Raw genomic sequence first — 106,051 nt, forward strand, 5'->3', positions numbered from 1 at the left:
CGAAGGTCGAACAATCGGTGCTCCTGGCGCAGCGCTGGATTCTGGCGCGCCTGCGCAACCAGCGGCTGTTCAGTCTCGAGGAAGCGAACCGCGCGATTGCCGCACTGCTCGTCGAGCTGAACAACAAGCCATTCAAGAAGCTGCCTGGCTGCCGCCGCAGCGCCTTCGAGGAACTCGACCGTCCGGCGCTGAGCCTGCTGCCCGAGCGGCCCTACCAGTACGCGCAATGGAAAGTTGCACGCGTCGGAATCGATTACCACGTTGAGATTGGCGGGCACTTCTACTCCGTACCGTACTGCCACGCGCGCGAGCAGGTCGATGTGCGCTACACAAAGACAACCGTAGAGGTCTTCCTGCGCGGCCAGCGCATTGCCGCTCATGCAAGAAGCGAGCGCCAAGGTCATCACACCACAATTGCCGCCCACATGCCGCCGAACCATCGTGCGGCGACCACGGAATGGAACCCGCAACGGCTGGTCAACTGGGCCACCGACATCGGCCCTCACACCGCGGCTGTCGTCGAACACCTACTCGCCGGGCGACAGCATCCGCAGCAGGCCTATCGCGCGTGCCTGGGCGTACTCCGTATGGGCAAGGACTTCGGCCGCGTGCGGCTCGAAGCTGCCTGCCAGCGTGCCATCGATCTTAAGGCGCCGAACTACCGGTTCATTGCGTCGACGCTCAAGAACGGTCTCGAAAGCAAGGCTGAAGTCCCTGCATCCCAGACCGAGCTTCCACTCGTGCACGCCAACGTGCGCGGACCCTCGTACTACCATTGAAAGGAGATCTATTGCATGTTGCATCATCCGACCGTCGACAAACTCCACGAACTGCATCTGTACGGCATGGCTGCCGCGCTGGCCGAACAGCAATCGCAGGGCAGTATCGAACAGCTCGGCTTCGAAGAACGCCTCGGGCTGCTGGTCGAACGTGAAGCGAGCGAGAGGCTCTCGCGTGTCATCAGCGCGCGGCTGCGCCGTGCGAAGCTGCGCTTCCCGGAGGCGGCGCCTGAAGACATCGACTACCGCAGCGCGCGAGGTCTGGACCGTGCGTTGCTCGCACGTCTGCTTACCGGTGAATGGATACGGGAGAGGCAGAACGTCATTCTCGTGGCACCGACCGGGCTGGGCAAGACATGGCTCGCGTGCGCGATGGCCAACCAGGCGTGCCGCCAGGGGTTCTCTGCAGCCTATCTGCGAATGCCGAAGTTCAGCGAGGAAATGGCACTCGCGCACGGCCGCGGGCGTTACGCGAAGTTGCTTGCACAGTGGGCGCGCACCGACATCCTCGTGCTCGACGATCTCGTCATGGCACCCATGTCCGAGCAGGCGCAGCGCGACTTGCTCGAACTGCTCGACGATCGGCACGGGACGCGCTCGACTATCGTCACCAGCCAGATCCCCGTTGAGAACTGGCACGGCGCCATCGGCGATCCAACGCTTGCCGACGCCATGCTCGACCGTCTCGTTCATAACGCGCATCGCGTGACGCTCGCCGGCGAATCGCTTCGCAAAAGCCGAAACAGTTTGACCAGCAAACAGGACCAGGAGTAAAAGACAACAGCCCCGCGTCGTCACGTCCACGTCGCTCGCAACGACGTGGAACTGCCGCTCGGTTTAGCGTGGAATGCACGCTCGCTTTACCGTGGAATGGCTGCTCGAATTGCGTGGAATACGCACCCTGATTGCGCGCCTCGGCCAGTTCTCGTAGTCGGTGGTCCTCCGCGGCATGCGATTCGGCGTCTCTCACCATCTGTTCAACCTCTCTTTCAGACAGACCCGAGTTAGCCTTGATGGTGATCCGGTTTTCCTTGCCGGTCGCCTTGTCTTTGGCCGACACATGCAGGATTCCATTCGCATCGATGTCGAACATCACCTCGATCTGCGGCATGCCGCGCGGTAGGGGAGGAATGCCCTCCAGTTTGAACTCGCCGAGCAGCTTGTTGCCGGTTGCCATCTCGCGCTCTCCCTGATAAATCTTGACGGTGACCGTCGGCTGATTGTCATCGGCGGTGGAGAAAACCTCCGAGAACCGTGTCGGAATGGTCGTGTTCTTGTCGATCATCTTTGTCATCACACCGCCGAGCGTCTCGATGCCAAGCGATAGCGGAGTCACGTCAAGCAACAGCACGTCCCTTCGGTCGCCGGACAGCACCGCCCCCTGGATCGCCGCGCCCACGGCGACCGCTTCGTCCGGGTTGACGTCCTTCCGGGGTTCACGCCTGAAGAACGCCCTGACCTTGTCCTGCACCTTAGGCATGCGCGTCATCCCGCCCACGAGGATCACGTCGTCGATCCTGTCGGTGGACAACCCCGCATCCTTGATCGCGATGCGGCAAGGTTCCATCGTGCGCTCAATGAGATCTTCGACGAGCGCTTCGAGCCTGGCCCGGGTGAGCTTCAGACTCAAGTGCTTCGGACCCGATGCGTCTGCCGTGATGTAGGGCAAATTGATCTCGGTCTGCTGGCTCGACGACAGCTCGATCTTCGCCTTTTCGGCCGCTTCCTTCAGGCGTTGCAGCGCGAGCACGTCCTTTGACAGGTCGACGCCTTGCTCCTTCCTGAACTCGCTGACAAGGTAGTCGATGATGCGCTGGTCGAAATCTTCGCCGCCGAGGAAGGTGTCCCCGTTCGTCGACAGCACTTCGAACTGTCTGTCGCCGTGGACGTCGGCGATTTCGATGATCGAGATGTCGAACGTGCCGCCGCCCAGGTCGAACACGGCGATCTTGCGGTCGCCCTTTTCGGCCTTGTCGAGACCGAACGCGAGCGCGGCTGCGGTCGGCTCGTTGATGATCCGCTTGACCTCCAGACCCGCGATGTGGCCGGCGTCCTTCGTTGCCTGACGCTGGCTGTCGTTGAAGTACGCGGGCACCGTGATCACCGCTTCGGTGACCGGCTCGCCGAGGTAGTCTTCAGCGGTCATCTTCATCTTGCGCAGGACTTCGGCCGAAACCTGCGACGGTGCGAGGTTCTGACCGTGCGCTTGAACCCACGCGTCGCCGTTATCGTGCTTGACGATCCTGTACGGCATCAGGCCGATATCCTTCTGCGCTTCCTTCTCATCGAAGCGGCGGCCGATCAGGCGCTTCACCGCGAACAGCGTATTGCTGGGATTGGTGACAGCCTGACGCCTGGCAGGCGCACCGACGAGTATCTGATCCTCGTCAAGATACGCGACGACTGACGGCGTCGTACGGGCACCCTCCGAGTTTTCAATCACCTTGACCTGCTTGCCTTCCATCAGCGCTACGCACGAATTCGTGGTGCCGAGGTCGATGCCGATGATCTTGCCCATGATGTCATTCCAGGTGCTCAAGGGTTTCAGTGCGTCGCCAGCGCATCCGGACACGCCCTGCCGTCGTGCATACGTGCTGTGGCGGCACCGTCCTTGCTGACTTTATCCATTGCGTCCGCAATGATCCTGCCGATCTCCTCGTCCGCATTGGCGGAGATCGTGCCGACCTGCGGGATCTCGCGGCTAGTCGTGACCGCAAGGGAAAGCTTCCTGAGTTCCTCGACGATCGCGGCAGTCGCCAGGTCGATGCCACGCTTGAGGTCCATCGGGTTCAGGCCCGAGGCGACATACTCCATGCCTTCCCGCACGATGGCCTGAGCAGTGGCGGTGGTCGCGCCGTCACCTGCGATGTCCGAGGTTTTGACGGCAACCTGCCTGACCATCTGCGCGCACATGTTCTCCAGCCTGTCGCGCAATTCGCCGTCCTTCGTGACCGTCGGTGCGCCGTACGATCGCTCGAGCACCACATTGCGTCCCCTGGGGCCGAGCTTGACCTTCACCGCATCGGCCAGGATGTTGACGCCCGTGAGAATCTGCCGGCGGGCGAGTTCATGGAACCTGACATCTTTGGCAGATGCGCCTCGTCGAGCATGTTGTCGATGTCATCGGCGCGATCTCGCGTCGATCTCGTCGCGGGTTTCATCGTTGGCCTCCGTCGTCACGCGGGAAATTGCAGTCTTCCCGCGATCAACCATGAACTGGCCGCGCCTGCGTTGTTTATGGGCCATCGCGTCGCGTCGCCTCGTCAAAATCCCTGGAAAGCCCGAACGCCGGCGGCAGCGTCCCCGGCACGACGTAACCCGCAGGCTCGACCGACGGCTCGGGTGTCAGTCTCAGGTCAGCGAGTCTGGCCCTGAGGAACGCGTCGGCGTGCGCAAGCCGGTCCTCAAGTTCCGGCTCGGTAATGCCCAGAACCTGCGCTGCGGCATCCGCAGGCTGCGCTTCGAGGCGGCAGAGCGTGACGGCTCGTCGCCAGGGTTCCGGCAGCTCCGCAAGCAGCGTTGACACCAGCTCGCGAAGCTCCCGGGTCATGACCGCATCCTCCGGCGAACCGTCCGGTGCCGGCACCACGTCCTCGAGGCGCAGGACTTCGTCGGGCTGCCAGTACTCGAACAGAAGCTCGTCGTCTTCGTGTGGCTCGTGCAGCTGGACGGGCAGCCTGCCTTCGAGTGAAATGCACCGTCCTTCCTCGCTCTGTCGCTGCGCCACTTCGTCGGCAAGCCGTTCAAGCGCGATCTGATAGAGCCATTGCAACGGTTCGAGCCGGCGCGGGCGCTCTGCCTGTCGCTCGCAGGCACGGGCCAGGGCCTCGTCGACGATGTCGTCGACCGTCGGGTCGCCTGCGGCTAGATCGCCCCGCGCCTGGAGATACGCGATTTCCCGCTGTACAAAGCGCTGGAGCGGTGCAAGCAGCGGACGCACGCACTCGCCGAACAACGCGGATCCGGCATCCGTCTGCCCTGCCAATGCGGCCTTGAGCTGCCGCAACCCGGCGCGCCGTTCCTTGCGACGCCACGCATCTTCGTGACGCAGATGTGCCACGTGTCTTTCCAGCTGCCGCTCCAGTTCGGCCATGGAGAGTTCGATCGCCGCCCCGGGCTCCGGCGAATCGTTCCCGCAGGCGAATGTTCCCCCTGGCAGCACCAGCTGGAGCCGGACGCGGTAGACACTGCGATGCCGGCTTCTTTCCACTGTCGCATGCAGCCGGACCAGTCCGGTCGGAAAATGCGACAGATGCGGCTTCAGGCGCCGTTCCGTGAGCCGGCCAATCAGGTCTTCCAGCTCCGGCCGGGAGAGCTTCGCAACGTGGCGGTAACTGATCGACGTTTTCATCTCAAACCTGCGCATGTCCGGGCGCGCCTCGATGGCGAACGACGCTGAGCCAGTCGGGACCGGGCGCCACGCCATGCGGGGCGGATAGCCACGCACCAACATCGACGCTGACGACCCGGCACTCCGGCAGCGAAGCCGCGCGTTGCCGGCCGTCTCCTCGCGACGCAACGCCGTGCGAACGTCTCATTCACTCGTGCCCTCCGTGCCACTGGCGTCCGATTCCTTTCTCTCCAGGCTCAGGTAGGTGGCAGCCGCCACCAGCCCGAACACGATGTGATTGAGGAAACTCACCCAGCCTCGTGCGTCGGCAAACCACGGGAACCATTGCGTCATGCCATAAAAGTTGATCACGTACAGCAGCACGCCGAATACGGCACCTACCAGCGAGGCCAATCCGACACTGGAATCCAGGCTGAACGGCGCCATGATCACCGCCAGGATGACCGCGAAGAGGATCGACAGCACGACGTGCGTGACCAGCGCGACCAGCATGACGCCCGTCGCAAACGTAGCGGGTTGTGCGAGCACGTCGCGGCCCATCAGGATGGCCGCGACCATGCGCGGCGCTGCCCATACGCTTTGTCCCATCACCCGCATGCCAAAGAGTTCGATCACCAGGAAAACGGCGCCCGCCACGCATCCGCCGATGACTGCAGCGGGCCACTCAGGCATGCGGCGAACGAAATGATGCGAATGCATGTGAAGTTCCATCATGACCTCCTCGGGACCTGCAAGGCTTTCCTCACCGGCGCCACCGCCAGACCGCCTCCGTGACATCCGGCGGCGTTCTGCGAAACGGTCGACGGTCCACAAGCCGCACGGCGTACTCCAGTGCTTCCGATTCCGCCTCCTCGCGACTGGGCCAGCGCCGGCAGAGCCGTGGCAGGTGCCAGTTCACGAAAACCTCGCCATCTCTCACGACCTGAACAAATACAAGGTATCCGTTCACCGCGGTTCGTTCCGGGCATACCACCGTGCGTACGTGCCTCACGACCAGGGTGTGCATACGGATCTCCAGGCCGTTGCGCATCTCGACTCTCACCCGTTTCATTGGTTCCCTCCCCTCGCGCGTGCGCCGGTATCGCACCGTGCGTGCGGTGCTTCTGCGAAAACCGCTCCGAACGAGGTGCTCGTCGCTTCATGGAACCGGGGCCGGCGTACGGCACGATCGACGGCATACCGTCGTCGCGGGCGGTGCCCGCAGGGCAACCGCGCTGCTAACGGCGGTGCAGGTGCGACGTGAGCTGGCAAAACGCCTGCCACACGGCGGCGATGCAGGCCGGCAGCGTGCGCAGAGCACGCTGCGCGACCGGCCGGAAAACGCCGGACAGGGCGACGATCGTACGGTGGGGGCGCTCGAACAACGTAGTCGAAGCCGGGCGGAGATGAAGGCAGCTCATCGTCTTCTCCTTCGACGCAGCAAGGAAGAGAACGGGCTTGCGCGCTCCAGTTCGCCTGCCATGCTGCGGGGCAAACAAATCGAAACACGCAGCATGCAACCGAACCATCACCGGGCACACTGCCTGAACTGAATATAAGTTAGTTTCACTGATGAAAATTTTCAAGGGGTGCGATGGACCCCGCCAAACTGGCCTGGCGAGCCGGTACCCAGTTATCCGCGGGCGGAAAACGGGCGTTGCCTGTGCGGATCCGATCGCGTCAGGATATCCGGCCGTGCCTCAAGGTGAACACCATCTTTTACGGTGGCGAGCAGTAGCACCGCCTTGATGAGGCAGTCGTCCCACTGTACCGGCCCCGGCGCCGACGGCGCCATCGCCGTATGAACAGGGATCGGGATGTGTGCCAGCGCTGGGTGCGCCCGGATCTGGCGGCCGAGTTCCCCGTCCCCCATCAGCGGCATCATTCAGTCCGTTATGATCAAATCTGGCTGCTGGCGCAGGGCGTGCTCGAGCGCCTCCCCGACGTTGTGTGAGCAGCATACGCCATACCCTTCGGCGGTGAGCATGAGGCAGTACGCATCGAGCAGATCAGGCTGGTCGTCGACAAGCAGGAAGAACACATTTTGCGACACGGGGAGCAAATAGCGTTCCGGATCGCCTTCTGGATCAATGCTGGCCCACAGGAGGTGCGAGGGAACGATAATGTCTCCTCGCATGCACGTCTTTCACAACGGTGTCACGCAATGGGTACGGATCATGACCGCTTCTCATATGGGAAATCTGCACTCCCTCGCCCGATTTCTCCGGCGGGAACAGGCGCGCCTGACGGAAAGATGGATGCAGGCCGTCGCTGCAGATGCCGACCTCGTTGAGGCCGACCGGCTGACCTGGGAGCAACTGGCCGATCATCTGCCCGCCATCCTCGACGGCATCTGCACTGCGCTCGAAGCGCAGGATCTCCAACCGGTCGAGCGGGCCATTGAACGCAATGCGAGGCAACACGGGAACGTGCGCTGGCAGCAGGGTTACCGTATCGATGAACTCGTGCGTGAACTTGAGCTGTTCCGGCAGGAAATGGACGACGCCGTCCGGGCCTTCGCGGAGTCCGACGGCGCGTTCACCCGCGACCAGGAATCCCGTGCCCGGCGCCTGATTGACGAGGCGCTCAGTTTTGTCACCCTGACATCGATCCGCGAGGTCATCGGCGAGCGTGATCGGACCATCGCGGCATACACAAGCCAGCTGGAGCGCGCCAACCAGGAGCTGCGGGAGCAGCAACACGAGGTCAGTGAGCTGCACCGCTCGCGCATGCAGATCACGCGCAGCCTCGTGCACGACCTGCGCAACTTTCTGAACGCCTTTTCGATCGACCTGCAACTGATTGCGCGCGTTCCAGCCAGGGCCGAGGCCGGACTTGCACTCGCGACCCGGCAGGCAGAAGACATGAAGCAGCTGGTCGACGAGATGGTGGAATACTCGGTTGTCGTCGGTGACAGCGGCCAGATCTGCATTGAGCCGGTTGATCTGCCCATGCTGTTTGACGAACTGGTCACGGCCGCCCGGCCAGCGCTCGAAGCGAAGGGCCTGCGCCTGTCTGCCTCTCTTGATGCCGGACTGGTCCGCGTGCAGTCGAGCCGCATCAGGCTCAAGCAGGTTGCACTGAACCTGCTGTCGAATGCGACGAAATATACCCGCGAGGGGGAAGTCGAACTGGTCATCGCGAGATGCGGTGACGACCGGTGGTCCATGCGCGTGGCCGATACCGGTGTCGGCATTGCGCCGTCAGACACGGAGCGAGTGTTCAGGGAGTTCGAGCGCGTCGCCGGCGACGACATCCCGGGCGCCGGTCTGGGTCTGGCGATTGTCAGGGAGCTGTGCCGCGCACTCGAGGGCGAGATCCACTTCGAGTCCCGCGAGGGGCAAGGCACGACCTTCGAAATCCGCTTTCCTGTCGACCTGAAGCCACAAGGCTGACGCGGCGCCCAGGGCAGACGTCGGCCAGATCACCTGGTCCCGTCGGCCGCCGCGTGGCACCGCACACGCTGTCCACCTATCGGCCGGTCGGTTTCCGGCACGAAGTATCCGTGAGACCTTTGCATGCGATCTCGACTTCGCCCGAACGATGCCGGACTCTGCAGTAGCAGGATCGTCGACGTTGTTCATTGCGCGTGGCGGGTAGCGAAGTTCCTTCCCCGAGGGTCATGATCTGGTCACGCTGGAGGCGCACCCCGGCAGCCGGCCCGACTTTCCCGTGCGCCGTCCGGATCACCGGAGCGGCGGCGCTGCGCCCGGTTTTTCGGCAAGCATCCGCTCGTACACACCAAAGTGAAAATCCCCTTCGGTCTGCGCCACCGTTGTGACCGTCAGGTTGATCGTTTAATCGTTTTACGTAATCGCTGTCCTGCCGGTTATGCGGACGTGGCGCCGGCTCCCGGAGCAGCCCCGGTATTCGAGGATTCCGCTTGCGGTCGGGCCTTTCCGGCCTACACTGGAAATCCCACCTCGCGTCCTCTCCTCGGGCATCTTCGAAGGCGACAGCCATGCGTCTGACAATTCTGATCAACGGCCCTGATCCGACCGTCAACCATGACTACGCCGTGCTGTGGCTCGATACAGACGAGCAGCGGTGGTCCAGGGAAGCCCATGCGGGCATCAATCTGCCGCAGTGGGGCGAAATTCAATCCTGCGTCTGCACGACTCTCCTCAGCGGGCCCGGGTCCACGGAGCCGCTCTGCGTTTTGCATGATTTGTACTTGACCCGGCGAGAAGAGGTCAGCCGTGCGGACGGTATTGCGACGTTGACGCACGACGCCCAGCCTGGCCAGACAGACTGGCACTGGCACCTGCAGGCAGTAGATCGCACGCGCATACATGCCGACAGCGCGCTGTTTGCCGGCGAGACATCAGCGCACCCGTCAGTCTCCGCGCGCACGTCACCCCCGACGACTGCGCTCACGGCCGTACGGCGCCACGCTTCACCTGCGTTCCCCCGGCGCTGACGCAGCCACAATCCACATTTTCGGTTGATCTGGTCCGGCAGGACGCCCAGCACGACGGCAATCGCGACTTCAAGTTGCGGCGCACAAACCTTGCCCTCGGTCAAGGTGGTTCCGATCAGGACGTCATAGCTCTTTTCCTGCCGGCAGATTACCTCGACCAGCCGGGCACGAACACTCAGTTGTTGTCGGTCGCCATGCGGATGATGTCGACCGCCGTGCGCATCGCTTCCGTCGCCCCCTGATCGAGCGCAACCACACACGGTGCCGGCCCAGGGTGAGCCAGTCGGTATCGAATTCCACGATGTCCTCAATCGCAATGTTGTTCCGCCGCGATGCCAGGGACTGGCAAAAATTTTCCAGGGCGCAACGCTGCTTTTACCCCTTGAAATCCTCGCCAGAGTACCTATCTTAGGATTCGCTCAGGCAGACGCACGGGTCCCGACGTCCCGCGCGCTGCGTGTTTCGATTTGTTTTGCCGGATGGCAGGCGAACTGGAGCGCGTAGGCCCGTTCGCCTCCATGCATCACTTGAGGAGAACAGCGTCATGAGCGATCTCTTTGGAACTGACCTTTTCAGCGAGTTCGACCGGCTGCAGCGGCAGATGGCGAACCTCTTCGGTACTTTCCCTTCCAGTCTCCGGGCGAGCCGCTTCGGCACGTTCCCGCCCGTCAATATTGGCGCCACCGACGACTCGATCGAGATCGTCGCGTTTGCACCGGGCATCAATGCGGCGGAACTCGACGTATCGATCGACAAGGGGCTGCTGACCATCAGCGGTGAGCGCAAGCCGGCCCAACCGGATACCGGCCAGGACTCACGAGTCTACGCGCAGGAGCGCTTCACTGGCGCGTTCCGGCGGGTCATCGAGCTGCCGGAGAACGCAGACCCCGACAAGGTTCAGGCGCGCTACGAGAATGGTTGCCTGTCGATCGCTATCGGCAAGCGCGAATCCTCGAAGCCTCGTGCAATCACCGTCCAGTAATCCCGGGAGCTGAAAATGAGCGATACCACCGAACTGAGCAAGCGCGACCCGTCGGCTGTCACGCGCAGCGAAAGCGGGCCGTCCGCGCGGCGGATGACGATTACCCCCGCCGTCGATATCTACGAGGACACCCAGGGCGTCACGTTGTGGGCCGACCTGCCTGGAGTCACCCGGGACAAGCTCGATGTGCGGGTCCATGACAGCAGTCTCGCCATCGAGGCTGAGGCGGTTGTACCGACACCGGCAAATCTGCGGCTGCAGCATGCCGAGGTCCGTGAGCCGCGCTTTGCGCGCACGTTCACGCTCTCCCCGGACTTCGATACGTCGAAGATCGAGGCGAGCCTCCAGGACGGCGTACTGAAGCTCACGATCCCACGCCGCGACGAGGCGCGCCCGCGGCGGATCGAAGTGCGTACGGGCTGAAGTCGGCGCGCGGGCAGCAACGGCAGGACGGACATCGGGTGGCGGCGGCCTGGCTGCCACCCTCCGACAGCGGAGGCCCGGGTGGGCCAGCCGTTCCCGACAGCCATGTCCGGGGCCAGGATTGTGTGCGATGGCCGACTCGCACCTGTACCAGCATGCACAGCGGTCGCTGAGTTGCAGAAGCGCAGCGCGACGCGCTGTCCTGCGCCGTCAGGCGAACTGGAAAGGAGCACTCGCGGGCGTGGAGCGCAAGGTGGCCGCGGCAACCGCGCCCGAGACCCAGTCTGAAAACGTCGACGACGCAAAAACGGCGGCGCGGGCGCCATGACCGGAATACGGTTCTCCTGCCAGATACCAGAGGAGGAAAAGATGAATCCCGATCCGAAAAAGTGGAATCCCTTCAAGTTCCTTCGCGGGGCTGTGCGCAAGTCCGATGCGGATAGCCCGGAGAGCCCGCCGGCGAGCGAAAACGAACCATGGCGCGCCGCCCTGCCTGACATTGCGCGACTGTTCTCACGCGAACCATGGCGCGCCGTGGAAGAGTTTTTTCACGACCCGTTTGCAGGCCGTGGCGCGCTCGAACGATGGTTCGGCGACTTCAGTTCATCGCGCTTCCAGCCGCGCATCGACGTCGTCGATGAGGGACCGGTGCTGCGCGTGACTGCAGAACTGCCCGGGATGGAGCGTGAAGACTTAAAGGTGAGCGTCGAGGACGGCGCGATCGTGCTGCGCGGTGAGAAAAAGCAGGATGTGCGCAGTGAGGAAAACGGCTGCTACCGGCTGGAGCGTGCTCATGGACGCTTCGTGCGCACGATCCCGATGCCTGAATATGCCGATCCCGGTCGCGCCCTGGCAAAGTTCGACAACGGCGTACTCACATTGACCGTGCCAAAAACGGAGCCGGCGCCATCCACGAGTCGCACGATCGATATCGGTTAGGGCGAGCATCCAAAACGATATAACGGCGGGGGGAAAAGAGGACCGGGCCGTTAGCTCAGCGGGTAGAGCAGCGGACTTTTAATCCGTTGGTCACTGGTTCGAATCCAGTACGGCCCATGAAACCAGGCATCGGACGCCACCCGGCAAGCGTGGCGCCCGATTTCGTTCGGCTGCTGCCATCAGTCCGGTGCGTGCAGCAAGACGGCCCCTGCAAATCCCGACAGGCCGTGGACAACGTTTAGTCCGCGGGGACGGAACGGTCACGACGGGAACGCGGGTTGCCGGGGAGTCTCGACGCATAGCGCACGGCGTGGTCCTTCGGGCCGGGTTGAATCGCACACCAGAATTCCTGGTGGCGGGCACCGAGACGTCGGGCGGCCTCATAGCGGTGAAAGTGACTGGCAAGCCAGAACTGGCAGCCATCAAAGAAGACCTTCATTGCCGGCTGCGCCGCGCGCATTGAACCGCTGCGAATGGCGGCCATAGCGTCCTTCAACACGGCATCGTCGAACGATCCTTCACAGGCAAGCTCATCACTCACCGAGAGCTGCAAAAACTTGAGATAGTCCAGGCCGAGCACGCCAGCGGGTAGTCTGGCCGGTGATCGGGCAGGCAGACGAGAATGTCCAGACATCGCGCTGTCGTATTATTCAGGATAACGATACGAACGAAAAACCTGGTCGACCCATATCTCCCGACCGGGACTGACCAGCCCAGTTCACTCATCCACCATGAGATGGCGAATCACAAGTGCCGGGTCAGCGATATCCAGAATGAGCCTGCGCAGGACGCGCCTGCGCATGTGCTCTTCGTCGAGGATCCAGGGTGCGCCTTTCTCGCTGAGATAGCGCTCCAGGGCTGCGTGATGATCTTCGCTGTCGGGCAGATTCAGGCGAGCGGCCAGCAGTCCCGCAACGACGTCGTCGATCTCAATATCGAGCGGCTTTGAGTCAATGCGAAGTTCAAGTTTCATGTCTGACTCCGGCAAAAAGCGGCGCCGCATGACGGAGACAGCGTGCGGCGCTGAACGGGTTGCGCCGGTCGCGACTGTAGACCGGCGCATGCAGGAAACGCTGCCGGATCAGTATTCGATCGCGGTGTCAGCGGACTGTGCCGGCTTTTCTTCCTTCGGCGCTTCGGCAACCGTGGCGTCCGTCGTCAGGATCAGGCCGGCAATCGAGGCCGCGTTCTGCAGCGCCGTGCGCGTCACCTTGGTCGGATCCACCACACCCGCCTCGACGAGATCGCCATACTCGCCGGTGGCCGCGTTGTAGCCGAAGTTGCCCTTGCCTTCGAGGACCTTCGCGATGACCACGGAAGGCTCGTCCCCCGCGTTGGCGGCGATCACGCGCAGCGGCGCTTCAAGCGCGCGCAGCACGATCTGGGCGCCTGCGTCCTGATCGCTGTTGGCGCCTTTCAGGCTGGTTATCGCCGAGCGCGCGCGCAGAAGCGCCACGCCACCGCCCGGCACGATGCCTTCCTCGACCGCCGCGCGTGTGGCGTGCAGCGCGTCGTCCACGCGGTCCTTCTTCTCCTTCATCTCCACCTCGGTTGCCGCCCCGACCTTGATGACGGCCACACCGCCTGCGAGCTTCGCTACGCGCTCCTGGAGTTTTTCGCGATCGTAGTCGCTCGTGGCATCTTCGATCTGTGCACGAATGGACTTCACGCGTTCCTCGATGCGCTTCTCATCGCCAGCGCCGTCGATGATGATCGTGTCGTCCTTGCGCACTTCGACGCGCTTCGCACGTCCGAGATCCTCCAGCGTTGCCTTCTGCAACTGCTTGCCGGTTTCCTCGGAGATGACGGTTGCACCCGTGAGGATGGCGATGTCCTCAAGCATCGCCTTGCGCCGGTCGCCGAAGCCTGGTGCCTTGACGGCCGCGACTTTGAGGATGCCTCGCATCGCGTTGACGACGAGCGTGGCCAGTGCTTCACCATCGATATCTTCCGCGACGATCAGCAGCGGCTTGCCTGCTTTCGAGGTCGCCTCGAGCACCGGCAGCAGATCCCGTATGTTCGATATCTTTTTGTCGTGCAGCAGGATCAGGGCATCGTCCAGATACGCCGCCTGCCTGTCCGGATCGTTGATGAAGTAGGGGCTCACGTAGCCGCGGTCGAACTGCATCCCTTCAACCACGTCGAGTTCGTTCTCGAGCGATTTGCCGTCCTCGACCGTGATCACGCCTTCCTTGCCGACCCGCTCCATGGCGTCGGCAATGATTCTGCCGATCGCCTCGTCGGAGTTCGCCGAGATCGAACCCACCTGCGCGATCTCCCTGTTCGTGGAAATCGGTTTCGACAGGTTGCGCACCTCATCGAGCACGGCGGTCACGGCCTTGTCGATGCCCCGTTTGAGGTCCATGGGGTTCATGCCGGCCGCGACATGCTTCATGCCTTCCTGCACGATGGCCTGCGCAAGCACCGTGGCCGTGGTGGTGCCGTCCCCGGCCACGTCGGCGGTCTTCGAGGCGACCTGCTTGACGATCTGCGCTCCCATGTTCTCGAAGCGGTCCTTCAGCTCGATTTCCTTCGCGACCGACACGCCATCCTTGGTGATGGTCGGCGCGCCGAAACTGCGCTCGATCAGCACGTTGCGACCTTTCGGTCCGAGTGTGACCTTCACGGCATCGGCCAGCACGTTCACGCCCTTGACAATACGGGCACGCGCGCTGTCGTGGAATTTGACGTCTTTTGCACTCATGTTCTTGCTCCGGGTAAAGTCGTTGACTCAACGCGTCGCGAACGACCGGCCGGGCGTCCGCGACCGTAAAGGGATTTCAGGCAGCCTTGCGGGCGGCGCCCGCGTCGACCTCGAGGACGCCCATGACGTCTTCCTCGCGCATCACGAGGAGTTCCTCGCCATCGACCTTGACGGTCTGGCCCGCGTACTTTCCGAAGAGAACCTGGTCACCGACTTTGAGCTGGAGCGCGCGCAGCGTTCCGTCCTGCAGCAGCCGGCCACTGCCGACCGCGACGACTTCGCCCTGTTCGGGCTTTTCTGCGGCTGAGTCGGGAATCACGATGCCCGAGGCCGTCGTCCGCTGCGTTTCGATTCGCTTGACGATAACCCGGTCGTAGAGGGGACGAATCTGCATTTCCATCTCCTGAGCGATTAAAGGATCACCAATAAAGGAATCCGGCTGCGGCGATTGGGACGCGTGGTGCGCCTTTCATGCAGCCGAGCCAATATCTGGCGGAAAGCGAAATAGAGGCGCCCATCGCGCCCTTCAAGGGGCGCGAAAACGGCTTTGTGTAACAAATTGTTTCAGCGCGGCAGGAGGATGCGATGGGCCGTGCCGAGGCGATAAACCGTTCGGCCGCGTCCATCCGGTCGGCGAGCCCGAGGCGGCACGGGACAGGGCGGCTGGCGTCCGCCATCGACGTCAAGGGTGTCGTCCGGCTCATTGAGCGTGCGCCACAGGCCGCCCTTGACAGGGCGGAACAGCCAGCGCACGTAACCCCTGCGCGCGGCAAGCTGCATCAGCTCGTCGCGATCGGTCCCGTCATCGAGGAGTTGCGGGTCGCGGACCATGTCCTCTCCATAGTCGCCGAACGCCTGACGGCAGGCGAGTGTCTCGGCAGGGCTGGCGCCGATTACGTTGCAGCCGCGCTGTTCGACGCGCTCAACCTCCCAGGCACCGGATTGCCAGGCGGCATCCAGCAGCATGGCGTCCACGGTCTCGAAGCTGTGCCACGGTGCGTCCAGCTGGAGCGCCGATCCCGGAACCGGCCGTGGTGGGATCTCCATGCCGGGCAGGACAAGCGGCGTCGCGCGCCGGAATCCGTGCCAGTGGAGTATGGCGATGAGCGGCGTATTCACCTGCGCCACCGCCGTGACGGTGACGGCAAAGAGCGGCAGGCGCACGGTGTCAATCTGCTCCTGAAGCCTGTCGAAAAAGTCCATGAAGCCTCCTGGGTTGACATGTTGCAGAGCCTCTTGAAATTTCCGTTCCTTGCGCTATTTTATTTATCGCTCAGGCAGTCGCGATCAAGCGCTGCGTGTTTCGATTTGTTTGTCAGAGGGGTCTCCCACCGGCAGGCGAACTGGAGCGCGTGGTCCGGTTCGTTCTTCGTGAGAGGCCCCGGTTTCAGGGAGCCAGTCATGAGCGATCTTTTCTTCAGCACCGATCTGCTGGGCGAATTCGACCGCCTGCAACGGCAGATGGCCAGCGTCTTCGCGGGCTGTCCCGCGAGCCTGCGCGCCACGCGCAGCGAAACCTTCCCTCCCGTCAACATCGGCAGCACCGACGACAGCGTCGAGATCGTCGCGTTCGCGCCAGGACTCGATCCGGCAGCAATCGACGTCTCGATTGACAAGGGGTTGCTGACGATCAGTGGCGAACGCAAGCCGCCCGGACCTGAAGCGGATGATGAGACGCGCGTCTACGCCGGGGAACGCTTCATGGGTGCGTTCCGGCGCGTGATCGAGCTGCCGCAGCACGCGGATCCCGACACGGTCAAGGCGCGCAACATGAACGGTTGCCCGACCATCAGCGTCGGACGTTCCGAGGCATCGAAGCCGCGCGCCATCGCCGTCCACTGATCACGGTGCAAATGAAATACGAGAAAGCACGGAGGACATCATGAACGACAGCACTGAACTGGCTACCCGTGAGTCACACGCCGACATTGCCTCGCGCGAGGGTGCGCAACCTGCGAAGCAGCTCACCCGGATCGCACCTGCGGTGGACGTCTTCGAGGACAGCCATGGCATCACGCTGTACGCGGACCTGCCGGGTGTGCCGCGCGAAAAGCTCGATGTGCGGGTGCAGGACGGCAGCCTGAACATCGAGGCTGAGGCGGTGATCCCGGCCCCGTCCGGACTGCCCCTGCAGCATGGCGAGGTGCGCCACCCGCACTTCTGGCGCGCCTTCACGCTCAGCCCCGATTTTGACGTCTCGCGCATCGACGCACAGCTGCGCGATGGCGTGCTGAAGCTCACCATTGCTCGTCGTGAGGAGGCAAAGCCGCGACGCATTGAGGTGAGCGTTGGTCAGGCGTCAGCACAGGGGGCATGTGGCGCGGCCCGCACGGCCCGCGCCGCGTGACCCGCCACGCGGAGGAATGTATGGACAACGTCCGCAGCCAAAGCTGGAAGGGCTACATGATCGAGACCAGCGCGTTTCCGGTTCGGCACTGCGCGCTGCCTCCCGCCGGCCGGGATACGTACGTGGCCGTCGTGCGTATCCGGCGCGCGGAGCAGACGGTCGTGGACTGGCACCTGCCACGCTACGCCCAGCACTGGGCAAGCGTGGACGAGGCGCACCGGGAAACGGTCGAGTACGCGATACGCACCATCAACGCGGGCTGTCTCAGCGACACGGGTTCGCCGGCGCGCTTCCTCGCGTGACAGCGCCGCTTTGCATGGTAGCGCGGCCCTTGTCTGGCTTGCACTATGTGTCGTTTTTCTGCAGGGGGTTTCCGGATTCGGGACCCTGTTTTACGGGAGAAGAAAATGCTCAGTCCACACGAATTTGCGACCCTGATGCTGGTTCGCCAGGCGCCGGACCAGCTCGACATGAACCGCGCCGAACTCGACGCGCTGCTGGAGCGCCAGCTGGTCATGCTGGAACATTGCGCCGACGGCGCACGCCGCGCCTACCTGACCGGGAAGGGCAGCACATTCCTCGACGCGCTCCACCCGGGCGACGCACCACGTCGAAGGCGAAACACCGCCGGCAACGACGGTGGGACAGGGGCGGAAACGCCCTCCGTGCCGGGTAGCCGCACGACGGATATTGCGGTGCCGGGACGCGCAGGCTGAATGGCTGCGTGAGCGGAACGCCAGGCGTGCCTTCCTCGCCATGAGGCGCGGTCGCGAGGTTGCCGGGGGCCTCCGGGGCCACCTCGGCGCGACACAAGTCGTCGTGGTAGCGCCCGGTCGCACCGACGGCGGCCCAGGCCTTGCGATGCGATATGGAATGCCATGTGCTGCATGAACTGATAGCGAAACGGCGCCGCCTCGGATGCGGCGCCCTGCAGGAGGTGTGATATGACAACGGACAAGGTCATCGAGTATCACGGCTGTGAGGTTCGGCCGGTGGTCACCGCCACCGGGAAGGGCCGTTACGCAGCTGCGGCCGTCGTCGCCGACCGGGCGGGCGAAACGCGCACGCTCGGCGTGGATGGGGAATTCGCCACCCCCCAGGAGGCGCGCGATGAAGCGCTGGAGCTTGCCGTCGCATGGATCCAGCAACGCTCGGTCGTTTCAGACCGGTATGTTCGACGGGCCTGGCTCCCAGTCAGCGATTGCCGAACGGAAGCGAGGTAAACACCTGCAGATTCGATGGTCGATCCGATTCCGGTTCGCCGTGCCTCCGGAACCATTTGGGCTCAAGCCACTTCGAGGAAAAGAGAATGACAGACATCGCAGTCATCAATCCCGACCAAGACGCGCTTTATGAACGCATCAGGCTCCTGCTCTTCAGCGCTGATCTGCCGGTGCAGCGTCTGAAAGCCGACATCGACGATATCGGACGTTTCACCGCGCCGGATGTGCGCTCACCGCACCTGCGCCTGGTCGAGGCCATGCCGCCGCTCACGCCCGCCGCCGAAGCGATCGTGCGCGCCATGATCCGCGCATACGGCATGGATCTGTTCGGGCGCGGCGGCGCGAATTCCGGACTGCGTGCCTTGATAAAGGCTGGACCCGTCAAGTTTGGACAAACGGCCTTGATGCTGGGGCCTGACGCGCCCGTGCCGGAGCGTGCCCGTCCACTCGTCGAGGAGTTCAACCGAATTTTCGAGCGCTATCCGGGGAGCGGTTTCGCCCAGGCCCGATGCCTTCTCTCGGGGATTGGCCTGCCCGTCGGTCGCGACGTACCTCGTCAGCCAAGTCGCTCGCTCCAACGCGAATAGCAGATTGGTCATCCAGGCAAATATCCCGCGTCGGGAACGTCGCCTCTGGTCGTAGCGGGCCGTTTTTTCGGGTCACCCTTTGAGAGGCCTCTCAACGATTATCAATCTCAAAGCTATCAGCCTGGCGCGCTTTCGGTCGTCGGCCGTGCACCCTCGCGGGCAGCGCGGTCGCAATCCGACTTCACCTGCCGATCTCGGGCAGCACGGGTCAGAGCGATGTAAGGCCAGTCCGTTTTGCGTTGTTTGGTGCCTGTCCTCGTTCACATTGCTGTGAGCGCGTGGCGGCGCCCGCATGCAGGCGTCGTTAAACCTCAAGGGGGAAAACACGGAGTGGTCCGAAGAGGTCCGAACTTCGGATGGCTGCATTCGATTTAAACGCCGGCACGCAAAGCGAATACGGGCCACTGGCTAAAAGCCAGCATCGGGTCAAAACGATGCAGATCCGCACGATGCCCGACTTCAGTCCGAAATCAGAAACCGGTTGCGGTTCTTGGCGTCCTTGATCCAGTTGGGTGCCCGTCCCTTCCCCGACCAGGTCGCGCCGCTCTTCGGATCACGATATTTTGCGGGCGCGACACTTTTCAGAGCCCGATTTCCTCCGCGGCGCCGACCAAAGATCTCCTGCTCCGTGAATCCGTACTCCGCGACCTTGGTCCGGACATCTTCGAGAACAGTCTGAAATTCCGCCTGACGGGCGGCAGTCACCTGCCCCTGAAGTTCGGCCAATTGTGCTTTGAGCTCTTTATAGGTTGGCAAGGCCAGTCTCCTCAAGTGGATACCATACGGTGATGATAGCGACATTCGGACGCCCCTGATCGGCACGTGGACGTGCTGGCTGGCGATCCGGAAGGTACCGGTTGCCCCGCTTGAATCGCCCGGCAGCGAGCGGGGGCGGGGCGGCGTCAATTATTCGAAACCGAACCGGAAGGAGAGACAACTATGACGCCGGCAAAAGCAGTTGACGCTCCACACCAGGCTGTTTGCGGTCGAAAGCGGGGTGCTTGCTCCGTGGAAGTCGCGTGAGTCAGCACCCGGGCAACTACGGAAATTCGATGCTGGGATGACGAATGAGCGCTGTTGAGCGTCGCTCATCCGTACCGTCGTCTTGCGGGAGTGACTGTCCGGGGCGGCGAATGTCCCTAGGAGGGTCTCGTCAGAAGCCGCTCTATCGTCACGAGCATGATACCCACAGGCACGGGCTTCTGCCAAAACGCGTCCCACAAAGGTTCGCTCAAGGTTGGTTTCTCGCCTGCACTGGCCAGGATGATGGGGGTTTCAGCCAGCTTCGGATTATGTTTGAGTTGGCGGCAAAATTCAATTCCGTCCATTCCAGGCATATGCCAATCTGAAACGATCAGGGCCGGGTGTAGATCGTTCGCGACGGCCAGACCCGCGTCAGCGTCTCCAGCGGTCAACACCCCGAAGTTTTTCAAGCGCAATATACGTGTCCATGCAACGATGATCGCGGGATCGTCATCCACAATAAGAATTGTCTGCATGAGCCAGAAGGGGGCAAGAAGGGGGCGACCTGAATAAGGAGATGCCTACGCCGAATCGGTGAATACAGCATAAACCCGAACGGGGCTACCCGCACGGTATTGGGCGCGCGAATCGCGACTAGACTGATAAGGCTTGTTATCGGTACATCATCAATTTATACGAAAACTGGCAAGCATGAAAACGCGTGAGACTCCTGCCGCCGCGTCCGGAAAGGACGCATCCTTCCCGGACAAAGCTGAACTCGCGGCATTGCGAAGCTGGTATGCCGGCCTCGATGCCCGCAGCGCCATTGCCCGCTATCTGGGGGAGCGGGCGCCCGGCGAGTCTTCGCGTGGCATCCTGGGGCGCATCCGTCGGCGACTTGTTGTGTTTGCGCAGGCGCGCCATCGCGAGGATCTGGCCGCCGTCTTCGTAACGCGGCCTGCAGCGGCCTCACCCGATGCTGTCGCCCTTGCAATCGAGACCTTGCGCTACCTTGCCGTGCCGGTTCCGCAGATCAGTGACGCGATCGAAACCTGGCTGCCCGCGCGCATCGTTGCGCCCCTGCAGGCGCACGGCATCCAGACGCTGGCAGACCTGACCGTGCGGATTCCCCGGCGCCGCCGGTGGTGGGTGGCCATCCCCGGGCTGGGTGTCGCCGGCGCACATCACATCGAGGCGTTCTTCGCCTCGCATCCCGCGCTGACCGAACGCGCCCGGGCCTTGATCGCCGCAACACCAGTCAATGGTATCGTTCCATGGGAACAGCTGCGCGTCCCCCACGAGGTCGACGGCTCCCAGGGACGGTTTCGCGCACCCCGGGACAGCTGCCTGCTGAAGGCGTCGAACGACCATGAAGCCATTAAGACCTGGCTCGCGCTGCACGAATCGCCGGCAACCAGGCGCACCTACCGCAAGGAAGCCGAACGCCTGATCCTCTGGGCCATCGTCGAGCGCGGCTGCGCGCTGTCGTCGCTGACAACCGACGATGCGATCGCTTACCGCAGCTTCCTGCGACGACCCACACCCCACGAGCGCTGGATCGGACCGCTGCGTCCGCGCCACAGTCCAGAGTGGCGGCCGTTTTGTGGTCCCCTGTCGGCGCGCTCCGCAGCGTGTGCGCTGACGGTGCTGTCCGCGCTGTTCCGCTGGCTTGTCGAGCAGCGCTACGTGCTCGCGAACCCGTTTTCCGGCGTGAAGGTCAAGGCCCACTCGCATCGCGCAGGACTCGATGTGTCGCGGGGATTCTCCGAAGGCGAGTGGCTGCTGGTGCGCGCGCTTGCCGACGGTCTCGAATGGTCCTACGGCTGGAGCGAGGCGGCGGCACAGCGCCTGCGTTTCCTGCTGGACTTCGGCTACGCGACCGGCCTGCGCGCCGGTGAACTGACCGGAGCGACGCTTGGCGACATCCATCCGGACGACCATGGTGTTCAGTGGCTGCACGTGCGCGGCAAGGGCGGCAAGCTGGGCAAGGTCGCACTACCGGCGCTCGCGCGCACCGCACTGGACCAGTATCTCGCGCAGCGCAAGCTGCCGGTAACCTCTGCAAGCTGGAACCCGGTAACGCCGCTCGTTGCGAGCCTCGAGGAAGACGGCACAGGCATCGAAACCACGCGGCTGGGGCGTGTGCTGCGACGATTTTTCGTGCTGGTTGCCGATACGGTCGAGGATGAGCGACCCGCGACGGCCGCAAAGCTGCGATGCGCGAGTCCGCACTGGATGAGGCACACTCACGCCAGTCACGCACTCGCGCGCGGCGCGGAGCTGATCATGGTTCGCGACAACCTTCGGCACGCGTCCATTTCCACGACGTCGACCTATCTGCATGCGGATGAAGTGCTGCGCGCACGACAGTTCGACCAGGCGTTCCGCCCGCGTGAGAAGTAACCTTACGGTCCTCGCGAAGCATCGGATTTGCGTATCGCACATCAGGCGCAACCCGGAGGCCTTCTTTCGCAATAAAATCATCGCTGTCTGTCCATCCCATCTACAGGCCTCATGTATGGCTGGCAGTTGCTCCTGAGGAAAGACAACATGGCACACGAACGTTGCGAGCAATGCGGCAACCCCACACCACCCTGGGACATCATTGACTTCAGCGAGGATGGCAGCAGCTATGCGTCGCTCTGTACTCCGTGCTTCAACGCAACGATCGCCGAATTAACCGGCTTCACCGATTTCGAAAATGCCCGCCTCGAACCGATCAGGATGACTGATTGTACCGGAGAGCCCCATCAGTTCCATTTCCAGCTCCGCCTGCAGGGCACCATGGTTATTCTGGATGCATTCGAGCTTTGCGGGGATCTTCGCTGCGGCTACCAGTTCCAGTTGACCGGCGAACCCGATGACGATGTGTTCGTGCTGCTCGGCCACCTTGTCGAAAGGATCCGTCGCACACTGTCAGTCCGGCACATCGATTTTCAGGAACGCCAGATCATCGACAGCACGGTGCGTGGTCGCATTGACCTGGACGAGGCACAGGACGGGCTTCTGCCGCTCGTCGTGGTCGACGGCAAGGAAGTGACATGGAAGGAATTCGGGCGAATGCTGACGAGCAGGGAAGGATGGCAGTTCAGGCTCGACTTCGTGGACAGCAGTGACGAGCCTTGAGCATTTCGCTCCTGCGGGATTGCTGCCTGGCCGGATAGTGTAGTGACGACCGTCCGGTTGTGCATCGGTTATCAGCCAGCCGGGCGCAATGAGCCTGGGCCCTGTCAGGCGTGCAGTCAAGGAGGTGGTCCTGCGATGGGATATTCGACCCGAACGTTTCTGATCACGCCGGGAGACAACATCCGGAAGATTGGCAGCGCACATCACTGGGACATGCTCCGGGATCCTGACGGTCATCGCCTGCCGGAGTTTGCACACCAGCGCGTCCAGCTCGCAACCCTGACCATCGAGCTGGTGGACCGCAAACCCGTGCATGTGATCGACCGGCATTTCGAGATCGTCACTTTTGATGCGCAAGGCCGCCTGGATGTCAATCAGATGATGCAGCGCGCTGGCGCGATGTTTGAACTCGCGGCTTTCAATCGTGGCCTCAACACGGAGGGTAGTCCTGCGAAGGTTGTCGACGCCACGGCTCGCTTCACCGTGCAAGGCGGCAGATGGAAACCGTCGCCCGCGTTGATCCAGGCGCTTGACGAAGCGGCGCTGGGATTGCGCCGTTGCCCAATGCTTTAGACGAAAACCACATATATCCAATCATGCATAAGCGAAGGCGTTTTGATGACGCCAAGGCTTATGATAGGAATTCACGCTCTTAGGTACCCCAAGATGGGCCTCGACGTCAGCCGCGGCTTTACTGAAGCCGAATGGCTGCTGCTCCGCACGATCGCCGATGGCCTCGAATGGTCCCACGGCTGGAGCGAGGCGGCCGCCCAGCGCCTCCGGTTCCTGCTGGATTTCGCGTACGCGACCGGCCTGAGAGCCAGTGAGCTGACAGGCGCGATGCTCGGCGACATCCGCATCGACGAGCATGGTGATCACTGGCTGCACCTTGTCGGCAAGGGCGACAAGACTGGCAAGGTTGCGCTCCCGGCACTCGCGCGCAGGGCGCCCGATCAGTGTCTGCTGCAACGCCGGTTGCCAGTCACGCGGGAAAGATGGGACCCTGCAACGGTGATCGTGGCCAGGCTCGCGGAAGATGGTGCAGGCATCGAAACCACGCGTCGGAGCCGCGTGTTGCGGCGTTTTTTCGTGCTGGTCGCCGACTCCATCAAGGATGAGCGCCCCGCGATGGCGGAGAAGCTGCGCCGGGCGAGCCCGCACTGGATGCGTCACACGCACACTTCGCATGCGCTCGCGCGCAGGGCCGAGCTGATCATGGCGCGCGACAACCTGCGCCACGCGTCGGTCTCGACCACGTCACCTACCTGCACGGCGACGAGGTCAAACGGGCGAGGCAGCTCGATCATGCTTTTGGTGTCGCCAAGCGCTAGGGACGACGGCTACATGGCCATCAACCCGCCCCCCCATGAAAGCGCCAACTTTACTTCGCAGTCGCCCTAACCAATTGATTTTGCGTAAGAATAATTCTTCAACATCGCGCAAACTCACCTGAATTCGGCGAAGGTTCAACTTTACTTCGCAAAACGCACCAACATTACTTCGGCGGACGTCAGTCGAGCCCACCCTGGCACAAGTACTTGATACTCAAATAATCCTCGAGACCGTACTTCGACCCTTCCCGACCGTAGCCCGATTCCTTGACGCCTCCGAACGGCGCCGCTTCGCTTGCCACCGCGCCCTCATTGATACCAACGATGCCTACTTCGAGCCTGCGCGCGACGCGATCGATCCGACGCACGTCGTTCGTATAGAAGTAAGCAGCAAGTCCGAACGGCGTATCGTTCGCAAGCCGGATGACTTCGCCCTCACTATCGAAGCGGAACAGCGCAGCAACCGGACCGAACGTCTCCTCGCAGCACAACACCATCTGCTCGTTCGCATCGGCCAGAACCGTGGGCGCGTAATAGTTCGGCCCCAACTCGTTGAGCCGCTTTCCGCCAGCGAGAACCCGCGCGCCATGCGCGACCGCGTCGTCGACATGCTTCGCGATCTTCTCGATTGCGCGTTCGTTAATCATCGGCCCTATCTGCGCCTTCGCGTCCGTGGCGGGGCCGACATGAAGCGCGCTGACGCGCGCGGCGAGCAGCGCGGCGAAGCGCTCGAACACCGCACGGTGAACGTAGATGCGATTCGGGCATACGCAGGTCTGGCCGCCGTTGCGGAATTTGGCCGCCATCAGACCGTCGACGGCCGCGTCAAGGTCGGCGTCTTCGAACACGATGAACGGCGCATTGCCGCCCAGCTCGAGCGACAGCTTCTTGAGCGTGCCCGCCGACGCCCTCGCGAGATGCTTGCCCACGGCGGTCGAGCCCGTGAACGTGATCTTGCGCACGCGGTCATCGGCGAGCCAGTCCGCCACGGCGGCGATGCCTTCGTCGCGTGCGGCCGAGATCATGTTGAGCACGCCATCGGGCAGGCCTGCTTCCTGAGCGAGCGCCGCGAGGGCGAGTGCCGTGAGCGGCGTGTCCTCGGCGGGCTTGGCGACCACCGTGCAGCCGGCCGCGAGCGCCGGCGCGATCTTGCGCGCGATCATCGCGAGCGGAAAATTCCACGGCGTGATCGCGGCCACGACGCCAATCGGCTCCTTGATCGCGCTCATGCGCTTGCCGCGTTGCGTCTGCGGAATAATGTCGCCGTGGATCTTCGTTGCCTCTTCGGCGAACCACGCGACGTACGACGCGCCATACGCGACCTCGCCGCGCGCCTCCGCGAGCGGCTTGCCTTGCTCCATCGACATGATGCGCGCGAGATCCTCCGCGTTCTCGATGATGAGCGCGTGCCAGCGGTTCAGCACTTGCGCGCGCTCACGGGGCAGCCTGTCACGCCATGCGGGCAGCGCCCGCGCCGCCGCGTCCGTCGCCGCGCGAGCGTCGGCCGCGCTGCTGTTGGCCACCTGCGCGAGCGTGGCCTGCGTCGCCGGATTCGTCACGGCGTAACGGTTGCCTTCGACGGCGTCCAGCCACTTGCCGCCGATGAAATTCTCATGTCGAAGCATTTCGCCTCGAGTCAACTCCAAGCTCACTGCGCTCTCCTTTCTACAAGGGATATAAATCGTCGAAATCGTCACGTGTCTGAAGCGACCCGCTCTTCCACCGGCAAGGCCTCGGTTTGCGCCCCGCTCGGCTGCCGGTCGAGCCATTGCGCGAAGTGAAGCGCCGTGCGGCCCGTCATGTTGCGGATCTGCGAGCGGCAGCTGAAGCCGTCGCTCACGATCACCGCGTCGCCTTGCAAAGCATCGATCACGGGCACGAGCTCGGACTCGGCCACTTTCTTCGCGAGGTCCGCCGTCTTCTTGTAATACCCGTACGCGCCCGCCATGCCGCAGCAACCCGTGGGCAGCACGGAGCCCCTGCTCGTCGCCTGCTTGAGCAACTGCGTTTCGGCCCTCATGCCACCGCACGCCTTCTGATGGCAATGGCCGTGCACGTGCACGTCCTCGTCGAGTTTCGGCAGCGTGACGCCATGCTCCTGCAACAGTTCGGCGAGCGTCTTCACCGCTTTCGCGAGTGCACGCGCGCGCTCGTCGTTCGGGAACAGCGCGCGCAGCTCGTCGCGAAACACCGAGAGGCAACTCGGTTCGAGCACAACCACGGGCAGCTTCGCGGCGATCACCGGCGACATCCCAGACATGATCGTTTCGAGATTGCGCTTCGCTTCCTCGAGCAGACCCGCGTCGTACATCGGTCGTCCGCAGCAGACCTGCTTGCTCAACAGACGCACCTCGAAGCCCTTCGATTCGAGCACGCGCACGGCGGCTTCCATCACGTCGGGCGTGAAGCCGTTGTTGAACGTGTCAATCCAGAGGAGCACCGGTGTGACTTTCGCGCGAGCAGCGGTATTTTGCGGTCGCGCGAGCAGGCGCTTCGCGAGCGCGCTATTGCGAAACGTCTTCGCGGCGATGGCCGGGAACTTCACGTCCTCGGCCAGCCCGAATTGCGCACTCACCTTGCGGAACGCGGGATTGCGCATTAGCAGGTTCGCGACGCCGCTCACATGCGTCGCCACAGGCAGCCAGTTGCCGATACGGCTGATCATCCCGTCCATCAACGGGCGGCGCTTGTGCTTGTGGTACTCGTAGAGGAAGTGGCTCTTGTACTTCGCGATGTCCACGTGCGTCGGGCAATCGCTGCTGCATCCCTTGCACGCGAGGCAATGATCGAGCGAATCCTTCACGGCTTCGTTCTGCCAGCCGTCCTCGATCACTTCGCCCTTGAGCAGTTCGAACAGCAAACGCGCGCGCCCGCGCGTCGAATACTTTTCCTCGCGCGAGGCGCGATAGCTCGGGCACATCGTGCCGCCGCTCAGCGAACGGCACTTGCCCATGCCGATACAACGCTCCGTCGCGCGCGCAAACGTGTCGGGCTTGCGGAGATCGCCGAACGTGAACGGGCTCGATACATCGACGCGCCGATACGACGGCCCGAGGCGCAGGTGTTCATCCACCGGCATCGCTTCAACCAGCTTGCCCGGATTCATGCGCCCGCGCGGGTCCCAGATCGCCTTGAACGCGCGAAACGCTTCCATCAGTTCCGCCGAGTACATCAGATGCAGCAGTTCGCCCTTGGCCTGACCGTCGCCGTGCGCACCTGAGAGCGAGCCTTCGTACTTCACGACGAGCTTCGCCGCGTCGAACAGAAACTCGCGCCACATACTCACGCCTTGCGCGTTGCGCAGGTCGAACGTGATGCGCGAATGAATGCAGCCATCGCCGAAGTGGCCGTACATGTTGGTCTTGTAGCCGTACGATTCGACAAGCGCCGAGAATTCGCGCAGATACGAGCCGAGATGGCGCGGCTCCACGGCGGCGTCTTCCCAGCCAACCACGGGATCGGGCTTCGACATGTCGTCGCCGATCGAAGTCGCCGAAGCCCCCGTCTCGCGCACCGACCACAGACGCTTCATGAGCGCTGCGTCATCGACCAGGCGAGCGGACGGATTGCCCGGCAGCGAAGTTGCAAGCGCCGCCGCTCGCTGCGCGAGTTCGGTCGCAACCAGCTTGTCGGTTGCGCCGAATTCGACCATCAGCCACGCATCGCCTTCGGGCAGCTCAGCGATGTCGGCCAGCGCGAGACCGCGCTCGCGCAAGCCGCCGACGATGCCCGTGTCGAGCCCTTCCATCGCAATGGGCGAAAGCGGCAACAGTTGTGGCACGCAATCGGCGGCATCGAAGATGGTCGGGAAACCGAACACCACAAGCAAACGATGCACGGGATTCGTCACGAGCATTGTCTTCGCGCGCAGTACGGAAACGCAGGTGCCTTCTGATCCCACGAGCGCGCGCGCGATGTTAAAGCCGTTCTCGGGCAAGAGCTGATCGAGGCTATAGCCCGACACGTGACGCTTGAGCCTGGGGAAACCCTCGCGTATCGCGTCGCCGTATTTTTCCACGAGGCCAAGCAGGCCCGAGACGATTTCCGCGCGGCGACCGCCCGCCGCCAGATGTTCCTTGAGCGCGGTTTCGTCGGTCGGGCCGACCCAGAACCGCTCGCCGTCGTAAGTGAGCACTTCGAGCGCTTCGATGTTCTCCGCGGTCTTGCCCGCCATCACCGAGTGCGCGCCGCACGAGTTGTTGCCGATCATGCCGCCGAGCGTGCATCGGCTGTGCGTGGCCGGATCGGGGCCGAACGTGAGAGCCTTGAGCGCGGCCGCGTCCTTGAGCTGGTCGCAGATCACGCCGGGCTGCACCGTCGCGACGCGGCCCGCCACGTCGATCTCCTCGATCGCCGTGAGATACTTCGACGCGTCGATGATCACGGCCGCGTTGACCGACTGCCCGCACATCGACGTGCCCGCGCCACGCGTGAGCACCGGCACGTCGGCTTCGCAGCAGGCGCGCATCGTTTCGATCACGTCGTCAATATTGCGCGGCACGACGATGCCGATCGGCACCTGCCGGTAGTTCGATGCTTCCGACGCATACGCTGCGCGCGTGCCAGAATCGAAACGGACCTCCGCCTGCGTATTGCGGGCGAGCCGCCGCTGGAGGGCGAGCAAGGCGTTGATATCGTGGCGGGGCAAATCTTTTGCAGAATTCATGACATCACTGGCGTGGGGCGCTTTTTACAAAGATGGCTACAACCGGTACGCTAAACCGTGGCAACGGGCGCGACCGGCGAGCCGACCGCGCGTGGCAGCCTCAGCGGCGGCGCGGTCAACAGAAAGCGGTTGCGGCCGTGCGCGTGCAGCCAGTTGGCGAGTTCGCTCAAATGCCAGAGCTCGCCGAGGTGCACACCAAGGCGGAAAAGGCACAAATCGTGCAGCGGATGCGAGGGATAGTGCTCGTCATCGCACGGCGAGGCCGGGAGCATTTCGACGGCCACGTTATCGGAGATCAGCGCGGCCACGTTCGAATCGACGATCCAGCGGCGCAGCGCTTCGTCGCGGCCATCGAGACCCGCGAAACCATCTTCGAGCGCCTTTGCGTCCTGCGTGCGGTAGACATCGAGCAAGGCCTCGTCCATGCCGGTGCGCAGGCAGAGCATGTCGCCCGCTTCGACGCTGACGTTCTGCGCCTGCATTGCCACCATCAGCTCGCGATAGCCCACTCGCAACGGCCCAGCGCCGAACTGGCGCTTGATGTCGACCATCACGGCGCGCCCTTGCACGCAGCTCGCCGCCATGTTGTCGATGCCGAGGCGATACGCGCCCGGCGCACGATCGATCGCGGGTAATGCCGCCTCACGGTAATCGAGCGGCCCGATGATGTCCTCGCCCGCGCGAAAGCCGTTGTAGAAGCACATTTCCGGCTTGCCGTCGCCGTCGGCGTCGAACCATTGGCCCATGTGCGCGAGGCTGTCCCACTGCGTCGAATACTGCAACGCGAGCGTGACCGTGTCGTCGCAGATCACGTCGGTGAGGCTCGCATTGTCGCGCGAGAGCGGGTAGGTCATGTTGGGCATCTCGCCACGCATCGTCGGTTCGACGCGCGGCGGCGGACGGCGCGGATTCAGCACGCGGTTGCCGGGACAGTCGAGCGGCAGGCTCAGACAAAACGTGCGCCCTTCGCGCACTTCACGCAGGCCTTCCAGCACCTTCGCGGGCGTAATCAGGTTCAGGCGCCCAAGCTGATCGTCGGCGCCCCAGTCGCCCCACGTGGAAGCGTCGGGGCGCCGGGTCCAGCGGCGTGCGGTGGTGTTCATCGACATGTCCCGGTGTATGTTTATTTGCTTGTTTGCCTGTTTGCTACGCGCGTTTAACGCGTTGCATTGCCCGTCGCCAGCATCGGCGCTTCGGCTTCGCTACGCACGGCATGGTCCTGGTTGTCGCCTTCGTTCGCTTCACCGCGCGGCATCCAGCGCGACGTATCGAACACGCTGAACGCGATCAGCAGCAGCGCGCCGCCCGCGATGAACGAGGCCATGCCGAACTTCAGACCGAGCGACGGCGTCACCAGCGCGATCGCATATGGCGCGACCACGCTCACCGAGGTCATCGCATAGCTGATGCCGATGCCCGTCGCGCGTCCTTCCACGGGGAAGCGTCGCGATTGATAGAGCGGCATGATGCCGAACAGACCGTTGGCGAACATGCCCATGCAGAACGCGCCGACGCCGAGCAGGAAGTGACTTTGCACCATCGTGTAGAGCACCGTCGACGGTATCACCACGCCGAGGAACATGCAGATCGTGCGACGCTCGCCGAAACGCGCGGCCGAGTAACCCGACAACGGCTTGCCGATCACCGAGCCCACCGAATACGCGAGCACGAACGGGAAAATCTGGCTCGAATCGAGATGCTGCGTCGTGAGCAGGAAGGTCGGATACAGCACCTGCACGGCCCACAGCATGAAGTTGATCGCGGCCGAAAAGAGCCACGCCTGCAACACGGCCGGATTGAAGATGAACACTTCGCGCGCGCTGCGGCGCACCCCGGCTTGCTGCTCGCGCTCCCAGTCGGGCGACTCGCCCACGTTGCGGCGCATGAAGAGCGTGAGCAGCGCCGGCAGCACGCCGAGGAAGAACATCCAGCGCCAGCCCGTGACGGGAAACAGAAAGTGGAACGCGAGCGCGGCGAGCAGATAGCCGAACTCGTAGCCGGCGACCATGATGCCCGAGGCGAGCGGACGAATCTTCGCAGGCACCGTCTCCATCAGCAGCGCGACTGACGCGGTCCATTCGCCGCCGAAGCCGATGCCGAACAGCACGCGCATCGCCATGAACGACGCGTAGCTCCAGGCGAGGCCGCTCAACCCGGCCGCACACGAGAACCACAACACCGCGGCCATGAACACGACCTTGCGGCCGAAGCGGTCGGCGGCGAAACCCCAGCCAATCGTGCCCGCGACCTTTGCGAAGCCGGTTGCGGTCACGACGAACGCCATCGCGGGCAAGCCCACGTTGAACACCTTGCCCAGATGCGGAATCAGGAACAGCAGAATGGTGAAGTCGAATGCGTCGAGCGCCCATCCGGCCGTCGCGGCGAAGATGATGCGCCAGTTTTCGCGCAGCGCCTGAATGTGCGCGCTCGCCGGGCTTTTCACTGCGAAGTCGTTCATGTCGCGTCTCCTCCTTGCTCGTTATGCGCGGTCTTTCAGTCCGCCATGCGCACGTCCGCGAAATCGCGCGCGAGCTTGCGCGCCGCGTTCGCGAACATCAGGATGTCCACGCCCGTCGCGACGAACGTGCAGCCGAGTTCCAGGTAGTGACGCGCGAGCGCCGGGTCGGACGTGAGCGTGCCCGCCGCCTTGCCCGACGCGACGATCGTGCGGATCGCGCCATCGATCGCCTGCTGCACTTCGGGATGCGTGGCCTTGCCTCGATAGCCCATTGAAGCCGCAAGATCGGCCGGACCGATGAACACGCCGTCGATGCCCTCCACCGCGCAGATCGCTTCGAGATTGCTCAACGCTGTCGTTGTTTCGGCCTGGACGAGCAGGCAGACTTCCTCATCCGAAACATCGAGATAGTCAGAGCGCAGGCTCCAGCGCGACGCACGGCCCACGGCGCTGCCCACGCCGCGCATGCCGTGCGGCGGATACCGCACCGCCGCGACGAGCGCGAGCGCTTCGTCGGCGCTATCGACCATCGGCACGAGCAGATTGCGCGCGCCGATATCAAGCAAACGCTTGAGCAGCGCCGGATCGCCGTTCACCGGACGCACCACGGGCTCGCCCGCATACGGCGCCACGGCCTGCAATTGCGCGAGGATCGTGCGCAGGTCGTTGGGCGCGTGCTCACTGTCTATAAGCAGCCAGTCGAAGCCGGCCGTCGCGCTCACTTCGGCGAGGTACGGGTCGGCCATCGAAAGCCAGAAGCCGACCTGCTTCCTGCGTGCGGCGAGTGCCGACTTGAACGGATTAAGCGCTGAAATCTGCTTGTTCATGAATGTGTGTCTCCTGTGAAGGGTCGCCGAATTGAATGGGTTCCACCTTCCCGAGGAGGAACAGATAGTTGACGATCGCAATGCCGATCAGCGCCGACGAAAACAGCAGCGCGGGCACGAACGAACCGGTCGCCCCGACGATGGCGCCCGTGATGATCGGGCCGACCACGCCGCCGAGATTCGACACCGAGTTTTGCAGGCCCGCGACCATCGAAACGGCATTGGGCGGCGCAACGTCGCCGGGCAGCGCCCAGACCTGCGAAGCCGCGACCGTGGTGCCCGACTTCGCGATGCAAAGCAGCAGCACCGCCACGAGCGCCGAATGCGCGAACGCCGCGAAGCCGATGCTCGACGCCATCACGAGCCCGATCACCAGAAAGAGCTTGCGCGTGGCGGTAAGCGAGAGCTTGCCGCTCGCGAACACGCGATCCGAGGCCCAGCCCGCGAGAATCTCGACGACGATCGACGCGAGCAGCGGCAGCGAAGCCATCCAGCCCATTTGCAGCACGCTCATGCCGCGCTCCTTCATCAGATAGGTGGGCAGCCACGTGATGAAGAAGTACGAGTTGTAGTTGATCATGAAAAAGCCGATGCACATCGCCCATACAGTGCGATGCGCAAAGAGCTTGCGCCATTGCGTACCCGCTGGGCGCTGCGTCGTTTGAGTGGCTTGATCGCTTTCGATATGCGCGAGCTCCGCCGCACTCACACGCCGATGCCTGGCAGGCGAATCGGTGAAGCTCAATTGCCACACGACAAACCACGCGACGCCCAGCAGGCCCGTGAGCGCGAAGGTCATCTTCCAGTCGAACGCGGCCAGCATCCATGCGATCAGCGGCAAGGCGATCGCGCCGCCCAGCTTCGAGCCGCTGTCGAAAATGCCGGCGACCGTCGCGCGTTCGTTGCGCGGAAACCAGCGTGTGGCGATACCGGCGTTGCTCGGGTACGCGCCCGCCTCGCCCACGCCCAGCGCCACGCGCAAGCCGACGAGCGAGCGAAAGCCGCTCGCGAGGCCCGTCATCGCGGTCGCGGCCGACCACCAGAGCACCGCGAAACCCAGCACTTTCTTCTGGCCGAAGCGATCGGCGAGCCAACCGGCCGGCAATTGCAGCAGCGCGTACGACCAGAAGAACGCCGACATGACGATGCCCATCTGTATCGCGTCGAGGTGAAACTCCGACTGAATTTTCGGAGCCGCCGCCGAGAGCACCGTTCGATCGATATAGTTGATCGCGATCGCGGCCCACATGAGGCCCGCCACCCACCAGCGCACCTTCGAGCGGCCTGGCCGCTGAGCAGATCGCAACATCTGCCGTCTCCTTATCTGTTCTATTGATGTCGATGCCACGCGCGTTCAGCTCACGATGCCCATGTGCCAGGGCACGAACTCGTTGTCGCCGAGTCCGAGCCGTTCGCTCTTCGTGCGCTCGCCCGATGCCGAGCGAACGATCAGATCGAAGATGTCTTGACCCATCTCCTCGATCGTGCGCTCGCCGTCGATCACGAGACCGCAGTTGATGTCCATGTCCTCTTCGAGACGCGCGAACATGGGCGTGTTGCTCGCGAGCTTGAGCGTCGGCGCGGGCTTCGAGCCGAACATCGAACCGCGTCCCGTCGTGAAGCAAATGAGGTTCGCGCCGCTCGCGATCTGACCCGTGACGGCGACGGGATCGTAGCCCGGCGAATCCATGAAGACGAAGCCGGCGCGATCGATGGGCTCGGCGTATTCGTACACGGCTTGCAGCGGCGTGGTGCCGCCTTTCATCGCCGAGCCGAGCGACTTTTCGAAGATGTTGGCGAGACCGCCCTGCTGGTTGCCCGGCCCGACCACGCCATTGAACTGACCGTTCTGGCCGCGTGTGTAGCGCTCCCACCACGCGAGCCGGTCGAGCAGCTTTTGCCCGACCTCGGGCGATACGGCGCGGCGCGTGAGCATGTATTCGACGCCGTGAATCTCAGGCGTCTCCGAGAGAATCGCGGTGCCGCCGTGCCGCACGAGCATGTCCATCGCGGCGCCCAGCGCGGGATTTGCGGTGATGCCCGAGAAGCCGTCCGAGCCGCCGCATTCGAGACCGATCTTCAGATGACTGACCGGCACCGGCGTGCGCACGATGTCGTTCGCGGCGGGCAGCATCTCCTGCACGGCCTTGATGCCCGCCTCGATCGTGGCGCGCGTGCCGCCCGTCTCCTGCATCACCAGCGCATGCACGGCCTTGCCCGTCTCGAGCCCCTGTGATTCGAACAGGTCGCCAACCTGGTTGCGCTCGCAACCCAGACCGACGATGAGCACGCCGCCGAGGTTCGGATGCCGCGCATAGCCCGCGAGGGTCCGGCGCAGCACGTCGAAGTGCTCGCTCGGCGAGGACATGCCGCAACCGCTCGTCTGCGCGAACGCGACCACGCCGTCGACGTTGGGATAGTCGCGCAGCCGTTCCGGCGTGAAGTAGTCGGCGATATGGCGAATGACGGTGGCCGAGCAGTTGACCGAAGCGATGATGCCGATGAAGTTGCGCGTGGCGACGCGGCCATCGGGACGCACGATGCCGTTGAACGTCGCGCGCTTTTCGGCCGCGACGTAATCGACGGGCTTCACGTCGAGGCCGAAGCCCGGATCGCGGTCGAAATCGACCAGGGTGATGTTGTGCGTGTGAACGTGGTCGCCGGGCTCGATGTCGCGTGCGGCCACGCCAATCACGGTGTCGTACTTGCGGATGGGCTCGCCCGCCGCAATGCGCCGCGCCGCGACCTTGTGGCCCGCCGCAACCTGCGCGCGCAGGCGAATCGCTTCGCCGTCGATGGAGACAAGGTGTCCGATCGTCAGCGGCTCGCGCGCGATCAGGACGTTGTCGTTCTGGTTGAGCCGGATCAACGGCCCGCTATGGATCTTGTTGGACTGGAGCATTCGCCTGTCTCCGCTGACGATCCGGAGCGGGCGTGCTGACGCTTGCTCCGGTCCCATGCGAGATGATTGCTGGCCGCACCGGGGAACGCGCGGCCATTCGTTCTGGAACCAAGTTACCGGTTACTGTAACCGGTAACATTGATGTCATCGTAGTATAGTTTTGGGATAATTGCCAACATCTTTTTGCAGCAGGAGTCCGCGCGCCCGTGACCAAGACCTCGACAGAATTCGCCCAGCCCGCCGCCGGCACCGCTTCGCGGCGCGCCCGCAAGAACACCGGCCGCGTCACGCTCAGCGATCTGGCCCGACTGACCGGTGTCACCAAGGTCACGGTTTCGCGCGCGCTCAACAACCCCGAACTCGTTTCCGCCGACACACTCGAACGCGTGCGCGAAGCCGTGCGGCAGACGGGCTACACGCCCGATCTGATCGCGGGATCGCTCGCGTCCAATCGCAGCCGCCTCGTCGTGGCGCTGATTCCCGCGATGGCGGGCAGCGTGTTCCAGGAAACCGTCGCCGCGTTGACCGCCGAACTGGAGACGGCCGGCTATCAATTGCTGCTCGGCCAGAGCGGCTACGACGAATCGCGCGAGGAGGCGCTGCTCGACGCGATCATCGGCCGGCGCCCCGCGGGCATCGTGCTCACCGGCGTGATTCACTCAGAGGCGTCGCGGCAGAAGCTGCGCGCGGCCGGCATTCCCGTGGTCGAAACATGGGATATCACACGCTCGCCGCTCGACATGCTGATCGGCTTCTCGCACACGCGCGTGGGCGAAGCGGCGGCGCGCTATCTAAGTGAGCGCGGCGCGCGCCATCCGGCCATCGTCACGCCGGGCGACCGCCGCGCGAAGCTGCGCGCCGAAGCGTTCATCGAGGCGTTCGGCAGCGAGCGCGAGATTCCCGTGGCGGCCACGCCCTCGCCCGCGCACCTCGGCGACGGACGCCGCGCGCTCGCGAAACTGCTCGACGAGTATCCGCAGATCGACGCCATTTTCTGCGGCGCCGACATCATGGCGCTCGGCGTGCTCATGGAGGCGCACGCGCGCAAACTCGACGTGCCGGGGCGCCTCAAGGTGATTGGCTACGGCGACCAGAATTTCGCTGGCGACACGGACCCACCGCTCACGACCATCCGCATCGACGGCACGAAAATCGGCAAGCTCGCGGCTTCCATGCTGATCGAGAAGATCGAGACTGGCACGAGCAAGCGTGCGAAGGTCGATGTGGGTTTCACGTTGATCGAGCGCGGCTCCGCTTGATGCTGGCGCTTCGCGGTTTCCATGCAAAAAGGCCTCGCATCCACTGCGAGGCCTCTTCGTTCATGCCGCCCTGAAGCCGGTTCAGAACTTCGTGCGAATGCCGGTGAACACGGCGACCTGCCGGTTCGTCGACGACGCGCCCCCTGCGTACGCGATCGAAGCGATATTGCTGTAGCCGGCTCCCACGCGCGTGGACGCGTCGCCGGCCGCGAGCTGATACGTGCCGGAGAGATAGACGTCGGTGCGCTTCGACAGCGCGTAGTCCACGCCCAGCGTGAACTGATGCCACTTTGGCTTGAGCGTCGCGCCACCCGTGCCCGGCAGGCCATTCGCCCTCCCGTCCGTGAAGGTGTACACGCCGATCAGCGTCACGGCCGGCGTGAGCAGATAACGCAGGTTCGCGTCGTAGTTGTTGAACTTGCGCGACGAGCCGTCGTTGTAGTTCAACTCCGTATGGCTGAACGCAAAGCCCGCGGTCGCCTTGCCAAGCTTGTAGTTGGTCCCGGCGGCCGCGATCTGCTGCCGACTCACTCCGCCGTCGAGGTTGTAGAAGAACGCTCCGCTATAGTCGTCGCCGCTCGTGCTCGATGCGCCCCCGACAGCGCCGCTCGTGTTGGTCGCCGTGTCCGGATGGTCGAGCAGCACGTAGCCGGCGCCAATGGAGAACGGCCCATTCGCATAGTTCGCGGCGACACCCCACGCGCGGTTGTTGCCGAAGCCCTGCCCGGTGCCACCCGCCTGATTGCTGAACGCGTACATGCCGTCGAGGGTGAAGCCCCCTATCGTGTCACTGCGGAATTTCACGGCGTTGTTGATGCGAAACGTCTGGTTCAGGTTGTCGTTGTCACCCACGTGCGTGGACGGCGACCAGAAGCCCGAACCCGCGTATTGCGCGACGAGATCCGCGAGCGGTTCGTACTGACGCCCGAGCGTGAACGTGCCGATGCCGTTCTTCGCGAGACCGACGAACGCGCTGCGTCCAAACAGACGACCGCCCTGCCCGGACGTGCCGTCGTTGGGCTTGAAGCCGCTTTCGAGCGTGAACACCGCGCTCAGGCCGCCGCCGAGATCCTCGTTGCCCTTCAAGCCCCAACGGCTGCCGCTCAGGCGGCCGCTCGTCTGCTGGAAGACCGACCCGCCCTTGATGTTGTTGACGTAGCCGATACCGGCATCGACGAGACCATACAGCGTGACGGAGCTTTGGGCATGCGCGACGACGGGTGCGACGGACAACAGTCCTGCCGCTGCGAAAAGTGCTTTATTCATCTATTTGACCTGTTTTTGTTTGATACGCTTAGGATGACTACTTATTAGAATCATGAAAAACTACTGAATTTCCCTGTCGATTCGGCTATCGGAAAAGCGATCGGCGCGCCAGTCGGCAAGCCATGGCGGACACCTAACTACGGAAATCAACGTTGCTATGTTCGCGCACGTTCGGCTTCGAATCGCCATCGATGCGAATCGGCTCGACCTTGCCGAGAAGGAACAGATAGTTGAGGATCGCGACGCCGATGAGCGCGGACGAGACCACGAGCGCAGGCACGAACGACCCCGTCGCACCGACGATCGCGCCCGTGACGACCGGCCCGACCACGCCGCCGATGTTCGATACCGTGTTCTGAATGCCGGCCACCATCGAAACCGCATTGGGCGGCGCGACGTCGCCGGGCAGCGCCCAGACCTGCGAAGCGGCAACGGTCGTTCCTGACTTCGCGATGCACAACAGCAGCACGGCGAGCGCGGCCGAGTCCACAAACGCCGCAAAACCAATGCTCGACGCCATCAGCAACCCGATCACCAGGAACAACTTGCGCGTGGCCGTCAGCGAAAGCTTGCCCGACGCGAACACGCGGTCGGAAGCCCAGCCAGCGAAAATCTCGACGACGATCGAAGCGAGCAACGGCAGCGACGCCATCCATCCCATTTCCATCATCGTCATGCCGCGCGCCTTGACGAGATACGTGGGCAGCCAGGTAATGAAGAAATACGAGTTGTAGTTGATCATGAAGAAGCCGATGCACATCGCCCAGACATTGCGGTGCGCGAGCAGTTTGCGCAGCGCGGGCCGCGCATCGTTCCTTTTGTCCTGCGCCACATGATCGCTCTCGATGTGCGCGAGCTCTTCGGCATTGACCCACTTGTGATCGCGCGGCGAATCGCTGAACGTGAACTGCCAGACCGCATACCAGATGAGCCCGAGCACCCCCGTCAGGGCAAACGTGAGCTTCCAGTCGAACGTGACCAGCATCGCGGCGATAAGCGGCAGCGCGATCGCGCCGCCAAGCTTCGAACCGCTGTCGAAAATGCCGGCGACCGTCGCGCGCTCGCGACGCGGAAACCATTTCGACGCGATGCCGGCATTGCTCGGATAGGCGCCCGCCTCCCCCACGCCAAGCGCCACGCGCAACGCCACGAGCGACTTGAAGCCGTTGGCGACGCCGGTCGCGGCCGTCGCCAGCGACCACCAGACGACCGCGAAACCGAGCACTTTCTTCTGGCCGAAGCGATCGGCCAGGAAGCCCGCGGGCAGTTGAAGGAGCGCATACGACCAGAAAAATGCCGACATGACCACGCCCATTTCCACAGCGCCCAGATGGAATTCAGACTGGATGCGCGGCGCGGCCGCCGACAGCACGGTACGGTCGATGTAATTGATCGCAATCGCCGCCCACATGAGGCCGGCAACCCACCAGCGCACCCTGGAACGACTGCGCACGGCGGCCTGGTTCATCTTGTGTCTCCTGTTCTAGTAATAATGTCTCGTCGCAATCGCCGGAAGCGGTGCGGGGTGCCGTCTCTGGGCGCGCCCGGGTCGCATGCCCCTCTTTCAGGCGCAACGTTACCGGTGACTGTAACCGGTAACATTCGGCGCAATAGTAGTATGGTTCGAGAATAATTGCCACCCTCTTTTTCCCTGACGCCGGGTTTTACGCAGCGGCCGCAAGCACTGCATCTCGGCGCCGCCTGAGGGGGAAAGCTGCAGGCCATCAAGCCGAGTAAACCGCCGCTTTTGGTACGTACACGTGCAGCAAACCAAAGCTTATGAAGGAGGCGCCGAACTTCAAGGTCCGGTCCATGCGCGGTCGGCGAGAGTAGATGCGCCTACTGCCAAAGAAGCGATAACGACCAAACGCACAGCCGCACGGCGGATAGTGTGACCGGTTCGCGCAAGCGCCAGCGGTCCCGCAAAGAACGATTCTGGGGACATGCGCAGCAACTGGTGCCGCTCATTCGCGCATCCGAAATCCTTAGCATGTCCTTCGCGCCCTGCTTCACGAGCTTCACCGGCAACGGAGTCATGCCCCAGTCCAGGTACCGGCAGAATCACAGCCTCGCCGAAATGGAACGCGAAAACGGGTCGCGCTCGGCCGCCGTGCACCGTCGCATGTTCGACACATGACTTTTGCCGCAGGTGCCATTTCGGCTGCAACGCATTGGACGGCCCGCCGACCAGAAACGATCGTGGCGTGGAATCCGGACTACGGACATTGGTGCAAAGGCAGCAACAGTCCGACCCGTCATGCTGAGATACACGGGTTGCTATAACTCGAGTGAGCGCAATCTTTCCGCAGAATGTGTTTCACGACGAACCCTTAAGATTAGTTTTCGTATCTTGAGTCTGGCCACAAGCGTAAAAACTTGTATTGATTCGTCATGCAAAGTAATTCGCGTATTATTTCATTGGGCCGAGGAAAACGGGCCTCAACCAGAATCGCTCGCGCGATACTGCATGTATCCAGCTGCGCCAAGGATGATCTTGATGCCCAGCACCCAAGAGTCGGCTCGCCGACAGGTTCATGGCACGCGCTGATGGCACCGCAGCCTGGCTGCGGCGTACCCCGCCTCCTGAAGTCGTTTTCGATCTCCAGCCCCACCCGGGGACATCCGAGCAGGCGAACGATTATGACCTACACTGGAAACTCATCGTTCGCGTGCTCGAGGGTCGCCTTGACGCAACGCAATGTCGCTGGTGCCCGATTGAAGCAGGCGAATGCCATGGCACGGGCAGCGCACTGTCATCTGCTGCCCGAATACATCTGGAACTGATGTTCAAGAAGGGGGCATCATGTTGCAAGCCAGTGAAATGCAAAAGCGCTTTAGTCATCTGCAGCAAACCGTCAGCGAGGCGTCACGTACCCTGCACGCCGATGCGACGATTCCAAAGGACTTGATGAAATGCGTGGATGAACTTGATAACGAATGCAAATCGGCAAAGAAGGTCATGTCCACCAAAGATGACGGTCGAATCCGGCAGTGGATTGATGATCTCGAACGGATAGGCGATCGTGCAGAGCGAGCTTGCCAAAAGGCCGGCAGTCTCGATACCAGGATCGTGAATGCGGTCAGTTCGATGCACTCTGAGCTTTCTGACCTGCAGCGGCAACTGCATTGACCTGCCTGTTGGCCCCGGTCCAACCCGCCGGGGTCATTTGCACTTTGGCGCCTTCAAGGCGCATGAGAGTGCTCCCGCCGACACGTTCAGAAGCGCCTTGCAGCCTGTCACAGGAAAATCAAGGCCGCCGTGGTCATGAACGAGCAGTTAGCCTGCGAAACACGAACTTGGATGTGAACTGCGCTGGGTACTTGCATTCAGGGCGAATGTTGTTGGACCGTTAGTTGCGTATGTCGAAATGCGGGTGCGAGTTTACGTATAGAGCAACTATCGATTTTTAAATGCCGGCTTAGCGGACTCAAAGTTGGTCGTCGTGTCTGCGAACCCGTCTCATCGAGACTCCGGCCGACTTCGCCACCGTCAAAGAGCCAGACGTTCATGGCCACCGGCCCGGGGCGCCGCGCTTTGCATGGTCCAATCGCGTCGTTCTGTATTGTTTCGGCTGCGGCAACAGTGAGTTTGTCTTTTAGGTATTTACCCTAACTACCAGACCTCCTAGACTGCTTTTAGTCCTGCGGGCAACCCCAGTTCGCAGCATAAAAATGCAAATCTGGAGGTAATTGCCATGAAGTCGCTGATTCAGGCTGTCGTTATCGCCGCCACCCTTGCTGCCCCGGTCGCAGTCTTCGCCCAGTCGAACCAGCCGTTGACCCGCGCTCAAGTCCGCGAGGAACTCATTCAGATCGAAAAGGCTGGCTATAACCCGGCGAGTGCCAACCCCTATGAATACCCAGCGAACATTCAGGCTGCTGAAGCCCGCGTCGCTGCGCAAAACAGCGCCGTGGGTGGCGTGACCAGTGGTTCGTCTCAGGAAGGGCACGCGGCGCAGTAAGCTGCCCTCCGTAACAGCCGCGATTCCCCACGGGCCCGCCAGCGCATCGTCGCGATGGCGGGCCCGCTGCGTTTCAGACGTTCGCCGCGTTCGCCACGATCGCTTTCGGTTCAGTGGAGCCTGGTCGCGTGACGACGACGCGCGGTTGCAAGCAGAGGATTGGCTTCGGCCTCCACGCCACGCGCCTTCGAGCCGGCTTCAGAGATAACGACCCGCACGTCCTGCTCGAAGGCCTCTTCGAGCCGCCGCCACGCGAGGTCGATGCAATCTTCGCCGTTGCCAGCGCTCGCTGCCGCCCCGGCGCTGGCCTTCGCGGCCAGACCGAATGCTGCAACTGCCTCGTCCCAAGTCAGGCCGCACTCCATCACCTGCTGAACAAGCTTCCCGGCCACAAGGCCAATTTTCGTCGCAAGTTCGTCGTCCATAATCTATTTTCCCTGCTAAACCGATCCAGCAAGTGCGAGAAATGCGTCACGGGTGTCCGGCCACGCCAGGCCGTCGCGCTCGGCTGCCGCTCGTAGCGTCGTCGAGCCATACGCGCCGCAGCGATTCGCCACGTCCCTGAACGTCAGCCCGCAGGCCATCAGCTCGACCGCTTCGGCATTGCGCCTGTACAGGCCGTAGTCATCGCCCGGTATCCGTTGCAGCCGAAAACCACGCAGCGCCGCCGCGATAAACAAGGTGCGATCCAGTTCGCCCAGTTCAGTGTTGCTCATTCCAGATTTCCAGTTCGTGGCCGCGCCGCGGTTCGAGCGGCTCATCCAGCACATCGGCTGAGCCCCCGTTCAGCTCGGCGGCCGCATCGCCCAACTCAAGGCAAATTCGTCGGTGGCCGCGAGGATACAAAGGACCTGACGGCGGTCGCCGATCAACTCGTGTCCCTCGATTCTGAAATCACCCTCAAAGGCGTCGTGCAGACGCTCCAGAGCTGCGCGCGCGTCGCCACCGGCTTCGTGGAAAAAGAGAACTTCCGGAATGTTGTACATGATCGCCCCAACGTTCACTCAGAATAGCGCGGCCTGTTCGTGGTGCGCCGCTTCCCCAGCCGTTGCTTCCTGCGCCGGACCACGCGCATCTGCTTTCGGACGCGCCGGCGCTGCGTAGACGGTGCCGCCAGCCTTGAGGCTCCCGACGAGCGCCTTGATCGCATCCAGGGCACTGGCGAAAGCCGTCGGCCGCCCCGGCACAAACCAGCCGGCGTTGTGTGGCACGGCATCGCTCCTGACGCATCCGAGCTCTGCCGCGAGCACGCCAAGCGCTTCTTCCACCGAGTTGACCATCGGCAACGACGGCGGCGCGGAAAGCACCGGCCGCTGAAGCGCGAGCGCTACTGGCGCCGGGGCCCTGGCCGCAAGTTCGTCGTTATCCAGCAATGGGTCGCCGATCGCGGTATCCGGCGGGGTGCCCGGTCCCACGGGCTCCATCCACTGCATCATCCGCGCAAAGTCAGTGGCGTCCGGAAACCACCGGACGTCAGATCCATCGACGATCGCCTTGCGTGTCCCGCCTTTGTGGCTGAGCGTGTAGCCGGTGATCTCGTAGCCGCAGCGCTCTATGATGCGCGCCGCTCTTGCGTGTGACACCTGCGTCACCGCGCCGAGCGCAGGGAGGACGGGCGTAGCATCCTGCATCCCTTCGGCTGCGTCATGCAGTATGGCCTCGCTGGCCTGAGCGGGCGTCGTGTCTTCCATGGGCTTCCTGGTTAAATCGATAATCCTGACTTCAGTCCTGGAGCAAGCGAAGTGGTTCGGGCACGACCACAATCATCGACCGTTCAGCTTCAGGCGATGTCCTGACGGGGCATACTTGAAGTCGACCTTGGCCGGCAAGATGAACACGTGGTGCCCCGTCGCAATCGAGAGCTGAAACTAGCGCCCGCCATATCGCTGTTCCCGTATGAATCGGGCGCGATTTTATGCGCGCCGTGTTCGATATTCAACATGTGTTCGGCATCGACCGGACGGCTCGCGATCTCTGCGGCGCCCTTTGAGCCGCACGAGGCTGCGAATGTCGCTGGTTAATACGGGAGAAGGTGCACCAAGAGCGCAGCTGCTGCGACGAGAGCAAATGGCCAGGATCGCAGGGAAAGCTGCCAGTCCACCCTCGACGGCCAGGCTGATGCCAGAATTTGTCCGAGCGACAGCCAGATGAATACGTCCCAGGATGACAACACGAACCCGTTGCGTACGCGCAGCAAGGCGACCAGCGGAGCGACGACGAAGCCCAACAGCGGAGCCAGGCTCGCCGGTGCCGCATTCCACCACTGCAGGTTCTCGAATTCCACCACGCCGAACACATAGCTTCCGTCACGCGCGCGGCGCGGCCACAACGAGAGGCGAACCGGCCGCGCACCCACGAAAAAACCGATAAAAAGGTGCAGCAGCTCATGCGCGACCGTTCCCGGGAAGGCGATCATCGCAAACGCGAAATTGGCACGCCCCCAGCGCACCAGGATCAAGGCCAGCAGGACAGCCGGCGAGAGGTAGGCGAGTACTGGCCTGAGCGGAACGCTGGCGGGAAACGGCATCATGATTATCAGGGTTGCGCGAAGACCACGCACGTTGGAGACACGGGATGCACTGCGGCGCCTTCAGCGCCAGAAGCCATGGCAACTGATCTGTCGAGAATCACGGTTTCAGAGCCAGGGTTGAATAGTATGCTATCCCCGACCAGCAACCCGTTGCTTCACGCAGGTCGGAGTGATTACGTGCGCCCCTGGTTTCAGCGAATGGAGTCATGAGCCCCATGGCTCCGGCGCTCTTTCGATCATGCTCGCGTCAAATGCTCAGGCACCTCAAGCTTTGCGCTTTCCGGCGTCACGACCCGCTCGGTGAGAGGTATACCCGAAACCCCTGCAGGACTTCATTTCGCCGCCGCCATGTCCATGCCCGTTCACGCTGTACCAATACTTAAAGTGTCTATCACTCTTGTCCAGACGTACATTTTCGGCCCATGGCGCTACTGACGCATCAAAATGCCGACATCGCCTACATCTATAATCAAAACGATACCAACGATCGCATGGAGCCCTACTTTATGAATCAAGCCCGCGGGCGATATGCGGGATCCCGGGACGGCGGCCAACGCCAACCTCGCCACCAAGGAAAATCTCCGTCCAATCGGCAGGGAAAGCCGTATGTCAAGGCGCCTCCCCGAGACTCCACGCAGACCGCCTCCATTTTCAAAACACGATCGTTTCAGTTTCTGGTCGATGCGGTAGGCGCAGAGAATATCGCGATAGCACTTGAATCCAGCATGACGCGCGTGGCCGAACTGATGAAGGGCGAGAGGTTCACGCCCGAGACCGCCTTTCACATGGAAACCACGCTTGGATTGCCACAGGGATTTTTTGACCAGCCCAATCCTGCACTCGCGGCCGAGACGATCGCTCGGCTGAAGTCACCGCTCGACTTCATTCAAAGAGACGACGGACCCGACATCGAGTCGGAAGCACTGAAGCCGGCCTCTGCCCTGGACGTCGGCCAACAACCCCTTTTTAAAGACAGTTTGTCCGAGGAAGCGCAAATGCCAAGAAAAGCAACTGGCGGGTCGCCCAGGGCCGTCAAGAAAAGTCGAAGCCGAACGGGCGAACAGACTCAACCTGATGCGCCGCCAAAAGTTTCGCCTTCGAAGGACAAGACGTCTCCTGAATCGACCGAACAGCAAACGCTGGCGCTAAACGATAGCGCCGAGGTAGAAAACATCCGCCGCGCCAACCTTCACGTTCTCACGAGTCGCAACGGATCGAAAGCAAGACTGGGTGTGGTCATGGCGATGAGTGGATCCAACATGGCCCATCGGCTACATGGCAAGAAACGGATGGACAGTGCCGAAGCAAACCGGTTCACGGAGCGACTTGGTTTGCCAACCGGCTGGCTGGACACCCCACGCTCCGAAGCCGAGATTCCCGAGTCGGTGTCCCATATGCTCGCCCCTGCCCCGCGTGGTCGCGTTTCGGCTCAACAACACGAAGCGCTCGCGACCGTCGCAAACGATGGTGAGCAGGAGAAGCCCTCCGATGCGAAGGCGCGCACGGGACGCGCGCAGGCGGGCGCCCTCGGCGAATCGGAAAATTCCTCACGTGTTTCGGCGGATGTCGCAGGAGAGAAAGAGACGATCGTCGTCAGCCCACAGGATCCGGTCAGTGATCTTCCCGGCGACCTTGCCGGTCGCTCACCTGAAGAAAGTCATGGCGAGGCCCCGGCAGCCATACCGGCCACCCTTGAGTCGTTTCCCGCCGCCGCAATACCGCAGCGAAACCCGCTCCCCTACGCGTGCGTGACCAGCCTGGACAATCTTCACGGTATTGAACCGATAGCGGAAGCATTGCTCAAGACGCTGGCAGGTAAAGCACGCACGGGTCGCCTGGACGAATTGAAAGCGCTGGAACTTTTGCAGCAAGCGGTCTTGTTGTGAGTCGGTGGTAGCGTGCCAGGCCCCTTGTGCCATGACGCATCAAGCGCGTCGAGGGGGCCTGGGCCCGGCGCGCGCAAATATCGCCCCGTTTCAGGTCGACGGTCGAGTGCGGATACCTCCCTGTACCCAGGCGAGGAAGGCGCTGTAGACTTTGCCCGATGAAGGCCCCATTTCTTACCACTCTCGCGTTAGCCTCCGGCAACACCGCCGCGTGGATCCTTGGCCTGCGCGTCGAAGCCGCGACGCGCTGGCTGCCTGCGTGGTATCGCGTCGACCACTGGGGCGATTCAACGCTCGTGGTGCTTGCGACGCTTTCCCTCTACCTCATGAGCCGCGCGCCACTGCGCGAATATTTTGCTCACTGCGTCGCGTTGTTCCTGGTGTGGGAGATTCCGACCTTTCTGGATTTCGTCGCAGAGTCACTGGGTCCGCCACTGCCCGAGCAGGTGCATACGAGCGTGGGGCCTTATCTTGGCGGGACCATGCTGGCCATCACGGCGGCGTCCGTGTTGATCGCTGCGCTCCGTGTCGCTCCGGCGCGTCGAAAACCGCGCACTGGTGGCCGTCGCGCGCCGCCTCGCCAGCGCGCCCGGCGCTCTAACTAAACCGCGGCTTCCCTGTTGTGGCGGATCGCAACGCAGCCTCATAAAAGCTGCATCGGCGCGGCAGGAACCGCCGTGGGGCCGGGCTTGCTGTTTCGCATCACGGGGATGTCCGAATGCATCTGCGCGACGTCAAGGCTCGGGGAAGTGAGGATCGGACGCGTCGCAACGTTAGCTGCCCGCGACGGCATCTGCGAACAGTCTTCGCAACTGAGCATACCTTTCCATTTTGAGCGCTGCCGATTGACCGGCATTCCCGTTGGCGATATACACTGCGTTTCAGCTATGCCGATTCAGTCGATCTGGTAGTCGATCGGCGTTGTGGCGATCTCGAAGCGAGGGGAAAACTGTCTTATGGATGACGAACTCTGGAAGAAGATCGGCCTTGTGGCTGGCAAGCTTGTTCAGCAGGTCATGGAGAATGGCCTGAGTTGGGATGAGGCAGTTGCAGCGTTCGGTCTCGCCGCGAAGGCCAGCGCCGAGTCGGCAGCGAGCGCTGCGGACGACGGCGATGAAGATTGCGTCGAGTTCGCGCGGCGCCGGCTCGAAGATGCCTTCAACCAGGATGTTCGGGTCATCGTGACGGAAGCCAGCTCGACGGAGCGTAGCGCAGAGGTTGAAGATAACCCTTTGCTTGCGACTGCACGTCGCCGTCAGACGGCCAGGTTTCACTGAGCCGGAAGACATCGTGACAAAGCCTTACTGCATTGACGTTTCCTCGAGGAGAGATACCGTTTGGGTGACGGCGCACGACGGCTCGTGCGTGGGCCGCTTCAGCAAATGCTTCGGAATCGATGTGCATCGAACCGCGACCGAGCAGCTGGCCGGAGCAGACCAATGCCTGCGTTGTACTCATGAGCCAGCCGGGGAAGCCGAATGGCGAGAGTTTTGTGAGGCTGTCCTGCTGCATCACGAGATCGAAGTCCCGTTCGGCACGATCAGTTTTGAAGAATGAAAAGCGACGCATCCCCGGCGCTCGATCCGGCACACCGCGTTGCATGGAGTTGCCATCGACACCCCGGGTGCGTCGCTCGCCCAGTGCGGCGATCATGAATGGCAACAGGATGGCAATTTGACGGAAGAGCGCGTATGAGTACGCATGCAAACGCAGACACTTTACTTGCATGGTTTCGTGCACGTCCGGATGCGACGGTTGGCGACATCGTTGCGTCTGGAATGATGAAGTCGCGCACGGCGTCCGACGCCGTGCAGTATGCGCTTCGTAACGCCGCCCTCGAGCGCCTTGTCCGTGCGAGAACATGCGCAAGGGAACGTGTGCAGTATCGCGCAACGGGAATCGCGCTTCCCGCTCCCAAAACTGCGGCTGCGAGCGCATCTTTCGACGGTCTGCTGGAAGCATGGGGCATGGCCCTTGAACCGATTCCTCTTCGGATGACCGAATCACGCAGACACCATATTTCGGATAACGAACAGTAGAACGACGCGAAACAAACGTCGATGTGGAGCATTCACGGAAGCGGGTGATTTTGACCGTTAGTTACGTCCAGGCGGCTTGCCACGCGTCGGCCTGACAGGTATCCACGCACCGTAGCGAACCAGGCAGGAGCTGTGCAACTTTGCTCGCAGCACCTCCGGTTCAGTGGAGTTTGGCCGCCTGACGACGACGCGCGGCTGAAATCCGGGGGTTGTAATGCTTCGACCTCCGCACTACTCGCGTGCGCGCTTCAATTTGGCCGACTCTGCCTGATGCCGACGCACCCACTCAGCGAACGCCTCGTCCTCGATGCGGTAGTCGCCGAGCGCGAACCGGGTAGCGATGTGCTGCGTCTGGAGTCGGCGCAGAGCATGCGCCGCTGTGTTCTTCGTTGCGCGCTTCCCGGTCAGTTCCGCTAAGCGCGCGAGCAACGTCACGACCGCCTGGTCCGCCGGGTTCATCTCTGTCCATTGCCGGAGAAAGTTCTCGTCCGAAAAGACGGAGGCCCTGGTGTGAGCCAGTGCTGCTTCGTCGCCCTGCACCTGATAGAGCATGGAGCGCTCGATGAACCGCTTGAATAACTCCGGCGTGCGATGCAGTTCCTCAAACGCGTGCATGCCCTGTTCCAGCGTCAGCCGGTTTCTGGCCATGCTGTTCAACAGCTTGATGGTGAAGGCGACCAAGTCCCTGTCGAGCAGTGGAAACGGCTCTAGCGCGGCCCAGTTATAGAACGGCTCGGACGCCCGTGCGAACATCTCGCGCAGCGTGGTCTCCGAGCTGCCCGCGAAAATGACCTTGATGCGGTCCTTACGGATATCGAGCGCCGCGCGCAGCGCGTGCACGAAATCAGTGTGGTCGGCCTGCGCAAGAACCTGGGCTTCGTGTACGCGAGCGCGGCCGGCAGGAGGTCCCGACGGAGAAACTCGGTTTTCCCCATCCGCCGACGTGCGAACAGTCCACGGGCTGACAACAGCTTCAGCTCGAATGCCTGGAGGTAAACGGATGCAAGCTCGGGGCGGGAAAAGTGCCACGGGTCCGGCTGCAAGGTTTCAAGCGTTATCATGAAACTTGAGGAGTATCAAATCAGATGATACCGATTCATACCACTGCGGGCTCCCTCCGTAGACTGGCGCGGGTCGGCAAAGCTGTGCGGCCTCCGTCAGCGGAGTGCTAAAACGCAAGTTCCATTGCAGCGACGGGCGGCGGCTAGCCAGTCACCTCACATCCCGCCCATCATGCACCAGCAAGAGTCATGGAGCCAAAATGTCAGGCCGCACGCCGCAGTATCGCCCGTGACAGAAACCAGCGAAGGCGTCCGGCGTACCAGACTTGTCGAACACAGGGACACAAAGAAGCAGGACTCGCTTGAGTAACACCGACCTGTATCTGTGGCGAGCAGCAGAAACAGGACTACCAATGGCATATAATCTATCCTGTTAGAGAAGCCTTTTCTTCTGCTTCCGTCGAGAAGACGGACTTCCATCAAGCCATCAATTGAATGGGAGTCCTTTTTCCCGGAGCAACGCGCCGTGTCCCCAGCTATTACGATATGAGGGAATTGAAATCCCATGGAAAAGACGCTGGGTGATAACGAGCTATTCTGGTGGCATACGCCTTGCATTAATTGGCAATGCAAGGCGCGCGGAGCATATCTGGATGGACGAGAGAAAGCGTGAAAGCATCGTCGCCTACCTGCGGCGACGGATGGCCGAATTCGGAATCAGGCCGGAAGACATTGCCGTCTCCATCGCAGCTGACCAGGAGCGGCTGCGAACAGCGCGATACCGCGATGCCTTTGGCCACACATGGGATGGGAAAGGTGCTGCGCCTCAATGGGTGGCGCAAGCCATCAGTGCCGGGCAGTCGCTCGAGCATTTTGCAATCAGCAAAGCGCCGGAACCGGGGGCAGACAAGCGCCCCGGCGTTGACTGGCGCGACGACCCGTTTGCTGGAACCAGACTGGCGAGAAGAACCGCCTGAGATTCATCAGACATCGAGCATAAGTACCGTTCCCCGGTATCAATAAAACGCGCTACGGCTGCTGTTCGATTAAACGGCCAACGTATTTTCGTCTGAGCGGCGCCCCCTTCGGCCAGCGCAACATTGTCGATGGACGTTGCCTGATTCAGATATCGATGGGCTCCGACTGTCGAGCGGAGAGCCCGTCAGGGATTGCCAGTAAAGGCGCGGGCCGCGTACCGCCAGGACGAAACAATGGAACCTCGGCGCGACCTGCCCTCAATGAGGCCGCGGCGCTCGGCCTCACGGAATGCCGCATTGATGGTGTTGAGATGAAACCCGAGATCGTCGGCGATATCCCGCTGCGTCGGCAGCCTGTCACCGGGCAGGAAGATTCCGGCGCGGATGGCCTGTTCGATCTGGTCCGCGATGGCGAAATAGATTTTCCCGCGAATACCGCGCGAAGTCCGGACACCATCACTGTAAATCACGTTTGTGCACCACCAGGGTGTCACTCGCGCGCGGCTGTATAGCGGTTGCCTGACACATCATCGCCGCGCATCCTGCACCGGTGCTGCACAGTTCATGAAGCGTCCTTTCCTGGCACGGCTCAGGCAGGGTCTTCAGCTGCTCTCGCGGCGTTATCGAGCCTGGCTGCGCTGCAGGACGTTCGCTCATGTTTTTCTCCCTGAAATGCAGGAAGCGCTCCCGCAGGGAGCGCCCCCCGCGGGGTTGGAGATGCACAGGGAAGTGACGGAGCTGCTTCCCTGGAATTAAAGACTGGACCTCAGGCAACGCGATCAGGTATGCTAGGGGTGATAGATATACTCGCGGTCATCTATTCGGGGGCGCCCAAGCAGGCGCCTTGCTACTGATTCGATTTCGCAATCGCTGAGGTCGAGGTTCAGCGCAGTAGCCCCTTCCAGTGCCAGTTCGATCACCGAGTCGTCATCGACGCCAAATCCGTATTTGCGCGCTGCAGTCCTTATCAAACCGACCACGGCGCCAACCACTTCGACGCGAACACCCGGGAGATTTAGCGCCCGCTCCCTCTGTTTGCGTTTGCGCTTCATGCGAACACCGCCGACCCTGGGGGCACGACATTGCGCCAACCGACTCTGCCGTTGGGCGAAAAACCTGTCCCCACGGCCGACGCATCGGCATACACCATCGGGCAGGCGACGGACACCATGGTGGTCGCCGCCCTCGCAACCAGAATCTGCCTTTTCATAAAGTTTCCTTTGTATGCATCTACGGCCAAAGCCCCCGCCTCATTGAGACACAGGAGCCTTTGATATGGATAACGCGCTTCGTGGCGTCAGAAGCAGGACTTCGGGTGACGCACCGGATCCACCAGCACGCGTCCGTCATCGCAGATACGGAAATCACCCTGCTTGCCCTTCGGCGAATGGACGACGATCAGCGACGGGTTGGGCCGTGGGTGGACCTGGGCGTGGCTGCACGGGCCGGGGAGCGCGGCACCGGTCGTTACGGCGAGCAGCATCAAAGAATTCATCATGTTTGGAGTCCAGAAAAAATGCCCCTCCTTAAGGGGCGTCACAAAGGGTCACGCGGCTAGCCGCTGCCGTACCGGATCAGTCACGGAAACCGTGACCCACCGTCCGTCAATGAGCACGTCGCGCAAGCGCGAGCCGTTCAGCATGTAGACGTGCTCGCGCCCCGCGCGCTGGGTTGCCGCGCGAGCCGCGAGCGTGATGCCGGTAACAGCGGAAAGTTGCTTCTTGAACATGGTTGCTCCCCGGAGTGAAGACGAAGAGCGCCCCTTGCGGGGATGCTCCCCACAAGGGTTAAAAGAAACATCACGCAGCCATCGCCTCGACATCGATGACGGCGTCCGCCTCGAGCACGAGGTCCGGTGTCTGCGAGATAAAGAATTCGCGTTCGTAGCCCCCCAGACGGAGAACCTCGCGTTTCATCTTCATGAATTGAACCTTGCGCGCGGGATCGAGCGGCCCATCCGATTCGTCGCTGAACAGCGTCTGGTACGGTTGCCCCGCATTGCGCGCGAGATACAGCGCAATGCCGCGGATCAGGCATTCGTTGATCCATACCTTCTGTCCGCCCGACATCACCGAAACCGTCTTGGTGCTGTCGTTGTCGGCGTCGTGGACAAGGATCTCGAAGCCTTCGCGCAGATCGCCCGAAGCGAGCTCACGCTGCGTCCGGATCTCGACAGTGAAGCGCGGGCCGTAGCAGGCCAGCAGCAGGTCGTTGACGGTCTGTGTGAGCGCGGGGCCCGCATCGTCGATCGTCAATGCCACGACACCATCGTTACCGAGGCCCTTTGCCAGCAGCTTCCAGTGCGCAATTTCGTCGGACAGGCGTACGGCCAGCTCCTGCGTCGCACCGAACCCCTCGAGTTCCGCCTCGATCGCGTCGCGCTGTGTTTCGCGCGTTGCATGCTGACGGATGAGCGCTTCGATACGCGCATCGAGAGCCGTGGTGGCCTCCCGGGTCGCGAGCAGTTGACGATCGAGATCGCCGATGGCCGCCGTGACATCGAACGCAGAGAGCCTGGAGGTCTCGGCATCGATATCGCGCAACGCCGCCTGCAGGCGGGCCGTTTCCGCCTCCCGGCGTTCCGCGACCCGCGCCACTTGCGTATCAACATCGGCCAGATCAGCCTTGGCCTGCGCGAGACCGCTTGCGGCCGCGTCGAGAAGCGGCTTGCGTGCAGCAAGGGCAGTGGCCGCCTCGAAAGCGCGACGGGCAGCAGCGAGTGCTGCGCTGGCTGAACGAAGCTCCTCGCGCCTGGGGGCAAGCTGCGCCACAACAGGCGTGAGTTCGTCGGCGAGCGCCTTCTTCGCGCGATAACTCTTGCGAAGCGACTCGACGCCGATGCGCTGTTCACCGACCTGCTTCGACGCATCACGCGCCTGGGCAAGCAGTGGACAGGTCGCATGCATGGCGTGGCCAGCACACGGAACCTGATCGACCACGGCCGCCTGCTGTTGCAGCGTCGTAAGCAGTGCAGCCTTCGTTGACCCTTGCGCCTGCAGTCCACCAAGGGCGGCATTCGCTTCGGTCAACGCCGTCTGCTTCGGCTCAAGGCCGGCGATCTCCGACTGAAGCGCCTGAATGCGCGCCTCCTGACGTCCGATCTCCAGCTGCGCCTGATCGCACTGCGCCTGCGCGCCCTCGATCTGCGCTCGTTGAGCCAGCGTCGACTCGTGTGTGGCGATACTCTTCGAGAGCGTCACACGCCGGTCATTGAACCGCCTGGTCAGGTCCGTCGCGTCCGACTCCACGGACGCGAGCGACGTTTGCGCGTCGCCGCGCTGCTTCGCCAGTTCACGCAGACGTGCCTCAGCCGTTGCCGATTCAGCCTGCTTCGCGGCGAGCGTTGCACGCTGTTGCCCGAGCGTCTGCGCGGTGGCCAGAAGGCCCTCGCGCTCGCGCCGTGCAGATGCAATCGACCCGGCGTCCGCCGTGATCGTCTGTTCCGTCTGCGCGAGCGTCTCGCGCTTCCGGGACAGTGATGCGAGCTCACACTGGATGCTGTCGAGCTTGCCGCCAAGGACCTTTGCGACTTCCGCCGCCTTCGCGGATAGCGCGCGCAGATGATCGATGTTCAGCAGCTCCGCCAGCAGCGACTTGATCTCGCCTGCGTTGTACGACGCGAGCGGCCGCCGGTTCTGCGCGGAAAATACGCTCGTGAAAAACGATTCGGGCGAGCCGCACACGGATTCGACGCAACGGTCATAGGTGTCCGCCTTGCCGTCCGAACGCGTGCCATCCGGCGCGACAAACGGCTGCCAGAGTCCGTCCTTGTCGCACCACGCGAGGAAGTACTCCGCCTTTTCGGTTTTGCCGGGCTTGCGGAACGCGAAGGTCGAGCGGTAGCGCACGTTGGCGTGCTCCCATTCGAAGATCTTCTGCGCCTGGACGCCACTGAGGTGGTCCCAGTACGAGAAGGCATCGACCGAGAGCTTCGCGGCATGCGAAGGCATGATGCGGTACGGATGCAGGTTGTCCATGAGGGTGGACTTCCCCGCGCCGTTTGCGCCCTTGAGCGCAATCAGCCCCGTTGGCATCGCCTGCAGATCGAGTGTCACGCTTTCGCGCTTCATCCCGTCGCGCACGCCGGTAAAGCCTTCCAGGGTGAGGATCAACGGTCGCATGGCATCCCCTCCCCGATCGGCGCGTCGTGCATGTAATCGGGCGGCAGCCAGGGCGCGTCATCATCGTCCGGCAACGGCGTCGCGATGACCGGATCGACCGGAGGGGGAGCAGCCGGCACGATCGTACCGTCGATGGCCCGCTCAACCGCCGAACAGGCCTCCCTGTACCAGGTGCCCGCGCAATTGAGGAGCATGTCCCAGCTATTGCAACCGGTGAGTGCCTTCAGTTCGCGGGGCGACCACTGGCTCGCGTAGCCGGAGCTATGCGACCAGAGGAGGTTTGTCAGTGCGACGTCGGGTGCCACAACGAGCTCAGGCGTATCCGCCTCGAGTTCGGCGCACATGACGACGAAATTCCGACGCACTGCGATAACTGTGCCGCGTGCGTCGCCGTAGGGTTGATGAAAAAGTCCGGCAGTAAATCCGGCGTGCTTCACGAGAAGCTGCTGGATGTTGCGTGCGGTGGACGTTGGGTCGAAATGCTGGACCCAGTCGGGACCAGCAGGATAAAGACCAAACATGGGAACACTCCAGAGAGAAAGGACGGAGTGCGCCCCCTTTGGGGGATCGCTCCCCGTCAGGGTCAAAAGGAAATGGATGCAACGGTTGCTGCGATCGATGCGCCTGTGGCGCGGGTGAACCTTGTTCCGGCAGCACGCTTGTCGACGAGCGCACTGGCGGGACACGGCTGTGTCCACGAGTGAGCGGGCCGTCCAGGCCCCGCTCACTGGATGGCGGCTAGTCAAGCCGCAAAGAGATCGCCTTCCAGCCAGTCAAGCGCTTTCCCTGTCGCGCCGTTCGCGCTGGGCGCGGGTGAGGCGACGACGGGAAAATCGTCAGGCGGGATTGCTTCAGTTGCAGACGCGTCCACGACAAGTGTCGACAGCATGACCGCAGGCGCCTGGTCGAGTTGAACCAGTACCGCATCGGCGATCGCGTTCGCGTCTCCGGTTTCGAGCAGTTGCAGACGTGCGAGCACGGAGGCTGCATTCACGTTTGCGACTTCGCACCAGCGACTGAGCTTTGCATCGACCGACGTCTCCAGGCTGATGCCCTGTGCGCGGCTGCGCACGACCGGGAGAATGCGCGGCTCGATCTTCACACCCCGTGCATTTGCGAACATCGCCTCGATTGCCGCGCGATCGACCGACTGCCGGTGCTCCTCATCGACCTGCCAGCGAACGCGCACGAACGCGTCACCGGCCTCGCCCGCAAATTGCGCGAGACGCTCCATGTCGGGCGGACCATCGAAATCGATGCACACCATGCGCCGCGTGGGCGTGGGGACCAGTTCGGCCCAGGCCGCATAGGTATCCACCTCCCATAACAGGTAACCCTTCTCGCCCTGCTCCCCAAAGTGAAACCGGCCGATCGAGCCCGCGTAGGCTACGCGCCGCCCGCCGCGCTCCCACATCTGGTGTTTGTGGACGTGGCCGAGCATGAAGGCTGAGCACTGCGCATCGAAGAGCGCCGAGAGCGAGAACTCGTGATCGAGGCCCGCCATCGTGACGCCGTGCTCCGTCTCACAGCCCACCACCGTGCCGTGTGAGATACCGACGGTTGCGATGCCCGCCTCGCGCAGCCTCGCGTTCACCTGACCTGACGCTGCCAGATACATCGCGAGCACATCGCCGAGATCCGTCGCCGCGGCGAGTGCGCCAACACTCACTGCAAACTGCCCCTTGTTGACGGTCGGCAGACAGGTGAACACGGCCTCCGGGTTCATCGCCAGCACTTGCGCGAGCTCGCCCCCGGTGAAGACAGGCCCCGCTGATGCGAGAAAGCGCCCATTCGCGAAAGCGACCTGCTGGATCCGGCTCGCGATGAACACCTCGCTGGTCGAGCCGATAAGCGCAAAGATGTCCAGCGTGCCGGGCGGCTCATGCGAAAACGTGCCCTGCAGCATGATCACAGGCATGGAGGCCGCCAGACGGTGAATCCGGCGCGCAAGCGTGACGAGTGCCGGCGAATGGGCGTCGAGCCGGTGGTCAGTCGAGTCACCGGAGACGACGGCCACGCGGGCGCCGCGCATGATCGCGTCGTGTATGGCGAACCCGAAGCAGCGGTCGGCTTCATCGAGACGCTCCGGCGAGTAATGCAGGTCAGAAAAATGTGCGATCTTCAAGACACACCTCCGTAAACGAATAATGGCCGCCCGAAGGCAGCCTCGATGGGATAGACGTCGTCCTGCGGCGAAGGGAAAGACAGCCGGCCCCGACCGGGGCCGGCCGCGGTCAGTCGGGCATCGCTGCACGAACCGCGATCCCGATCTCGCGATCCAGCTCGCCGCGATTTTCGAGTGCGGCCGCGAGGCGCGCGTTCATGCTGTCGACATCGGCCGGACGTTGCGCCCAGCCGCGGCCGTATGCTGCATGACCGAAGACCCGGAAGTCACGCTGCCGGTCCTCGGCGTTGAGTCCCAGGCGGCTGAGCAGGTCCGACATGCGCTCGCGTTTATCCTCGAGCGTCTCCTCTGTCGAGGATGCGTCGGGCTGCCCACGCGGTCCGTCGACATTGCTTGCGCGCGCATCACCTCCGGTCGGAACGTCACCCGGGTCAATCGCCGCTTCTTCTGCAGGCTTGAGGGGATACACGTTTGCCGCGCCTTCCAGCCGCATCGCAGCTTCCGATGCCGCCGCAAGCGCTGGTGGGTGATCCTCGGCTCCGTCGAGCAGCGCACTGATGTCGATGTCCGCATCGAGCACGGTGAGCATCTGCATCTGGCGCACCGGCTCGCCCTGCTCGTTGATCCGCGTAATCTCGAACTCGCGCTTCGAGATCCAGAAGCGCGTGTCGGTGAGCCTGCCGCGCGCAAGCGCCACGGTCTGCATCGCCGAATACGCCTTCTGCAGCACGTAGATCGAGTTGGTTGGCAACTCAACAAGACCGAGCCCCCTGATTTCGGGAATCGCGAAGATGAAGCGCGCCGAGAGGTTGCATTGCCGCGCCTGATACTGCGGGCACATCTGCGGATTGCATACGCCATCGGGAATGACGTCGTCCTGCCGCAGGATGATCGAACGCGGACCAAAATTGCGTTGTGCACGCTGGGCGCGTGCATCACGTGCTGGCTGCGCGTACTGCTTGCAGAAACGCGTGCCGTCGACGCCGTATTCGGAGAAGAACTTGCGTCCGGTCGTGCCCCACGTCGCCATCTCGTTCGGGATGTTGCCCATCCAGTCGTTGAAGGCAAAGACAACGGGGAAGCGATAGAGCTTCAGTCCGTCACCGCGATCCTCGCCATAGAGACGCAGGATTTCGTCGGCCACGTCGGGGTTGGTGAAGTCCGAACGACGGCAGGTGAAGTACGGGACGTTGCGCGGAGCGAGCGCGTTTCTGATCTTGCAGCGTCGCTCGATCTCGTCGCCGATCTTCTCGAACGACTCGCCGGCAGCGACCAACTGCTCGTAGAGCCTGACGGCGATTTCGTTTTGCCTGGCGGCCGACGTCAGGACCTTGATGCCGGGACGAATCCGACCGATGACGGGAGCGCGAGGTGCACGCTCCTCGACGATGCTGCGCACGGGCGCAGCGCCCAGCGGAACGACAGCGTTCATGAGGGTTTCCTTGCAAGAAAGAAGATCGCCGAGGTGCGCATCTCGCTGGCCGACTGCGCCAGGTTCGATGCCGCCGCCTCTCCGCGGCGTGTGGCGATATGGGACAGGACAACGCGGCGTTCGCTGTCGGCGAGCATCGCGATCTGGGCGACCTCACAGCGCGCGCGCCAGGCGAGCGTCGTGGTGTCGGTGTTGGCGCGCTCGCTTTCGATCGTGCTGCTGATCGTGTCGGCGATGCGCTGGTCAAGACCATTGGGAAGAAGCATGGGAGCGCCTCTGGAGAGGGGATGAAAAGCGCAGGACGAAAAAAAACGCGCTCACCTGGCAAGAGGAGCGCGTTCTGGATTCGGATGAAGATGACCCATACGCCACGTCCCTTCCGGGGACGTGGCGCACAGGGAGCCGCAAGGCTCATAACAGGGAACGCAAGGTCGTTCCCGGCGCGACATGATCACGTCGCGCGAACAGCCCTTTTCCGAAAACAGAAGTTTTCGCCGCAGGTTCACGGGTCAGTCCACTTCGATCGTTCTACCCGGATGGGTCTTGAGAGAGACACCCGAATATCCGGGCTCGAACGATGTCGCGGCGCAAATGCATGCGGCCGGCAACGAGTATTACGACTGACGAGAGGGGAGCAGGTGGCGAGCTGCTCAGCACGAGAGATATTCCACACCAGCAGCCAGCTGGTCGGAGCATGCCGTGAAGGCACGACTTGGGGCAGTAGATGGACTCCGGGCTACGGAGTCGCGGTCGATGCGTCAGAAGACGCGTGCAATGGAGTCAGTATCGCCAAAAACGCGAGGTGGTGCGCCCGGAATGGTGGCCAATATCGTGCAGCTTTTGCCGGAAATCTGCAGACGAACCAGGAACACAATGACAGGTGAGAGAGACCACACCAGAATAACTTCATGGCCGCCGTTCCTGAAACTGAGCCGAACCCGGAAGAAACACCCGACGACGACGCACAGGGCGGTGCGCCGGATGCACCCGCCTCCCTCACTGGCGCTCCTTCAGGCACGCGACTCAAACCCATCGAACGCCTGACTAGCGACACACGCTACGAGAAGATCATTCCGGATTCCGCCCAGGTGACGGTCCTGAAGTACAGCTCAATCTTCGTTCGCTCCTTTGTCCGCTCGGACTACAACTTCTGCGCAGCGAAGATTTCGGTCGCACGCGACGGCAAGCTGCGCGTGCTCGATCGGGCGATGCGTGAGACCAGTGAGTGGTTCACGAAGGCGATCACGTGGACTGAGCAGCTCGGCGCACTCAATATTCCCAGGCGTTACGAGACGATTGAGCTCGAGGTGAAGCGCCCGCTCGCAGGGCAGCTTGTCCGGTGCCTGACTCAATACGAACGCCTGTTTGCCCGCGCATGGTCTGCCCACTCTTCCCGCCTGCTGAGCGAGGAGCGCTGCACAGCCACGCTCGCGAACGCCGAAAAGAAACTCAAGCACATCGTGCAGTTGTGCATGCCTGACAACGAAGAGTACGACTTCGACGGCACGCGCCGCGAAAGCTGAGAATCCGCCCGATCGTCGGTCGCTTCCAGCTTGACTTCGACGCTGGATGGCTACGCCCGATGGTACCCAAGTGAGGAGAACTGCATGGAAATCGACCTTCGCGAGGTTCAGGCGCTGCATGCGCGCTATGCCCGCGAACACTTCGTCATTGACCTGGAAGGCCAGGTTCGGGCACTGCCGGCACCGCTCCAGCTCTCGCACGAACCCGCAGCCAGTATGTCACCTGTGCGGCGAGCGTGGAATGCCCGTTGGCAGCTCGGCCGTGGCGCGCTCATGACTGCGGGCGCCGCGACAATATGTGCAGCGCTCGGCGTGGGTGCGGCGCATTTGTGGCCGATGGTTCACAACGAACAAGCGCAAGCTCCTGGCTCGCCCAGCCTGCAGCCAGGGACCGCGACCCAGGTGCAAGCGGGCGGCCCGCCTGACGCGCCAGCACTGGCCGCGTCGGCACCGGCACTTACATCGAAGGATCTGCTCACTGATAACGGTCGTGCGAACTGGAGCGCTGCCGTTGACCCGGCCGCCCTGCTGCGCCAGGCGCCACGGACACGCGAAAGTGAACTGGCCAATCCAGCAACGCCGCCACGCACGAACGAAGAACAGAAGGCACTTGCCTCGCCATTGCGTCAGCACGTCACGCATGAAGCACAACCTGTGGCGAGCGCAACGGCAGCCGTCAAGCCCGCGCCGGATGCAGTACCGACTGCCGCCGCCGCTCCCTCCGCACCGAAGGAAGATCAACCGGCACCGCGACACGTCGTACGGCGTATGGCACGCGCCCATACCTCGCCGGCGCGCACGGAACAGCCGACGAGCACCGAAACCGCCAGGCAGCTGGCAGCTCCCGTGCAGCGCAACGGCGACGTACAACTCTTCTGAAGGACCGCAGCATGAAACCGCAAAACACGCTCAGCGTCACGCTGCTCGCGCCCGGTTCGGCAATCGAGGGCAATCTCATTCTCGACCATGGCGTGAGCCTCTTTGGGATCGTCGACGGGAACATGATCACTAACGAAGGGCTACTGCACGTCGGGCCTGGCGGTCTGGTGAAAGGCCAGGTCGAAGGCGAACACGTGCGCGTCGACGGCACGGTCGAAGGCGACGTGCATGCGCGCGGTTCGCTGGAAATCAACGGCCGCGTGAAGGGCAACATCTTCTACTGCGGCACGATCCGGCTCGGACCGTCTGCATCGCTGGAAGGCCAGCTCAAGCGCGTCGCGCGCGAACTGGTCATCGAAAACGAACCAACCGCACAGCCGGAGACGTCGAACGTGCAACCGCTGCCGCGCGGCGCTGTTGCCTCGGTGTAGAAATCTCATGTGACCTCGGGATTCACGCAGCCCCCGGAGAGGAAACGGCGATGACACGGCCGGCGCTATAGTCTCAGCAACTGGCTGGCTGATCGTGAACCCGCTGCAGCTTACGGAGACAAACTGCATCAAGGATATCTACGTCGTTGAGCCGTGGCGCCGTCGCGAGATCGGGAAAGCCTTTGTGAAGCTGACGATATCGGTTTGCCCTTATCGTCACTTCGGCCTGGTCTCGATCTCAAGACGTTGGAGTTCTGGTGCAGCGTTGCCCCCGACCCCGTTTTCGACAGGCGCTTGAATATGGGCCTGACTCCCCGCGAGTTCGAGTTTTTAGACACTTGCCAGGTTTCTTTCGACAGTCCGCGATGGGTCGCCAAGGCTGATGAAGCCAGCACCCGGGCACCTGACTGACGTTCCCTCCGCCTGGTGCCAAATGCCTCGCGCATACGGTTTTATTGCCACGTACGTTTTTCACGTACAAGCATGAGAAAACGTGCAAGCGAGCGCGGCGATCCGATCCACATCGTCCATCGCGTGTAACGCGCGTGAAAGAGCCACGTCACGCGCAGATAACTTGCGCCGCGTCGGCCACACCTAGTCTTGCGATGCGCGCGTAAGTAAAGCAGCGCTGTACCGCGCCGCTCCGGCTTGCCGCGAACAGCGCCAGGCGCCGTTGATGGGCGTCGGCACCAGCGTGCTCTGTCCCCCTATCATCCCGATCGTGTACGGTTTGTCTTTCGGTACGCTTTTAGCGTACACGCACCCGGAACGTACATGCGCTCGCGGCGACCGGCGGGAGTGCCCAGAAATCCTGGCTCGGCCAGCCGTTTGTACGTTATTTGTATTGCGTACGTTCTTAGCATACACTGACTATCTAACGTACACGAGGACTTCCCTGATGGCTGCTACCGTCCGCCTCTCCGCCTCAAAGCAGATGGCGCTTAGCCTGGCGTGCGAAGCCTTTGCAGACTCCACGCAGCGATTTCTCGCCGCGCCCCGCCTTGACGTGACCAATCACCCGGAAATGGCTGACGCGGCGATCCACTTCACCGTTTCGGGCAAGCAGTTCGATATGCCCGTGGTCATCTCCCCCAATGCACCCTCCCGGGCAGTCTACGATGCCACCGCTATCGTACGAAACCGGCCACGAGGCCGGCTCGACCCCGCAGCCGGCCGGCCGCTGATGGTGGTCACCAACCACGTGTCGTCCAGGCTCGCCGCGACTCTCATCGCCAACCGTGTACCGTTTCTGGACACAGCGGGGAACGTCTACCTCGACGAGCCGGAGGCAACGGTCATGATCACGGGCCGCCGAGCACCCAGGCTCAAGCACACCGACCTGACCTCGCGCTCGACGACCCCGAAGGGGCTGCGTGTGTCGTTTGCGCTCGCCACCCAGCCCGACCTCGTGGAGCAGCCTTACCGCACCATCGCAGACGCGTCCGGGGTAGCGCTGAACACGGTCAACCTGGCGGTCGATGATCTCGTCGCGCGCCGGCTGGTCATCAAAAAGAAGGACCGCCGGATGATCGCTGACCGGCAACAGTTCAACAAGGACTGGGCCACGCTGTACCCCACCGGGCTGCGCACAAAGCTGGCCTCGCGGCGCTACACCACCAATGTAGGGATTGACTGGTGGAAAAGCGCACCGCTGCAGGACTTCAACGCCCGCCTGGGTGGAGAGTGCGCCGCGGAAGCCCTCACACACGAGAACAAGCCCGTGTCGGTGACAATTTATGCGCACGGTGGGGCTGCACCGCCCCTTATGGCGGCAGCTCGCCTGCGCCCAGACCCTCATGGCGAGGTCGAGATACTCGAGTCATTCTGGCCAGAGCGTGCGGAACAACGCTGGGACGTCCCGCCGGGTGTCGTTCATCCCCTCCTCGTCTACGCCGACCTGATCGCCTCTGGCGACAGCCGGAACCACGCCGTTGCACAGACCATCCATGAACGCTTCCTTGATCGTTAAGGTGCCGGCCGAACGGCCGGTGGCCCCCCTCGCCATTGCCCTGCTCGCCGCCGTGAAGACCGCCTGCGAGACACTCGGCACGCGGTTCGTGCTCGCTGGCGCCACCGCCCGTGACATCCAGTTCTTGCACCTGCACGGCGTGAAGGCGCCGACCGCCACGCGGGACGTGGACGTAGCGGTGTGCGCGATCAGTTGGGAATTTCACCAGCGCCTCATCGACGAGCTACTCGCGACCGGCCAGTTCACACGCGACGCGAAGGCCCAGCAGAAGCTCATATTCCGTCGCAAGGGGGACACGTATGGCGTGCAGCTCGACCTCGTGCCGTTCGGACCGCTGGAAGCGCCGCCGGGCGCCATCGCGTGGCCGCCTGACGGCGATATCGTAATGAACGTGCTCGGCTTCCAGGAAGCCGTCGACACGGCACAGGAGGTCGATATCGGCGAAGGTGTCGTGGTCCCCGTCGTAACGATTCCCGCTTTCGTGCTGCTCAAGCTCATGGCGTGGCAAGACCGGCGGACCCAGAAGAGCACCGACGCTTCGGATCTGCTCTTCGTGCTGCGCCAGTTCTTTTCCGCCGGAAACGAAATGCGCTTGTATGACGAGGGGCTGGATCTGCTCGAAGCCTGCGACTTCAACGCCGAAATCGCGGCCGCAGGCCTGCTCGGGCGGGAGGCACGGGACGTCGCGTACCCCGAAACCAGGGAAGCCGTGCGCGCCATCCTGCAGACACAGGCGACCTATGCAACGCTTAAGGCCGACCTGCTCGCGCGCGCCGCGACGCTCGCGTTCGGTGAGTTCGTCGACGATTCCGACGACCTGCTTGATGCCTTCAGGGCGCAGTTCATGATCGAGCCGGCGGCCGACGGCGCGACCGGAGCTGCCGCTCAGGGCTAGGCTGCGTCGGCAACCTGCGCCGCGCCGACCTCCGCCATCGAACTTGCGACTGCAGGTTGCGGGTGCGGGGTGAACCACGTCGCGAATTACGCCGACATTCAGACTCCGGCCGTAACAGGCGGAATGGACCGTCAGGCCTCGGGCACCTGGGATTCGTGGATGAAACGCGTCGGCGGGTTCTTGCGGATTGAGGTGATCGTAAGTGTTTCCCGTGCACGTGTCATCGCGACGTAAAAGAGCCGCCGCTCCTCCGGCTCAGGGCTCTTCTGGTCAGGCACCACGCTCTCTTCCGAGCGCGTGATCCAGACGTGGTCCCACTCCAGCCCTTTCGAACTGTGCATCGTCGTCAGTACGAGTGCATCGGGCGCGGGCTCGTTGTTCGCCCGCTTCAGGAACTCGATGCGCTCGCTGAATGACCCATTCAATCGAGCGATCACGTCGTAGGTCGCGACGATCGCGCGCTCCGCTGATTCCTTGCGTACATACAGCATCATCCACTCGCGCACGCCCTCGAGCGCCAGCGAGTAGAACTGCCTCTCGCACAGTGCCTGCCACTCGGCGAAGCGCTTCATGAAGCCTCGATAGGCCGTTGCGTTCTCTTCGTGCAGGCCAAGCGCGACCAGATCTTTCTTCTGCTTCTGCACGAGCGTCGTGCCCATGGCGTTGTGCAGCGCCGTCAGGTCGCGCGTGCTCATGCCCGCGTAGCCAAGAACGGCGTCCAGTCCGTTGAGCTTCACGCGTTGCACGATCTGCAGCAGGTTGCACATGAGCGCACCTTCGGGCTGGTCAAGCACGGAGCGACCCGAGGCGCGGTAGTACTTCACGCCGTGCGAGCGGCACACCGACTCGATCGGATCCAGCACGCGGTTGGTACGCGAGAGGATTGCGCACGACTGCCCCGCTGCGAGCAACGGCTGCAGCGCCTCGATGGCGGCCGTCGCGTCCTCGTATTCGTCGTTGAAGCGGCGCGCCACGACGGTACCGCCCGCGCCTTTTTCCGCGTGTAGAACCTTTGCGATCCGGTCGGTGTTGTGCTGGATGAGGCGGTCGGCAGCGGCCAGGATCTCTGAGCGGCAACGGTAGTTGCTCCCGAGCACGACGCGCTGGGCGTCGAACTTCGTCGCGAAGCCCTCCATGCCGCGAAACCCCATCGCAGCACGAAAGCCGTAGATGCTCTGGTCGTCGTCACCCACCACGGTCACGTGCGCGCCGGCGGCGGCATGCAGCTCCACCCACCGGTACTGAAGCGGGTCGGTATCCTGGAACTCATCGACGAGCAGATGGGTGAACGCGTATGGTTCAATGTCACCCGACTCCATACCCGCGATCGCCAGGCGCAACATGTCCTGGAAGTCGATCTTGCCGTTGCGCGCGAGTGCGTCCTCGTATGCCGTGTACAGGATCTCCTCGGGTGACCCTTCGATCGCGTGGGTCACGCCAGTCTTGAGTTGCTCGATGACCGGCACGGCCTCCTCGACTTTCCAGTTCAGCCCCGTCTCCGCAAGCACGCGGATGAGCAGGCCGGTCCGGTCACCCTCCGATGCAATGTCACGACGCTTACCGCCCGGGCGTCCAATCTGCCGGAAGCCCAACGAGTGAAACGTGCCCGCGATCAGACGCGCTTTCGCGCCCGCGCCGGCGAGCGCGAGGATACGCTCGCGCAGTTCCATGGCCGCGTCCTTGCTGAAAGTAACCGCCCCAACCCTGCTGCCGGGAGCCGCGAGCAGCGACGCAGCCTTGGACGCGATGGTTTTCGTCTTGCCAGCGCCGGGGCACGCCACTGCCAGGCAGTGCCCCCGCGCCTGCGCGACTTCGAGTTGCCGGGGGTTCAGGCCGTCGAGCATGGCGCGTCGCTCAGAGGCCTCGAACCGTGGTCATCAGGCGAAGATGGCTCATGTAGCCGCGCACGCCGACCGGGTGGAACTTTCGAAGGAAGCGCCCGGTTTCCTCGTCGACATCGGACTGGTCACGTGCGCCATTCCAGACGAGGAAATCGAAGTTGTCCATCACACGGTCAAAGCGCATGATCACAGCAAGCAGGCGCATCGAGAAGCGGGAGTACGCCTCGACCGTGATCTCCAGGGAGGGCTTGGTGACGGCCGGACGGAACACGATGTCACCGCGCGTGGTCATCTCGCGCTCGGTCCGTCCACGAAAGCGGTCCGCGACCTGGAACTGCTCATCCACATACGCCTCAAGCGCTTCCAGCTGCTTTTCGAACCACGCGCTCACGACTTCCTTTTCCTGCTCGCCAAACGTCGTGTTGCCGAAGCGCTGGATGTTCAGGCTCATGCGGTTGAGATACGGCCACCATTGTTCGAAGAGCGGCCGCAGACGGGTATGGTTCAGACGAACCGTTGCGGGCACGATCGCCGCACCGGCAAGCTGCTTGTCGAGCAGTTGGCGCCCAATCTCACGGCGACGGCGGATGATCGCGACGCGCTCCGCAGGTGGCAGGTCACGGAAGAAGCGACGGGTGCGCTCAACCTGCTGACGCTTGTCGTCGGCTTCCGACTCGCTGATCATGCCCTCGCGTTGCAGCGTTGTCGCGTCGTTCTCCATTTGCTGGAGCTCGTTCTCCAGCTCACCGTCGTCTGCGCCATCGGTCACGTTGGCCAACCCGGCTACGGCTTCATACAGCACGTTACCCGCCTGAAGTGGCGTCGCGAGAGCGGTACCGATTGCCGCGTCGCCGATCTGGATCGTGTCTTCGTTGTTGGTGCTCATGTCGGGCTCCCGGGAAAGTTGCACGCGCACGAGCGCGCGGCATTCACCTATTGTTGCGAGGTCGGACCGACACGCGCGGGCAAAACGCGTGGAAATGAAGGGGCTTTCGGCCCGGCACCGTTCTCCCGGTCAAGAAACGCCGCGCCCGTTTAGGCGCCTAAACGCTTAAATGCAAAAAGCTCACGTTTTCGTGCGCTTTTCGGGAACAGAAACGGAAAAGGTGCGTGGTTCAGGCCGACGAACTCACGATCCAAAGGAGCAAAGGGAGGAAGATGGCGAGGATCGTCCACCACTGCGCGATAATGGGCACGGGCAGCACGAGAACGACGAACGCACTGCCGAGCACCATGAGTACGCCGTGCATCGCCAGGTGGAATGAGAGCGGGCTTGCGAAACCCGCGGCGGCCGCGCGGATCTTGCGCCGCATGGTCCCGTCAACCCACGCAGCGGTGCATAGCACGACCGTTCCAGCGAGCCAGGCCTTCATCACCACCGCGCGGTAGAGCGCGCGGTACATGAGCATCCAGAAGTGGCGGCCCCACCCCTGCGCGAAGCTGCGGGTGCCGTCCGCGTCGAATCCGTCGTCGCCCCCCGCGCTCAGGGTCGCCTGGACCGCGCCGGTCGTCACGAAAAAGCGGCGAAACAGGAGATTCGTCGTGTCGACCGCGTTCGATGCACGTTCGTCTCCGAGCGCCCGTACTGTCGACTGCGATTCCGCAGCGCTGATCTCGAACAGCCCGCGGTCCGGGATGATGGGAAGAAGGACGCTTGCGAGCAGTGGCACAACGAAGAACCACCACTTCACGTGCCGCACGAACCGGCTGCTGCTAGCCATGAAGCGACGCTCCGATACGGAAGATCAGATAGGCGGGAAATGCGATCAGGCCGGCGACGCTGATCCAGAAGCGAACCGGATTGCGTACGATCACGATGGCAAGGCCATAGGCCCGCGCGCCCCGGCCGCGTGCGAACTCGCGCGGCGCGGGCGCTGCGGCGTCATCCTGGGCCGCAGCCGTCGAGAGTGCGCGCCTCGCGGCGTCCGGGTCAAGCCCCGACAATTTCGCTATCAGGGTAGCTGTGAGCGACATCGTAGTCCTCGAAGTAAAGCCGGAATCCCTCTCCGGTGAGCGCGCGCGCGGCAAGCTGGAAAGCCGCGGTCTTGTGCGTGATGCGCTCCGGACACGCCTCGTCGACCATCTCGATGGTGCAATCGGAAAAGCGCGCCTCGAACACGGTCACGGGTTCAAACATCGGCGACCAGATGTGGAGGCGTTCGCCCTGCCGTGCCACGTAGCGCCGCGCGTACAGCAGGTGCGCGCGGCGAAAGAGGCCCTGCATGAAGGCAACGTGCGGCTCGCCGGTCTTGCGTACGCCTTTGTACCCCGCCAGTCCGTCCTCGAGCATCTCGCGCATGAGCGGTTCGCGCTCTCCGACGAACCGCTCGCCGATGAAATCGGCCAGACGCGAGCACGCGAGCTCCAGTTCGGGCGCAAGCGTGAACACCGGCACGAGGTGCCCGGAGAGCTTGTAGTCGCGAATGATTTTTTTGAACACAGTGGAAGTCATGCCTTTTTTAATCAGCCTTGCAGGATTGGAATACGGCCCTGATACACAGCGCCACCGGAGATGCGCATGAAGTACTGCAGGTTGGGCAGCCGCTGGATCAGCGCTGTCGGAATGAGCGGCGCCTTCTCCAGTTGCAGCGATCGCGTAATGCCACCGTTGAATTCGCCAATGTGACCTTCGCTGCCACGGCTCGTGGACCCGGAAATCTGGATGTTGCGGATCGCTGTCTCCCCGACCTTGTCCGAGAACCACTGGGCAGTGTCGCTGTCTTCCAATCTTAGGATGACCTGGTTATTGAGATTACCCAAAACCTGCAGCATCTTCGCGGCGTTTCCGAGTTTGGCCTCCAGGTCCGAGCGGGTCTGGAATGCGACGAACGCCTTGAAGCCCGCTCCACGCCCCTTGTTCAGGATCTGGATCACCTGCTCGTTGATCGCCTCGGCTACCTCATCGATGACCAGAACGACATCAGGGTTGGTCTTGTAGAAGTTGTAGATCGCGCCACATACGGCCGCCACGTCGGCAAGGACCAGCGACGCAATCGCCTTCTGCACGATGCTGTTCGAGAGCGAGTCGAACCCCATGTAAAGGACGGCTTTCTGCTTGATGATCCGGTCGATGTCCCAGATCTCGCGTTCGTCCTCGAAGTCCTCGACCTTCGGTGCAAGCATGAGACCCGTCTCGCCGGTGGCCAGCATCTGCAGTAGCGGCATCACCGACGCGATCACCCGTGTGTAGTGATCGCGATCGTGCGTGTGGGTCGCGATGAGCCCGTCGATCGCCTCGTGCCCGAGGTTCTCGTGCGCATACCGTTCGTTGTACAGCATCACCATGGCATCGACGTCCGACACACTGCCGGGCCTGCCGCCAATCTGCGTCCTGGTGGTCGCGACGAGCTCCTCCCAGTTCGCGAGGCCCGCGTCACGGAAGAACCGTTCGAGACTGCGCTCGAGCAGCTTCGCGACGCCGGCCTGCGCGTACTTCAGGATCGAACGCAGATTCGGTTTGTCACCGACGTACAGCTCGCCCTTCACAGCGCGATCGATGAAGAGGAACGCGAAGTCGCGGAACGGCCCCTCCTCCATCAGCTGCGCAATGCGGCCAGGAATTTCCGATGGCTGCGACCAGTTTTCGAGCGGGTTCAGCCGGATCGACTCAGAGGGCTTCGCCTGGCTAAAGTACAGGAACTTGCGGCCGGTGCGCGCGCACTCGCGCTCCACGCGCGCCTTCCAGTCCTTGTCGTTCTTCGGGTCGATGATGATCAGCACGTCACCCATATGGATGACCTGGGTGGAGAGAACCTCATAGGTGCGGGTCTTGCCCGAGCCCGTGGTGCCCCCGACTGCGGTATGGCCGCCCATCGCCTTGTAGTGGAAAGGCACGAACCCCTTGTCTGGCTCCATGCCGTGTATCCATGACGCGCCCTGCGGCATGCGGTCCCGGATGCTGTCGGCCGGCGCGAAGAGCCTCTCGATCGCCTCCTGGATTTTGCGACCCCGCCGCGTCTTGCCCAGCCACTTTGGCAAACCGGGGATGTCGGTCGTTGGCATGCGCAGGATGTCGTGCGCGATCTGACAGTGCTTCTGCGTCCATTCAAAGCCCATCCCGAGGTACATCGAATCGCTCTCCTCACGCATGTGCTTCTGGATGCGCAGCAGCCGGGGCACAGGCAGTGTCGTGAGCCACTTGGTCGAGATGGCGAGGCGAAAGCGCAGTGCCTTCCAGACCTGCAGGCCGCGAAGCAGCAACGGCACGAGCGCTGCGAGCCCGAAGACCCAGCCGTAAGGCATGCCAGTGAACGGCAGCCAAGCAAACGCGACGAACCAAAAGATCGTGGCGCGCAATTCGTAGATCGGCCGGAAATGGTTGATGTAGCTGGTCGTTGCGTTCATTCGGCGCGCTCCACGATCAACTCGCCCGCGCGAGGCGCGAGCACGATTTCCGCCTGCACGTTCGCGACGAGCAGGCCGCGCCGCCTGAGATGTTCAACGAGGGTGTCGCTCGCCACGCCATAGCTACCCACGAGACGTTTGGGCACCGCGAGTCCCTTGTCGGTCCAGTTGACCCTTGCCTTGCCAGCGGCGACGTCTTCGGCGAGCGCACGGAAGAACTCGCGGATCATGTTCGGTTGTCCCTCCAGAACCTGATCGAAGGCTGGCGGCACGGAAGCACGCGCCGGACGCCCTGCTGGACGCATGGACGCCGGATCGACGGACGCCGGTGGCGGACTCTCACCCGAAAACGGCAGTCCAAGCTGCGAATCGTCTTTCGCGCGCGTGTCTGGCGCAGTAACAGAAGGCAGTGGTGTATCAGGCGACCCGCCAGCGTCGGCCGGCGCGAGCGACGGAGCTAGTGTGAGTTTCGGGTCAGCGACGGGTCCGGCTGACGCTGCGGGAAACGCCGCCTCTGCGATCGCTTCCGGTGCGATTGTCGCGCTGGGTTGAGGAACAGGTGGTGCGACGGAGGCAGTTGCTGGCGCAGGCGGCACAGGCGTGGCCTTAGTCACGACGGGTTGGACGGCTGCAGCGACGTGAAGGGCAGGTGGCACCGGGTATTGCACGGCTTCATAGACAGCGTGTTGCGCCTTGCGGTCAAAGTCCGCCGCCACGGCCACGGCCTGCCGCACGACCTTGTGCACAAGGGACTCACCGCCTTGCGGTTGTGCAACCGGATTGATCGCGCCGAAAAGTTGCGCGAGCACCTCGGCCTCGTAGCCACCCAGCAGATCGTGGCCGATCAGGTTCTGCGCGAACAACGCCGTACGCATGCGTTCGACAGGCAGCGGTGCGGCCCTGCGCTGCAGGGCGTATACATCTCCCGCGAGCCAGGGTCCGAGCGCTCCGTGTGCAGCCGGATTCCATTCCACCCGGTCCCGATCGCGCAGTACGACGAAGTGCCGGTACGGTTCGTCGAGCCCCGAGCACACCGCGGCGAGGAAGACCGCGTGGTTGTACTGCGGTTCGACGTGCCTGCGCCTCTCCGACGACAGGTTCGTGCCGAACTTCTGCCCACCGGCGAGCCGCATCGCGTAGAACGCGGTCTCGACCGTGCACCGAAACGCCCCGCCTGGCTCACGATAGAGCATGGGCGAATACGGCAGGCTCGAAAACCACGTCGCGCAACGCACGAGCAGTGCGTTCCAGTGCAAACGGTATTCGTCCTCGCTCGCCTCGTTGGCGGCCTGCCGGATGAGCGCAACGCGGCGGTCGTGCGCGGCGAGCAGCGCGGGTGCCTCCATCGGCTGATGCAGGGCCGTGCCACTCACAGGATGCCTCCCGTCGCAATGCTGGCTGCCTTTTTCATCATCGAGCCCGATGCGTTGGCACCGCCTCCGAACATTCCTGCCATCTTCGGAATCTCAAACGAGAGCAGGAAGACGAAGAGCGAAAGGTCAAAGACGTATGACGCACCTTCCGCCGTCGAAAGACCCTTGGCAACGGCCCCTGCGATCGCGGTGTTCAGCGACGTAGCGACGAGCTTGAGCAGGATTGCTGAGACCACGCAATACATGCCTGCGCTGACCATGTAGTCGAGCCACGACCTGAAATATCCCCGCGTGTACGACGAAAAACCGAGCGCGACCGCTATCTGGCCCACCACGATGCCGACTGCGGCCTGGATGAGGCCGAGATTGTTAAAGAAGGCGAAGACGATGCTGGTGATCACCAGGACGATGTAGGCGAGAAGCATCGGGATCATCGAAATCGTCAGTGCAACGAAGTTCGTCCAGGATGTGCCTTCATACGCCTTGACCACAGCCTCCATGACCGCGCCGCCGGCCGCGGCCATCGAGGAGGCGACGCCCTGCCCCGCGCCCGCCTGGATCATGTTCGCAAGCGTCTGGAACCAGTTGTAAAAGCCCGGTGCGAAGGTCTGGTAGCTCACGTAGATTGAGGCGAAGATGCCGAGCATTCCGATCTCTTCAAACACCGTGACCCAAGCTGACACAGGATCCCGGGTGGCGGAATACCGGACATACGTCAGAACCAGCGTGATGACGCCGAGGCCTGCGGCGAACTTGTCGGCTTCGCTCTTGATACTCTGGCTGACGGTGACCGCTGCCGGGATGACCGAGGCGAAAAGCTCGGCAGCCTTTGCTGCCGCCCTGGATGCGCCCGCGGCAATCTCCCCCTGTTTCATTGTCGAGCCGAACGTGTCGTTGCCTGACGAGGAAGGGGTAACGGTCGTGCCCGACGACGGCGTAATCTGCTGCCCCTCAGCCGGAGTATCGTCAGCCCACGCGGATGCTGCGCACACGCCGAGCAATACGAAGGACACCATCAGGCCGGCGATGAACTGTCGAAAGCGCATCTCGTACCACCTCAATTGCCGCTGGGCAGCGCGTCAAATGCAGCACGCTCGGCGTCCTGCTGCGTCGTGTAAGCCTGTGCCGCAGACAGCCGGTTCTGCGCGGCGGCGGTCGTCGAAGCCTGCTGCTGTGCGTCGTTCTGCGTTTTGGCGGCCATCATCTGAAGAAGGTCGGAATTCTGGCTCGTGACAATGTCCAGGTAGTGCGTCGTCAGTTCAGCCGTCGCCTGCTGGGTCGGCGTGAGCGACAATTGCGACTGCAGTGCCGAACGGCGTTGCGCCAGCGTCTGGATATGCTGGTTGACGTCATTGCCCATCTGGAAGAGGCTCGTCGCACTCGCGCTGCCCTGCTTGTACAGCGCGTTCATGTCGGAGAGCCACTGGGTCGGTGATTTGCCTGATGTCGAGATGAGGTTCTGGACATGCGTGATGTAGGCACCGCCCTGTTGCAGCGTTCCGTACAGGCTCTGCAGATTGCTGACGTACTGGTTGACCTTCGAGATGTCGCCCGTGATCTGGTCGAACTGGGCCTTCATCGCCACCGGGTTCAGGTTTGTCGCCTGCAGCAGCTGGTTCGCCATCATCTGGTACTGGTAGACGATGTTTGTGTTCTGGTAGATCTCGCCCTTGACCGCTTCGGCCGCCGTCATGGCGTTCTTGGCGAAGTTGGTCGGATCGAACACGATCATGGTGGCGAACGTCGACTGGCATGCACCGATCGCAAGTGATGCGACCACGGCCGCCTGCAGCAGTATTTTCTTCATGGTCATCGGTTCCGTTGGGGTCAGTCAAAGGCGAGCATTTCGCGCATGTAGCCCTCGCGCCAGTTTTCGTCGCCAGAAGTGAAATGCCGGTCAAGCACGCTCTGTGCTCGACCATCCGCGCGCAGCGCCGCGAGCGTCTCCTTGTCGAAGCTCGCCTGCAGCATGCGCGTCTGCGTGGGAGTGACCCACAGATAGTCGCAATTTGGTACCGCGTTGACGATCATGTCGATCTGGCCATCGCTCAGGCCGAACACATCGCCGTAGAGCTTCAGATTGCTTCGCGCGTCGGGATTCGCGAGATAAAAGATGTTCTGCAGCTGCTCCTTGAGCACCTCGAAGTTCGCGACGCGCTCGAGCTGCTTGAGCGACTGGGTCGCGAGTGCAAGCGTGCCGTTCAGTCGCCGGATTGTCACCGCCCACAATTCGAGTCGCGCGTAGAAGCGCGGATACAGGAAGAAGAAGCCGCACTCCTCGACCTCGATGACGGTAAAGCGCTTGCCGTCCAGCCACTGCGAGATCCGGTAGAAGGCGTAGTCCGTGAAGAGCAGCGCCGCTTCCGGATTGTTCTGGAACAGGTCGCCGCATTCGATCGAGAGGTTGTCCGACAGCGAGAACGCGTCGTCCACGTGGTCGAAGAAGTTTCCGTTCTTTTCCCCCTTCGTCCAGATACGCAGACGCTCGCGCAACTCGGCCGGCAGAAGTGTGGTCAGGAACGACAGTGTCCAGTACTCGGGCGCGTAGCCCGTCGCGAGCAGCGTTACCCGCTCGAAAATTTCGCGCTCCTGCGTCGGCGTGCATTTGAAGGCGTCGTCCTCGATCGCCATCTGGACCCACGTTGCGACATACGCATAGTGTCGCGCTTCGGAGAGCAGCGACAGCGGGTTGACAGGTGTAGCCGCTTCGTATCGTCCAGTGACGTCGATGAAGCGGCCGCCCGAGAGGACCGTCGGGATGCGCGTCGATCGCTCCTTGTCGAAGCGGATGCGCCGTGCGTCGTGCCGTCCCATCTGGGAAAGCAGGAAATTCAGCAGCATCGTCTTGCCCGCGCCGTTGGGGCCGACGACCAGCAGGTGAGAACGTCCGCCCGGATGATGGAGGACGACGCGCTGCAGGGTCCGGTGGCGCGTGGGCAGGATCGTGGTGGGTCCGGTTTTCCGGCCGAACTGCTGGGTCAGCCACTCGTTGACCTCCTCACCTTCCGGCACGCCGCGCACGGGCGCCACGTCCGATACGGCAGCGGTCTCCACGAACTGCAGGCGCTTTTGCTGGTCCCAGCGTCCGGGCAGGGTTGACGCCCATGCCGCACCCAGGTTGTCCTTTTCCAGCACCAGCCCGAAGCCCGCATTGCTCAGCCGCCCGACCACGTCAGACGTGGACTGGTCGCATTCCTCGACGGTATCGCCGTAGACCAGCACTGAGATATTTGCGTAGCCGAATTGCGCGCCCTCGACAGTCAGCCGTTTGAGCGCGTCCTCCGCTTCGTCGGCCAGCGTCTCTCGCCCCTTGTCGTTCTTCTGTTCTTCCCTGGCGAAGACCTGTTTCAGGATTGCCGCGGGGTTGAATGCCGCCGCCTTGAAGAACTTGCGAACCGACTTGATGAACGCTTCCGCGCGGCTCGTGCTCAGGAAGCGGTACATCACGCAAATGTCGAGCTCAGCATCCACGTCGCAAAGCACGTCGAGCGCCGCCTCCTGGAATCCGAGCCATTCCTTGACGGCGATAACCTTTGCGAACCGCTTGCCGTGTGCCGATTCGAACAGAAGGTGCTCGGCGCCGTACGTGACAAACGATTCGGTCAGGTGCGTATCGAGCATCGTGACCGGATAACGCACGCGCCGGGGCGGCACGGACGGATTGGCACTCTGGTGCAGGTGGGCGAGCGCGTGCTGCAGTTCGAGGCGCTTCATCTTCAGCCGCCCCATGCCGCCCCGGAACGCATCGAGCAGGCCCTCGAAGCGCCGGATGTCCGCAGTCAGCTGGTCGATGTCGAATGCGAAGGCATTGCGGGTGAGCACCTGATCGCGGACGGCCTCGAAGACGGCCAGCGGCACGGGCTTGCCACCCACCTTCATGTGATAGCCCACCTTCTCGAAGAATTTGTTGAAGCCAGTCTCGGGCGTAAACGCGAGCGACAACGAGTGTGAGTTGCGGAAGAATTTGCCGCTCCCGACGTTCTCGCGGTTGATCTCGTCCAGGCGTGTGTCGAGCGCCGAAGCGAACTCGCCGTCGATCGCCCCCTTCACCCGGCGGTGTGAAAGCCGCCACCATGCGGTGACACGATGGTCGAAGTTCTTGCAGGCGTTATCGAGGTTGTTGCGCGCCGCCGTGATATCGCTGGTGTTCGGCGTATCGGCGTCAACGCCCTCGAACGTGAACGAGGTGAGCAGCGACCCGTCCTTGTCGAGGACGAGCTGCGGCGTCACCATCGTGGCCCACGGGGCAATTTCCTGAACCGGCCGGCGGGAAAGCGCGCGCAGCTTTCCGGGCTTCAGCATGGGAGATCCTGATCGAAACCGTAGGGGCGCCGAAAGCGTGCGGACCACTTTCCGCCCGGCGTCGGCTCGTGGACGTCGGGATAGCGGTTGTAGACGAGCATGACGAGTCGCCACCAGGGGTCGCGTGAACTCATCCACTTCAGGAAGAAGTGGATGCCCATTCCGAGGCCGATGAAGCCAATCGAGCTCACAAGGTCAAAACCGCATGCGTAGCAGAGCAACATTGTGAGGAAGGAATTGGCCAGCGCCAGCAACCGGTCTGCCCCACCAATCTGGCGGGGTAGCGACAGCCCGCGACTGACCTTTGCCCGGTTACGTGCAGACATAGGCGATCTTGAAATGGTCCTTGAGTACCGGGATCGCGCAGGCGGCGAGGCCGATACCCACGAACACGCTGCCGAGTACCTTGCCGATCGTGCTCTCGGAGTTCGCGATGGCGATAAATGCGACGATCATGACCACCAGACCGATACAGAAGAGCCAGGGGCCGCTGATGTAGTTCGAGATCAGGCAGATCGCGTCCGTCGCGGGACCAAGGTCGCTCAGGTCCGTCGAACTGGCAGACGCCATCGGCGCTATCGCGCTGAGCGCCGCAGCGATCAGCGTGGTACGAAGCTCGCGCCGGCCGAACAGGCGCGTGCAAGCCGAGCGCGCGTGGCGCGCGGCGCGTTTGACGAAAGGTGCGAGGTACTGCTTCATCGTTGTTCCACTCCAGTAGTTTAGAAAACGCGTTTGAGGATGTAATCCCCGTTGTCATAGCCGCGGACTTCGAGGATTTCGGAAAGGTGGCGCAACTCGCCCGTACGCTTCATGTGCACGACGTAGTTGAAGCAGCTGGCGATGTTCTGGCGCAGGTCGGAAATGTCCCAGCGGGTGCCAGATGGCACGCCGAGCATGGCGAGGCTTTCAAGCCGGCGCAGGCCGCCGCGCGCGGTGCTCGAGTGGACGGAGCCCAGTCCGCCGTCGTGACCGGTGTTCAGCGCCTGGATGAAGTCATAGGCCTCGCCGCCACGCACCTCACCGACGATGATCCGGTCAGGGCGAAAGCGCAGGCACAGCGCTACGAGCATCTGGGTCGTGACGCCTGTATCGGTGTTCGAGAGGAGCCGCAGCTTGTTCGGCACAGGCAGCTTCAATTCCATCGTGTCCTCGATGATGATGACGCGATCGTCGTCGGGAATCTCGGCGCCAATTGCGTTGAGCAGCGTCGTCTTGCCCGAAGATGTCCCGCCGGCAACGAGGATGTTTTTCTTCGCGCGCACGATCTCGCGAAGCGCCTGGCGCAGACGCCCGTTTTCGACGCCCGGTGGAAAGAATTCGACGTCGGCCTCCTCCCGTGCGCGGGCGCGCGAAAACGCACCGGCCTGCACATAGTCATCGAGCGACAGGTGCTTGTCCCGGTGTTTGCGGATGCTCAGTGCGTCGCCGTCAATGGCGGTCGGGCGCATGACCGCCGCGATACGCAGGTTTCCGTGACCCGCGTTCAGGATGCCCTGAGCCGTGCCGGCCTTCGCCGACTTCTCAACCGACGAGGCCAGCGAGTGAATTGCGCCAGCCAGCGTCGACGGGTTCAGCTCGAGCGGGACGCGCGTCAGGACCCCACGGCGTTCGATCCAGACGTCCTTCGGGTTGTTGACCATCACTTCCGCGATGTCGGGTGCGTCGAGGAACTCGCGCAGCGGCGCGAGCGACGCAAAGAACATGCGGACCGCGCTCTCTTCGAGGCGGTTGAACTTGAGCAGGGGGTTTTCGGCGGCATCGGACATACTGGTATTGTTCCGGCACACCCGGCCCGCCGATGAGGCAAAAGGGTGGCGAAATTCGGCGGCTTTCAGCGACGTCGTCGCTCGCGATACGGGAGCACGAATCCGGTCGGTTCCAATTTAGGCGCCTAAACGCTTAAAGCCGGAATGGTGCAGTTTTTGTGAAGCTTTTCGCCGGTCGCGTCCGGTTTGGTTCGTGTGCGCAACAACGTATGGACGAAAAAAAACCCGACTCAGAGAGCCGGGCTGGTTGAATGAAAACGGGCAATCAGATGATCACCTCCACCATTTCGCCAAACGGCGCCTGACGTGCCCGGCGAAGAGGCGTCGTCGACGCCCACAACACCGGATACGACGGTGGTGCCTCGGGAAAGCCACCATCCATGTCCGTCAGGTAGACGAGGAAAGCCGGATTGATGCCCTCGCCCTCCAGACGGCGGAACGGATCGGTGAATGCCGTGCCGCCCCCGCCCTTTACCGGCGCAAGCTCGACCGGGTCACCCCGCTCGAAGGCCTGCACCTGCGTGACACGCGAATCGCAGTCCATCACGATGAGCCGCGCGGGACGCACGACCTCCGCCACTTGGATGATCTCGGCCGCGAACTGCGCCTGCGTCTCATCGAAGACCGAGCCACTGCTGTCGCGCACGAACACGGCGTCACCGACCGCCGGCGAATGCAGCGACGGCAGGTAGAACCCGAGATGCAGGTAGCGCCGGTTGGGCATCGCGAAGCTGTAGTCGTCGCTGGTCACCTGCTGCGCGAAACGCATCAGGATCGCACGCCAGTCGACTGACGGCTCAGCCGTGGTTTCCACCATCGACTCCATCCCGCCAGGAAGCTTGCCGCGCATCTTCGCCGCTTTAGCGGCCTGAAGCGTTGCGACCTTCCACTCCACTTCCTTCACGGACTTGTCCAGCCCCGGAAAGGGGCGGACCTCGCCGCAGGAAGACGGAGCAGCCGGATCGGGAGCCGCTGACGGTGTGTTCACGCCGTTCGCGGGAGCCTGCTGGCCACCCGGCGTTTGCGCGCCCGGTTCGCCGCCAGACTTCTCCTTCTCCTTTTGCCTCGCCTCCTGCGTGAGGACCGCGTAAATCTCCTCGGCCGACTTGCCATGAAAGCGCACGTCGTCGAGGTGCGGAACCGGCAGGACAAAACCTGCCTGCTTCACGATCGGATTGATCGCGTAGTCACACGCGTCGTTCCATCGGTCAGCGTCGCGTGATCCCTGCCGGAAGCAGTGACCATTGGCAACATGCAGGATCTCGTGCGCGAGCACGCCGCGGCACTCCAGATCGTTCACGGTTTGAAGAAATGCAGGGTTGTAGCCCAGCGTCTCCCCGTCCACCCAGAACGTCCTGCATGCCGGATCCTCGAGTACCTTCAGACGTAGCGCCAGCGCGCCGAAGAACGGCTGGTCCAGCACGAGCGCCGAACGCTGTTTCGAGATGCGGGGATCCATGCTCACCTCACGCCGCGATGCGCAGCTGCGGTGCCTGGCCAGGCTTGGGCATCGCGGCCTGCGGCTTGCCGCCCATGAAGGCTTCCATCAGCTCCTCGATCTCGGTTGCCCTGGCGGCCACCTGCGAACGAAGCACGCCGGATTCCTTCAGGTCAACGCCGTTGTGCACGGCGAGGTGACGCTTCGCCTGATCGAGGATGTGGTTCAGCTGCGGATCGTTGCTGAAATTCAGCTTCGGCAGCAGTCCACACAGCTCGCGCACATTGTCGGCCACGTCGATCCGCACACCACCGGCCGCGTACAGCCGGTTCGCCATCGCGGAGACGGCATCGTACAGACGACGAACGATGTCCTGATTTGCGTGGTCGATCGAGCGCATGACGTGCTGGTCGATTTCCGAGCGCAGGCTCGTGAGCACATCCTCGGGCAGATCAACGCCGAACTGGCTCGCGTCCGGGAACGGGAGGACCGCCATGCGCACCCCGAACTTCTCGCCAAGCTGCGCGAGCGTCGGATAGTCCGCCTCGTTGAACAGACCGTTCATCTCCTGCCGCGCCTGTTCCTTGAGGTCCAGGTAGTCGGTGAGGAAGACCTGCACGGCGAGATCGAACTCATCCTTCGTCCTGCGCATCTGTGCCGAGAATTCCATGTAGATATCGGTCGGCAGCAGACGCACGGACAGCTGGTTGTACTCCAGCGTGTGGTCATAGAAGTAGCGGCGAATGCGGCCGCCGAGCGACACAACCTCCTTGAAGCTGGGGGCATCCTCGGGCAGCAGGCGCTTGTTAAAGCGTCCAATACCCTTGGTGTCGTGACGGCTCTCGACCTCTTCCGTGACCTTCAGGTCAAAGCGTCGTGCGACCCACGACGAGATAGTGACCGAGCAAAGCATGACGCGCGATTGAATATCCGTGATGTTCATGGAGGAACTCCAGAAAAAATAAGAAATGGGATGAATCGGGAAAGGGAACAGCGACGCGGGCGCGTGCAGGACACGGCCCGGAAAAACGAAAAAAGCGGTGAAGCGAGGCGCCGCCCTGCGGGGAAGCAGGAAGCTAACTACAGCGCCGCAGGCCGGTGTGCAGCCTCCCGGGGCGTGCCCCGAGTGGAGAAACGTCCGCTAAATGCCGTAATGACGCCGCGCCAGCCGACGTGTTTCAGCGAACGGGCGCCCCTGGGTGACATCGAGCGGAGCGATACGATGAAGATGACGTAGCGCCGCCGCGCGATAGCGTGGCGAAAAGACACCCTTTGCACGGGTGATGACGAGCAGCTCGGCCTCGGCAAGACCGTACGTTTCATGCACGAAACGGTAGAAGTAAGCACGACGCGCGTTATGCAACATGGTGATTTCCCCAGCAGATCTGGTCAGCCGTGAATCAGCTTGCCGATCCGGCTGTCGCTGCCAGTGCATTCGCGAATGAAGTCGTGCGTGCTGGCGAGCGTGGGTGTCTTGCGCACCGCGTCCGTCACGAGAAGCGCGGCAAATTCGCTGAGACCCGCATCAATCAATCGATTGGTGTAGGTCAGCACGCGTCCGAAATTGCTTTCTTTCGCGTACATCGCCAGCGCTGCGCTGATCGCATAGAGCGCCGCCGGTGCATCGGGAATCGGTGCCGCGTCGGGCGCTGCCAGAATCAGGTCCGGAGAAGGCAACTGACGATAGATCTGGATGAAACCCATCAACTCGCCCGCAGCGCCCTCACCGACCGATCCCGCGTACGAGATCAATTCCAGATCCTTCGGTACCACTCCCATCGTTTTGGCGACGAAGCCCCAGCTGCGCGGACTCGGCGTCGCCTCGATGTCACGCGAGGCTTTCTGGACGGACAGGAGCCCCGGCCGGAAACGCAGGAATGCAATGAGTTCCGGCGCAACATCATTCGCGACAGCCCATGCTGTCCATTCCTCGATCGTCGCCTCGAGTTCCACCACGGTGGCAAAGCGCGAGATCAACGGGTCGAGAATGCCGCTCACGCCTGCGTTGTCGTTCCGCCGGTTGGTGGCCGCGAGGAATGTAACGTTGTCGGGCAGCTTGTGCTCGCCGATGCGGCGGGCGAGCAGCAGCTGCATCTTCGCGGCCTGCACAGCTGGCGAGGCCTGCCCGAGATCGTCTAGAAACCAGATCAACGGGCGCTTGCGAGGCTGCAGCGCGCGTTCCAGATCGCCAAACGGCAGGAACCGTGCCGACTGCCCGTCGGACGCTGCGAAGGGCAGGCCCTTGGAGTCGGTCGGATCCTCCACGACCGGATGACTGATCAACAGATCGTGGTCGAGCGCATCGGATACCTGAGCCACGATGTCGCTCTTGCCGATGCCGGGGCGTCCCGTGATCAGCACCGGGAGACGCTTCGGAACGTAGGCGGTAAGCAGCGCGTTGAGCTGGGAAGCATTGACTTGCATGAGCGTTTCCTTGAAAGAAGAAAACCCTGTGCCAACAACGTCCCCGGTCGGGAGCGTTGTCCCGACAGGGTAGGTTTGAGGTGCCGCGTGCGCGACGATCGATGCGCCGCAGGCGCGGAAAAGCAGTTAGCGCAACGCGCCCGCGAGGGCGTCGTGCTGCATGGCGTTGAGCGTCGAGGATTCGACGCTCGGGGCGCCGCTAAAAATCAGAAGTCCATACACGTCCGCCAGTGCGCGAGCCTCGGCGCCAAGCACTGGATGCTCTTCATCGGCGGCCGGACGGCGTTCACGCCAGTGGTTAATCGCGTATTCGAGTTGCGCGATCGTCACTGCGGCGGGTTGCTGGTTCATGGGCATTTCCTTTCGGAGCCCGGCGGGTGCACGCCCCTGGGGGCTGAGCCCCCGACAGGCGGGACGGATTGCCGGCTGCGCCGGCGGTTCGATGCGTCAGGGACGCGAGAGATAACGTCAGTGTAGGCGTGCGCGCGAGGATTCTCGGGTGCAATGCTGCTGATTTCGATACGGCTTTCGGCTTGGCGCCGGGCGAACGGGCGAAAAAAAACGGCGCACGAATGCGCCGGTCTCGTTCAAGGTCTGGCGAAGCGGCGTCGCCTCACGCTGCTCGCCGTTCGAGCAACGCCCGCGCGTAAGCGAGCGTGCCATCCTTCGCACTCAGGCGTCTGCCCACGCTTTCGTTGCCGCGCACCAGCGCGTACACATACGCCGCACCGCGCCGGAAGCTCTGGATGGTCGAATAGCCGTCGCTGATCGCGCGGTCGACGTGCTCCGCGCCCGAGATCTCGCCGGTTGCCGGACCAGCATACCGTGCACGGCCGGCGCTCTCGCGCGCATCCCGCAACTCGCGCTCCGCTTCGCGAGCCGCCTTGCGATCCCCGGCCTCGCGTTCCCACTGTGCCTGCTCATCTGCACCATAGCCGCACAGCTGGAAGACGGCACTCCGGCGCGCGGCAGCACGCAACCCAAGCAGCTTCACGCCATACACGTCGCGAAACGCCTGTTTGCTCGAACGATTGTGTTCGTCCGAACTGTCGAGAACGGTCAGAAGGGCGCCCACGTCCCGGTTCGCAAACGCCCGGGCGAGCTCGTTACCATACTCGAACGTGTGGCGGCCGTGCTCGAGTAGCGCGACATCACAACGGCGGCGATGGGTTCGACGGCTGATGCGTCCCGCCTTCAGCTCGCCGTCCGCATGAGCAATCTCGCGTGCACGGACGGTATCGGCGACGACCTCGCGCACGCGTGCGGCGAGCGGCGTAACCGGCTGGCCAACGTCAAGGGGTGTATTGAACGACTCCGGCAGTGGCAGATCCTCGATGAGGCCGTGTGCGTGAAGCACATCGTCCACCTGCGGATACGTCGGATCATCGGGCAGCAGGCGCGCAAGCATCGCGAGGATGTCGGCGTTCTGCCCATCGACCGGTTTGCCCTCGCTGCGCATGATGCCCAGGATCGGCCGAAGCTTCGGCACCGGAATCACTCCACGCAGCTCCGGCACGCGTATCAGCGTCTCCGCCCATTCAAGTCCGTAGCTGAAAGCGTCCGGTTCGGAGCGGTACGCCTCCAGCACGCAGTCCGGCACCGGGAGATTGCGCGCCAGCGCGTAGGCCACCTGCACCTCGTGCCGACTGTTCGTCTCGCGCGTGCCGGGGATAACCGGACCGCAATGGCCGAAGCCAAAGAGCGATGTCACCGCCTCGGAACAAAGGTCGGACATGAAAAAGCGCGTGCTGCGTTCTTGCGCGCGCAGCGTCTCCGTTTCAATCTGGCCCGACGACAGAAGAAGCTGCGGTTTGCGGCAGGCTTCCGCGAACTGGAAAAGCGCGCGCCAGGCAGACGGCATGACCTGCCAGGATTGGCGCTGGCCACCTGACTCGTCGACGAATTCGACACGACGCAGCTCCTCGAGCATAGCCGTGAGGATCTCGTCAGCGGTGCCCGGATGGCGCAGTGCGAGCTCGCCGTTGTAGCGCGTGACCGACACGCCGGCGGGCGCGCCCGTCAGCTCGATGAGCGACGTTTCAACCGCACGCAGCCGCGCGTCGCGAAACAGCAGGAAGAGTCCGGCGAGCGAGGACGTAGTGAGAACGGCGTTGGGAATGGTGATCGTGTACATGGATGATGACTCCAGAAGCGCGGAGCATCACCCATCCGGGGCTATGCCCCGCGAGGGAAGAAATAGAAAGGGAGACTGCGATCAGTCGATATCGAGCATGCGCGACACGGCGGCCGCGACTGCCCAAGCGTCCGAGCGCGTCAGCGTCTTGATGCGCAGCAACGGCACGCTGCTCCAGTGGCCGCCGTCCCCTGCCCTATGCAGGCGGACGTGGTCGACCTGGACCAGCCAGCCTTCCGAGTGACCGATTGCCACCGACAGGCACAGCCGGGCCTCGCGACCGCTGCTTTGCGGCCAGGGGGCTTCAGCCTTCAACCCGTACATCGAGTCGTTTGTGTCGTTCACCCAGTTCGCGGCAACGACCCATTCGGGTTCGAATTCGGCCTTGCGCAAGTGCCGTCCGATGAGAGTGACGACCTCGTCGACCGTCTTGCCGACGGTGTCGAACGGCGCGGCCGCGAGCGCGACCGGAAGATCAAGTTCAGTTGTGTGCATGATGAAATTGGTACAGAAATGAAAGGGCCCCACCCGGAGGTGCAGCCCCTGATTTGAAGTTGCCGGCGGCAGGCCGGCTCTAAAGTGAATTCAGAGCGAGTGACCGCGGCGTTCGCGGTCAGCCTTGCGGCCGTTGCGGTCCAGGACCCGCCCCAAGGCGCTGAACGCGAGCACAACAGCCAGTGCGAAAAAACTCCAGCCCATCGTTATTCTCCGCTCCTAGCGGCGCTCTCCGTCGAGTCCATTGGCGAGGCGCAGCGCGCTGAGCAGCGACTCGTACCCCTCGCGAGATGAGAGCTGCTCGGTGCTCACCGAATTGTCGCCACCGCCCGACAGGTCCAGGCGGCCGCGCCGCGTGCGAAACGACACGGCCACAACCTGACGCGCCGGAGCGTCGGCAACCTCAACAATGAGGCGATCGGTATTGAGCATGACGCGGCAGCCGCGGCCACGACGCGACGGCTCGGCCGTGATGTCATGCTCGCCCGCACGCAGACGCAAATCGCCCGCAATACGGTGCAGGAAGCCGCGCGCGCGGCGTGTGAAACTGGCGTCGCGTGCCGCGCCTGCACGGCGGCGGTCGGCGTGCAACACGCGGTTGCTGTGGTTCATGAAGCCCTCAAAACGAAAGAAGCGAGGTGCCCTTTCGGGAACACCTCGCTGTGCAGGATGATGCGCCGGTCCAGGCCGGCGGCGATTATTAACGCTTCGCGACGAACCGTTCGCGATACGCGTCGAGTTGGGGACGCAGTTGCCGGTAGCGTTTGTCTGCGTCCGTTCCACCGCTGCTCAACCCCACTTCAGCGAAGTAGAACGGGCGCGCGCCGGTCGGTTCGAACGACGGATGATTCATGATCGCGCGGAATTCCTCGACTTTTCCGGCCTGCGCTGCGACCTCGACAGGACGCATGCGAAACTCGTTGAGCCCGTTCACGTCGTTGTCTGCTTCGTGCCAGCCAGTCGTCTGACCACGGTCAGCCAGTTGATAACGGTTCATTGAGATACCTCGATTAACGTAGATGAGCGGTCCCTTTCGGGACAGCGAAGATAGAGCGGAGGGGCGATTTCCACCGCCGCAGACAAGATCAGTGCGTGACACGCACACCCGAACTACTGGAGACGAGCAAAACCTGATCGCCCGGCTTGAAGCGCTGGTCGTCTGGTTGCGTCACGACGACCATCGAGCCATTGGCCTTGCGGACAACGATCTCGAGACCTGCCGTGCGCGAGAGCGCCGCGCCGACATGCTGCGCGATGAAACCGGCGCCGGCGCCCGACACCGCCGCAGCGATGTAGCGTCCATTGCCGTTGCCGATGACCTGGGAGCCGAGGAACGCGCTCGCGCCTGCGGTCACGAGACTGATGAGGCCCGAGCTGTCGCCCGAAGACTGGATCGTGATGTTGCGAACGCGCATCACGGTGACCTCTTCAATACTGCCGACGCGTTGCACGTCCGAACGCTGATAGACGTCGGGCGAGCCGAAGTCGGTCATGTTCGCGCAGCCGGAGAGCACGTAGAGAACAACAAGCGCGAAAAGAATGCGAATCATGGCGGTTGCCTCAAAGTGACGAGGGCAACCGGAGCCCCTTCGGGCAGAGGTTGCCCGAAGGGGTAAGGGGTTTGGCTTAGCACGACAGCATGCTGACGGCGAGCGAGATAGCCGGCAGGAACGTGAAGAGTGCAAGCGCCGTCACGGGGACGTCGCCTTGCGATACTTCACGTGTTTGAGAACGGATAGTGCGGATTGCGCGGTCAAACATCGACGGCTCCCGGAAAGATCAAGGGGAGCCGCTTCCCGGATGGGAGTGGACTCTCAACGGCGATAAAGGATTGACGGCAGGGCAAATGCCCGCGCCGTTACGGATTACGCGTCAGATTGTGTAGTTCAACGTGGCCGCTATGCACGAGCCGACGTTCAACAGCGAACGGCAGGTCGTAGTCCCACTGCACGGTTGCCGTGCGATCGCTCCAGACCGAGATGATCGTACCGGCGTGAAGCTGCGGGGGACTGGCCTGAACATCCTGTGCCATGATGCGCTGCTTTTCACGAAAGCCGTTGAGTTCGGGAACCTTGACGGCGGGTTGCGAGGCAACGGAAACGTTCAGCATGGTACGGCTCCTTTGAATAAGAAAGGGAGCCGTGTCCCGAAGGGACAGTTGCTCCCGGCGGGGGTAAGAATTGATGGCGGAACGAATGTCCGACCAGTGAGACAGGAAAGAAGCACAGCAGCAAGCCGCTGTGGTCAGGTCGATGCGCAGAATGCGCGAGGAATAGGGAGAGTCTACGGGGCGTACGCGGCCCGCCGAGCCGGAATGCTCGCGTAATCGCTATGTGTTTCGTCGTGCGCCCGCGACCCGGTCGCTGCACCGCGCGCCTGTTGCCACGCATTCGCCGTTGCAGCCTGGGCAGTAGTGCCGGTTGTGCACTCCTTCCGCACCCCACCCACTACCCGATGGCAGAGGCGTGCCGAACTCACGGCCTGCCTCACGCGCGAAGAAGACCGGCTCGCCCGCCCGGCCACGCCGCACGATTGCATTAATTTCATCCGCGCCGAAAGCGTCGCGCAGCGCCTCCACAAACGCGCTGATTTCGGGCATCGGTGAGTCGGGTTTGGCCATAGGCTAAAATAACTGTTCTTCTGTACAGTATTCTACTGCCGGGCGTTTCCTCATGAACACCAACGATGAAGAGCAACAGGCCCTCCAGCGTGGACGGGCGCGTTTTGAGGCTGATGTTGCCCAGACCGTGCGCATCATCGCCGAGCGTTACCGCGCAACGGGAGCCACACTGACGGGCGACGCCGCGCGCGCAATCCTCGAGGAAGCGCTCGCCGACGTTGGCCTGGCCTCGCGTTGGCCAGAGGAGTTACTCGCCGGGCTTGCCGAAAGCATCGCGATGCCTTCTGGCAGCACACCGCTCACCGCCGAAGACGCCCACTGCGCTGAACCTCTCGCCCAGCCCGTCATCGAGGCATTCTCCAATCCCACCGTCACATAACGCGCGGTCGAAAAAAAAAGCGCCGCCCGCATCTGCGGAACGGCGCTTGTTTCAAGCTATCACGAGACCCCGCAGATCCCCGGTCAGACGTGGCCACACAACCAGCTCCAGTCTATGTCGCCACGGCCGACATGGACGATTTCCACGTCATCGGCATCGCACTCTCCGCCAGCAAACTCAAAGCTACCGCCAGTACAGATCGCCTGGAGTAACGGATACGTCGCGCGGCCCAGAACGAAAACGTACCGCTCGCCTCTAGCCATGGCGAAACGCGGAAGCACAACGTCGTGCGTGAATTCGATGACAACATATTCAAGATCGAACCGGTTAAAGACTGGAAAGAACGGATCGCGCTTGCGCCGCTTCATTGGACACTCCGAATAGAGGCTGCAGCAATCCGGCGGGATTGCCACCGCCAGTGGGTAATGGATAAAGGTGGCTGACACTGCTATGCAACGCTCCTGCGCTTTCGAACGCGCTTTTTCGGCGCAGGCAATTCATAGCCAAATCGTGTCCACGCCCCGGGGTCAATCGGCACCGGATTCGTGCGCCCCGTTGCGAGGTTCACGAATACCGCCGAATAAGACAGGCCCCCATTGCGGAACAGCGACCAGAGCAGGTTGAAAGCCTGCACGGATATCGCCTGGTTGATGACGAGCGACTGCTTGCGCAGCGCGTCCGCCATCGAGCACGAGGGGGTGTCGTCGCCCTTATCGTTTTTCGGATTCAACAGGTCCGGAAACAGATCGCCCACGTGGGGCAACCGGTCATGCCGGGGCTTGCCGAATTCACCGAGAATCACCTGGCCGCGATCCGTCTCGTTGCCGCAGTCGAGGTAGTAGTGACACTTGCCCCGCTTCGCAGCCTGCACGATCGCGTGGCGCGCGCGCCGCGAATCAACGCAGCCGATCACGAGATCGGCGTGGAGATTGATTCGCGAGTCGACGCGCCGCGGCTCGGCGATCCAGCTCGTTCCCATCAGCAGGTTCAGGCGATTCACGAGAAGCGTCGCCTTGTACTGGCCGACGTCGTTCGGGTAGAACCCCTGCCTGCCGACGTTGAACTCGCTGACCGTGTCGTCGTCGTAGACCGTGCACTCGATACCGCCCGGGTGACCGAGCTCGACCATCGCGTGGTGAAGCCGTGCAAGCGACGGCAGCAGCGCACTGCCGGTACCGCCCGCGCCAACAACGACAACTTTCCACGGTCCCGTGAGCATGTGTGCCGGGGTCTTGTGAAGGATCGGTCCGCTCATGCAACCTCTCCTTCCAGCGCCGTCATCCACTTCTGCGGCACCGTCTGCGCGGGCTCGAACCTGCCCTTCGCGCACAGACGCAGTGCGACCGATGGCGTGCGATGGCAGTGCCCGAGCACAAGCGCAAACTTCACGTCGTGCTGGTCATCGCGATCGTCCGTCGTCGAGAAGTACGCACTCCCGCCACCGTGTGAATGGCAATCCATCACCAGCCATTCCCCTCGCCGCAACTCCGGTCGGTCATAGCGAAGGTGCGCGGGACCGTGAGACAACGATGGAAGCGGCACGAGGCGAAAAAGCCCCGTAATCGCGTCCCACACGATCCACGCGCCCACCTCGTTGGGCAGCGCCGAACGCGCCATGCGCGCAAACTCCGCGATGAGTTCGGCGGGCACCGAACCGCACGATAACTCGGTCAACTCCGCCGCCTCGCCATAAGGCACCGGCGTGCGCCATTCGAATGAAGCCAGCCGACGAACCAGCCGGATCCACGGGCGGGTGACCTCAAGGAACACACCATTCGACGCAATGAGCAACCGCTCGCCCGGCCCGGCCATCGGTACCACCGGCTCGCGCGTAGGCACCATTACCGAGGGGAACGAGACCTGAAGTGCGAAATCGACCGGATTCATGCCTTACCCCCAATCTTTCCCGCCACGAGCTTGCCAGCTGTCAGGCCTTTCATCGATACCAGCACGTCAAGCGGAAACGCCTCGAACTTGCCGTCCAGCATGTCGGTCCAGAATGCGTAGACACCGGGCTTGTAGCTCATACGCTTTCCGCCTGGGTTCGGGTGCGTGAAGGCTGAATTGAAGAATCCCTCCTCCCAGCCCTTGATGGCGCTGACTTCGATACGTCGCGGGACCTTGGCCGATCCAATGCAGATTTGGCCTCCATCCCACGTGTTGAAGTACGGCGGCTCGAAAAGCGCCGTTTGCTCATCGGGCCTCGCATCGCCCTTCAGTGCAAAGACACGGAAGCCGTCTGCGCCGGCCTGAAAGACCAGCCCAGGGTGAGGCACAACTGCGCTGCGCTCACCCACTTTCGTGCATTTGAAGAACACACGGCGCACCGCCGGAGGACACCACCACGTCACCGCGGCGGAGGTCACTCCGAGCACGGTCGAGGGCAGAAACTCCGCCTTCGGTGCGGCGTTGCGATCGAGCTGGACCAGCGCGTCAACAATTGAGCGCCGGTCAAGCGGACGCCCCGCACCGATGACCGGGCGGCCGGTATTACGGTCCGCCACCACGGGATGAGCCGTCGCATAGTGCGCACCGTTTTGCGCTGAATAGAGCAGCAGCGCACTCGACAGCGTTACGTCATGGCCGGTCTGGCCGATGGAAACACCATTCATGAAAAACTCCTGCTATCAAGGGCTCACCACCAGCGCCATGAGGCGGTCCAGGTGACGAAGCATTTGGAAGGCAAGGCCCCACTGCGCGTACTGCGCGCGGATGCCCTGTTTCGAGGTGGAAAACGTGAGGAAGCGACTGAACTCAGTTGTCTCGCCAGCCTGGTATTCCATGTTCATGTGATCGTCGAGAAACTCGCCGATCCGCTCGCTGGTTTCGAGCACGAACGTGCAGCCGGAATACAGGGGACGAGCGTCGTAGCCGTCGTCAAGAAGCGGCCGTTTGCCAGCCTTGCCGAGAAGCTGACGCAAGGCGACAAGCTCCCGGCAAACAGCGGAAGCCATTCCCGAGGAACGGCTGGCCAGATCACGCAGTTCGGTCGCGGATAGCTCCGCGCTTCGGATCCGGCGACCATCGACCTTTGGCGGGCACCGGATCTTATCCGGGCAAACCAGAGGCCTGAGCACTGACGGCAGATACCGCTCAATCATGTCTTCGTCGCCGCCGTACCACTCGTCGAGCCACGCGCGCGCTTCCTCGTCGGTTGCGCTTTCGTCGCCCTCCCAGTGCTGGCAGGCCATTTCACAGAGAAACCACCCGGGGGTGCGAATCATTACCGTTTTGCCAGACACCCGATCAACGGTGGCAAACAGCGTATAGAGCAGCAGCGGATGCGCTTCCCTCAGCGGCTGTGCCAGCACGCCGATCTCGTGCACCCACTCGTCGCTGAGCCGTACGCCAAGATGCAGCGGGCTCTTCGGCTCGAACTCCTGCCGGTCGTGCTGGTACTCGATACGGTCCAGCACAGCGTTCGTGTCGCAAAGCTCCAGCCCCATCGAAATGAAGCGCAGAGGTTGCGGCATGAACCGCTTGACCCAGGCGAAGAACGCCTGCTGGAACGCGTCGGCGGGACTTTTAGGGTCTTCGACGTCCGACGCGCGCAGCGGGCCGTGCCGGAACTGCTCGAGCACGATCGCATCGAGCTGCGTGTCGGCACGCCATTGAATGGTCGCCTCGCGCGGTACCTCGGACGCGAAATCCGGCAGCGTCAGAACACAAGGGGAAGCTCGATCTCGGGCAGCGGCAATGCCTGGCGATTGCCAGGCCGGACCGGCGCCCGCATCGAGCGATCGATCAACGAATGAAGGATCGAACAGCATTGGCGAACCTCGTCGTCATATAAAAAAACCGCCCTTCCGGGCGGTTCCTGGTTGAAGCCGTTCGCGGGGTCAGCGAGCGCCTTGAGCAAAGCGTCCTTACGCATGGGAGCCCTTGGCACCGGCCGCGCGGACGAACTTGTAGGTGGCGACCTCGCCAGCGACCTCGGGACCATCGACGGAAGCGGTCGTGAGTTCCGGGTATTGCGCGGCATAGAGATCGCGGACATCTTCGGGCGAGAATGCCGGGCCTGGATCCATGAACTGCATCCCGTTGTACGAGAACTCGCGGATGATCTTTGCAATGCTGATCGTCATGGAGACTCCGTCACAGAAGGTTGAAGAGATCAGTCTTGCCGTCGGCGGGTGCCGCTGGCGCAGACGTCTCGACGGCTGTCGATGGCTCCGCAATGGAAGCGTTGTCCGCCTCCGTCGATTCGTCGTCTTCGCTGTCGCTGTCGTCATTCGTCGATGCGGGCGCGGGAAGCGCCGGCCTGGAGCTCTTCGACAGCGCCTTCTGCGCCTTGCCTGCCTGCGACTTCTCGGCTGCCTGAAGGATCTCGGTCGTCGCGCTCACCTGCTCTGCGAGAGAACGGTGAGCACCTTCGAACGTCCGCAACACCTGCACGAAGCCCTCGTCGAGCTCGGCGGGTGTCGCGGTCAACACGAGCGGCTGGCGCAGCGCCGCCTCTTTCGAGTCGCCGCCGGGCACGAGGACGACCGACATCTGGTCATCTGCCATCTTCATCGTGAGTGTGACCTTGCCGGTCTCGCGCACGAACGCTTCAAGTTGCTGGAACATGAAAAACCTCTATAAAGGAAGAACGCCGCGAGAAACGCGGCGTGAGAAAGAAAAAGAGCCGGAGTACGCCCGCGGCAACTCTCAGTACCTGAGGACCTTCAGCACCTTGCCGTCGTAGTCGAAGCCCTTGACGGTGAGAAGCGCATCAATCACCTCGGGCCTGGATTTGGCGAAGACCTTTTTGAAGTCGTGGCCCATCGCTGCCCGAATACCGAGTTCGTCGGCCACGACCTTCATTTCCGACTTGGTGATGAGCTCGAGGAACGCCTTGTCGAGCTTCCAGTACTTCGTCAGATCCAGCTTGTGGTGCCTGCACATCTGGGTGAGGTACGGCACGTCCACGCCCTCGATCGCAGAAGCCAGCATTGCGACGATAAGGTTCTCCTGCGCGAGCGACGTTGCGGCCTTCGCTGCATCCGCCGCGCTTGCGAAACTGGATACAGGCGGCTTGTCATCGAGCAGGCGCTCCCACAACGCGCGGAAGGCCGTCTCGCTGATGCTGCGAGCCTGCCCGGTCGCAACGATCGCGATCAGATACTGGCGAACCAGGTCGTGACTCATGCCGATGTCGCGACGCAGCGCCTTGCGCCAGAGCGCAACGCGGTATGCCTTCACCTTTTCGGATTCGGCTACCGAAGTTGCCTCAGGCACCGCTGCAGCGGGCTTGTCGCCGTTGGCCGTACTCGACGCCTTCGAAGCGGCCGTTGACGTGGCGGCTTTCGCTGTCGAGGGCGCGGGCGTCTTCTCGCTCTTGATACGCGCTGCAACTTTCTTCATGTTGCAGACCGTGTCGAAGCACTGGCCCTTGTAGACATTGCCCAGTGAGTCGGGCAGACCGCTCACCGCCGCGCCAAAGTTCTGGCACGCGTAGCACGCCTTGGCCTGCTCGGCGCCAACGCCTTTCTGGCCTTCCGCCACGAGCTGGATGCGCGTGTGGTTGTCGCCGGGGCGAACGATGCGAACGGTCTGGTACTCGTCGCGCAGGCCTGCGGCCGTTGCTTCGAGCTGCTTTTCCGTTTTCTCGTTGTAGCAGGCGCGGTTCGTACAGCTGCCGGTGCCGATCGATTCGCCAAACATCTCTGCCTGGGCGGCCGAGTTGTGCTGACAACCGGCGCAGTCCACCTTGTCGAAGATCGCAGCTGACAGCGAGCATGCTGCGCGCTCCAGCACTTTCTTCAAATCGGCGACGCTATGCCCTTCTTTCACAACGACGGGCAGGAGCTTGTCCTGCTGCTCTTTGGTAAAGGCGGCGAAAAGTTCGGCGTGGCCGAGCTTGATCGTGCGCGTATTGAGCGCATCCAGTACGGAAGCGCTGCAGTTCATGAGGGCAAGACGTGAGTCGAGCTTCTGACGATTCCAGCCAAGCTGGCGTGCGGCTTCGTCACGATCGCCCTGGCAGAGGCCCACGATCTCTGCTGCGCCCACCGCTTCCTCGGAAGGAGCCATGTCGTCACGCTGGATGTTTTCGATCAGCGCGAGTGATCGCGCCTCGAATTCATCCATCTCCCGTATTACGACTGGCATGGCGTAGTTTTCGCCGTGAGCTTCCCTTGCTGCGCGAACGCGACGTTCGCCGGCGACGAGCTCATGGCGTCCGTCCTCGAGCGGGCGCACGAGGACTGGCTGGATGATGCCCTGATGACGCACAGACTCGACCATCTCCGCCATCTTTGCGGGATCGAAATACTTGCGCGGGTTGCGGCCAGGCTGGATGTCGCCGAGGCGCAGGGTAATGGGTTGTTGCATTGCGGGTCTCCTGGGGAGGGAACCCGCCCCCAACGGGAACATGATTCCCGAAGGGTAAGCAAAGAAAGGCCGTGAGGGCCGGTGTCGATGCGCATAAAGCGCGATGGATATGGGAACGATATCCCGGCCATGCGCCGCGCGAGACTCGAAAGATCGCGGAAACGTTACGGCTTTTAAAAAAGCGAAAGGGCCCGGAGAATATCTCCAGGCCCCGTCTTCAAAACAGCGTCAACTGGTCCACCCGATCGAAGACCGTATGAGGCACAGGTAGTGCAGCGATCGCATCGTCGAACAAGTCTGCGATGCCGACCGTGTCGACGCGCGCCTCTTCGAGTACCGCGACATCGCCATGTTCCACCATGTCGGCGTCGCTTGCAGATGACTGGGTAGCTTCGACGGGCTCGGCCGCAACGTCGGCCTCTGCCGCAGCGGGTGCGCTCCCGATCAGTTCGCGCATCGCATCTTCTGCCTTTCGGGCGCGCAAGCGGTGACTCCATCCACCGAGCACGTGTGCAGGCGTAAACCAATGTCCCCACACCTCCATCGTGAGTGCATTTCCGTGCACAACGATGGCGGGGATATGCAGCAGTGACAGTTGTAAATAGGTCATGTGCACGCAGCACGGGTCGATGTCGATGCACGTCGCGTGCATGGCTTGCTGATAATTTAGGCCGGCATCGTGAAATGCAGCAGCAGTCGCGATGACCATACCGCCCGCGCCGCACGCTGGCTCGTGTACCCGCTCGAAGCCTCGGGTGCGCGCGGAATCGATCGTGCCGCCGATAATCATCGACGCCATCAGGTACGAGACGTGATATGGAGTGAAGAACTGCCCGCTTCGCGCGTTGCCGAGTTCCAGCGTCATGTAGGTCTGGCCAAGCACGTCGGTGAGACCGCTGCCTCGAACGCCACCCTCGAGCGCCTCGCGCATGCCCTCGACGCGCCTCTCGAAAGACAGCGTGAGCTCCCCTAGCATCTTCGGGAACCGTTCCACCTCCTCGGGCTTGTACTTCCCGACGATCTCAAGGTAGCGTTTCTCACGCACCTCAAACTGTGCCCGGTCTACGCTGTTGCTAATCGCGAGTGCGGCCAGCTCAACGAAATCGCGAAACACCGTGTCGAGGTGGTGCCCGTAGGAGAACTCCTTGATAAGAGATACGAGATTACGCTGGTGGTCATCAGCGGTCTGGTTGAATTTGCGCTGCGCGCTCTTGTTGCTCATGCCCACTCCAAAATTGAAAGCGGGGCATGGCCCTGCGGGCGCATAGCCCCACAGGGAAAGAAAGGAAAGCCGGCAATGCCGGTTCAGGTCGATGCGTCGATGACGCGGGTGATCGGGCAATCCTACGCGATGTTCGCCGGCGCACGTCGGCGTAAAGACGATGGCTATACCCGGGCTTTCGGGCGCTGCTCTCGCAACGTTATCCACAGTTTCTGGTGACAAGCCTGTGGAGAACACCATGTGCAGCGCGCCAGCGCGAGCGCTATGGGGCCGATATCTTCGGGCTTTCGGGCACGTGGCGACACGGGGACCATCCGACAATGAACGTGCGCGGGCAATGAGGCACACGCGCTCCCCGGGAGGTCTCCAGATATGAAAAAGCCCTGCGTTTGGGTGCGCATGACACTTGGCGTCCCCCTCCCGGTTCCCGGCGCCTTTCACGCCGACCTGCAGCAGCGCGTGCGCCTAATCCTCAGGACACCGTCACCCGGCACGATGTCGTTTCGTCGTGCTCGGCCGGAATAGCTCCGCCCACGCCTGTTTAGGCGCCTAAACACATAAACCCGGAATGGTGCAGTTTTTGTACAGCTTTCCGGCGATCAGTTGGTCAAAACCAGTCCAAAATCAGTTCGCTTTTCCCCGTCTCTCTTGCCCGCATCGCGCGAAGATGGACTCATGTCCTCGACCGCATTCACTTCCAGTGCTGCTTCGCTTCGCCTGCGCCGTGTCCGCTACCAGACGGACGCGGCAGACCCGAGTGAAGGCGTCGTCACCCAGCACGACACTGCCAACCGTATGGTGACGGTGCTCAATACGGATGACGGTTCTTTCTGGCGCGGTCCGGAAAATCTGATCGACATCGTCGCCTGATTCCTCAGCCCCGAGCCAAACCATGAGCCCCGTGTTCGACGGTTCGTTTGCCGAAGTGCGTGTGTCCCTCGCCGAGGTGCACGCGCGTCGGCTATCCTGATCGAAGCGCCGAACAATCCATGCCTGCTGAGGCCTTCCTTGTCGGAGTTCCGAGACCACATGTAGAGCGACCGCATCGCAGAAAGTTGAAACCTGCGTTTTCGAGTAGTGGACCTTGCACCGCTCACCTTAAGGAATTGAAAACTGGCGAAGCGTGGATAATGTTGGCCAACATACAACCCACCACTACTCGCCATGTACGAGCAGCTGATCCCTTGTGACCACTGCGGCGGGCGACCGACCGTCGGTCGTTCGCAGCGCGTTACCTCAGATACGCCCAATCCCGGTTTCGATCACACTCGATGGGGACGATTCAGCGGCCCACCCCGGATCGGGGACATGATGATACGCCCGCCCGAAGCGCCAAAGACTGAGCCTGTCGTCTGCATCTACTGCGCAGAATGCGGCATGCAGACGCCCTGGGAGCCCTGCGCCGACGACGATACCGCTGCCCGCAACACCGTCGCTGAACTCTGGAACCGGCGACTGAACCGCCCCGAAGCGGCCAAGAATGACCTGCAGCGGCTTGTCGAGCGCGAAGTGGGTACGGCCGATATTCCGGCGGTGCTCGATCTCCTCTCGCGAACGCAAGGAAACTGGGGGGAGATGGGGCCGATGTTTGCGATGCTCGCCCGCCGACTCGTTGACGCCACAGTCGTAACCTTCGATTCGTGGCCGATCGACCCGGTGCTCAATGACGCCGCCCGTTATCGCAAGCTGGTCCAGCTCACGAAGTGGGTGGACATCGACGGCGAGCGCTACGTGCAGTTCCCAAAGGTTTACACCCATCCCGAGGATCGCGACCGGTTGTTCGAGGATGCCATCGCGTCGGCGGTCGACTCATTGCCCGACCGCGATCGCTGGTAGGCAACGCGCGGGCAAAAAGAGACCGGCACAAGACCGGTCGAATATTGTTCTGGCTATTCCGAGGGCCGCCAGAACCTGAGAGACGCAATCATTGTGCCGCGCGGGCTGTCCCTCGTTTCCCCCGTATCGTTGGTTCTTTTCCCCCATTCGCCGTCGCCCCCCCGGAGCAACGGCCGGCGACTGAATATTGCCGCGCCTTGCATGGGTCGAATGTGCGATTGCGCACGCTTTTGTATGATTAATATCAATGAGGCGGACTTTCCAGCAGCCGGTACAGCGCCTGCCGGGAAATGCCTAACGCCGCCGCTGCGTGCGTCTTGTTGCCTCCTGCTGCCTCCAGCGCCTTTATTGCCTCCTCGATAGCCGAGGAGGGTTTCGCGAGTCGCTTCTGTCGTGCGAACGTCGAGAGGTACGCATTTGCCTTGGTCACGCGACTATGCCCCGCCGCCTCGACGACCCGCCGAATGGCTTCCGCGTGCAACTCACGATCTGGGTGGATACCCGCCAGTTTGACCGGCGCGGGAACGCCGCTCGTCTTCTCATAGAGCTCCTGCAAGTACTGATGCCGCAGCCCGTGGCTCGTGACGCCCAGCCCCTTCTTGTTCACCCCGTGCTTTCGAAGCACCGTCTTGTACCTGTCCACCCACTGCTTCAATGTGCGGTCCGCAGGAATCGTTGAGCCGGTCAGCGGATTCGCCAGACGCGCTGCCTCCTCGAGTACCGCGATCTTTTCCTCGATCGGCACCTCGCGGTCGCGCCCGCCCTTCGTACCCCGTGTGATGCCAAGCATCTCGGCATCCTTCACCGCCTCGACCGGTCTGAGCAGGAAACTCTCCCCGATGCGCAATCCGAAAGCCGCCTGAAGCTTCAGTTGCACAGCCACGCGCGGGCAAGTCTTCGCGATCTCCGCGATCTTTTCCGCCGCATTGATGCCGTTACCTGACCACGACTTGTCCGTTTCAGCCACGTAGGAACGTACGAGCCCGTTTGCCTTGCGATCCACATAGTCCGCGAGCGTGCCGACCATGCGCTCCTTGTTCATCCACCCGGTTAGCGTGCGCAGATACGTCAGCTTGTTCTCGATCGTCCCTCCACTCTGCTTCGCATCGACCCAACGCCGGATCAGCCACTCGACATGCTTGCGGCGCAGGTTCCACGGGCTCGCCAGCGCGAAGCCGCCTTCACGCAATTCGACCAGCGCGCCGCATATCGCCCGCACCCGATGCTCCTGCGTCTTGATCGATATTGCCTTTGCGCTGATGCGTGTCCTGCTATGAACCGTTGCCACGTGCTCATCGAATAGCTCGATCAGCGCTTGCGCAATCGTGGGCGTCAGCCGGTAGCCACGCACCACGGCCCGCACGTTCAGTATCACCGCCATCCTTCCTCCGTTTCCGTTGTGCTCCGCGCGAAACCGCGCAAACCGTTTTTTGCCAGCTTGCGATGCACGATGCCCCTGCCTGACATCGTTGCGGCCGCACTCACTGACCTGTTGCTCCTTGCCGCCTGTTCGGCTTCGCCGATCCCCGGCGCGAGGTTTGCTGCCTTCCTTGCCTTTAGCGATTCCATCCGATCAGCCCGACGCACGGAAGAGATGCGTTCCGACTGTCCACCCTGCTGCGGCACGGGCCGGATTGCGCTTCGCGCAAACCCGTTCCCGCGATTACTGCCTGTGCTGCCTTGCCGCCTGCTGTGGCTACCCGACCGGCCCCGGACGCGTTTGCGCATCTGGACACCACACAGCACCTTCCGGCCTGCGGGTGCCCGGGCCAGCTGCCGGGCAATTCCTGTTGCGCACTTCTGGTGACGGCTGCGCGGACCGTTCTATCTTCCGTACAGGGAGGCGCGAAACACTGGCGTGGCCAGCGCGCAGGCTCTCCCCCGTTCCGAAGCACGTTCATCTCCACCGCAATGTATCGGGCTTCGTGAACGCACCCAGCGCTGTGGGCTGAAGGAACGTGTGTATGGCGCATGAGACGACGGGCGCGAACTGTCCAACTGTCCGCTCCCACTTTGTCTCATTGCGCCGCATCCCGGCGGACAGCCGCCGATCGTATGGATATCGCACTGTCCAGTGGTCCTCAGAGTGGGACAGGGTGGACTTGATCTGATTGAAAAAAAAACCGCGTCGCGATGGCACGCGGTCAGTCTTGGGAAGGTTGCCCTCGCGGGCGGGGGATGTTGTCCGAACAGGCCGGAATCAGGACGCACGAAGTGCCTTGCACTTTAGGTCGATGCGTCAGTGACGCGACAGGTACTGACAAGAATAGGCGTTCGATGCAACCGCACGCGAGCAAAAGATGACCTGTTCCCGCGCGCTTTTGGAAACTTGACTTCGCATCGCGCTCGATAGACTGGACTCAGCAATATGTGATTTCAAACTGGACTCCACAGCCTTGTGAGATCCCAGATGAAGTCGGACCTTGCTTTAACGGGACGCGCAAGTCGGACTTCATGTCCAACCTTGTCGTTCAACCGATCCGCTCCAACCGGGAAACATACACACCATGAAAACATCGGTCTTCGCTATCGACGTCGGCTACGGCAACACCAAATACGCATACCGCTCGGCGAGCGGTACGGTCGCGACGGGCATGTTTCCGTCGCTCGCACCGCTGGCCACAACTCACTCACTCTCTGGAGACGGTAAAGGCGTTCTAGCATCGCGCAACGTCGTCTCTATCATGATTGACCAGAACGAATATGAAGTGGGACCGGACGTGTCCCTGAGTACCGCCTACGGCACGACGGGCAGCGCTCTCGCCGACGACTATGTGATGACCGACAATTACGCCGCGTTGCTCTTCGGTGCAGTCCATTTTGCTGGCGTCACGCATATCGAACGCCTGGTACTTGGCCTGCCCGTTCACAACATGAAGAAATATTCGACGGTGCTCAAGGAACGCTTTGCTGGTAAGCACGATTTTGGGCTCGGTCGCGTGGTGATCGACAAGGTCATGGTGATTCCCCAGCCGCTGGGGTCACTCGTATTCGCATCGAGTACGCGTGGAGCCAGCTTCAATCGCGACGACGCGCATCTGGTCGTCGACGTCGGCTATTTCACGACCGACTGGGTCTATGCGAACGGTTTCACGATGGACGATACGCGCAGCGGCGGCATGCCCGGTGGCGCGTCGCAGATCTATCAGCGCATCGCACGTCTGATCTCCCTGGAACAAGATGACAACGTGACTGAGATTGAGCTTATCGACAAAGCGCTGCGAGAGCGCAGGCCGTTCCTCCTCTATGGAAAGGACATCGATCTCTCTCCTTATCTCGAGCGGGCCGATCCGGTCGTTGCCAACGTCGTGCAGCAAATGCAAAACAGCGTCGGCCATTTGAGGAATGTGCGCTCGATCATCCTCTCTGGCGGCGGCGCAGCGCTGTATGCGTCCGCGATCCGGCGTGCGTTCCCTCGAATCGTGATCGAGGTGATCGACTCGCCGTGCATCGCAAACGCCCGCGGCTTCCTGCTTGTCGGCGAAGCCGGCCTTGCACGCGATCGCCGCGCAGCATGAACAACAAAATCGAGATGACCGTGACGGTCAATCCACTTGTCTCGCCGAAGCTCTTCCAGCGACTGCGCGCATGCAGCTCGCCGCGCGAGCGCGCAATCGTGTTCCGCGCGCTCGCTGAAGCGAGGCTATGGGACGAGACCATGGGCAATGCACACCCCGTCGAGCGTGGCGCCCAGGACCGTCGAGAGGCACCCTCCGTACCGGTTCCCAACAGGCAGGATCGCCCGGTTCCGCAGGAAACGGCGTCATCGCAGACGGCCGCGACAAGGTCTGCAGCAACCGAGTCACGCAGCCCGATTGCCCCCTCTACAACGGGAAGCGAAATGGCAGTCTCGTTCGACGCCTTCCAGCCTGTGCGGTCTGCCGACTCCAAAGGCTCTGGCTCGGCGTTCGACGCGCTCAGCAATGACTTAGCTTTCGATCAGTTTGACTAAACGAGCGCAGCTCTGAACATCCCTGTCCCTTCGGTCTGCTGGCGAAACGACAAAGGCCGGAGAGACAGCAGAGGGAGCGCTCATCGCGGCGCGACTTGACTTCAGCATGGGCGTGCCATCATGAAATCAGATGCCGGAGCAACTTCCTTTACCGGCATATACCACCCGAAAGGAGCAGTCAACATGGAATACGAACGCCTCGTCGAGATCCTTCACGGACAGCGCCTGGAAGAGCCCCTCACCTGGGTGTATATCGGCGCGCTGATCGCGGTTGCGGTCGCTGGATGGAAGGTTGGCGGTGTACTGCTCGACGATGCCCCGAACGTTGGGGAAAAGTGATGGACAGGCTCGAAAACGCATGGACCACTTTCATGCACTGGCATTGGCTTGTGCGCCGTGCCGCGATCGCCCTTGCCTGCTATGTTCTTGCGATGATCGCTGTGTGGCTCTACGCCGAAGGTCTGCAGGCTGTGGGTAAGCTTTTCTTCACCGCGGGCAGTATCGGTTTCAGTTGGGCAGTAGGGTTCCTGTATACCGTGCGCACCGTGATCTCCCTGGTTTTCAGGTGCCGTCGCATGTTCATGTAGTTACTGCAACGTTTCGTACGGACGAAAAAAAAACGGCGGCCCATTGTGTGTTGGGCCGCCGTCGTTTCTGGCGTTGAAATCATTGTATCGTTTTCGCTGCCACGAGTATGAGACGTCTCGTACAGAAGTCGAAGGCCTCGTCAAAAGACTGATCGCGACAGACCGTTTTACAGCTGGTGCGGTCGAACACGTCGTAGCCAGTCGCATCCGACTTGAGCACCGGCTGATGCCCGTTCGCTGCGCCGTTGGTCGCGATGATCGTAAACTTGTTGCCGACTTTCATCTGGAAATAGCTCATTTCTGCCTCAAATGAAAAGAGCCCGACGGACCATCCCCGGCGGGGATGAATCCCCACCGGGCAGGTTCAAGAACAGGCCGGACCAGCCGGCGTCAGTCAGATGGCCAGCGCCACGCGCGATGCGTCAGGCGCCGGACGCCCCAAGGGGGCAGTTTCATGCGCTGCAATCCAGCGCGACTTCCATTGATCCGCGAAATCAGCGCCGCGCAGCTTCGGTCGACGCAGCACCACCGTGTAGCCTTCGGCGCGCAGCCGTTTCGCGAGGATCATGCCAGCGCTTACACCCGGCGATTGCCCAGTCTTCGGATCGACATGGTCAAAGTCCATGAAGATGTGAACGACCTTGATGCCGAGTCCTTCCGGGACAACAAACTTCGAAAGAAGGATACGGTTCAGGCAATTCCAGACCGGTATGCCAAACTCCATGAGTGCGCCGTAGACCGTTTCCAGCCCCTCGCCCACACCGATCTCACCGTCGACCGGAGACATCAAACGCACAGCGCCGCCCGCAAGCGGGTTGAGCGTCATGTCGTTGAGCTTCGCATCGAGGATCTCGCCGTCCGACGACACGATCGCCGCCTTCGCAGGCTTGACCGGATCGAGGAAGGTGCGATGCAGTGTGCCAAGACGCCCGTCGGGTAACTCGAAACGCGCCACGATGGCCGGCCACTGGCCGAGCACTTTCTTTTCGTGTCGGTACTCGAGCATGCCAAGACGCAGCGCCGGCGACGGCCCGACCGTCAGCCCGGGCACGCGCTCCTGCAGATAGCGCATCGTCAGATCGCCCACGGCCTGCGGCCGCGCGTTAGCCCACATGCCATCCAGACGCTTCGCTATGAACGCTGGATCGGCCTTGCGCTTCGGAGCGGGAGCCTTTGCACTGTTTGGTGCGCGCGTCGGCGGCGGTGAGCCCCCGTCGAGCTGGTGCATCAGGCGGTACAGCCCGATCCGGTTTGCACGCGAGATCAACTGAAGCCCATCGCCGGCCATCGGGTAGCCGTCGTTGCACTTGCGGCAAACCCAGTCACCCCGGCCATTCCTGTTGTCATAGGTAAAGCGGTCATCCCCACCACAGACCGGGCATGCGCACGCATTACCGGTCAACGAGTCGGCGGAAATGCCATAACTCATCAAGGTCGAAATCCACGCTTCCGGGGAGAGCGCGAATCCCTTCAGCTTGCGTTGCAGCCACTCGTACTGCTCGGGTGACAGCCCGCGTCCAGACGTACTCATTGGTCACTCTCCATTTTGGAAGTGGGTTGGTCGGTGCCAGAGACAGGCGTGAAAACGCTTGCTCAAAGGAGTGGCCCGCGCGAAGCGAGCTGCTCTTTTGAACACGTTTCAGGTGTGGGAGAAAACGAGGCCTCGCGATACGCGGCGGAGGCAGATGGGAGGCGCTAAGCAGCGCACCCGGAGGTGCGCCACGAAACGTCAGGTGAGAGTTTTCGGGAGCAAAGCGATAAGGTGAGAACTTACGGGATCAGATGGAGGCCCATGCTGCGCGTGGACAGCCATCCCGGTACGGTATGCCGTCGTCGAAAACTGCGAAGCCGCCGCCTGCATGCCCTGCCGCAGCCACAGGCGTGCGGCCGCCCGCTGCAAGTGCCGAAGCACGACCGCCACGAGCTCTTGCGCCCTGTTGCGTCGAACGCGCCGGCTGCTATGCAGGACGGGTGGCAGGCGTGCCCTGCTCAAAGCCGTCATCGTCACCAGGCTCTCGACGCTCGCCGCAGTTGCGACCGCCGAGCATCTGTATCTGGTCCGCGACGATCTCCGCCGAGCAGCCGTCGGGGCCGTCCTGCGCCTGCCACTTGCGCGTGCGGATGCGGCCTTCAATGTAGAGCGACGAGCCCTTCTTCAGATATTCGCTCACGATTTCAGCGAGACGCCCGAAGAACGACACGCGGTGCCATTCGGTCATTTCCTTGAACTCGCCCGACGCCTTGTCCTTGTAGCGGCCGGTGGAAGACGGATGTTGGCCGCAGCGTCGCCGCTGGGCAGATAACGCACTTCGGGATCCGCGCCGAGACTGCCGACGAGGATGAGCTTGTTGACTGATTCCATGGGGTAACGCTCCTGTTAACGTGTAATTGACCAGAGCCATTTGTCCCAGAGAACCTGCTGGCCGTTATTCATGATCGGGCGACCACCATCGGTGAACGCCGGTACCTTGGTCTTTTCAAGCCGACGAACCGATACGGAGTCGCCGACGCGGCAGCCGCATTGCGCGATTGCATCCTTCAGGCCTTCGCCCTGGAGCGTGCGCTCACCCCTCGCCGTTTCAATGTGCATCGCGAACGAGGTGTAGAACGGCTTGCCACCAGGCTTGCGGTTGGGAAACTTTTCCTCACCCCAGCCAAGCACTTTGCCGACCGTCGCCGCCTGGTAATCGTCACCTCGCTGCAGATGCTCGCGCGAATGGCGCCGCCGAACCGGTGTCGGCTGCGCGTCGTCGTCGTGCGTTTCCGCAACAGCCGGTATGGCCGGGTCGGCCTCGGCCGGCGCGGTTGTCAACGACATACCTTTTGCGCGGATCGCCGTCGCTATCGCCTCCTTGAGCGGCATGCGATGTTCGCGGAGAAGTGACCAGTGCGGCGCGAGCTCCGGCAGGATCTTCGTGCCGAACGGTGTGTCACTCGGCTTCTCCTCGAACGCCGGCCCGAACTGAGCAACGCAGTCGCCTTCGTCAACGAAGAGATGCGGCACGCCACTGATCGTGACGAACGTCTCGTTGGGTGCGCCCTGCCCAATCTCGCGCGGTTGCGGCGGAGATTGAGGCTCACTCCGGGTAGCGGGTGCAGGCGGCACGTGCGCTGCCTGCGCCCCGGACGGCCGGTTGGGGAACAGGTCCGCGAAGGCGCGGAACAGATAGCTCGCGGCCATTAGCTCGCCTCCTCCATCGGTTTGCGGAAGTACTTGCGACGCACTTGCTCCAGGTCGCGAGCGAGAAGCGGTCTGTCGAGGATCACCTGCTGCAGCGTCTCGGGATCGATGCCGTTCACGCGGCACACGTGCTCGTACGACAGCGCGCCGTCCCAGTAGCCCATGATCCAGCCGAGCGTCGCCTCATAGTCGTCGACGTCGAGCCGGACATTGCGCAGGCGCTCGCTCAGGAGCGTCGCGCAGTCCATCAGCGACTCGGGCATTCGGTCGCCGCGGCGGCTATCGCGGGCAAGTGAGATCAGTGCGTCGATCATCGCGTCGCGCACGGAGGCGCTCCAGAGACTCGGATGCGGAAGGGGGTCGGGTTTGGTGGGAACGACGAGTACCGGAAAGGCCTCGCCGAAGATGTCGAGCTGCCAGGCAGCGACTTCTGCTTTCATGGGATTGCTCCGGTGAAGCCGGGCAATCGCATACCCGTGGCCGGGAATGGATTCCCGGCTTGGGCAAGGGTCCGCTGCGGCCAAGCCGCGGCGGAAGGATATGACTGGACCCTAGTCTCGGGTTCCGGTCTTCTTCAGGGGGATGACAACAGCCGATTTGGCGTATTGCCTTTTCGGAGCCGTTTCTACAGCGGACGCTGCAGGTGCGGGCGCCACTGAAGCAGCGCTCGTCTGCGTTTCAGGCTGTGCCTGCTCACGCGCCTTGTCGGCGAGCTCGCGTGCCGCTTCGCGCTCGGCTGCCTCGAGAGCTTTCGCCTTCTTGTGCAGCCAGCGTGCGCCAAGGGCACCGAGAAAGAGGCAGACGAAGAACGACATCGACGCCAGATACACGACGAGACACAAGGCGAGCAGCTTGCCCGGGGACTTGATCACGTCCCTGATCAACAGATTCAGCATTTTTCTCTCCAGAAAAAATAACGCACCAGGGGATGTCCAGGCATGGCCTGGGATTTCGATGCTCGTGTCGAGCAAAGAAAACCGGCGAGTAGCGCGTTCGCCGTGACCCATGAACGGATCACCGCGGACGGACTCGCGAAGCGGTAGAGCAAAAGGAAGAGGCGGCACGAGGACCGTGCTGAGGTTCGATGCGTACGGGACGCGGGGATACGTTCAGGCTAACGGTTCGGTTGAGCATTCGCGCGCCCGAATGCTCACGATTTCCAGTGGGCTTACGTTCGGACTACCAGTTCGTTTAGGCGCCTAAACGCTTAACCCCGGAATGATGCAGTTTTTGTGGAGCTTTTCGGGCTTAAACATTCAAGTGCCTGTAGCGCGTCGGTATAACTTGACTTCACCCGTAGCCTGGCAGACTCGACTCGTCCTCATTCGAGGGAGCCCGTATGTCCGGCCTCTTAGCGTATCGCGCCCTCAGGTACATCTTTTGGAGGCTCATCCGGCGCGTCCGTCGTAACCGGCCAGCCCGCGTGTGTGGGGTCAGACAACCGTCAAAGCGCTAAGTCCAGACGGCGGTTTCCCCTCATGTGCGCGGCGAAGCCGACGAGGCGGTCTTGCGCGCCGAATTGAGCATCCTTTTCACGTCCCCATGCGATAACGACTTCTACCTGCACGAGCGCAGTGCTTCGTCACCACTGCCCGACAGGCGTTTCCGACCCTGGAGATCGGGCATATCGCGGCGACCACGTTCGGCCTGTGCAGGATCGACACAGAGAACTGAGGTGGCTCCATTGAGCCCGGTGCGCATCACGACGAGCCTGTAGGCGTGCGCTCGAACGGTGTACGCGGCGTATCGCGCACCCCTCGCCCAAACGCACGAAGACTGCGTCTCTGAACGCGAAACTTCTTCGGTGTGAACCACTGAGGGACTCGGCGCATGCATTTATTGCTGGAATAGAAATATATTCTCACCTCAATCGTATGTGCGAAAAGACTAAAGAAGTCGCAATCGATGCCGTTTCAATAAACGGCCCATCTGTTAAGAAAACGCTACATGTTTTCGTCAGCTTTCGCGAAGCCACGTCCAGAAAGGGCGCGTACGCTAAGCGTGACACTCGTGAGGCAAAAGGAACTTGCGGACATCGCGATTCCACGGCGGGATAGCCAAAAGCTCCCAATAAACACACGCAAGGAACAAGAAAATGAGCAACGACAACAAGAAGAAGAAGCCACCCCTGGACCCGTCGTTCGACCCAAGCGTCCCGGAAGACGGCGTCGCGTTGCCGGAGGACGAACGCGAACTCCGCGATCTCTATAACCGCCATTTGCCATCGGCCGCCGACATCGCAGTCACGGCCCGCGACGCATTCGGAGACAAACTACCTGAAGAGTTGCTTCAGAATGTGATGCACTGCAGTACCGAGATCAACGAATCGGTACGTCGTATCATGCACGCACACATGGAGCTCGGATTCCAGTTCGGAGTCGTTCTTCGCACCATCCACACTGCGTACATCGCGTCATACGGTGACAGCAGCATGACCCAGAAACGCGCAACCGACGACACCTACGCGTACATCGAGAAGCTTCACCGCATCTCGGGAGCGAAAATCCGCCTGCACCTTAAGGCGTATGCGAGGTTTAAGG

The 106,051-nt window shown here is 62.6% G+C and carries 113 protein-coding genes, 1 tRNA gene and 5 pseudogenes; 40 read left to right on the forward strand and 79 right to left on the reverse strand.

The genetic code is table 11. The annotated features are described in order from the left end of the window. Together BO1_RS60240 and istB are read left to right on the forward strand one after the other, a co-directional pair. Positions 1-779, forward strand: a 779-nt coding sequence (locus tag BO1_RS60240; protein ID WP_028218842.1) for a Mu transposase domain-containing protein, incomplete at its 5' end; no start/stop codon positions are given. A 66-nt stretch (positions 780-845) separates the two neighbouring features. After that, positions 846-1,463: pseudogene (gene istB, locus BO1_RS18510) on the forward strand (IS21-like element helper ATPase IstB); the annotation flags it as partial. Here the strand turns inward: istB and dnaK are convergent. The 6 genes and pseudogenes from dnaK to BO1_RS51615 form a co-directional block, all read right to left on the reverse strand. Further along, complete coding sequence (gene dnaK, locus BO1_RS51605; protein WP_322788532.1) at positions 1,387-3,297, reverse strand: molecular chaperone DnaK; 1,911 nt, start codon at positions 3,295-3,297, stop codon at positions 1,387-1,389. The pseudogene istB and the gene dnaK overlap by 77 nt on opposite strands. Positions 3,298-3,335: 38 nt before the next feature. Further along, positions 3,336-3,830 (reverse strand): annotated as a pseudogene (locus tag BO1_RS18520) (TCP-1/cpn60 chaperonin family protein); the annotation flags it as partial. Positions 3,831-4,014: 184 nt separating this feature from the next. Then, positions 4,015-5,130 carry an RNA polymerase subunit sigma-28 gene (locus tag BO1_RS18525; protein ID WP_028218845.1) on the reverse strand — a complete coding sequence of 372 codons (1,116 nt, stop codon included), beginning with the start codon at positions 5,128-5,130 and terminating at the stop codon, positions 4,015-4,017. A 183-nt stretch (positions 5,131-5,313) separates the two neighbouring features. Continuing rightward, complete coding sequence (locus BO1_RS18530; protein ID WP_028218846.1) at positions 5,314-5,841, reverse strand: hypothetical protein; 528 nt, start codon at positions 5,839-5,841, stop codon at positions 5,314-5,316. A gap of 506 nt (positions 5,842-6,347) precedes the next feature. After that, positions 6,348-6,530, reverse strand: coding sequence for a hypothetical protein (locus tag BO1_RS18540; RefSeq protein WP_028218848.1), 183 nt, complete (start codon positions 6,528-6,530; stop codon positions 6,348-6,350). Positions 6,531-6,994: 464 nt separating this feature from the next. Next, positions 6,995-7,246 (reverse strand): response regulator, encoded by a 252-nt coding sequence (locus tag BO1_RS51615; RefSeq protein WP_043285367.1) that lies wholly within the window; start codon positions 7,244-7,246, stop codon positions 6,995-6,997. A gap of 40 nt (positions 7,247-7,286) precedes the next feature. Between BO1_RS51615 and BO1_RS18550 the strand changes: the two genes are divergently transcribed. Both BO1_RS18550 and BO1_RS51620 read left to right on the forward strand, forming a co-directional pair. Continuing rightward, positions 7,287-8,504 (forward strand): sensor histidine kinase, encoded by a 1,218-nt coding sequence (locus BO1_RS18550; RefSeq protein WP_028218849.1) that lies wholly within the window; start codon positions 7,287-7,289, stop codon positions 8,502-8,504. Between the two features lie 566 nt (positions 8,505-9,070). Beyond that, positions 9,071-9,529 carry a DUF3564 family protein gene (locus BO1_RS51620; protein WP_043285369.1) on the forward strand — a complete coding sequence of 153 codons (459 nt, stop codon included), beginning with the start codon at positions 9,071-9,073 and terminating at the stop codon, positions 9,527-9,529. A gap of 26 nt (positions 9,530-9,555) precedes the next feature. Here the strand turns inward: BO1_RS51620 and BO1_RS61225 are convergent. Beyond that, positions 9,556-9,829 (reverse strand): annotated as a pseudogene (locus BO1_RS61225) (hypothetical protein); the annotation flags it as partial. Positions 9,830-10,073: 244 nt separating this feature from the next. On the opposite strand from BO1_RS61225, the gene BO1_RS18565 reads away from it, so the two are divergent. The 4 genes from BO1_RS18565 to BO1_RS18585 all read left to right on the forward strand — a co-directional run bounded on the left by BO1_RS18565 (position 10,074) and on the right by BO1_RS18585 (position 11,990). Next, positions 10,074-10,511 carry an Hsp20/alpha crystallin family protein gene (locus BO1_RS18565; protein WP_028218850.1) on the forward strand — a complete coding sequence of 146 codons (438 nt, stop codon included), beginning with the start codon at positions 10,074-10,076 and terminating at the stop codon, positions 10,509-10,511. A gap of 15 nt (positions 10,512-10,526) precedes the next feature. Next, positions 10,527-10,934, forward strand: a complete 408-nt coding sequence (locus tag BO1_RS18570) for an Hsp20/alpha crystallin family protein (protein WP_028218851.1) — start codon at positions 10,527-10,529, stop codon at positions 10,932-10,934. Between the two features lie 369 nt (positions 10,935-11,303). Beyond that, positions 11,304-11,873, forward strand: a complete 570-nt coding sequence (locus BO1_RS18580; RefSeq protein ID WP_028218853.1) for an Hsp20/alpha crystallin family protein — start codon at positions 11,304-11,306, stop codon at positions 11,871-11,873. A 44-nt stretch (positions 11,874-11,917) separates the two neighbouring features. Continuing rightward, positions 11,918-11,990 (forward strand) — tRNA-Lys (locus BO1_RS18585). A gap of 121 nt (positions 11,991-12,111) precedes the next feature. Here the strand turns inward: BO1_RS18585 and BO1_RS51625 are convergent. The 5 genes from BO1_RS51625 to BO1_RS18615 all read right to left on the reverse strand — a co-directional run bounded on the left by BO1_RS51625 (position 12,112) and on the right by BO1_RS18615 (position 15,780). Continuing rightward, a complete protein-coding gene (locus BO1_RS51625) occupies positions 12,112-12,507 on the reverse strand; it encodes a hypothetical protein (protein ID WP_167338361.1) in 396 nt (131 codons plus the stop codon). Between the two features lie 84 nt (positions 12,508-12,591). Next, positions 12,592-12,846 carry a hypothetical protein gene (locus BO1_RS18595; protein ID WP_028218854.1) on the reverse strand — a complete coding sequence of 85 codons (255 nt, stop codon included), beginning with the start codon at positions 12,844-12,846 and terminating at the stop codon, positions 12,592-12,594. A gap of 108 nt (positions 12,847-12,954) precedes the next feature. Further along, positions 12,955-14,577, reverse strand: coding sequence for a chaperonin GroEL (gene groL, locus BO1_RS18600; protein ID WP_028218855.1), 1,623 nt, complete (start codon positions 14,575-14,577; stop codon positions 12,955-12,957). 76 nt (positions 14,578-14,653) lie between these two features. Continuing rightward, complete coding sequence (locus tag BO1_RS18605; RefSeq protein ID WP_028218856.1) at positions 14,654-14,971, reverse strand: co-chaperone GroES; 318 nt, start codon at positions 14,969-14,971, stop codon at positions 14,654-14,656. 170 nt (positions 14,972-15,141) lie between these two features. After that, positions 15,142-15,780 carry a hypothetical protein gene (locus tag BO1_RS18615; protein ID WP_028218857.1) on the reverse strand — a complete coding sequence of 213 codons (639 nt, stop codon included), beginning with the start codon at positions 15,778-15,780 and terminating at the stop codon, positions 15,142-15,144. Positions 15,781-15,978: 198 nt separating this feature from the next. On the opposite strand from BO1_RS18615, the gene BO1_RS18620 reads away from it, so the two are divergent. From BO1_RS18620 to BO1_RS18645, 6 genes are all read left to right on the forward strand, one after another. After that, a complete protein-coding gene (locus tag BO1_RS18620; RefSeq protein WP_028218858.1) occupies positions 15,979-16,419 on the forward strand; it encodes an Hsp20/alpha crystallin family protein in 441 nt (146 codons plus the stop codon). Between the two features lie 40 nt (positions 16,420-16,459). Further along, positions 16,460-16,924, forward strand: a complete 465-nt coding sequence (locus BO1_RS51630) for an Hsp20/alpha crystallin family protein (RefSeq protein WP_043285373.1) — start codon at positions 16,460-16,462, stop codon at positions 16,922-16,924. Positions 16,925-16,944: 20 nt separating this feature from the next. Then, on the forward strand, positions 16,945-17,226 hold the full coding sequence (locus BO1_RS18630) for a DUF6566 family protein (protein ID WP_028218859.1): 282 nt from the start codon (positions 16,945-16,947) through the stop codon (positions 17,224-17,226). Positions 17,227-17,331: 105 nt separating this feature from the next. Continuing rightward, positions 17,332-17,640 carry a hypothetical protein gene (locus BO1_RS51635; protein WP_245643832.1) on the forward strand — a complete coding sequence of 103 codons (309 nt, stop codon included), beginning with the start codon at positions 17,332-17,334 and terminating at the stop codon, positions 17,638-17,640. A gap of 228 nt (positions 17,641-17,868) precedes the next feature. Continuing rightward, positions 17,869-18,147 (forward strand): hypothetical protein, encoded by a 279-nt coding sequence (locus BO1_RS51640; RefSeq protein WP_043285375.1) that lies wholly within the window; start codon positions 17,869-17,871, stop codon positions 18,145-18,147. An 86-nt stretch (positions 18,148-18,233) separates the two neighbouring features. Then, on the forward strand, positions 18,234-18,734 hold the full coding sequence (locus BO1_RS18645) for a hypothetical protein (RefSeq protein ID WP_028218860.1): 501 nt from the start codon (positions 18,234-18,236) through the stop codon (positions 18,732-18,734). Positions 18,735-19,193: 459 nt separating this feature from the next. Here BO1_RS18645 and BO1_RS18650 read toward each other — a convergent pair whose 3' ends face one another. After that, positions 19,194-19,490: an H-NS histone family protein gene (locus BO1_RS18650; protein WP_028218861.1), complete on the reverse strand. Its 297-nt coding sequence runs from the start codon at positions 19,488-19,490 to the stop codon at positions 19,194-19,196. 383 nt (positions 19,491-19,873) lie between these two features. Then, complete coding sequence (locus tag BO1_RS51645; protein WP_167338362.1) at positions 19,874-20,215, reverse strand: response regulator; 342 nt, start codon at positions 20,213-20,215, stop codon at positions 19,874-19,876. A gap of 193 nt (positions 20,216-20,408) precedes the next feature. On the opposite strand from BO1_RS51645, the gene BO1_RS18660 reads away from it, so the two are divergent. From BO1_RS18660 to BO1_RS51655, 4 genes and pseudogenes are all read left to right on the forward strand, one after another. Continuing rightward, the gene (locus BO1_RS18660; RefSeq protein WP_028218862.1) at positions 20,409-22,100 is read left to right on the forward strand and encodes a phage integrase family protein; all 1,692 of its coding nucleotides are present in this window, start codon (positions 20,409-20,411) and stop codon (positions 22,098-22,100) included. Between the two features lie 147 nt (positions 22,101-22,247). Further along, complete coding sequence (locus tag BO1_RS18665; RefSeq protein WP_028218863.1) at positions 22,248-22,823, forward strand: DUF7686 domain-containing protein; 576 nt, start codon at positions 22,248-22,250, stop codon at positions 22,821-22,823. Between the two features lie 135 nt (positions 22,824-22,958). After that, the gene (locus tag BO1_RS61230; protein ID WP_043285380.1) at positions 22,959-23,396 is read left to right on the forward strand and encodes a hypothetical protein; all 438 of its coding nucleotides are present in this window, start codon (positions 22,959-22,961) and stop codon (positions 23,394-23,396) included. A gap of 72 nt (positions 23,397-23,468) precedes the next feature. Further along, positions 23,469-24,154: pseudogene (locus BO1_RS51655) on the forward strand (tyrosine-type recombinase/integrase); the annotation flags it as partial. Positions 24,155-24,333: 179 nt separating this feature from the next. Here BO1_RS51655 and BO1_RS18680 read toward each other — a convergent pair. The 7 genes from BO1_RS18680 to BO1_RS18715 all read right to left on the reverse strand — a co-directional run bounded on the left by BO1_RS18680 (position 24,334) and on the right by BO1_RS18715 (position 35,007). Further along, on the reverse strand, positions 24,334-25,779 hold the full coding sequence (locus BO1_RS18680; protein ID WP_043285382.1) for an NAD-dependent succinate-semialdehyde dehydrogenase: 1,446 nt from the start codon (positions 25,777-25,779) through the stop codon (positions 24,334-24,336). Positions 25,780-25,847: 68 nt separating this feature from the next. Next, positions 25,848-28,820, reverse strand: coding sequence for an FAD-binding and (Fe-S)-binding domain-containing protein (locus tag BO1_RS18685; RefSeq protein WP_028218865.1), 2,973 nt, complete (start codon positions 28,818-28,820; stop codon positions 25,848-25,850). Between the two features lie 50 nt (positions 28,821-28,870). Continuing rightward, positions 28,871-29,923 (reverse strand): cyclase family protein, encoded by a 1,053-nt coding sequence (locus BO1_RS18690; RefSeq protein ID WP_028218866.1) that lies wholly within the window; start codon positions 29,921-29,923, stop codon positions 28,871-28,873. A gap of 53 nt (positions 29,924-29,976) precedes the next feature. Further along, complete coding sequence (locus tag BO1_RS51660; RefSeq protein ID WP_052409512.1) at positions 29,977-31,278, reverse strand: MFS transporter; 1,302 nt, start codon at positions 31,276-31,278, stop codon at positions 29,977-29,979. Between the two features lie 35 nt (positions 31,279-31,313). Then, positions 31,314-32,105, reverse strand: coding sequence for a 4-hydroxy-2-oxoheptanedioate aldolase (gene hpaI / locus BO1_RS18705; protein ID WP_174490600.1), 792 nt, complete (start codon positions 32,103-32,105; stop codon positions 31,314-31,316). Further along, a complete protein-coding gene (locus BO1_RS18710; protein WP_028218868.1) occupies positions 32,080-33,414 on the reverse strand; it encodes an MFS transporter in 1,335 nt (444 codons plus the stop codon). Before BO1_RS18710 ends, hpaI begins: the two co-directional genes overlap by 26 nt. 45 nt (positions 33,415-33,459) lie before the next feature. Further along, the gene (locus BO1_RS18715; RefSeq protein ID WP_028218869.1) at positions 33,460-35,007 is read right to left on the reverse strand and encodes a UxaA family hydrolase; all 1,548 of its coding nucleotides are present in this window, start codon (positions 35,005-35,007) and stop codon (positions 33,460-33,462) included. Positions 35,008-35,213: 206 nt separating this feature from the next. On the opposite strand from BO1_RS18715, the gene BO1_RS18720 reads away from it, so the two are divergent. Next, positions 35,214-36,266 (forward strand): LacI family DNA-binding transcriptional regulator, encoded by a 1,053-nt coding sequence (locus BO1_RS18720; RefSeq protein WP_028218870.1) that lies wholly within the window; start codon positions 35,214-35,216, stop codon positions 36,264-36,266. Positions 36,267-36,347: 81 nt separating this feature from the next. Here the strand turns inward: BO1_RS18720 and BO1_RS18725 are convergent, their stop codons facing one another. Together BO1_RS18725 and BO1_RS18730 are read right to left on the reverse strand one after the other, a co-directional pair. After that, positions 36,348-37,532, reverse strand: coding sequence for a porin (locus BO1_RS18725; protein WP_028218871.1), 1,185 nt, complete (start codon positions 37,530-37,532; stop codon positions 36,348-36,350). A 133-nt stretch (positions 37,533-37,665) separates the two neighbouring features. After that, on the reverse strand, positions 37,666-39,000 hold the full coding sequence (locus BO1_RS18730) for an MFS transporter (RefSeq protein WP_028218872.1): 1,335 nt from the start codon (positions 38,998-39,000) through the stop codon (positions 37,666-37,668). Positions 39,001-40,335: 1,335 nt separating this feature from the next. On the opposite strand from BO1_RS18730, the gene BO1_RS51670 reads away from it, so the two are divergent. Continuing rightward, positions 40,336-40,662 carry a hypothetical protein gene (locus tag BO1_RS51670; protein ID WP_043285387.1) on the forward strand — a complete coding sequence of 109 codons (327 nt, stop codon included), beginning with the start codon at positions 40,336-40,338 and terminating at the stop codon, positions 40,660-40,662. 565 nt (positions 40,663-41,227) lie between these two features. Continuing rightward, the gene (locus BO1_RS18745; protein WP_028218873.1) at positions 41,228-41,494 is read left to right on the forward strand and encodes a DUF4148 domain-containing protein; all 267 of its coding nucleotides are present in this window, start codon (positions 41,228-41,230) and stop codon (positions 41,492-41,494) included. A gap of 110 nt (positions 41,495-41,604) precedes the next feature. Here the strand turns inward: BO1_RS18745 and BO1_RS18750 are convergent, their stop codons facing one another. The 5 genes from BO1_RS18750 to BO1_RS61240 all read right to left on the reverse strand — a co-directional run bounded on the left by BO1_RS18750 (position 41,605) and on the right by BO1_RS61240 (position 44,024). Further along, a complete protein-coding gene (locus BO1_RS18750) occupies positions 41,605-41,919 on the reverse strand; it encodes a hypothetical protein (protein ID WP_028218874.1) in 315 nt (104 codons plus the stop codon). A 15-nt stretch (positions 41,920-41,934) separates the two neighbouring features. Continuing rightward, positions 41,935-42,210 (reverse strand): hypothetical protein, encoded by a 276-nt coding sequence (locus tag BO1_RS18755; protein ID WP_028218875.1) that lies wholly within the window; start codon positions 42,208-42,210, stop codon positions 41,935-41,937. 69 nt (positions 42,211-42,279) lie between these two features. Then, on the reverse strand, positions 42,280-42,480 hold the full coding sequence (locus tag BO1_RS18760) for a hypothetical protein (RefSeq protein WP_156992312.1): 201 nt from the start codon (positions 42,478-42,480) through the stop codon (positions 42,280-42,282). 18 nt (positions 42,481-42,498) lie between these two features. Next, positions 42,499-43,185, reverse strand: a complete 687-nt coding sequence (locus BO1_RS18765; RefSeq protein ID WP_028218877.1) for a hypothetical protein — start codon at positions 43,183-43,185, stop codon at positions 42,499-42,501. Positions 43,186-43,511: 326 nt separating this feature from the next. Further along, positions 43,512-44,024, reverse strand: coding sequence for a hypothetical protein (locus tag BO1_RS61240; protein WP_052409513.1), 513 nt, complete (start codon positions 44,022-44,024; stop codon positions 43,512-43,514). Between the two features lie 506 nt (positions 44,025-44,530). Between BO1_RS61240 and BO1_RS18780 the strand changes: the two genes are divergently transcribed. From BO1_RS18780 to BO1_RS57675, 4 genes are all read left to right on the forward strand, one after another. Beyond that, complete coding sequence (locus tag BO1_RS18780; RefSeq protein ID WP_028218879.1) at positions 44,531-45,910, forward strand: hypothetical protein; 1,380 nt, start codon at positions 44,531-44,533, stop codon at positions 45,908-45,910. 158 nt (positions 45,911-46,068) lie between these two features. After that, positions 46,069-46,515, forward strand: coding sequence for a hypothetical protein (locus BO1_RS18785; protein WP_028218880.1), 447 nt, complete (start codon positions 46,069-46,071; stop codon positions 46,513-46,515). 351 nt (positions 46,516-46,866) lie between these two features. Further along, positions 46,867-47,187: a hypothetical protein gene (locus BO1_RS18795; protein ID WP_028218881.1), complete on the forward strand. Its 321-nt coding sequence runs from the start codon at positions 46,867-46,869 to the stop codon at positions 47,185-47,187. A 13-nt stretch (positions 47,188-47,200) separates the two neighbouring features. Continuing rightward, on the forward strand, positions 47,201-47,467 hold the full coding sequence (locus tag BO1_RS57675; RefSeq protein ID WP_084688044.1) for a hypothetical protein: 267 nt from the start codon (positions 47,201-47,203) through the stop codon (positions 47,465-47,467). Positions 47,468-48,180: 713 nt separating this feature from the next. On the opposite strand, the gene BO1_RS51680 is transcribed toward BO1_RS57675, so the two are convergent. Then, positions 48,181-48,789 carry an ATP-binding protein gene (locus BO1_RS51680; RefSeq protein ID WP_245643833.1) on the reverse strand — a complete coding sequence of 203 codons (609 nt, stop codon included), beginning with the start codon at positions 48,787-48,789 and terminating at the stop codon, positions 48,181-48,183. 814 nt (positions 48,790-49,603) lie between these two features. Between BO1_RS51680 and BO1_RS18805 the strand changes: the two genes are divergently transcribed. Further along, positions 49,604-49,927 carry an H-NS histone family protein gene (locus BO1_RS18805; protein WP_028218882.1) on the forward strand — a complete coding sequence of 108 codons (324 nt, stop codon included), beginning with the start codon at positions 49,604-49,606 and terminating at the stop codon, positions 49,925-49,927. 185 nt (positions 49,928-50,112) lie between these two features. Here BO1_RS18805 and BO1_RS51685 read toward each other — a convergent pair whose 3' ends face one another. From BO1_RS51685 to BO1_RS18855, 10 genes are all read right to left on the reverse strand, one after another. Further along, on the reverse strand, positions 50,113-50,397 hold the full coding sequence (locus tag BO1_RS51685; RefSeq protein WP_245643834.1) for a GntR family transcriptional regulator: 285 nt from the start codon (positions 50,395-50,397) through the stop codon (positions 50,113-50,115). A gap of 318 nt (positions 50,398-50,715) precedes the next feature. Then, complete coding sequence (locus BO1_RS18815; protein ID WP_028218883.1) at positions 50,716-50,979, reverse strand: hypothetical protein; 264 nt, start codon at positions 50,977-50,979, stop codon at positions 50,716-50,718. Next, positions 50,976-51,137: a hypothetical protein gene (locus tag BO1_RS60245; protein WP_167338363.1), complete on the reverse strand. Its 162-nt coding sequence runs from the start codon at positions 51,135-51,137 to the stop codon at positions 50,976-50,978. Before BO1_RS60245 ends, BO1_RS18815 begins: the two co-directional genes overlap by 4 nt. 87 nt (positions 51,138-51,224) lie before the next feature. Continuing rightward, positions 51,225-51,425: a hypothetical protein gene (locus BO1_RS18825; protein WP_043285389.1), complete on the reverse strand. Its 201-nt coding sequence runs from the start codon at positions 51,423-51,425 to the stop codon at positions 51,225-51,227. Positions 51,426-51,473: 48 nt separating this feature from the next. Then, positions 51,474-51,656 (reverse strand): hypothetical protein, encoded by a 183-nt coding sequence (locus BO1_RS18830; RefSeq protein WP_028218885.1) that lies wholly within the window; start codon positions 51,654-51,656, stop codon positions 51,474-51,476. 70 nt (positions 51,657-51,726) lie between these two features. Beyond that, positions 51,727-54,048, reverse strand: coding sequence for a nuclease SbcCD subunit C (locus tag BO1_RS18835; protein ID WP_028218886.1), 2,322 nt, complete (start codon positions 54,046-54,048; stop codon positions 51,727-51,729). Continuing rightward, positions 54,036-54,569 carry a hypothetical protein gene (locus tag BO1_RS18840; protein ID WP_028218887.1) on the reverse strand — a complete coding sequence of 178 codons (534 nt, stop codon included), beginning with the start codon at positions 54,567-54,569 and terminating at the stop codon, positions 54,036-54,038. The genes BO1_RS18835 and BO1_RS18840 overlap by 13 nt, the downstream gene beginning before the upstream one ends. 221 nt (positions 54,570-54,790) lie before the next feature. Further along, positions 54,791-56,173 (reverse strand): metallophosphoesterase family protein, encoded by a 1,383-nt coding sequence (locus BO1_RS18845; RefSeq protein ID WP_028218888.1) that lies wholly within the window; start codon positions 56,171-56,173, stop codon positions 54,791-54,793. Positions 56,174-56,282: 109 nt separating this feature from the next. Continuing rightward, positions 56,283-57,605 (reverse strand): recombination directionality factor, encoded by a 1,323-nt coding sequence (locus tag BO1_RS18850; RefSeq protein ID WP_028218889.1) that lies wholly within the window; start codon positions 57,603-57,605, stop codon positions 56,283-56,285. Next, positions 57,602-57,871 carry a DUF7696 family protein gene (locus BO1_RS18855; protein ID WP_028218890.1) on the reverse strand — a complete coding sequence of 90 codons (270 nt, stop codon included), beginning with the start codon at positions 57,869-57,871 and terminating at the stop codon, positions 57,602-57,604. Before BO1_RS18855 ends, BO1_RS18850 begins: the two co-directional genes overlap by 4 nt. Before the next feature lie 642 nt (positions 57,872-58,513). Here BO1_RS18855 and BO1_RS18860 point away from each other — a divergent pair. The 5 genes from BO1_RS18860 (at position 58,514) to BO1_RS51695 (ending at position 63,302) form a co-directional block, all read left to right on the forward strand. Then, positions 58,514-59,128, forward strand: a complete 615-nt coding sequence (locus BO1_RS18860) for an AcaB family transcriptional regulator (protein WP_028218891.1) — start codon at positions 58,514-58,516, stop codon at positions 59,126-59,128. A gap of 30 nt (positions 59,129-59,158) precedes the next feature. Next, a complete protein-coding gene (locus BO1_RS18865; protein ID WP_156992313.1) occupies positions 59,159-60,007 on the forward strand; it encodes a hypothetical protein in 849 nt (282 codons plus the stop codon). An 11-nt stretch (positions 60,008-60,018) separates the two neighbouring features. After that, positions 60,019-60,438 (forward strand): bactofilin family protein, encoded by a 420-nt coding sequence (locus tag BO1_RS51690; protein ID WP_043285394.1) that lies wholly within the window; start codon positions 60,019-60,021, stop codon positions 60,436-60,438. 898 nt (positions 60,439-61,336) lie between these two features. Then, the gene (locus BO1_RS18875; RefSeq protein ID WP_028218893.1) at positions 61,337-62,407 is read left to right on the forward strand and encodes a type IV toxin-antitoxin system AbiEi family antitoxin; all 1,071 of its coding nucleotides are present in this window, start codon (positions 61,337-61,339) and stop codon (positions 62,405-62,407) included. After that, complete coding sequence (locus BO1_RS51695) at positions 62,385-63,302, forward strand: nucleotidyl transferase AbiEii/AbiGii toxin family protein (RefSeq protein WP_043285395.1); 918 nt, start codon at positions 62,385-62,387, stop codon at positions 63,300-63,302. The genes BO1_RS18875 and BO1_RS51695 overlap by 23 nt, the downstream gene beginning before the upstream one ends. A 131-nt stretch (positions 63,303-63,433) precedes the next feature. Here the strand turns inward: BO1_RS51695 and BO1_RS18885 are convergent, their stop codons facing one another. The 24 genes from BO1_RS18885 to BO1_RS19005 form a co-directional block, all read right to left on the reverse strand. After that, the gene (locus BO1_RS18885) at positions 63,434-65,146 is read right to left on the reverse strand and encodes an ATP-dependent helicase (protein WP_028218894.1); all 1,713 of its coding nucleotides are present in this window, start codon (positions 65,144-65,146) and stop codon (positions 63,434-63,436) included. A 10-nt stretch (positions 65,147-65,156) separates the two neighbouring features. Further along, complete coding sequence (locus tag BO1_RS18890) at positions 65,157-66,029, reverse strand: hypothetical protein (RefSeq protein WP_028218895.1); 873 nt, start codon at positions 66,027-66,029, stop codon at positions 65,157-65,159. Positions 66,030-66,258: 229 nt separating this feature from the next. Further along, positions 66,259-66,864 (reverse strand): DUF4400 domain-containing protein, encoded by a 606-nt coding sequence (locus BO1_RS18895; RefSeq protein ID WP_028218896.1) that lies wholly within the window; start codon positions 66,862-66,864, stop codon positions 66,259-66,261. Next, the gene (locus BO1_RS18900) at positions 66,857-67,087 is read right to left on the reverse strand and encodes a hypothetical protein (RefSeq protein WP_322788533.1); all 231 of its coding nucleotides are present in this window, start codon (positions 67,085-67,087) and stop codon (positions 66,857-66,859) included. The genes BO1_RS18895 and BO1_RS18900 overlap by 8 nt, the downstream gene beginning before the upstream one ends. Then, complete coding sequence (locus BO1_RS18905; RefSeq protein WP_028218898.1) at positions 67,074-67,595, reverse strand: hypothetical protein; 522 nt, start codon at positions 67,593-67,595, stop codon at positions 67,074-67,076. Before BO1_RS18905 ends, BO1_RS18900 begins: the two co-directional genes overlap by 14 nt. Positions 67,596-67,606: 11 nt before the next feature. Then, a complete protein-coding gene (traD, locus tag BO1_RS18910) occupies positions 67,607-69,487 on the reverse strand; it encodes a conjugative transfer system coupling protein TraD (RefSeq protein WP_043285398.1) in 1,881 nt (626 codons plus the stop codon). Then, the gene (locus BO1_RS18915) at positions 69,484-70,860 is read right to left on the reverse strand and encodes a TraI domain-containing protein (RefSeq protein WP_322788534.1); all 1,377 of its coding nucleotides are present in this window, start codon (positions 70,858-70,860) and stop codon (positions 69,484-69,486) included. The genes traD and BO1_RS18915 overlap by 4 nt, the downstream gene beginning before the upstream one ends. Continuing rightward, on the reverse strand, positions 70,857-71,906 hold the full coding sequence (locus BO1_RS18920) for a type IV secretion system protein (RefSeq protein ID WP_028218901.1): 1,050 nt from the start codon (positions 71,904-71,906) through the stop codon (positions 70,857-70,859). Before BO1_RS18920 ends, BO1_RS18915 begins: the two co-directional genes overlap by 4 nt. Positions 71,907-71,917: 11 nt before the next feature. Beyond that, on the reverse strand, positions 71,918-72,667 hold the full coding sequence (locus BO1_RS18925; RefSeq protein WP_028218902.1) for a type VI secretion protein: 750 nt from the start codon (positions 72,665-72,667) through the stop codon (positions 71,918-71,920). A gap of 20 nt (positions 72,668-72,687) precedes the next feature. Beyond that, a complete protein-coding gene (locus tag BO1_RS18930) occupies positions 72,688-75,162 on the reverse strand; it encodes a VirB4 family type IV secretion system protein (protein ID WP_028218903.1) in 2,475 nt (824 codons plus the stop codon). Beyond that, positions 75,156-75,488: a VirB3 family type IV secretion system protein gene (locus BO1_RS18935; RefSeq protein ID WP_245643835.1), complete on the reverse strand. Its 333-nt coding sequence runs from the start codon at positions 75,486-75,488 to the stop codon at positions 75,156-75,158. Before BO1_RS18935 ends, BO1_RS18930 begins: the two co-directional genes overlap by 7 nt. Beyond that, positions 75,475-75,861 carry a TrbC/VirB2 family protein gene (locus BO1_RS18940; RefSeq protein ID WP_028218905.1) on the reverse strand — a complete coding sequence of 129 codons (387 nt, stop codon included), beginning with the start codon at positions 75,859-75,861 and terminating at the stop codon, positions 75,475-75,477. Before BO1_RS18940 ends, BO1_RS18935 begins: the two co-directional genes overlap by 14 nt. A 20-nt stretch (positions 75,862-75,881) precedes the next feature. Further along, a complete protein-coding gene (locus BO1_RS18945) occupies positions 75,882-76,928 on the reverse strand; it encodes a CpaF family protein (RefSeq protein ID WP_028218906.1) in 1,047 nt (348 codons plus the stop codon). A gap of 265 nt (positions 76,929-77,193) precedes the next feature. Further along, positions 77,194-78,387, reverse strand: coding sequence for a vWA domain-containing protein (locus BO1_RS18950; RefSeq protein ID WP_028218907.1), 1,194 nt, complete (start codon positions 78,385-78,387; stop codon positions 77,194-77,196). Between the two features lie 7 nt (positions 78,388-78,394). Then, on the reverse strand, positions 78,395-79,309 hold the full coding sequence (locus BO1_RS62285) for a hypothetical protein (RefSeq protein WP_028218908.1): 915 nt from the start codon (positions 79,307-79,309) through the stop codon (positions 78,395-78,397). 198 nt (positions 79,310-79,507) lie between these two features. After that, entirely contained in the window at positions 79,508-79,732 is a 225-nt protein-coding gene (locus tag BO1_RS51700; protein ID WP_043285401.1) for a hypothetical protein, read from the reverse strand. Positions 79,733-79,755: 23 nt separating this feature from the next. Further along, positions 79,756-80,790, reverse strand: a complete 1,035-nt coding sequence (locus BO1_RS18965) for an ATP-binding protein (protein WP_028218909.1) — start codon at positions 80,788-80,790, stop codon at positions 79,756-79,758. A gap of 126 nt (positions 80,791-80,916) precedes the next feature. Further along, positions 80,917-81,141 carry a DUF3717 domain-containing protein gene (locus BO1_RS18970; RefSeq protein WP_028218910.1) on the reverse strand — a complete coding sequence of 75 codons (225 nt, stop codon included), beginning with the start codon at positions 81,139-81,141 and terminating at the stop codon, positions 80,917-80,919. A 262-nt stretch (positions 81,142-81,403) separates the two neighbouring features. Next, a complete protein-coding gene (locus BO1_RS18975) occupies positions 81,404-82,924 on the reverse strand; it encodes a hypothetical protein (RefSeq protein ID WP_028218911.1) in 1,521 nt (506 codons plus the stop codon). An 81-nt stretch (positions 82,925-83,005) separates the two neighbouring features. Further along, positions 83,006-83,419, reverse strand: coding sequence for a hypothetical protein (locus BO1_RS18980; protein WP_028218912.1), 414 nt, complete (start codon positions 83,417-83,419; stop codon positions 83,006-83,008). A 219-nt stretch (positions 83,420-83,638) separates the two neighbouring features. Then, entirely contained in the window at positions 83,639-84,031 is a 393-nt protein-coding gene (locus BO1_RS18990) for a hypothetical protein (protein WP_028218913.1), read from the reverse strand. Between the two features lie 88 nt (positions 84,032-84,119). After that, positions 84,120-84,416 (reverse strand): hypothetical protein, encoded by a 297-nt coding sequence (locus BO1_RS18995; RefSeq protein WP_028218914.1) that lies wholly within the window; start codon positions 84,414-84,416, stop codon positions 84,120-84,122. Positions 84,417-84,504: 88 nt separating this feature from the next. Continuing rightward, complete coding sequence (locus BO1_RS19000; protein ID WP_028218915.1) at positions 84,505-84,969, reverse strand: outer membrane lipoprotein; 465 nt, start codon at positions 84,967-84,969, stop codon at positions 84,505-84,507. A 308-nt stretch (positions 84,970-85,277) separates the two neighbouring features. Further along, positions 85,278-85,529, reverse strand: coding sequence for a hypothetical protein (locus tag BO1_RS19005; RefSeq protein WP_028218916.1), 252 nt, complete (start codon positions 85,527-85,529; stop codon positions 85,278-85,280). A 562-nt stretch (positions 85,530-86,091) separates the two neighbouring features. On the opposite strand from BO1_RS19005, the gene BO1_RS19010 reads away from it, so the two are divergent. Next, a complete protein-coding gene (locus tag BO1_RS19010) occupies positions 86,092-86,418 on the forward strand; it encodes a DUF2471 family protein (RefSeq protein ID WP_028218917.1) in 327 nt (108 codons plus the stop codon). Positions 86,419-86,501: 83 nt separating this feature from the next. Here BO1_RS19010 and BO1_RS51705 read toward each other — a convergent pair whose 3' ends face one another. From BO1_RS51705 to BO1_RS19055, 9 genes are all read right to left on the reverse strand, one after another. Continuing rightward, positions 86,502-86,786 (reverse strand): hypothetical protein, encoded by a 285-nt coding sequence (locus tag BO1_RS51705; protein WP_043285405.1) that lies wholly within the window; start codon positions 86,784-86,786, stop codon positions 86,502-86,504. An 80-nt stretch (positions 86,787-86,866) separates the two neighbouring features. Further along, entirely contained in the window at positions 86,867-87,673 is an 807-nt protein-coding gene (locus tag BO1_RS19020) for a PRTRC system ThiF family protein (RefSeq protein ID WP_028218919.1), read from the reverse strand. Then, on the reverse strand, positions 87,670-88,305 hold the full coding sequence (locus BO1_RS19025) for a PRTRC system protein A (RefSeq protein ID WP_028218920.1): 636 nt from the start codon (positions 88,303-88,305) through the stop codon (positions 87,670-87,672). Before BO1_RS19025 ends, BO1_RS19020 begins: the two co-directional genes overlap by 4 nt. Beyond that, positions 88,302-89,030 carry a PRTRC system protein B gene (locus BO1_RS19030; RefSeq protein ID WP_028218921.1) on the reverse strand — a complete coding sequence of 243 codons (729 nt, stop codon included), beginning with the start codon at positions 89,028-89,030 and terminating at the stop codon, positions 88,302-88,304. The genes BO1_RS19025 and BO1_RS19030 overlap by 4 nt, the downstream gene beginning before the upstream one ends. A 15-nt stretch (positions 89,031-89,045) precedes the next feature. Then, a complete protein-coding gene (locus tag BO1_RS19035) occupies positions 89,046-90,188 on the reverse strand; it encodes a PRTRC system protein F (protein ID WP_028218922.1) in 1,143 nt (380 codons plus the stop codon). Positions 90,189-90,284: 96 nt separating this feature from the next. Beyond that, positions 90,285-90,503: a PRTRC system protein C gene (locus BO1_RS19040; RefSeq protein ID WP_028218923.1), complete on the reverse strand. Its 219-nt coding sequence runs from the start codon at positions 90,501-90,503 to the stop codon at positions 90,285-90,287. Between the two features lie 10 nt (positions 90,504-90,513). Then, entirely contained in the window at positions 90,514-90,987 is a 474-nt protein-coding gene (locus tag BO1_RS19045) for a PRTRC system protein E (RefSeq protein WP_028218924.1), read from the reverse strand. Positions 90,988-91,068: 81 nt separating this feature from the next. After that, positions 91,069-92,733 (reverse strand): PRTRC system ParB family protein, encoded by a 1,665-nt coding sequence (locus tag BO1_RS19050; protein ID WP_028218925.1) that lies wholly within the window; start codon positions 92,731-92,733, stop codon positions 91,069-91,071. 217 nt (positions 92,734-92,950) lie between these two features. Beyond that, a complete protein-coding gene (locus BO1_RS19055; protein WP_028218926.1) occupies positions 92,951-93,955 on the reverse strand; it encodes an N-6 DNA methylase in 1,005 nt (334 codons plus the stop codon). 75 nt (positions 93,956-94,030) lie between these two features. On the opposite strand from BO1_RS19055, the gene BO1_RS59260 reads away from it, so the two are divergent. From BO1_RS59260 to BO1_RS19070, 3 genes are all read left to right on the forward strand, one after another. Next, positions 94,031-94,174 carry a hypothetical protein gene (locus BO1_RS59260; protein WP_156992315.1) on the forward strand — a complete coding sequence of 48 codons (144 nt, stop codon included), beginning with the start codon at positions 94,031-94,033 and terminating at the stop codon, positions 94,172-94,174. 456 nt (positions 94,175-94,630) lie between these two features. Then, the gene (locus BO1_RS19065; RefSeq protein WP_028218927.1) at positions 94,631-94,825 is read left to right on the forward strand and encodes a hypothetical protein; all 195 of its coding nucleotides are present in this window, start codon (positions 94,631-94,633) and stop codon (positions 94,823-94,825) included. Between the two features lie 294 nt (positions 94,826-95,119). Then, entirely contained in the window at positions 95,120-95,791 is a 672-nt protein-coding gene (locus BO1_RS19070) for a Lar family restriction alleviation protein (protein ID WP_028218928.1), read from the forward strand. A 244-nt stretch (positions 95,792-96,035) separates the two neighbouring features. Here the strand turns inward: BO1_RS19070 and BO1_RS19075 are convergent, their stop codons facing one another. After that, positions 96,036-97,172, reverse strand: coding sequence for an integrase domain-containing protein (locus BO1_RS19075; protein WP_028218929.1), 1,137 nt, complete (start codon positions 97,170-97,172; stop codon positions 96,036-96,038). Positions 97,173-98,298: 1,126 nt separating this feature from the next. Here BO1_RS19075 and BO1_RS19080 point away from each other — a divergent pair. The 4 genes from BO1_RS19080 to BO1_RS19095 all read left to right on the forward strand — a co-directional run bounded on the left by BO1_RS19080 (position 98,299) and on the right by BO1_RS19095 (position 100,330). Then, the gene (locus BO1_RS19080) at positions 98,299-99,309 is read left to right on the forward strand and encodes a PRTRC system protein D (protein ID WP_028218930.1); all 1,011 of its coding nucleotides are present in this window, start codon (positions 98,299-98,301) and stop codon (positions 99,307-99,309) included. Next, positions 99,306-99,743 (forward strand): hypothetical protein, encoded by a 438-nt coding sequence (locus BO1_RS51710; protein WP_043285407.1) that lies wholly within the window; start codon positions 99,306-99,308, stop codon positions 99,741-99,743. Before BO1_RS19080 ends, BO1_RS51710 begins: the two co-directional genes overlap by 4 nt. Positions 99,744-99,926: 183 nt before the next feature. Further along, positions 99,927-100,082 carry a hypothetical protein gene (locus BO1_RS59265; protein WP_156992316.1) on the forward strand — a complete coding sequence of 52 codons (156 nt, stop codon included), beginning with the start codon at positions 99,927-99,929 and terminating at the stop codon, positions 100,080-100,082. Then, positions 100,082-100,330 carry a hypothetical protein gene (locus BO1_RS19095; protein WP_028218931.1) on the forward strand — a complete coding sequence of 83 codons (249 nt, stop codon included), beginning with the start codon at positions 100,082-100,084 and terminating at the stop codon, positions 100,328-100,330. Before BO1_RS59265 ends, BO1_RS19095 begins: the two co-directional genes overlap by 1 nt. Positions 100,331-100,409: 79 nt before the next feature. Here the strand turns inward: BO1_RS19095 and BO1_RS19100 are convergent, their stop codons facing one another. The 6 genes and pseudogenes from BO1_RS19100 to BO1_RS19125 all read right to left on the reverse strand — a co-directional run bounded on the left by BO1_RS19100 (position 100,410) and on the right by BO1_RS19125 (position 104,518). Next, entirely contained in the window at positions 100,410-100,628 is a 219-nt protein-coding gene (locus BO1_RS19100) for a hypothetical protein (RefSeq protein ID WP_028218932.1), read from the reverse strand. A gap of 96 nt (positions 100,629-100,724) precedes the next feature. Further along, entirely contained in the window at positions 100,725-101,861 is a 1,137-nt protein-coding gene (locus BO1_RS19105; RefSeq protein ID WP_028218933.1) for a DUF7146 domain-containing protein, read from the reverse strand. 459 nt (positions 101,862-102,320) lie between these two features. Then, positions 102,321-102,692 (reverse strand): annotated as a pseudogene (gene ssb, locus BO1_RS51715) (single-stranded DNA-binding protein); the annotation flags it as partial. 15 nt (positions 102,693-102,707) lie between these two features. Continuing rightward, positions 102,708-103,511, reverse strand: a complete 804-nt coding sequence (locus BO1_RS19115; protein WP_028218934.1) for a hypothetical protein — start codon at positions 103,509-103,511, stop codon at positions 102,708-102,710. Continuing rightward, complete coding sequence (locus tag BO1_RS19120; RefSeq protein ID WP_028218935.1) at positions 103,511-103,951, reverse strand: hypothetical protein; 441 nt, start codon at positions 103,949-103,951, stop codon at positions 103,511-103,513. The genes BO1_RS19115 and BO1_RS19120 overlap by 1 nt, the downstream gene beginning before the upstream one ends. A 111-nt stretch (positions 103,952-104,062) precedes the next feature. Continuing rightward, complete coding sequence (locus tag BO1_RS19125; RefSeq protein ID WP_245643837.1) at positions 104,063-104,518, reverse strand: hypothetical protein; 456 nt, start codon at positions 104,516-104,518, stop codon at positions 104,063-104,065. 1,088 nt (positions 104,519-105,606) lie between these two features. Here BO1_RS19125 and BO1_RS19130 point away from each other — a divergent pair. Beyond that, positions 105,607-106,051, forward strand: a 445-nt coding sequence (locus BO1_RS19130) for a hypothetical protein (protein WP_028218937.1), incomplete at its 3' end; no start/stop codon positions are given.

The sequence above is a fragment of the Paraburkholderia oxyphila NBRC 105797 genome (assembly GCF_000685075.1).
In the GTDB taxonomy this organism is placed as follows: Bacteria; Pseudomonadota; Gammaproteobacteria; order Burkholderiales; family Burkholderiaceae; genus Paraburkholderia; species Paraburkholderia oxyphila.

Bases quoted from the DNA above. Each gene is read 5' to 3' on its own strand.
- BO1_RS51690 (WP_043285394.1), top strand. From the start codon at position 60,019: ATGAAACCGCAAAACACGCTCAGCGTCACGCTGCTCGCGCCCGGTTCG.
- BO1_RS19000 (WP_028218915.1), bottom strand. From the start codon at position 84,969: ATGATTCGCATTCTTTTCGCGCTTGTTGTTCTCTACGTGCTCTCCGGC.
- BO1_RS18570 (WP_028218851.1), top strand. From the start codon at position 10,527: ATGAGCGATACCACCGAACTGAGCAAGCGCGACCCGTCGGCTGTCACG.
- BO1_RS18690 (WP_028218866.1), bottom strand. From the start codon at position 29,923: ATGAACACCACCGCACGCCGCTGGACCCGGCGCCCCGACGCTTCCACG.
- BO1_RS19115 (WP_028218934.1), bottom strand. From the start codon at position 103,511: ATGGCCGCGAGCTATCTGTTCCGCGCCTTCGCGGACCTGTTCCCCAAC.
- BO1_RS51660 (WP_052409512.1), bottom strand. From the start codon at position 31,278: ATGAACGACTTCGCAGTGAAAAGCCCGGCGAGCGCGCACATTCAGGCG.
- BO1_RS60245 (WP_167338363.1), bottom strand. From the start codon at position 51,137: ATGAAAAGGCAGATTCTGGTTGCGAGGGCGGCGACCACCATGGTGTCC.
- BO1_RS51635 (WP_245643832.1), top strand. From the start codon at position 17,332: ATGCTCAGTCCACACGAATTTGCGACCCTGATGCTGGTTCGCCAGGCG.
- BO1_RS19105 (WP_028218933.1), bottom strand. From the start codon at position 101,861: ATGAGTACGTCTGGACGCGGGCTGTCACCCGAGCAGTACGAGTGGCTG.
- BO1_RS51700 (WP_043285401.1), bottom strand. From the start codon at position 79,732: ATGTTGCATAACGCGCGTCGTGCTTACTTCTACCGTTTCGTGCATGAA.
- BO1_RS18980 (WP_028218912.1), bottom strand. From the start codon at position 83,419: ATGCACACAACTGAACTTGATCTTCCGGTCGCGCTCGCGGCCGCGCCG.
- BO1_RS18920 (WP_028218901.1), bottom strand. From the start codon at position 71,906: ATGCGCTTTCGACAGTTCATCGCCGGCCTGATGGTGTCCTTCGTATTG.
- BO1_RS18750 (WP_028218874.1), bottom strand. From the start codon at position 41,919: ATGGACGACGAACTTGCGACGAAAATTGGCCTTGTGGCCGGGAAGCTT.
- traD (WP_043285398.1), bottom strand. From the start codon at position 69,487: ATGAACGCAACGACCAGCTACATCAACCATTTCCGGCCGATCTACGAA.
- BO1_RS18990 (WP_028218913.1), bottom strand. From the start codon at position 84,031: ATGAACCACAGCAACCGCGTGTTGCACGCCGACCGCCGCCGTGCAGGC.
- hpaI (WP_174490600.1), bottom strand. From the start codon at position 32,105: ATGAACAAGCAGATTTCAGCGCTTAATCCGTTCAAGTCGGCACTCGCC.
- BO1_RS51710 (WP_043285407.1), top strand. From the start codon at position 99,306: ATGAACAACAAAATCGAGATGACCGTGACGGTCAATCCACTTGTCTCG.
- BO1_RS18855 (WP_028218890.1), bottom strand. From the start codon at position 57,871: ATGCTTCTTCCCAATGGTCTTGACCAGCGCATCGCCGACACGATCAGC.
- BO1_RS18785 (WP_028218880.1), top strand. From the start codon at position 46,069: ATGAAGGCCCCATTTCTTACCACTCTCGCGTTAGCCTCCGGCAACACC.
- BO1_RS19125 (WP_245643837.1), bottom strand. From the start codon at position 104,518: ATGGGTCACGGCGAACGCGCTACTCGCCGGTTTTCTTTGCTCGACACG.
- BO1_RS18630 (WP_028218859.1), top strand. From the start codon at position 16,945: ATGGACAACGTCCGCAGCCAAAGCTGGAAGGGCTACATGATCGAGACC.
- BO1_RS18595 (WP_028218854.1), bottom strand. From the start codon at position 12,846: ATGAAACTTGAACTTCGCATTGACTCAAAGCCGCTCGATATTGAGATC.
- BO1_RS51620 (WP_043285369.1), top strand. From the start codon at position 9,071: ATGCGTCTGACAATTCTGATCAACGGCCCTGATCCGACCGTCAACCAT.
- BO1_RS18530 (WP_028218846.1), bottom strand. From the start codon at position 5,841: ATGGAACTTCACATGCATTCGCATCATTTCGTTCGCCGCATGCCTGAG.
- BO1_RS19075 (WP_028218929.1), bottom strand. From the start codon at position 97,172: ATGGCGGTGATACTGAACGTGCGGGCCGTGGTGCGTGGCTACCGGCTG.
- BO1_RS18525 (WP_028218845.1), bottom strand. From the start codon at position 5,130: ATGAAAACGTCGATCAGTTACCGCCACGTTGCGAAGCTCTCCCGGCCG.
- BO1_RS51640 (WP_043285375.1), top strand. From the start codon at position 17,869: ATGACAACGGACAAGGTCATCGAGTATCACGGCTGTGAGGTTCGGCCG.
- BO1_RS51630 (WP_043285373.1), top strand. From the start codon at position 16,460: ATGAACGACAGCACTGAACTGGCTACCCGTGAGTCACACGCCGACATT.
- BO1_RS18795 (WP_028218881.1), top strand. From the start codon at position 46,867: ATGGATGACGAACTCTGGAAGAAGATCGGCCTTGTGGCTGGCAAGCTT.
- BO1_RS19025 (WP_028218920.1), bottom strand. From the start codon at position 88,305: ATGAATCCGGTCGATTTCGCACTTCAGGTCTCGTTCCCCTCGGTAATG.
- BO1_RS18730 (WP_028218872.1), bottom strand. From the start codon at position 39,000: ATGAACCAGGCCGCCGTGCGCAGTCGTTCCAGGGTGCGCTGGTGGGTT.
- BO1_RS18850 (WP_028218889.1), bottom strand. From the start codon at position 57,605: ATGAACGCTGTCGTTCCGCTGGGCGCTGCGCCCGTGCGCAGCATCGTC.
- BO1_RS61230 (WP_043285380.1), top strand. From the start codon at position 22,959: ATGGGATATTCGACCCGAACGTTTCTGATCACGCCGGGAGACAACATC.
- BO1_RS51615 (WP_043285367.1), bottom strand. From the start codon at position 7,246: ATGCGAGGAGACATTATCGTTCCCTCGCACCTCCTGTGGGCCAGCATT.
- BO1_RS18680 (WP_043285382.1), bottom strand. From the start codon at position 25,779: ATGCTTCGACATGAGAATTTCATCGGCGGCAAGTGGCTGGACGCCGTC.
- BO1_RS18715 (WP_028218869.1), bottom strand. From the start codon at position 35,007: ATGCTCCAGTCCAACAAGATCCATAGCGGGCCGTTGATCCGGCTCAAC.
- BO1_RS18780 (WP_028218879.1), top strand. From the start codon at position 44,531: ATGAATCAAGCCCGCGGGCGATATGCGGGATCCCGGGACGGCGGCCAA.
- BO1_RS18940 (WP_028218905.1), bottom strand. From the start codon at position 75,861: ATGAAGCAGTACCTCGCACCTTTCGTCAAACGCGCCGCGCGCCACGCG.
- BO1_RS18830 (WP_028218885.1), bottom strand. From the start codon at position 51,656: ATGTTCAAGAAGCAACTTTCCGCTGTTACCGGCATCACGCTCGCGGCT.
- BO1_RS18885 (WP_028218894.1), bottom strand. From the start codon at position 65,146: ATGCTCGACGGCCTGAACCCCCGGCAACTCGAAGTCGCGCAGGCGCGG.
- BO1_RS19030 (WP_028218921.1), bottom strand. From the start codon at position 89,030: ATGAATGGTGTTTCCATCGGCCAGACCGGCCATGACGTAACGCTGTCG.
- BO1_RS18875 (WP_028218893.1), top strand. From the start codon at position 61,337: ATGGCTGCTACCGTCCGCCTCTCCGCCTCAAAGCAGATGGCGCTTAGC.
- BO1_RS18645 (WP_028218860.1), top strand. From the start codon at position 18,234: ATGACAGACATCGCAGTCATCAATCCCGACCAAGACGCGCTTTATGAA.
- BO1_RS18540 (WP_028218848.1), bottom strand. From the start codon at position 6,530: ATGAGCTGCCTTCATCTCCGCCCGGCTTCGACTACGTTGTTCGAGCGC.
- BO1_RS18815 (WP_028218883.1), bottom strand. From the start codon at position 50,979: ATGAAGCGCAAACGCAAACAGAGGGAGCGGGCGCTAAATCTCCCGGGT.
- BO1_RS18825 (WP_043285389.1), bottom strand. From the start codon at position 51,425: ATGATGAATTCTTTGATGCTGCTCGCCGTAACGACCGGTGCCGCGCTC.
- BO1_RS59265 (WP_156992316.1), top strand. From the start codon at position 99,927: ATGGAATACGAACGCCTCGTCGAGATCCTTCACGGACAGCGCCTGGAA.
- BO1_RS19070 (WP_028218928.1), top strand. From the start codon at position 95,120: ATGTACGAGCAGCTGATCCCTTGTGACCACTGCGGCGGGCGACCGACC.
- BO1_RS18925 (WP_028218902.1), bottom strand. From the start codon at position 72,667: ATGAAGAAAATACTGCTGCAGGCGGCCGTGGTCGCATCACTTGCGATC.
- BO1_RS18550 (WP_028218849.1), top strand. From the start codon at position 7,287: ATGACCGCTTCTCATATGGGAAATCTGCACTCCCTCGCCCGATTTCTC.
- BO1_RS18835 (WP_028218886.1), bottom strand. From the start codon at position 54,048: ATGCGACCGTTGATCCTCACCCTGGAAGGCTTTACCGGCGTGCGCGAC.
- BO1_RS19055 (WP_028218926.1), bottom strand. From the start codon at position 93,955: ATGAGCAACAAGAGCGCGCAGCGCAAATTCAACCAGACCGCTGATGAC.
- BO1_RS18965 (WP_028218909.1), bottom strand. From the start codon at position 80,790: ATGCAAGTCAATGCTTCCCAGCTCAACGCGCTGCTTACCGCCTACGTT.
- BO1_RS51705 (WP_043285405.1), bottom strand. From the start codon at position 86,786: ATGAAGCGGCGCAAGCGCGATCCGTTCTTTCCAGTCTTTAACCGGTTC.
- BO1_RS19095 (WP_028218931.1), top strand. From the start codon at position 100,082: ATGGACAGGCTCGAAAACGCATGGACCACTTTCATGCACTGGCATTGG.
- BO1_RS18905 (WP_028218898.1), bottom strand. From the start codon at position 67,595: ATGACTTCCACTGTGTTCAAAAAAATCATTCGCGACTACAAGCTCTCC.
- BO1_RS18580 (WP_028218853.1), top strand. From the start codon at position 11,304: ATGAATCCCGATCCGAAAAAGTGGAATCCCTTCAAGTTCCTTCGCGGG.
- BO1_RS18970 (WP_028218910.1), bottom strand. From the start codon at position 81,141: ATGAACCAGCAACCCGCCGCAGTGACGATCGCGCAACTCGAATACGCG.
- BO1_RS51625 (WP_167338361.1), bottom strand. From the start codon at position 12,507: ATGTCTGGACATTCTCGTCTGCCTGCCCGATCACCGGCCAGACTACCC.
- BO1_RS19050 (WP_028218925.1), bottom strand. From the start codon at position 92,733: ATGCAACAACCCATTACCCTGCGCCTCGGCGACATCCAGCCTGGCCGC.
- BO1_RS18950 (WP_028218907.1), bottom strand. From the start codon at position 78,387: ATGGATCCCCGCATCTCGAAACAGCGTTCGGCGCTCGTGCTGGACCAG.
- dnaK (WP_322788532.1), bottom strand. From the start codon at position 3,297: ATGGGCAAGATCATCGGCATCGACCTCGGCACCACGAATTCGTGCGTA.
- BO1_RS18945 (WP_028218906.1), bottom strand. From the start codon at position 76,928: ATGTCCGATGCCGCCGAAAACCCCCTGCTCAAGTTCAACCGCCTCGAA.
- BO1_RS19010 (WP_028218917.1), top strand. From the start codon at position 86,092: ATGAACACCAACGATGAAGAGCAACAGGCCCTCCAGCGTGGACGGGCG.
- BO1_RS19100 (WP_028218932.1), bottom strand. From the start codon at position 100,628: ATGAGCTATTTCCAGATGAAAGTCGGCAACAAGTTTACGATCATCGCG.
- groL (WP_028218855.1), bottom strand. From the start codon at position 14,577: ATGAGTGCAAAAGACGTCAAATTCCACGACAGCGCGCGTGCCCGTATT.
- BO1_RS19035 (WP_028218922.1), bottom strand. From the start codon at position 90,188: ATGCTGTTCGATCCTTCATTCGTTGATCGATCGCTCGATGCGGGCGCC.
- BO1_RS18995 (WP_028218914.1), bottom strand. From the start codon at position 84,416: ATGAACCGTTATCAACTGGCTGACCGTGGTCAGACGACTGGCTGGCAC.
- BO1_RS18665 (WP_028218863.1), top strand. From the start codon at position 22,248: ATGGCACACGAACGTTGCGAGCAATGCGGCAACCCCACACCACCCTGG.
- BO1_RS19080 (WP_028218930.1), top strand. From the start codon at position 98,299: ATGAAAACATCGGTCTTCGCTATCGACGTCGGCTACGGCAACACCAAA.
- BO1_RS18765 (WP_028218877.1), bottom strand. From the start codon at position 43,185: ATGGAAGACACGACGCCCGCTCAGGCCAGCGAGGCCATACTGCATGAC.
- BO1_RS19065 (WP_028218927.1), top strand. From the start codon at position 94,631: ATGTCCTCGACCGCATTCACTTCCAGTGCTGCTTCGCTTCGCCTGCGC.
- BO1_RS18840 (WP_028218887.1), bottom strand. From the start codon at position 54,569: ATGTTTGGTCTTTATCCTGCTGGTCCCGACTGGGTCCAGCATTTCGAC.
- BO1_RS59260 (WP_156992315.1), top strand. From the start codon at position 94,031: ATGCCGGTTCAGGTCGATGCGTCGATGACGCGGGTGATCGGGCAATCC.
- BO1_RS18710 (WP_028218868.1), bottom strand. From the start codon at position 33,414: ATGTTGCGATCTGCTCAGCGGCCAGGCCGCTCGAAGGTGCGCTGGTGG.
- BO1_RS18615 (WP_028218857.1), bottom strand. From the start codon at position 15,780: ATGGACTTTTTCGACAGGCTTCAGGAGCAGATTGACACCGTGCGCCTG.
- BO1_RS18660 (WP_028218862.1), top strand. From the start codon at position 20,409: ATGAAAACGCGTGAGACTCCTGCCGCCGCGTCCGGAAAGGACGCATCC.
- BO1_RS61240 (WP_052409513.1), bottom strand. From the start codon at position 44,024: ATGATGCCGTTTCCCGCCAGCGTTCCGCTCAGGCCAGTACTCGCCTAC.
- BO1_RS18935 (WP_245643835.1), bottom strand. From the start codon at position 75,488: ATGTCTGCACGTAACCGGGCAAAGGTCAGTCGCGGGCTGTCGCTACCC.
- BO1_RS19045 (WP_028218924.1), bottom strand. From the start codon at position 90,987: ATGTTCCAGCAACTTGAAGCGTTCGTGCGCGAGACCGGCAAGGTCACA.
- BO1_RS18620 (WP_028218858.1), top strand. From the start codon at position 15,979: ATGAGCGATCTTTTCTTCAGCACCGATCTGCTGGGCGAATTCGACCGC.
- BO1_RS18745 (WP_028218873.1), top strand. From the start codon at position 41,228: ATGAAGTCGCTGATTCAGGCTGTCGTTATCGCCGCCACCCTTGCTGCC.
- BO1_RS18725 (WP_028218871.1), bottom strand. From the start codon at position 37,532: ATGAATAAAGCACTTTTCGCAGCGGCAGGACTGTTGTCCGTCGCACCC.
- BO1_RS51695 (WP_043285395.1), top strand. From the start codon at position 62,385: ATGAACGCTTCCTTGATCGTTAAGGTGCCGGCCGAACGGCCGGTGGCC.
- BO1_RS18930 (WP_028218903.1), bottom strand. From the start codon at position 75,162: ATGCTGAAGCCCGGAAAGCTGCGCGCGCTTTCCCGCCGGCCGGTTCAG.
- BO1_RS19020 (WP_028218919.1), bottom strand. From the start codon at position 87,673: ATGAGCGGACCGATCCTTCACAAGACCCCGGCACACATGCTCACGGGA.
- BO1_RS62285 (WP_028218908.1), bottom strand. From the start codon at position 79,309: ATGAACATCACGGATATTCAATCGCGCGTCATGCTTTGCTCGGTCACT.
- BO1_RS18760 (WP_156992312.1), bottom strand. From the start codon at position 42,480: ATGTACAACATTCCGGAAGTTCTCTTTTTCCACGAAGCCGGTGGCGAC.
- BO1_RS18685 (WP_028218865.1), bottom strand. From the start codon at position 28,820: ATGAATTCTGCAAAAGATTTGCCCCGCCACGATATCAACGCCTTGCTC.
- BO1_RS18975 (WP_028218911.1), bottom strand. From the start codon at position 82,924: ATGTACACGATCACCATTCCCAACGCCGTTCTCACTACGTCCTCGCTC.
- BO1_RS18895 (WP_028218896.1), bottom strand. From the start codon at position 66,864: ATGGCTAGCAGCAGCCGGTTCGTGCGGCACGTGAAGTGGTGGTTCTTC.
- BO1_RS51670 (WP_043285387.1), top strand. From the start codon at position 40,336: ATGTTGCAAGCCAGTGAAATGCAAAAGCGCTTTAGTCATCTGCAGCAA.
- BO1_RS18605 (WP_028218856.1), bottom strand. From the start codon at position 14,971: ATGCAGATTCGTCCCCTCTACGACCGGGTTATCGTCAAGCGAATCGAA.
- BO1_RS18755 (WP_028218875.1), bottom strand. From the start codon at position 42,210: ATGAGCAACACTGAACTGGGCGAACTGGATCGCACCTTGTTTATCGCG.
- BO1_RS19120 (WP_028218935.1), bottom strand. From the start codon at position 103,951: ATGAAAGCAGAAGTCGCTGCCTGGCAGCTCGACATCTTCGGCGAGGCC.
- BO1_RS19040 (WP_028218923.1), bottom strand. From the start codon at position 90,503: ATGACGATCAGCATTGCAAAGATCATCCGCGAGTTCTCGTACAACGGG.
- BO1_RS18805 (WP_028218882.1), top strand. From the start codon at position 49,604: ATGGACGAGAGAAAGCGTGAAAGCATCGTCGCCTACCTGCGGCGACGG.
- BO1_RS18860 (WP_028218891.1), top strand. From the start codon at position 58,514: ATGGCCGCCGTTCCTGAAACTGAGCCGAACCCGGAAGAAACACCCGAC.
- BO1_RS18565 (WP_028218850.1), top strand. From the start codon at position 10,074: ATGAGCGATCTCTTTGGAACTGACCTTTTCAGCGAGTTCGACCGGCTG.
- BO1_RS18890 (WP_028218895.1), bottom strand. From the start codon at position 66,029: ATGAGCACCAACAACGAAGACACGATCCAGATCGGCGACGCGGCAATC.
- BO1_RS19005 (WP_028218916.1), bottom strand. From the start codon at position 85,529: ATGCTGAACGTTTCCGTTGCCTCGCAACCCGCCGTCAAGGTTCCCGAA.